102 protein-coding genes and 1 tRNA gene (2 of these 103 running past the window's edge) are annotated in these 113,449 nt (G+C 66.1%); 53 read left to right on the forward strand and 50 right to left on the reverse strand.

Annotated features, from left to right (window positions below):
• Positions 1 to 966, reverse strand: partial view of a T9SS type A sorting domain-containing protein gene (locus IPJ87_07710; GenBank protein ID MBK7941745.1) — the 5' portion only. 339 nt of this gene lie to the left of the window's left edge; only the first 966 of its 1,305 coding nucleotides appear in the window; its start codon is at positions 964 to 966; the stop codon falls past the left edge of the window.
• Between the two features lie 114 nt (positions 967 to 1,080).
• Between IPJ87_07710 and IPJ87_07715 the strand changes: the two genes are divergently transcribed.
• From IPJ87_07715 to IPJ87_07725, 3 genes are all read left to right on the forward strand, one after another.
• A complete protein-coding gene (locus tag IPJ87_07715) occupies positions 1,081 to 1,419 on the forward strand; it encodes an MmcQ/YjbR family DNA-binding protein (GenBank protein MBK7941746.1) in 339 nt (112 codons plus the stop codon).
• A gap of 4 nt (positions 1,420 to 1,423) precedes the next feature.
• Positions 1,424 to 2,848, forward strand: a complete 1,425-nt coding sequence (locus IPJ87_07720; protein MBK7941747.1) for a carboxylesterase family protein — start codon at positions 1,424 to 1,426, stop codon at positions 2,846 to 2,848.
• Between the two features lie 91 nt (positions 2,849 to 2,939).
• A complete protein-coding gene (locus IPJ87_07725; protein MBK7941748.1) occupies positions 2,940 to 3,980 on the forward strand; it encodes a T9SS type A sorting domain-containing protein in 1,041 nt (346 codons plus the stop codon).
• A 67-nt stretch (positions 3,981 to 4,047) separates the two neighbouring features.
• Here IPJ87_07725 and IPJ87_07730 read toward each other — a convergent pair whose 3' ends face one another.
• The 19 genes from IPJ87_07730 to IPJ87_07820 form a co-directional block, all read right to left on the reverse strand.
• Positions 4,048 to 4,800, reverse strand: coding sequence for a hypothetical protein (locus tag IPJ87_07730; GenBank protein MBK7941749.1), 753 nt, complete (start codon positions 4,798 to 4,800; stop codon positions 4,048 to 4,050).
• Between the two features lie 35 nt (positions 4,801 to 4,835).
• Positions 4,836 to 5,759: a hypothetical protein gene (locus IPJ87_07735; protein ID MBK7941750.1), complete on the reverse strand. Its 924-nt coding sequence runs from the start codon at positions 5,757 to 5,759 to the stop codon at positions 4,836 to 4,838.
• Between the two features lie 51 nt (positions 5,760 to 5,810).
• Entirely contained in the window at positions 5,811 to 6,206 is a 396-nt protein-coding gene (locus IPJ87_07740; protein ID MBK7941751.1) for a hypothetical protein, read from the reverse strand.
• 51 nt (positions 6,207 to 6,257) lie between these two features.
• Positions 6,258 to 7,322, reverse strand: a complete 1,065-nt coding sequence (locus IPJ87_07745; protein MBK7941752.1) for a hypothetical protein — start codon at positions 7,320 to 7,322, stop codon at positions 6,258 to 6,260.
• The gene (locus IPJ87_07750) at positions 7,319 to 8,536 is read right to left on the reverse strand and encodes a beta-ketoacyl-[acyl-carrier-protein] synthase family protein (protein ID MBK7941753.1); all 1,218 of its coding nucleotides are present in this window, start codon (positions 8,534 to 8,536) and stop codon (positions 7,319 to 7,321) included. Before IPJ87_07750 ends, IPJ87_07745 begins: the two co-directional genes overlap by 4 nt.
• 2 nt (positions 8,537 to 8,538) lie before the next feature.
• Positions 8,539 to 9,825: an ABC transporter permease gene (locus IPJ87_07755; protein MBK7941754.1), complete on the reverse strand. Its 1,287-nt coding sequence runs from the start codon at positions 9,823 to 9,825 to the stop codon at positions 8,539 to 8,541.
• Positions 9,826 to 9,828: 3 nt separating this feature from the next.
• On the reverse strand, positions 9,829 to 10,566 hold the full coding sequence (locus IPJ87_07760) for an ABC transporter ATP-binding protein (GenBank protein ID MBK7941755.1): 738 nt from the start codon (positions 10,564 to 10,566) through the stop codon (positions 9,829 to 9,831).
• Positions 10,563 to 11,585 (reverse strand): BtrH N-terminal domain-containing protein, encoded by a 1,023-nt coding sequence (locus IPJ87_07765; GenBank protein MBK7941756.1) that lies wholly within the window; start codon positions 11,583 to 11,585, stop codon positions 10,563 to 10,565. The genes IPJ87_07760 and IPJ87_07765 overlap by 4 nt, the downstream gene beginning before the upstream one ends.
• Complete coding sequence (locus IPJ87_07770; protein ID MBK7941757.1) at positions 11,582 to 11,983, reverse strand: hypothetical protein; 402 nt, start codon at positions 11,981 to 11,983, stop codon at positions 11,582 to 11,584. The genes IPJ87_07765 and IPJ87_07770 overlap by 4 nt, the downstream gene beginning before the upstream one ends.
• Positions 11,984 to 12,072: 89 nt before the next feature.
• Complete coding sequence (locus IPJ87_07775; protein ID MBK7941758.1) at positions 12,073 to 13,203, reverse strand: beta-ketoacyl-ACP synthase III; 1,131 nt, start codon at positions 13,201 to 13,203, stop codon at positions 12,073 to 12,075.
• Positions 13,204 to 13,338: 135 nt separating this feature from the next.
• Entirely contained in the window at positions 13,339 to 18,015 is a 4,677-nt protein-coding gene (locus tag IPJ87_07780) for a hypothetical protein (protein MBK7941759.1), read from the reverse strand.
• Positions 18,016 to 18,171: 156 nt separating this feature from the next.
• Entirely contained in the window at positions 18,172 to 19,077 is a 906-nt protein-coding gene (locus IPJ87_07785; protein ID MBK7941760.1) for a dialkylresorcinol condensing enzyme DarA, read from the reverse strand.
• Positions 19,074 to 19,835: a glycosyltransferase gene (locus IPJ87_07790; protein MBK7941761.1), complete on the reverse strand. Its 762-nt coding sequence runs from the start codon at positions 19,833 to 19,835 to the stop codon at positions 19,074 to 19,076. The genes IPJ87_07785 and IPJ87_07790 overlap by 4 nt, the downstream gene beginning before the upstream one ends.
• Positions 19,832 to 20,392 carry a colanic acid biosynthesis acetyltransferase WcaF gene (wcaF, locus tag IPJ87_07795; GenBank protein MBK7941762.1) on the reverse strand — a complete coding sequence of 187 codons (561 nt, stop codon included), beginning with the start codon at positions 20,390 to 20,392 and terminating at the stop codon, positions 19,832 to 19,834. Before wcaF ends, IPJ87_07790 begins: the two co-directional genes overlap by 4 nt.
• Positions 20,389 to 21,528 carry a glycosyltransferase gene (locus tag IPJ87_07800; protein ID MBK7941763.1) on the reverse strand — a complete coding sequence of 380 codons (1,140 nt, stop codon included), beginning with the start codon at positions 21,526 to 21,528 and terminating at the stop codon, positions 20,389 to 20,391. The genes wcaF and IPJ87_07800 overlap by 4 nt, the downstream gene beginning before the upstream one ends.
• The gene (locus tag IPJ87_07805; GenBank protein ID MBK7941764.1) at positions 21,518 to 22,615 is read right to left on the reverse strand and encodes a glycosyltransferase family 4 protein; all 1,098 of its coding nucleotides are present in this window, start codon (positions 22,613 to 22,615) and stop codon (positions 21,518 to 21,520) included. Before IPJ87_07805 ends, IPJ87_07800 begins: the two co-directional genes overlap by 11 nt.
• A complete protein-coding gene (locus IPJ87_07810; GenBank protein MBK7941765.1) occupies positions 22,612 to 23,472 on the reverse strand; it encodes a DUF3473 domain-containing protein in 861 nt (286 codons plus the stop codon). The genes IPJ87_07805 and IPJ87_07810 overlap by 4 nt, the downstream gene beginning before the upstream one ends.
• 31 nt (positions 23,473 to 23,503) lie before the next feature.
• Entirely contained in the window at positions 23,504 to 24,199 is a 696-nt protein-coding gene (locus IPJ87_07815) for a hypothetical protein (protein ID MBK7941766.1), read from the reverse strand.
• A gap of 18 nt (positions 24,200 to 24,217) precedes the next feature.
• Positions 24,218 to 25,621: a PQQ-like beta-propeller repeat protein gene (locus IPJ87_07820; GenBank protein MBK7941767.1), complete on the reverse strand. Its 1,404-nt coding sequence runs from the start codon at positions 25,619 to 25,621 to the stop codon at positions 24,218 to 24,220.
• Between the two features lie 155 nt (positions 25,622 to 25,776).
• On the opposite strand from IPJ87_07820, the gene IPJ87_07825 reads away from it, so the two are divergent.
• Together IPJ87_07825 and IPJ87_07830 are read left to right on the forward strand one after the other, a co-directional pair.
• Positions 25,777 to 27,048, forward strand: a complete 1,272-nt coding sequence (locus tag IPJ87_07825) for a metallophosphoesterase (protein ID MBK7941768.1) — start codon at positions 25,777 to 25,779, stop codon at positions 27,046 to 27,048.
• Positions 27,045 to 28,643 carry a glycosyltransferase family 39 protein gene (locus IPJ87_07830; protein ID MBK7941769.1) on the forward strand — a complete coding sequence of 533 codons (1,599 nt, stop codon included), beginning with the start codon at positions 27,045 to 27,047 and terminating at the stop codon, positions 28,641 to 28,643. The genes IPJ87_07825 and IPJ87_07830 overlap by 4 nt, the downstream gene beginning before the upstream one ends.
• Positions 28,644 to 28,691: 48 nt before the next feature.
• On the opposite strand, the gene IPJ87_07835 is transcribed toward IPJ87_07830, so the two are convergent.
• The 3 genes from IPJ87_07835 to IPJ87_07845 form a co-directional block, all read right to left on the reverse strand.
• Positions 28,692 to 29,549: a hydroxymethylglutaryl-CoA lyase gene (locus tag IPJ87_07835; GenBank protein MBK7941770.1), complete on the reverse strand. Its 858-nt coding sequence runs from the start codon at positions 29,547 to 29,549 to the stop codon at positions 28,692 to 28,694.
• Positions 29,537 to 30,574, reverse strand: a complete 1,038-nt coding sequence (locus IPJ87_07840; protein ID MBK7941771.1) for a quinone-dependent dihydroorotate dehydrogenase — start codon at positions 30,572 to 30,574, stop codon at positions 29,537 to 29,539. The genes IPJ87_07835 and IPJ87_07840 overlap by 13 nt, the downstream gene beginning before the upstream one ends.
• 273 nt (positions 30,575 to 30,847) lie before the next feature.
• Positions 30,848 to 33,085 carry a TonB-dependent receptor gene (locus IPJ87_07845; GenBank protein ID MBK7941772.1) on the reverse strand — a complete coding sequence of 746 codons (2,238 nt, stop codon included), beginning with the start codon at positions 33,083 to 33,085 and terminating at the stop codon, positions 30,848 to 30,850.
• Positions 33,086 to 33,145: 60 nt separating this feature from the next.
• Between IPJ87_07845 and IPJ87_07850 the strand changes: the two genes are divergently transcribed.
• Together IPJ87_07850 and IPJ87_07855 are read left to right on the forward strand one after the other, a co-directional pair.
• On the forward strand, positions 33,146 to 33,805 hold the full coding sequence (locus IPJ87_07850; GenBank protein MBK7941773.1) for a metal-dependent transcriptional regulator: 660 nt from the start codon (positions 33,146 to 33,148) through the stop codon (positions 33,803 to 33,805).
• Positions 33,802 to 34,623: a ZIP family metal transporter gene (locus tag IPJ87_07855; protein ID MBK7941774.1), complete on the forward strand. Its 822-nt coding sequence runs from the start codon at positions 33,802 to 33,804 to the stop codon at positions 34,621 to 34,623. The genes IPJ87_07850 and IPJ87_07855 overlap by 4 nt, the downstream gene beginning before the upstream one ends.
• A gap of 8 nt (positions 34,624 to 34,631) precedes the next feature.
• On the opposite strand, the gene IPJ87_07860 is transcribed toward IPJ87_07855, so the two are convergent.
• The 4 genes from IPJ87_07860 to IPJ87_07875 form a co-directional block, all read right to left on the reverse strand.
• The gene (locus IPJ87_07860; GenBank protein ID MBK7941775.1) at positions 34,632 to 35,870 is read right to left on the reverse strand and encodes a glycosyltransferase family 1 protein; all 1,239 of its coding nucleotides are present in this window, start codon (positions 35,868 to 35,870) and stop codon (positions 34,632 to 34,634) included.
• Positions 35,871 to 35,874: 4 nt separating this feature from the next.
• A complete protein-coding gene (locus IPJ87_07865) occupies positions 35,875 to 36,387 on the reverse strand; it encodes a hypothetical protein (protein ID MBK7941776.1) in 513 nt (170 codons plus the stop codon).
• A gap of 9 nt (positions 36,388 to 36,396) precedes the next feature.
• Positions 36,397 to 37,185, reverse strand: coding sequence for a hypothetical protein (locus IPJ87_07870; protein MBK7941777.1), 789 nt, complete (start codon positions 37,183 to 37,185; stop codon positions 36,397 to 36,399).
• 180 nt (positions 37,186 to 37,365) lie between these two features.
• On the reverse strand, positions 37,366 to 39,846 hold the full coding sequence (locus IPJ87_07875) for a carboxypeptidase-like regulatory domain-containing protein (GenBank protein ID MBK7941778.1): 2,481 nt from the start codon (positions 39,844 to 39,846) through the stop codon (positions 37,366 to 37,368).
• Positions 39,847 to 39,955: 109 nt separating this feature from the next.
• On the opposite strand from IPJ87_07875, the gene IPJ87_07880 reads away from it, so the two are divergent.
• The gene (locus IPJ87_07880) at positions 39,956 to 41,110 is read left to right on the forward strand and encodes a sulfotransferase (protein MBK7941779.1); all 1,155 of its coding nucleotides are present in this window, start codon (positions 39,956 to 39,958) and stop codon (positions 41,108 to 41,110) included.
• Here IPJ87_07880 and IPJ87_07885 read toward each other — a convergent pair.
• Together IPJ87_07885 and IPJ87_07890 are read right to left on the reverse strand one after the other, a co-directional pair.
• Complete coding sequence (locus IPJ87_07885) at positions 41,078 to 42,358, reverse strand: hypothetical protein (protein ID MBK7941780.1); 1,281 nt, start codon at positions 42,356 to 42,358, stop codon at positions 41,078 to 41,080. The two genes, IPJ87_07880 and IPJ87_07885, sit on opposite strands and share 33 nt — an antisense overlap.
• 6 nt (positions 42,359 to 42,364) lie before the next feature.
• On the reverse strand, positions 42,365 to 42,607 hold the full coding sequence (locus tag IPJ87_07890) for an acyl carrier protein (protein MBK7941781.1): 243 nt from the start codon (positions 42,605 to 42,607) through the stop codon (positions 42,365 to 42,367).
• A 60-nt stretch (positions 42,608 to 42,667) separates the two neighbouring features.
• On the opposite strand from IPJ87_07890, the gene smpB reads away from it, so the two are divergent.
• Both smpB and IPJ87_07900 read left to right on the forward strand, forming a co-directional pair.
• Positions 42,668 to 43,114, forward strand: a complete 447-nt coding sequence (gene smpB, locus IPJ87_07895; GenBank protein MBK7941782.1) for an SsrA-binding protein SmpB — start codon at positions 42,668 to 42,670, stop codon at positions 43,112 to 43,114.
• Between the two features lie 16 nt (positions 43,115 to 43,130).
• Positions 43,131 to 45,104, forward strand: a complete 1,974-nt coding sequence (locus IPJ87_07900) for a glycosyltransferase family 39 protein (GenBank protein ID MBK7941783.1) — start codon at positions 43,131 to 43,133, stop codon at positions 45,102 to 45,104.
• A gap of 55 nt (positions 45,105 to 45,159) precedes the next feature.
• Here IPJ87_07900 and IPJ87_07905 read toward each other — a convergent pair whose 3' ends face one another.
• The 3 genes from IPJ87_07905 to IPJ87_07915 all read right to left on the reverse strand — a co-directional run bounded on the left by IPJ87_07905 (position 45,160) and on the right by IPJ87_07915 (position 46,832).
• Positions 45,160 to 46,143, reverse strand: coding sequence for a DUF3078 domain-containing protein (locus tag IPJ87_07905; protein MBK7941784.1), 984 nt, complete (start codon positions 46,141 to 46,143; stop codon positions 45,160 to 45,162).
• A 69-nt stretch (positions 46,144 to 46,212) separates the two neighbouring features.
• Positions 46,213 to 46,713: a hypothetical protein gene (locus IPJ87_07910; GenBank protein ID MBK7941785.1), complete on the reverse strand. Its 501-nt coding sequence runs from the start codon at positions 46,711 to 46,713 to the stop codon at positions 46,213 to 46,215.
• 41 nt (positions 46,714 to 46,754) lie between these two features.
• A tRNA-Val gene (locus IPJ87_07915) sits at positions 46,755 to 46,832 on the reverse strand.
• 164 nt (positions 46,833 to 46,996) lie between these two features.
• Between IPJ87_07915 and msrB the strand changes: the two genes are divergently transcribed.
• From msrB to IPJ87_07930, 3 genes are all read left to right on the forward strand, one after another.
• Positions 46,997 to 47,392: a peptide-methionine (R)-S-oxide reductase MsrB gene (gene msrB / locus IPJ87_07920; protein ID MBK7941786.1), complete on the forward strand. Its 396-nt coding sequence runs from the start codon at positions 46,997 to 46,999 to the stop codon at positions 47,390 to 47,392.
• 55 nt (positions 47,393 to 47,447) lie between these two features.
• The gene (locus IPJ87_07925; protein MBK7941787.1) at positions 47,448 to 48,083 is read left to right on the forward strand and encodes a sterol desaturase family protein; all 636 of its coding nucleotides are present in this window, start codon (positions 47,448 to 47,450) and stop codon (positions 48,081 to 48,083) included.
• Between the two features lie 108 nt (positions 48,084 to 48,191).
• On the forward strand, positions 48,192 to 48,863 hold the full coding sequence (locus tag IPJ87_07930) for a hypothetical protein (protein ID MBK7941788.1): 672 nt from the start codon (positions 48,192 to 48,194) through the stop codon (positions 48,861 to 48,863).
• Positions 48,864 to 48,865: 2 nt separating this feature from the next.
• On the opposite strand, the gene IPJ87_07935 is transcribed toward IPJ87_07930, so the two are convergent.
• The gene (locus tag IPJ87_07935; protein ID MBK7941789.1) at positions 48,866 to 50,023 is read right to left on the reverse strand and encodes a cysteine desulfurase; all 1,158 of its coding nucleotides are present in this window, start codon (positions 50,021 to 50,023) and stop codon (positions 48,866 to 48,868) included.
• Positions 50,024 to 50,959: 936 nt separating this feature from the next.
• Positions 50,960 to 52,339 carry a phosphoglucosamine mutase gene (gene glmM / locus IPJ87_07940; protein ID MBK7941790.1) on the reverse strand — a complete coding sequence of 460 codons (1,380 nt, stop codon included), beginning with the start codon at positions 52,337 to 52,339 and terminating at the stop codon, positions 50,960 to 50,962.
• 421 nt (positions 52,340 to 52,760) lie between these two features.
• Between glmM and IPJ87_07945 the strand changes: the two genes are divergently transcribed.
• From IPJ87_07945 to IPJ87_07980, 8 genes are all read left to right on the forward strand, one after another.
• Entirely contained in the window at positions 52,761 to 54,173 is a 1,413-nt protein-coding gene (locus tag IPJ87_07945; GenBank protein MBK7941791.1) for a tetratricopeptide repeat protein, read from the forward strand.
• Positions 54,170 to 54,991 (forward strand): phosphosulfolactate synthase, encoded by an 822-nt coding sequence (locus IPJ87_07950; GenBank protein ID MBK7941792.1) that lies wholly within the window; start codon positions 54,170 to 54,172, stop codon positions 54,989 to 54,991. The genes IPJ87_07945 and IPJ87_07950 overlap by 4 nt, the downstream gene beginning before the upstream one ends.
• Positions 54,992 to 55,060: 69 nt before the next feature.
• The gene (locus IPJ87_07955) at positions 55,061 to 55,378 is read left to right on the forward strand and encodes a hypothetical protein (protein MBK7941793.1); all 318 of its coding nucleotides are present in this window, start codon (positions 55,061 to 55,063) and stop codon (positions 55,376 to 55,378) included.
• Between the two features lie 83 nt (positions 55,379 to 55,461).
• Positions 55,462 to 56,931 (forward strand): TonB-dependent receptor, encoded by a 1,470-nt coding sequence (locus IPJ87_07960; GenBank protein ID MBK7941794.1) that lies wholly within the window; start codon positions 55,462 to 55,464, stop codon positions 56,929 to 56,931.
• An 83-nt stretch (positions 56,932 to 57,014) separates the two neighbouring features.
• Positions 57,015 to 58,262, forward strand: coding sequence for a hypothetical protein (locus IPJ87_07965; GenBank protein MBK7941795.1), 1,248 nt, complete (start codon positions 57,015 to 57,017; stop codon positions 58,260 to 58,262).
• Positions 58,259 to 59,065, forward strand: coding sequence for a hypothetical protein (locus IPJ87_07970; protein MBK7941796.1), 807 nt, complete (start codon positions 58,259 to 58,261; stop codon positions 59,063 to 59,065). The genes IPJ87_07965 and IPJ87_07970 overlap by 4 nt, the downstream gene beginning before the upstream one ends.
• Before the next feature lie 17 nt (positions 59,066 to 59,082).
• Entirely contained in the window at positions 59,083 to 59,991 is a 909-nt protein-coding gene (locus IPJ87_07975; GenBank protein MBK7941797.1) for a hypothetical protein, read from the forward strand.
• 9 nt (positions 59,992 to 60,000) lie between these two features.
• Positions 60,001 to 61,311 (forward strand): hypothetical protein, encoded by a 1,311-nt coding sequence (locus IPJ87_07980; protein ID MBK7941798.1) that lies wholly within the window; start codon positions 60,001 to 60,003, stop codon positions 61,309 to 61,311.
• 4 nt (positions 61,312 to 61,315) lie between these two features.
• On the opposite strand, the gene IPJ87_07985 is transcribed toward IPJ87_07980, so the two are convergent.
• Entirely contained in the window at positions 61,316 to 63,115 is a 1,800-nt protein-coding gene (locus IPJ87_07985) for an SLC13 family permease (protein MBK7941799.1), read from the reverse strand.
• A gap of 145 nt (positions 63,116 to 63,260) precedes the next feature.
• Between IPJ87_07985 and IPJ87_07990 the strand changes: the two genes are divergently transcribed.
• On the forward strand, positions 63,261 to 64,376 hold the full coding sequence (locus IPJ87_07990; protein ID MBK7941800.1) for a hypothetical protein: 1,116 nt from the start codon (positions 63,261 to 63,263) through the stop codon (positions 64,374 to 64,376).
• Positions 64,377 to 64,380: 4 nt separating this feature from the next.
• Here IPJ87_07990 and IPJ87_07995 read toward each other — a convergent pair whose 3' ends face one another.
• From IPJ87_07995 to IPJ87_08015, 5 genes are all read right to left on the reverse strand, one after another.
• Positions 64,381 to 65,361 (reverse strand): GDP-mannose 4,6-dehydratase, encoded by a 981-nt coding sequence (locus IPJ87_07995; protein ID MBK7941801.1) that lies wholly within the window; start codon positions 65,359 to 65,361, stop codon positions 64,381 to 64,383.
• 549 nt (positions 65,362 to 65,910) lie between these two features.
• A complete protein-coding gene (locus IPJ87_08000) occupies positions 65,911 to 66,606 on the reverse strand; it encodes a class I SAM-dependent methyltransferase (protein MBK7941802.1) in 696 nt (231 codons plus the stop codon).
• Between the two features lie 55 nt (positions 66,607 to 66,661).
• Positions 66,662 to 68,209 carry a ribonuclease Y gene (gene rny / locus IPJ87_08005; protein MBK7941803.1) on the reverse strand — a complete coding sequence of 516 codons (1,548 nt, stop codon included), beginning with the start codon at positions 68,207 to 68,209 and terminating at the stop codon, positions 66,662 to 66,664.
• A gap of 57 nt (positions 68,210 to 68,266) precedes the next feature.
• Complete coding sequence (locus tag IPJ87_08010) at positions 68,267 to 68,548, reverse strand: cell division protein ZapA (protein MBK7941804.1); 282 nt, start codon at positions 68,546 to 68,548, stop codon at positions 68,267 to 68,269.
• 21 nt (positions 68,549 to 68,569) lie between these two features.
• Positions 68,570 to 68,857, reverse strand: coding sequence for a hypothetical protein (locus IPJ87_08015; protein MBK7941805.1), 288 nt, complete (start codon positions 68,855 to 68,857; stop codon positions 68,570 to 68,572).
• 303 nt (positions 68,858 to 69,160) lie between these two features.
• Here IPJ87_08015 and IPJ87_08020 point away from each other — a divergent pair, with 303 nt between their 5' ends.
• A complete protein-coding gene (locus tag IPJ87_08020) occupies positions 69,161 to 70,744 on the forward strand; it encodes a M23 family metallopeptidase (protein MBK7941806.1) in 1,584 nt (527 codons plus the stop codon).
• Positions 70,741 to 71,526 (forward strand): glycerophosphodiester phosphodiesterase, encoded by a 786-nt coding sequence (locus IPJ87_08025; protein ID MBK7941807.1) that lies wholly within the window; start codon positions 70,741 to 70,743, stop codon positions 71,524 to 71,526. The genes IPJ87_08020 and IPJ87_08025 overlap by 4 nt, the downstream gene beginning before the upstream one ends.
• On the opposite strand, the gene IPJ87_08030 is transcribed toward IPJ87_08025, so the two are convergent.
• Positions 71,527 to 71,805 carry a hypothetical protein gene (locus tag IPJ87_08030; GenBank protein MBK7941808.1) on the reverse strand — a complete coding sequence of 93 codons (279 nt, stop codon included), beginning with the start codon at positions 71,803 to 71,805 and terminating at the stop codon, positions 71,527 to 71,529.
• An 80-nt stretch (positions 71,806 to 71,885) separates the two neighbouring features.
• On the opposite strand from IPJ87_08030, the gene IPJ87_08035 reads away from it, so the two are divergent.
• Genes IPJ87_08035 through IPJ87_08075 form a run of 9 tightly spaced genes read left to right on the forward strand, consistent with a single transcriptional unit; the run spans position 71,886 to position 79,797 of the window.
• On the forward strand, positions 71,886 to 72,518 hold the full coding sequence (locus IPJ87_08035; protein ID MBK7941809.1) for a carboxypeptidase-like regulatory domain-containing protein: 633 nt from the start codon (positions 71,886 to 71,888) through the stop codon (positions 72,516 to 72,518).
• Positions 72,519 to 72,520: 2 nt separating this feature from the next.
• Positions 72,521 to 74,041, forward strand: a complete 1,521-nt coding sequence (locus tag IPJ87_08040) for an amino acid adenylation domain-containing protein (protein ID MBK7941810.1) — start codon at positions 72,521 to 72,523, stop codon at positions 74,039 to 74,041.
• Positions 74,042 to 74,051: 10 nt separating this feature from the next.
• Complete coding sequence (locus IPJ87_08045) at positions 74,052 to 74,318, forward strand: acyl carrier protein (GenBank protein MBK7941811.1); 267 nt, start codon at positions 74,052 to 74,054, stop codon at positions 74,316 to 74,318.
• Positions 74,315 to 74,830, forward strand: a complete 516-nt coding sequence (locus IPJ87_08050; protein MBK7941812.1) for a GNAT family N-acetyltransferase — start codon at positions 74,315 to 74,317, stop codon at positions 74,828 to 74,830. Before IPJ87_08045 ends, IPJ87_08050 begins: the two co-directional genes overlap by 4 nt.
• Positions 74,827 to 75,705, forward strand: a complete 879-nt coding sequence (locus IPJ87_08055) for an AAC(3) family N-acetyltransferase (GenBank protein MBK7941813.1) — start codon at positions 74,827 to 74,829, stop codon at positions 75,703 to 75,705. Before IPJ87_08050 ends, IPJ87_08055 begins: the two co-directional genes overlap by 4 nt.
• A gap of 43 nt (positions 75,706 to 75,748) precedes the next feature.
• Entirely contained in the window at positions 75,749 to 76,732 is a 984-nt protein-coding gene (locus IPJ87_08060) for an SIMPL domain-containing protein (protein ID MBK7941814.1), read from the forward strand.
• Between the two features lie 42 nt (positions 76,733 to 76,774).
• Complete coding sequence (locus IPJ87_08065) at positions 76,775 to 77,857, forward strand: efflux RND transporter periplasmic adaptor subunit (GenBank protein MBK7941815.1); 1,083 nt, start codon at positions 76,775 to 76,777, stop codon at positions 77,855 to 77,857.
• Positions 77,858 to 77,863: 6 nt separating this feature from the next.
• Positions 77,864 to 79,117 carry an ABC transporter permease gene (locus tag IPJ87_08070; protein ID MBK7941816.1) on the forward strand — a complete coding sequence of 418 codons (1,254 nt, stop codon included), beginning with the start codon at positions 77,864 to 77,866 and terminating at the stop codon, positions 79,115 to 79,117.
• Entirely contained in the window at positions 79,114 to 79,797 is a 684-nt protein-coding gene (locus tag IPJ87_08075) for an ABC transporter ATP-binding protein (GenBank protein ID MBK7941817.1), read from the forward strand. Before IPJ87_08070 ends, IPJ87_08075 begins: the two co-directional genes overlap by 4 nt.
• Positions 79,798 to 79,800: 3 nt before the next feature.
• Here the strand turns inward: IPJ87_08075 and IPJ87_08080 are convergent, their stop codons facing one another.
• A complete protein-coding gene (locus tag IPJ87_08080) occupies positions 79,801 to 82,767 on the reverse strand; it encodes a serine hydrolase (GenBank protein MBK7941818.1) in 2,967 nt (988 codons plus the stop codon).
• 151 nt (positions 82,768 to 82,918) lie between these two features.
• Between IPJ87_08080 and mutL the strand changes: the two genes are divergently transcribed.
• The 4 genes from mutL to IPJ87_08100 all read left to right on the forward strand — a co-directional run bounded on the left by mutL (position 82,919) and on the right by IPJ87_08100 (position 87,655).
• Complete coding sequence (gene mutL, locus IPJ87_08085; GenBank protein ID MBK7941819.1) at positions 82,919 to 84,763, forward strand: DNA mismatch repair endonuclease MutL; 1,845 nt, start codon at positions 82,919 to 82,921, stop codon at positions 84,761 to 84,763.
• Positions 84,760 to 85,533, forward strand: coding sequence for a rhomboid family intramembrane serine protease (locus IPJ87_08090; protein ID MBK7941820.1), 774 nt, complete (start codon positions 84,760 to 84,762; stop codon positions 85,531 to 85,533). Before mutL ends, IPJ87_08090 begins: the two co-directional genes overlap by 4 nt.
• 105 nt (positions 85,534 to 85,638) lie before the next feature.
• Positions 85,639 to 86,529 carry a rhomboid family intramembrane serine protease gene (locus tag IPJ87_08095; GenBank protein ID MBK7941821.1) on the forward strand — a complete coding sequence of 297 codons (891 nt, stop codon included), beginning with the start codon at positions 85,639 to 85,641 and terminating at the stop codon, positions 86,527 to 86,529.
• Positions 86,522 to 87,655 carry an endonuclease/exonuclease/phosphatase family protein gene (locus IPJ87_08100; protein MBK7941822.1) on the forward strand — a complete coding sequence of 378 codons (1,134 nt, stop codon included), beginning with the start codon at positions 86,522 to 86,524 and terminating at the stop codon, positions 87,653 to 87,655. Before IPJ87_08095 ends, IPJ87_08100 begins: the two co-directional genes overlap by 8 nt.
• Here the strand turns inward: IPJ87_08100 and IPJ87_08105 are convergent.
• On the reverse strand, positions 87,652 to 88,521 hold the full coding sequence (locus IPJ87_08105) for a TraB/GumN family protein (protein MBK7941823.1): 870 nt from the start codon (positions 88,519 to 88,521) through the stop codon (positions 87,652 to 87,654). The two genes, IPJ87_08100 and IPJ87_08105, sit on opposite strands and share 4 nt — an antisense overlap.
• Before the next feature lie 311 nt (positions 88,522 to 88,832).
• On the opposite strand from IPJ87_08105, the gene mtaB reads away from it, so the two are divergent.
• Genes mtaB through IPJ87_08120 form a run of 3 tightly spaced genes read left to right on the forward strand, consistent with a single transcriptional unit; the run spans position 88,833 to position 92,202 of the window.
• Positions 88,833 to 90,248 (forward strand): tRNA (N(6)-L-threonylcarbamoyladenosine(37)-C(2))-methylthiotransferase MtaB, encoded by a 1,416-nt coding sequence (gene mtaB, locus IPJ87_08110; protein ID MBK7941824.1) that lies wholly within the window; start codon positions 88,833 to 88,835, stop codon positions 90,246 to 90,248.
• Between the two features lie 3 nt (positions 90,249 to 90,251).
• A complete protein-coding gene (locus IPJ87_08115) occupies positions 90,252 to 91,427 on the forward strand; it encodes a prolipoprotein diacylglyceryl transferase (protein MBK7941825.1) in 1,176 nt (391 codons plus the stop codon).
• Positions 91,405 to 92,202: an inositol monophosphatase gene (locus IPJ87_08120; protein ID MBK7941826.1), complete on the forward strand. Its 798-nt coding sequence runs from the start codon at positions 91,405 to 91,407 to the stop codon at positions 92,200 to 92,202. The genes IPJ87_08115 and IPJ87_08120 overlap by 23 nt, the downstream gene beginning before the upstream one ends.
• Before the next feature lie 16 nt (positions 92,203 to 92,218).
• Here the strand turns inward: IPJ87_08120 and IPJ87_08125 are convergent, their stop codons facing one another.
• On the reverse strand, positions 92,219 to 93,664 hold the full coding sequence (locus IPJ87_08125) for a sodium:solute symporter (protein ID MBK7941827.1): 1,446 nt from the start codon (positions 93,662 to 93,664) through the stop codon (positions 92,219 to 92,221).
• A 142-nt stretch (positions 93,665 to 93,806) separates the two neighbouring features.
• On the opposite strand from IPJ87_08125, the gene IPJ87_08130 reads away from it, so the two are divergent.
• The 10 genes from IPJ87_08130 (at position 93,807) to IPJ87_08175 (ending at position 105,241) form a co-directional block, all read left to right on the forward strand.
• Positions 93,807 to 94,652 carry a hypothetical protein gene (locus IPJ87_08130; GenBank protein ID MBK7941828.1) on the forward strand — a complete coding sequence of 282 codons (846 nt, stop codon included), beginning with the start codon at positions 93,807 to 93,809 and terminating at the stop codon, positions 94,650 to 94,652.
• A 39-nt stretch (positions 94,653 to 94,691) separates the two neighbouring features.
• Positions 94,692 to 95,309, forward strand: coding sequence for a recombination protein RecR (gene recR, locus IPJ87_08135; protein ID MBK7941829.1), 618 nt, complete (start codon positions 94,692 to 94,694; stop codon positions 95,307 to 95,309).
• 35 nt (positions 95,310 to 95,344) lie between these two features.
• A complete protein-coding gene (locus IPJ87_08140) occupies positions 95,345 to 97,261 on the forward strand; it encodes a glycosyltransferase (protein ID MBK7941830.1) in 1,917 nt (638 codons plus the stop codon).
• 46 nt (positions 97,262 to 97,307) lie between these two features.
• The gene (locus IPJ87_08145; GenBank protein ID MBK7941831.1) at positions 97,308 to 98,618 is read left to right on the forward strand and encodes a 2-oxo acid dehydrogenase subunit E2; all 1,311 of its coding nucleotides are present in this window, start codon (positions 97,308 to 97,310) and stop codon (positions 98,616 to 98,618) included.
• Between the two features lie 70 nt (positions 98,619 to 98,688).
• Positions 98,689 to 100,872, forward strand: a complete 2,184-nt coding sequence (locus tag IPJ87_08150; GenBank protein ID MBK7941832.1) for a PD40 domain-containing protein — start codon at positions 98,689 to 98,691, stop codon at positions 100,870 to 100,872.
• A gap of 72 nt (positions 100,873 to 100,944) precedes the next feature.
• On the forward strand, positions 100,945 to 101,721 hold the full coding sequence (locus IPJ87_08155) for a 3'-5' exonuclease (protein ID MBK7941833.1): 777 nt from the start codon (positions 100,945 to 100,947) through the stop codon (positions 101,719 to 101,721).
• Between the two features lie 66 nt (positions 101,722 to 101,787).
• Positions 101,788 to 102,402: a fumarylacetoacetate hydrolase family protein gene (locus IPJ87_08160; GenBank protein ID MBK7941834.1), complete on the forward strand. Its 615-nt coding sequence runs from the start codon at positions 101,788 to 101,790 to the stop codon at positions 102,400 to 102,402.
• Between the two features lie 65 nt (positions 102,403 to 102,467).
• Positions 102,468 to 103,313, forward strand: a complete 846-nt coding sequence (gene kdsA, locus IPJ87_08165) for a 3-deoxy-8-phosphooctulonate synthase (GenBank protein MBK7941835.1) — start codon at positions 102,468 to 102,470, stop codon at positions 103,311 to 103,313.
• 121 nt (positions 103,314 to 103,434) lie between these two features.
• Positions 103,435 to 104,457, forward strand: coding sequence for a CBS domain-containing protein (locus IPJ87_08170; GenBank protein MBK7941836.1), 1,023 nt, complete (start codon positions 103,435 to 103,437; stop codon positions 104,455 to 104,457).
• A 106-nt stretch (positions 104,458 to 104,563) separates the two neighbouring features.
• Complete coding sequence (locus IPJ87_08175; protein ID MBK7941837.1) at positions 104,564 to 105,241, forward strand: phosphatase; 678 nt, start codon at positions 104,564 to 104,566, stop codon at positions 105,239 to 105,241.
• Here the strand turns inward: IPJ87_08175 and IPJ87_08180 are convergent, their stop codons facing one another.
• From IPJ87_08180 to IPJ87_08205, 6 genes are read right to left on the reverse strand one after another with little or no spacing between them, the layout of a single operon-like run.
• Positions 105,242 to 105,631: a DUF2141 domain-containing protein gene (locus tag IPJ87_08180; protein MBK7941838.1), complete on the reverse strand. Its 390-nt coding sequence runs from the start codon at positions 105,629 to 105,631 to the stop codon at positions 105,242 to 105,244.
• Between the two features lie 56 nt (positions 105,632 to 105,687).
• Entirely contained in the window at positions 105,688 to 106,293 is a 606-nt protein-coding gene (locus tag IPJ87_08185) for a leucyl/phenylalanyl-tRNA--protein transferase (GenBank protein MBK7941839.1), read from the reverse strand.
• The gene (locus IPJ87_08190) at positions 106,290 to 107,942 is read right to left on the reverse strand and encodes a S8 family serine peptidase (GenBank protein ID MBK7941840.1); all 1,653 of its coding nucleotides are present in this window, start codon (positions 107,940 to 107,942) and stop codon (positions 106,290 to 106,292) included. The genes IPJ87_08185 and IPJ87_08190 overlap by 4 nt, the downstream gene beginning before the upstream one ends.
• A gap of 28 nt (positions 107,943 to 107,970) precedes the next feature.
• The gene (locus tag IPJ87_08195; protein ID MBK7941841.1) at positions 107,971 to 108,651 is read right to left on the reverse strand and encodes a hypothetical protein; all 681 of its coding nucleotides are present in this window, start codon (positions 108,649 to 108,651) and stop codon (positions 107,971 to 107,973) included.
• Entirely contained in the window at positions 108,648 to 109,757 is a 1,110-nt protein-coding gene (mnmA, locus tag IPJ87_08200) for a tRNA 2-thiouridine(34) synthase MnmA (protein ID MBK7941842.1), read from the reverse strand. Before mnmA ends, IPJ87_08195 begins: the two co-directional genes overlap by 4 nt.
• A complete protein-coding gene (locus tag IPJ87_08205; protein MBK7941843.1) occupies positions 109,754 to 110,764 on the reverse strand; it encodes a toxin-antitoxin system YwqK family antitoxin in 1,011 nt (336 codons plus the stop codon). The genes mnmA and IPJ87_08205 overlap by 4 nt, the downstream gene beginning before the upstream one ends.
• 66 nt (positions 110,765 to 110,830) lie before the next feature.
• Here IPJ87_08205 and IPJ87_08210 point away from each other — a divergent pair, with 66 nt between their 5' ends.
• The 3 genes from IPJ87_08210 to IPJ87_08220 all read left to right on the forward strand — a co-directional run.
• The gene (locus tag IPJ87_08210; protein ID MBK7941844.1) at positions 110,831 to 111,928 is read left to right on the forward strand and encodes a glycosyltransferase family 9 protein; all 1,098 of its coding nucleotides are present in this window, start codon (positions 110,831 to 110,833) and stop codon (positions 111,926 to 111,928) included.
• Positions 111,929 to 111,937: 9 nt separating this feature from the next.
• Entirely contained in the window at positions 111,938 to 113,074 is a 1,137-nt protein-coding gene (locus IPJ87_08215; GenBank protein ID MBK7941845.1) for a glycosyltransferase, read from the forward strand.
• A gap of 205 nt (positions 113,075 to 113,279) precedes the next feature.
• Positions 113,280 to 113,449, forward strand: partial view of a murein L,D-transpeptidase catalytic domain family protein gene (locus tag IPJ87_08220; GenBank protein ID MBK7941846.1) — the beginning only. The gene runs 403 nt beyond the window's last position; only the first 170 of its 573 coding nucleotides appear in the window; its start codon is at positions 113,280 to 113,282; the stop codon falls past the right edge of the window.

A 113,449-nucleotide genomic window follows, 5' to 3' on the forward strand; every position in this document is an offset into this window, starting at 1 on the left:
ATTGAGTCCGGCCGTGCTGAAGTTGAGATCCCAGGTGGCCCCGCCATCGTCGCTGAACAGGATGAGGCCCTCCGTACCATCGGTCCGGTAGCCGCTGGCGAAGCCCGTGCCGTCCGGCCGGAAGGTCACGCTCGTCAGCACGAAGGGCCCCGCCACGTTGACGGTGGCGGGCGTCCATGTGCTGCCGCCATCGGTCGTGCGGAGGATGACGCCGTCGTTGCGCGTGGCCACACCCTGTTGGCCGGAGCTGAACGCCACATCGCTGAACCCGTGATCCGGGTCGGCGTGGATCTGCGACCAGGTGAGGCCGCCATCCGTGGACCGGTAGAGGGCACCACTGTCCGGCAGCACCACCAGGTTGCCCAGGTTGCGCTTGTAGCCGCCGGTGGCCGCGAAGCCGAGCTGATCGTTGACGAAGTGGAGGCGTGCGACGGGTTGGCCGGGAAGCACGGTGACGTTCGACCAGGTCGCCCCGGTGTCAACGCTCATGTCAACGATGCCGTTGCCCTGCTGGTCGCCGCCCGCGGCGAAGGCCACCAGATCGCTGCGCATGCGGATGGCGCGGTAGTGCTTGCCGCTGCCTGTGCGGACGCTGTCGAACTGAAAGATGTTCAGGTACTGGGGGTTCTGGCGCACCACCAGGCCCTGGTTGTACTGGTAATGCCCTGCCGCCATGTAGTACGGCCAGCCATTGACCTCCCGCACATCGATGTCCTCCAGGTTGCCGGGCGAGGCATACCAGACGAAGAAGCCCCCCGTGGTCGCGCCATTGTCCGTCCGCACAAGGCCGCCTTCGCCTTGAAAGGGATCGTTCGCGCCATAGACGAACAGCCCGGTATCGGGCGTGTGGAACGCTGCGGCCTGATAATGGATCGATGAGGAGAATATGCCGCCCGCCGTCCATTGGGCGTGGGTGACGACAGGACAGAGCGCGGTGAGGAGAGCGAGCGGAGCGATGCGGTGCATGGGGTCGGGTGGGTTCGCAGGGGGACACGCGGACCGGTCGTTCCGCTGCTTGTGCGGGTGCCCAACACGCGGACAGGTGTTGTGGTTCGGCGAAGAGGCCCGACCTTGGGGACGATGGACGCCGCCACCGCCCGCGACCGGCTGCTCGCCCTGCCCGGTGTCACCGAGCACGATCACTTCGGGCGACCCGCCTACCGCGCCACCACCGCCAAGGGGAAGCCCTCCACCATCTTCCTCACCCTGTGGCTCGACGATCAGCGGGCCGTGCTCCTGCTCGATGTGGAGCAACAGACCGAGCTCCACGCGCAGCATCCGCAGGTCTTCTTCCCCGTGCCCAACAAATGGGGCGCGAAGGGCGCCACCTTCGTGGAGCTGGCCCGGGCCGACGATCGCCTTTTCCAGCTCGGCGTGCAGCATGCGCTGGCGAAGGCCATGGGCGATCGCCGACCTTAGCGGAATGGAACGGGGCCCGCTGACCTCCGCGATCACGCTTGCCACCATGGTCATGGGCGGTACCCTGTGCGCTCAACCGTACACCCAAGCCCTTTGGCCGGTGGATACGGTGCGCAACATCATCTATGGGTGGGATACGACCTACCTGGGCGGGATCGACACCCTGAAGCTCGACCTCTTCCGTCCGGTGGGCGATGGCAACACGCACCGGCCGGTGCTCATCGCCGTGCATGGCGGGGCCTGGGTGGGCGGCACGCGGCAGGAGCTGTGGTCCATCTGCCATGCCGCCGCACAGCGCGGGTACGTGGCCGCCACCATCAGCTATCGGCTACGCCACCATGTGCCGCAGAACGTGTCCATCTCCCTCGGCGTGGAACCCTGCGTGTACCTGCCGGACAGCGCCGAGCTGCTCCGGGCCCTCTACCGGGCGCAGCAGGACCTCAAGGGGGCCGTCCGCTTCCTGAAGGGACGCAGTGCGCAGGACAGCACCAACACCTGCAACGTGTTCCTCTACGGGGAGAGCGCGGGGGCCATCACAAGCCTTACGGCCGCCTTCCTCGACGAGCCGGTGGAGCGTCCTTCGGCCTGTGGCGCACTGCCCGCCGTGCCCGATCCGAACCTGCTGCTGGGCGGATGCCACGTCACCGGCCTTCCGCTCAGCACAGCCCAGCGCAGCCGCCCCGACCTCGGTCCGGTGGACGGCGACCTGGCGCAGAACGGCACCGATGCGCGCGTGGCCGGCATCGCGTCGATGTATGGCGCACTGCCAGCGATGGCCCTCACCGAGGACTGGATGCAGGGCCCTGATACACCGGCCGTGTTCCTGTACCACCAGCCATGCGACGCCGTGGTGCCCAACGGGACCGCTCCGCTGCTGCGCGACCTGTCGGCCTACTGCGCGGGCGGCACGTGGTGGAGCACGCACTACCCGTGGTGCGCGGGCAGTGCGGTGCTGGCGCCCCTGCTGGGCGGGAGCCTGCTGGCGAACGTGCAGGATGCGGCCGTGTGCAACGCCGTGCTCGGCCAGTTCCCGTTCTCCTTCAACTGCATCAACGTGGCGCAGAACGGCTCGTTCCACTACGTGAACAACGCGGCCGCGGTGCGCGACAGCCTCTTCAAGGCCTTCAGCCCGGTGATCGTGGCCCACGAAGCGGAGCCCTGCGGCAACACCGCCGTGCGCGCGATCGGCTCCGCCACCCGCGCGGTGCTGTTCCCCACCCCCGCGATGGATCGGCTCACGGTGGTCCTGCCCGAAGGGGGCCGGACCGTTCAGGCCCGGCTGTGCGATGCGGCCGGTCGGACGCTGTTGCAGGCATCGCTTCGCGCTGGACGCAACACGATCGACGTGGCGGGCCTCGGGAACGGGGCGTACGTGCTGGTGTTCGCGGAGGCGCCCTTCCCTGCCGAACGCGTGATCGTGGCGCGGTAGGCCATCACCGTTCGTCCCCGTGACGGATCGTGTGCTACGTTCGGGCAGCATCACGCGTCCCATGAGCGTCCTCGTACCAGATCCCCGGACCATGCGCACGACCCTGACCCTGGCCGCTTCCATTGCCCTGGCGCCCCTGTGGGCCCAATGTCCCTTCGACCCCACCATCCAACCCGACCCTGTGATCCTGTGCCCCGGCGCAGGCGAGGTGCTCAGCACGCAGGTGTACGACAGCTACCAGTGGTACAAGGACGGGCAGCCGATCACGGGTGCGATCCAGCAGACCCACGCGGTGAACGCCTTCAACGACGGGGGATCCAGCTTCACGGTGGAATGCACGCTGAACGGCTGCACGGAGATGTCCCCTCCCGTGCTCGTGGATGGCTGGGTGTTCCTGTTGCCCTTCGTGATGCACGGGGGCGACACCGAGTACGGCATCGGGTCGAACGGTCAGCTGCTGTTCTGCGAGGGCGATACGCTGCTGCTGACCCTGATGCCGCCGTACGACACCAACATCCAATGGACCGACGGCGGCGTGCCCATCCCGGGTGCGAACGGCCCCACCCTCGTGGTGACGGAGAACGGGTCGTACTCCGTGAGCGGGGCTCCGGGCATCTGCCCGAACTTCATGCAGCAGCTGGGTGTCACCATCGCCGCGGAGTTCACGCCTCCGGTCCAGCCCACGCTGACCCTGAACGGCGCGGAGCTCTGTGCCAGCCCACCGGGCAATAGCTACCAGTGGTACATCAACGGGCAACCGATCGCCGCCGACACGAACTGCATCACCATGGGTATTCCTGGCACATATGCCGTTTTCGTGGACTACGGCCTACCGTGTCAGGCGATCTCAGACCCCTTCGGCGGCCCGAACGGCGTGGGCGAGGATGGCGATCGCGCAGAGGTGCTGGTGTGGCCCAATCCAGCAACGAGCATCGTGCGCTTCCAATGGCATGGTACGCTGCCCGCCACCTGGACGGTGATCGACGCCGCTGGTCGCGCCATCAAATGGGGCGAAGTGAAGGCCCAGCGTACGCAGGACATCGACGTGAGCCGATGGCCCGCTGGCCCCTACACGCTCCGCACCGTGGATGCACGGCAGGCGGACGAACGCCGCTTCGTGGTGCAGCGTTGAACCGCTGCGGTCAAGAACGAACAGGGCCGCCCGAGGGCGGCCCTGTCGCTTGACGTTCCTCAAGGGATCACTCCCCGGTGATCGCGGCGGCCAGGTTGGTCATGGCCGTCTGGTTGTTGGGGCCTGCGCCCATGGCGGTCTCATTGGCCAGCAGATCCAGGCCCATCATCAGGGTGATGACCTCGATGTTGGGCGCCAGCGTAGCGGTGCCCCCGGCCGCCAGGTCCGCGTGGTAGTGGAAGTGGTCCTCCGTCAGGAGCACATCCGTGGCGCAGTGATAGGTGAAGACCTTGTCCTGCGGGTCGTCGAAGTCGCCGTCGCCATTGCCGTCCACGTGCCCTTCCATGTTCAGGAACTTGTATCCAGCGCTGGGGTTCCAGCTCCAATGCATCTCCTGTAGGTCGAGCGGGTACTCGGCCAGCGTAGGGTCGGCATGGTTGGTGGCGCTGTCCAGGCCCAGGGCGATGTGCACCTCGTGGATGTGGTTGGGCGCGATGCTGCCGAGCGTGAACGTGTTGGTGGCCGCGGCGGCATCCACCAGCAGCACGGTCTCGTGGAACTCGCCCACGGTGTTCATGGCATCGTCCGTGAGGTGGATGTCGCTCACGTAGAACTTCAGCTTGTCGAATTTGACGGCATGACCGGCGCCGTCCTGCACGATGTCGCTGAGGCTGAACGGAGCGCCGTTCTTGGTGAAGGAGAAGGAGAGCTTCACCGTGCCCGTGGTGGGCGTGGTGGGGGTGGGCTCGGGATCGTCCTTCTTGCAGGCGGTGAAGCCCACCGCGAGGGCGGCCGCAAGGGCCAGGTGTTGGGTGTTCATGCGTAGTGGTCGTGTTGTGTTGTTGTTGTTGTTGTTCAGTTGAACGCGTACGTGATCCCGATGATCGCGCGCTGTCGGTTGGGGATCATCCATTCGCCGGAGGAACGGGCCACGGCGTATTGATGGTTCACCGTCACCATCCAGTTGCGCCACCACACGCGGGATCCCACGTGGGTGAAGAGGGTGTTGGCGCCCGTGCCGGGCACCTTCCCGTCGCTCTGCCGGTCCATGCCGGAATGCTCGGCGTACAGGCCCAGGGATGGCGCCAAGGTGAACGCCCCGATCGGCACCTGGTGGAAGCCCTCGGCGGTGGCCGAAAGACCGTGCCCCATGCGATGGTCGCCGGCACCGACGCTGTTCAGGCGGCCGGTCACGGCCAGGCTTCCGCCCCACCGCTGCCGGCGCACCAGGTATTCGGCCGAGGCAAGACCGTCCCAGCTGCCCGTACCGGGCTGCAGGTCGTGGCCCACCTCCTGGCCTGACCAGGTGCGGTCCGTGGCGCCCAAGGGCACCTTGCCGCCCAGCCCCACGGTGAAGCGATGCACCGTCCGCGGCACGTCGGAGAGCCCGCGGGTGTTGGCCAGCACGTAGCGGGCCAGCACGAAGGGGTCGCCCACCCCGTACAGGTCGGCGCGCGCATAGCCGTCCACGCCCTGGTAGTTGTTCACCAGGGGCACCGAGGCCATCACGGCGAAGCGGGGGCCGAACCACACGTCGCCGCGCAGTTCGAGCACCTGGTAGAGCTCCGTGTAGTGCTGTTCCGCCGTGGTGGCACTGTGACCGCCGTGCTTCAGCACACCGGCGGTGCCCAGCGTCCCATCGAGCTGGCGGAAGCGGTAGAAAAGGCCGACGGTGGTGCTGCGGTCCTTCGGCTGGATGCCGAGGAAGAGACCGCACACATCGCAGGCAAGCAGCGGAGGCGCGCTCAATAGCGCCGCCGCCAGGAGAAGGCGTTTCATGGAAAGGGATTGAGATTCAACGAGGGCCGACCGCATGGGCCGGATCGGAACCTATCCCCAGGGCACCGGGTCGGCGATGGCGTGGATGCCGTCGAGCAGCGTCACGCGCAGCGGCGGTGCGGCCAGTTCGCGCATGGGCAGCACCGGCGGCCAGTTCAGCACGTTGGCCACCAAGGATGGCTCGGTGCGCACCTCCAGGTTCTCGAACGGGGTCTGGGCCTTGCGTTCGCTGGTGTGGAGCTGGCGCATCAGCACGCAGTTGCCATGGCAGGTGTTCTGCTCCGGGGCGGCGTCGCGCATCACGCACAGCTCACGCTCGATGCGGTCCCGCTCCAGCAGGAAATGGCCCACGATCAACGAGGGCAGCAGCAACGAGAGCAGCAGCAGCGCCGCCATCATGCCCGTCGACAGACGAAGCAGGAGGTTCACAGAGGCCGTGGGGCGCATGATGCCAAAGGTAGATCAACGACCACTGAAGCGACTGACCGGCATCATCCGTTAAGAACCGATGCGCTCCAACAACACCAGGCTGTGGTCCGTCCGCTGGAAGTGATCCACCAGCAGGCCCCAACGCGGAGCGGCGGACCCGGTGCGGAGCACGGCCTCGGCAGGCAGGTGGCCGGTGCGCAGGCCCGACCAGAGCAACCAGAGCCCGAAGGCGTTGGCCGTGAAGAACTCGCCGCAGAGGTGCTTGTAGGCGGCGTGGGTGGCCTGCGGCAGGTCGGCCTCCACGGGTGCATAGGCCCCGTCCTGCGTACCGTCGCCGTTGCGTCCGGTCATCAACAGGTCGATGCGGTCAGCGGTGAGCCCGTTCCTCTGGAGAAAAGCCTGGACCCGATCGCGCAGGGGCTCCGGCCCGCCGCGGTAGCTGATGTCCACGTCCACCACGCGCACGGCCGTGCCCGGTCCGGGCGTATCGCCCAGCACGAAGAAGGCGGCCCCTTCGCCGCAGAGGGCGCCGCCATCGGTGGCCCGCAGCACCTCCAGGTTGGGCACGTCGTGCTGCTTCCAGATGCCGCTGCGGCGCTGCACCAGATAGTAGTCCGGGGTGATGCTCTCAGCGCCGCCCACCAGCACGGTGCCGCGCCCTTCCAGGCCCACCTGCATCCAGCCGTCGAGCAGGGCGGTGGTGAAGGAGATGCCGCGGTGGAGGTAGGTGTAGTTGTAGCCGGTGCAGCGTGTGGCCAGGGCGATCTGCCCGGCCACGTTGTTGTGCGTGCTCTGGATGAAGGCCGTGGGGTTGGGCACGTCCTCGTTGTTGTGCAGCAGGGGCACGAAGAAGCGCTCGGTGCTTTCCATGCAGCCCAGTCCGGTGCCCACGATGATGGCCTCGGGAGTGGCTCCGCCCGCGCGGTCCAGGGCGTTGAGCGCGGTGCCCAGGCCGATCTTCGCCACCTTTTCCATGCGGCGCCCGCGCACGGGGTCCACGTAGCGGCGCAGCTCCGGCACCACAGCCTTGAGCGGATGGGTGGTGTAGGCGGCGACCTGTTGCAGGCGGTCGGTGTCGAACACCGGCTGGGGGCCGATGGCCGAGGCCTCGCGGATGTACACCGGTCGCTTCATGGCCGCGCGTCGGGTGCGCTCAGCACCAGACTGGTGTTGTTGCCGCCGAAGCCGAAGGAGCTGCTCAGCACATGGCGCACGGCCACATCGCTCCGGGTGCGGGTCACCGGCACCAGCGGCGCTTCGGCCAGCGGCGTGCGCCAGCGCAGGTTGGCGAAGTGCACCCCGTGCCGGATGGCGAGCACGGCGTACACGGCCTCCACCGCACCGGCGGCACCGAGGGTGTGGCCCGTGAACGACTTGGTGCTGCTGAAGGGGGGCACGGCGCCGTGGAAAAGCCGGTTGAGCGCGATGCCCTCGGAGGCGTCGTTGTTCGGGGTGCCGGTGCCGTGGACGTTCACGTAGCTGATGGCCTCGGGCGTGAGCTGCGCCATGGCCAGGGCCTGCCGCATGGCCTCGTAGGCGCCTGTGCCGTCCGGGGAGGAGGCCGTGGCATGGAACGCCTCATTGGTGTTGGCGTATCCGCTCACCACGGCGAGCACTTCGGCACCGCGGGCCCGTGCGCGCGATTCGGTCTCCAGCACCAGGTAGGCGGCGGCCTCGCCCAGGTTGAGCCCGGCCCGGTCGCGGTCGAAGGGGCGGCAGGGCTCGCGGTCCAGGATCAACAATGAGTTGAAGCCGTTGACGGTGAACTTGCAGAGGGCATCGGTGCCGCCCACCACGGCCACGTCCGTCAGGCCATGGCGCAGCAACCGGTCGCCCAGCATCAATGCGTTGGCGCTGCTGGAGCAGGCGGTGCTGATGGTGGTCACCAGGTCGCGGAAGCCAAGCTCGGCGGCGATGCGCTGAGCGTGATCGCCGGGGTCGTGGGTGCCCAGGTACTGCGCGGCCACATCGGGGATCTCCGGCAGGAAGTACTGATCGTAGACGGGCTCGGTCTTGTCGATGCCGCCAGCGGTGGTGGCGGAGACGAAGGCGGTGCGCTGGGCGGAGGGTTCGATGCCTGCGTGGGCCAGGGCCTCCTTCACGGCGCGCAGGCCGAGCAAGGCGGTACGGGTCCAACTGCGCACGGAGCAGGGAGCGGCCAGGGCGGCGAGGGCATCATCGTCCATGGGCACCTCGGCCACGGGGATGGTGCCGCGGTGGCGGGTGGGCAGCACGGTGATGGGGCCGATGCCGGAGCGTTCCTGGAGCAGGGCGTCGAGGTTGCCCTCCACGTTGGTGCCCAGGGCGCTGATCACGCCCAGTCCGGTGATCACCACGCGGTCGCTCATGGTCAACGCGAAGAAACGACCCGTTCGGCCACGATCGACACGAGCAGGCACAGCGTGGCGAAGACCGCCAGTGGGATGAGGTACATGACGAGCTCGGCGAGGTCGCCCTGGCGCAACATCACCACGTTGAAGGCCTCCATGCTCCAGTTGAGGGGCGAGATGCGGCCGATGACCTGCATGGGGCCGGGCATGATGTAGAGCGGCACCCAGATGCCGCCGATGGCGCTCATGATCACCACGGCGGTGCTGCCGAGAATGGCCGACTGCTGCTGGGTGCGCGAGAAGGAACCCACCAGCACCCCGAAGGAGGTGGCCGCCAGCCCGATGAAGAGGGCCGCCAGCACGAGCAGGAGCAGGTCCTCGGGGGGGCCGAAGCGCAGGGGCGGCAGGCCGAAGAGCGGCAGCACCCAATGGCCCACGCTGAGCAGCAGGGCCAGCTGGGTGAGGCAGACCATCAGGTAGGCGGCGATGCGGCCGACCAGGCGCTCGGCCACCGTGCCCGGCATGGTGAGCAGGCGCACCATGCAGCCCGCGGTACGCTCCTTCACCATGTTGCCGGCCAGCAGCACCACGGTGAAGAACATGGCGAAGATGGTCCAGGCCGGCACGTTGTGGGCGGTGGTGTCACTGGCCACCTTGTTGCCGGTGAGCTCGCGGGCGGCCAGTTGCTGGTCGATGCCCACGAAGGGACCGCCCAGGGCGATCGGCGGCAGGGTGTCGCCGTTGATCGCCTCCAACCGGACACGCATGTCGGCCAGCAGCCGTTCGGAGCTGATGCCGGCCAGCACGCGCACCAGGCTGCTTCGCACGAGCTCGCGAAAGACGTGCTTCACGGCGGGGTCCACCACCATCAGCACGGAGGAGCTGTCGGCCGCCGGGGCGTCCCTGCTGTCGCCGGTGAGCGGATCGAAGAGCAGGGCCATGGTGCCTTCCGAGCGGGCGGCGACGGCCTCCGCGGCGTTCGCGGGCACCACCCCTCCGATCTGGTGCTCGCCGCGGCGCACACGCTCGCGGAACTCGACCTCGTCCAGCTCCTGGCCGTCGGTGATCGTGAAACTACCGGTGGCCTCCAGCCCGCGCAACACGGCCTCCCCCACTGGACCGCCGTCCAGGTCCTTGAACAGCACGCGCACCTGCTTGTCGCTGAAGTCGCGGAAGGGGGCATCCTGCACCACGGCCATCACGCTCACCAGGAAGATGGGCATCACATACACCAGCAGCAGGCCTGTGCGATCGCGCAGCAGCAGCAGCAGTTCCTTGTGCAGGTGGGCGAGGATGCGGGTGAACATGGATCAATCGCGCAGTTCGCGTCCGGTGAGGCGGAGGAAGGCGTCCTCCAAACGCTCGCCTCCCCCGCCTCGTGCGGTGGACAGCTCACCCACGCTGCGGCCGTCGTCCATCACCACCACGCGGGTGCACAGGCGCTCGGCCTCGTCCAAGTGGTGGCTGGTGTACAGCACGGTGGTACCGCCGGCGTTCACCTGCAACAGCAGGTCCCAGATGGCGGCGCGGCTCTGGATATCGATGCCCACGGTGGGTTCGTCCAGGAAAAGGATGGGGGGTTCGTGCAGCAGGGCCGCCACGATGTTGAGGCGCCGGCGCATGCCGCCGCTCCAGTGCCGCACCTGCTCGTCGGCGCGGTCCTGCAGCCCGGTGCGCAGCAGCAGCGCCTCGGTGCGTTCGCCGAGCACCGCGGTGGACAGACCGTGCAGTCGGCCGAAGTAGCGCAGGTTCTCGCGGGCGGTGAGGGTGTCGTAGAGGGCGATCTCCTGCGGCACGAAGCCGATGAGGCGGTGCACGCGGCCGGGCTCCTTCACCACGTCGAGGCCGCGCACCAGCACCCGGCCCTCGCTGGGCGCCAGCACCCCGGTGAGGATGCTGATCATGGTGGTCTTTCCGGCGCCGTTGGGGCCGAGCAGGCCGAAGAACTCGCCGGGCATCACCTGCAGGTCCATGCCGTTCACAGCGGGTCGTCCGCCGCTGCGATAGCGCTTCACCAGGCCCTCCACCCGGATGTCCGGGGCGGTCATAGCTGCTTGGCGAACTGGTGGAGCTGCTTGAAGAAGGCGGTCTCCTGGCGCCCGATGTCGGCCAGCTTGTCGGCCAGGTGGTCGAAGGTGATGTGGGCCTCGGCGCGGCCCTTGCACAGGCGACCGGCCTCATAGGCGAGATCACGCCATTGGTCGCCGATGCGGGTCATCTCCAGGGCCTTTTCCCGCAGGGCAGGCGCGTTCAACAGCTTGGACGACTCCATCAGGAATGCGGCGAAGATGAAGCGAAAGCCTGCGCCGCCCGTACCGATCTCCTCCTGCATGCGGATGAGGTTTCCCAGCGCGAGCCGGGCGTCCTTCTCGCCCAGGCGGCGCTCGTAATGGCGCAGCTTGCCGGCGAGGTAGCCGATGCCCTTGCTGCCGAACATAGGCAGCGGCGTGGTGCTCATGTCGCGGGCGGTGCGCCGCAGGCCCTTGAGGGCGGCCGTGCGCAGGTCGGCATCGGTGGGCACCTTCGTGGGGTAGTACATCCGGCCCTTGATGTTGGGCATGCCTTTGGCGAACCGGGCCCGGATCAATGCCGAGCGATGGATGCGCGTCGGCCCGTCCATCACCGGGTCGCTCACCAGGTACTCATCCCCCTCCTTCCCGAACACCACGATGTTGTGGCCATTGAAATGGAAGCGGAACGCCTTGGGCAGGTAAGGAAGGTAGAACACACTGGTGAGCATGCCCACGGGCAGGCTTTGGGCCAGCACCCGGTCCAGTTCATCCATCGCTTCGCGCGGATCGCGGAAGGTGACCCGCCGGATGCTGATCCCGAGCCTTTTGGTGAACCGGCTGAAGATCCAGCCCGGCAGGATCCGGTAGCTGGTCACCGGGATGCCGTTCATCTTCAGGAAGGGCATGTGGCTGAAGAACAGGCCGGAGCCGATGCCGAAGGCCATCGGCTCGCTCACGGGCAGGCCGTGGAAGCGCATCAGGTTGCTGATGACGCCCGTCTCGCAATGGGCGCTCTGCTGGTGGTCGAAGGGGATCACCCGGGCAGGCTGGCTCATCGGGGCACCTGCTTCAGCTCGTCCACCGGCACCATCAACACCTCCGCATATCGGTCCAGCAGGGCCTGGTCGAGCTCCGCGAAACCGGCGGGCTCCAGATGGCGCTTCACCTTGCGGGCCGGCAGGTCCATGTGCTGCGCCAGAAGGGCGGCGTCCATCATGTTCTTCTCCATGTGATAGGCCAGCGGGCTCAGGTCACCCTTCAACACCTGCTGCCGTGCGGCCTCCACCCGTTCGTGGATGACGTCCCAGGCCTGGCTCAGGGCCACGTTCTCCGGCTCCCAGCCCACACTGGGCACCTTTTCGAACTCACCGTTCTCGTTCAGGGCGTACTTCACCACCTTGAACTTGCCTTCCAGCATGTTGGCGTCGTCCTGGGGAACTTCGTCCTTCTTCATGACCGTGGGTCCTCCGGAAGGGCGATGGAACCACCGACCGGGGAAAGGGACCGCGAAGATAGCCAGCCGGGCAGGAAGGTCGCGGAGGCCTATACGGCGGTGAGCAGGGCGAAGGCGTAACTGAAGCGGGCGCTCTCGGGCACCATCAACAGTACCTTCTGACCCTTCTTCACGTGGCCCTCGGCGATGAGGTCGCGCAGCTGGAGGAAGATGGAGGCCGAACCCACGTTGCCCACCCGGGGCAGGTTGATGAACCACTTGTCCATGGGCACGCCGATGCCCTGGGCCACCATCTCATCGTGCACCTTGTCGCGGAAGAACATGCTGCTGAGGTGCACCAGCATGTGGTCGATGGAGGCGGGATCGAGCCCGTGGTGCTCGAAGGTCTCGCGCAGGAAACGCACGCCCACCGGCACGATGTTGCGGCCCAGGAGCTTCACGTCCTGCTTCATGGTGAAGATGGAGCGTCCGGCGAGGTCCTGCGGCAGGAAGTTCTTCCAGCCGAGGTATCGGCCGTCCTCATCCTTGTCGCCACCGCTGTACATGCACACGTCGAGCTCGTTGGCGAAGGAGCGGCTCACCACCCACTCCATGCGCAGGCTCAGCGGACCACGTGGCGCGGGTTCCATCAGCACGGCGGCGGCGCCGTCGCTCAGCATCCAGCGCAGGAACTCCTTCTCGAAACCGATGATGGGGTCCTGCTCCAACTGGCGGTAGCGCTCGGTCTCGCGTTCGAAGTTGCGGGCCAGCATCATCGGGCTCACGAGCTCGCTGCCGGCGGCCACGGCGTTGCGGGAAAGGCCCGCGCCCACGCTCATGTAGCCGTACTTCAGGGCGTGCATGCCGGTGCAGCAGGCGCCGGCCGTGCTCACGATCTCCAGGGGATGGTCCAGTTCGCCATGCACCTGCGAGGCGTGCGAGGGCAGGAACTGATCGGGGCTGCTCGTCCCACAGGCCAGCACCTCCAGGTCGCGCACGGCCAGCCCGTCACCGGCAAGCCCTTTCACCGCCTCGGCCACGAGCTGGGCGTTGCTGTGCGTGATGCGCCCCTGGCGGTCCAGGGCGTAGTGGCGCTGCAGGATGCCGTTGTTGCGCAGCACGATGTACTGGGCACGCGACGGTCTCCCGTCGATCATGCCCAGGAAGTCCGTCATCTCCGCGTTGGAGACCGGTGCGTTCGGCAGGAACCCGGAGACCCGGGTGATGTAGACGTCGTGCAAGGCCTTGGCGTTCTTCCCCCCCTTCGTGCGGACCGGCAAAAGTAACCGCTGGCCGGGCCGGCCCAAAAACAAGCGACAAGGGCCTGTTGTTCAGGGGGCTGGCTAACAACTTAACTGGCCCTCAGAATGTCACCGTCATTTCATGAAGGGCCACCGGTTAAGAGCACGGGCCTGGGAAGAGCGGAACGGTCGACGCATCGGACGAGGACCGGAACGGTCTCCCGAACCAAGAGGGACCCACTGTTCGCGCTCAATCTTTGACGAACCGAATGTTGAACCTCTGGCCACCCTCCAACCGGGTGCGCAGGAGGTACACCCCGGAGGCGAACCCCTCAAGATCCACGGAGCACGATTGTGGGAACACCCACCTGACCAGAGAGTCCGTCCCCCAGCGTCGAGGATCTCGAGCTCCGCCGCGTGCTGGAGTGCCATGACATTCAACACGGACCCCGCAGGATTCGGGTAGACCACGAGGCCAGATCCAGCGACCTCAGCGATCCCGACGCAGTTGGTGATCTGGATCCAGAGCGACTGCTGATCCCAGCATCCGTGAATATCCTCCGCACTGATCGAGATGAACGCGCTTGCCAAGCCGCCGGGGATGACCCAGTAGGGCAGCGTATCCCCCATGCCTACCCAAGAGACGGGGATGTAATGATCCACCGCGAAATGCACAGTATCCCCTGGACAGTAGATGAGCGCTTCGATGATCTCGACCTCCGGCGATGGAGCAATGGACACAATGATGCTGTCCCGCCAGCCGACCGCGGGATCCACCAAGGTCAGCTGCAATTCGTGCAGTATGGCGGATGTGTCAGGAATGCTCCAGGAGAACTGCTGTTGACCCGAGGACAGACCCGAGGCAAGCAATTGATACCAGCCACCACCCACCCCTCCGACGAACAGATCCAGGGAATCAACAACGCCGGTGGCCGCGAAGGCCACATCAAGAACGGACGGAGTGCAGATGGGCATGCTCGTTGTGGCCTCAACGAGATCCAGACTGCTGCAACTCCACCAAGGCGTAATGTGCACCAGGAGGCTGTCGCCCCCCCCCCCTCCTGAGGCGGCGATCCAGACGATGACATCGGTATCCACGCTGATCGTGTCCGGAGCCGTCCAGATCACAGAGGTCGCAGTCGTCCCGGCCACCAGCGCACGCCAGGTCGTATCGTTCACGAACCGCCACCGCACATCCGCGCTGTCGACCAGGGTCAAGTCCCAGTAAAGGCCCAGCTCCGATCCTGCGCAAATGGTCGCGCCGCTGTCACAGTTCGCGAACTGGACCCCCGCACTAGCCTGGAAAGCGCAATCACCGTCCAATGCCAGTTCCACCAGGTAGAACTCCTCAATACCGGGCAACACCTGTCCTTCCAACAGAAGCGTATCCAACGGATTGACGAGGAACGTGTGCTTCCCGGACGACTCCCTTGTCATGCCGCCCAGCACAGAGCCCTCCCCATAACCCTTGGACATGCTAGGATAGGCTTCCAAGCCGGTCAGGCTACCATCCAAGGAAAGCGTGCCGACCACTAACGCACGCTCATTCACTCCCAGCGCTGAACCCTGAGGCAATGTGCCGGGTCCGGCCGCCGCCGCACCACCGCTATTGCTGCATCCGACGAACACATAGCCCCCAGCCGAACGCTCAAGGGATGCCTCAACCGCTGATAGGCCAGGCACATGGGTCATCCAGGTCACAGAATCAAGCTCGACATCCCACTCAAAGATCACACAGTCGTCCCTCTCCCACGCATGGTACCCCTGTAGTTGCCCTCCAACGGCAGGCTCGATCCCTGAGCCACCGACCAGCGCGACCAACCGACCGGGGATATGTGACGGGCAAAAGTCGCCTGCAAAATCGCGATATTGTTGGTCGTAACTACGCCATGGCATGTCTGCGTTTCCCCATGAAGTTAAATTTTCATCGACATCCGCGATCACCAAGCACTGGTTGATCTGACTTAATGGAGACGGATCGACCAGCAACGTATCCGTTCCGAACCAATACTGCCATCCAAGGTTGCCTTGCATCAAAGTCGAAACGATAATACGACCATCACAATTCTGCATCAATTCGGGCGTCGATGGCACCCAAAACGAAGGCATTGGATAAGATGGATCATCAAAATAATGATAGCTTCGCGCTTCAAATCCATTAGTATTTGAAGGGCCATTATACGAAATAAAATTACCATCAGGATCAGCTTTTACAACAAAGAATTTTGGCCCGAAAATCTGGGTTTGCACAGTAGCTCCATTCGGAAAAAAGATTTGACAATTTTCCATCGCTAAAGCAAAATAAATAGACCCATCACGACCGACCAACAGATCTGAAAGGCCCGTTGGATTGTTGGAGTTATCAGCCACGGCACGGATATGCCATTGATATAGGCCTGTAGAATCAAGCTTCACCACAACACCAGCGCGCCGATCGTTGCTTACCCCTAGAGAGATGGATTCACCACCGATCTGCACAGTGACATCGGCACCCGTCAGACCGAGATAAACACTACCATCCTCGCCGACCGCGAGGGACGTACCTGTGACACACCGGGAATTGGTTTGCTGAGGCGTTCTGATCTCCCAGAGAACGTCACCGCTCGCGTTGTACTTGATCAAGAACAATCCATGTCCTCTATAATTCTGACTGACAGGATAGACATCCCGATGCGCACCGGTCACATACCGATTCCCCCAGCGGTCAACCACCATGTCCAAGGGGTAGACCCGCATGGTGCTGTGCGCACCGGACACCGTATCCGAGGAACAGATCGATGCCAATAGACTGTCCGCCGGATCGGCGACCGTGATGAACGAACTGATGGTGTCCGCACACCCCGTGGTGTTCCGAACAGCATGGTCGATCGGTGTGTACCAATCAGGAACTGTATACACCACGGCAGGGTTCTCTTGGACCGAAGCAGGAGGCACCGCTGTGGAACCAAAATCCCATGTCCACTCGGAGTCATGAATTGAATTATCCAACATGCTTACCGGCTGGCCGACAACCGCGACATCTGGATGGACCGATCTCGCCACGACCTGGTGCAGATCGGTGTGCGCTTCGATATCGACCGGCCATCCATAGCTTCGCCGACAAAGTCCATGGGTCCCTCGCACAAGCTCAACAGAACTGTAGCTAGTTTGTATCGCATGGAAATAGAGCGTATCGTCGGTTGCTTGTATGACCGTATCGATACTGCCCTGAAAGGAATAGAGCACACCGGGTTGGGTGCCCGCCAGGTAGTACTCCACGGTGTCACCCCAACAAAATGTTGAGTCCACCGCAACCAGTGAACCAGGAGGCAAGTCAGCCGGGTACAAAAAGACCGGCACGGTATCGTGAACAGCTAAATAGGCTGTATCGCAAGAACTCAATGTCCTACCGACCACGGTGATCACCAGCTGGGTATCAGCCGGAACGGGCAGATTGTTGAACAAACCCGGGGTGTTGTCCCATGGAGTCATCGGCACGCCGTTGAACTCGACGCGATACTGTTGACCTGTAGGGCCGCTTACATAGATATCAGTAGGCAGACCGGTGCACGCGGCGCAGCAACCCAGCCCATGATTCAGATTCGGGCTCGACCAGCTGAAACTCTGCACGGGTGGAGCCGGAGAATTAACATTCACGCTGGTCTCGAAGACATCCGTGTGGACGCCATCGCTTACTTCCAGCCGGACGTCTGTGGAGCCGGGGGAGGTGAACGCGTGGGTCAGGTGATAGGTATTGGCCACCAACGTGCCGTCCACAAACCAGGCGTAGGAATACCCTGGAGCTGACCGGTTGAACACCGTTACAGGGTCATTCATGCAGATGGACTGACCGATCGGTTCGTAGACGGCTACCGGCGATGGCACCGGTAGCGCTCCTGCGACTCGAAAGGCGCTCCCCCCCGACCCGACCATAAAACCATGACCTGGGAGATCAAGGTTGAGGTCATGAATGACATGACCATCGGTCTCCGGATACTTGAACCAGTAGGCACCGCCATCGAACGAAGCGTAGAGCACCGAACCTGCGACCAGGACCGTATCGGGGCTGATGGCGTGTAGATCCCCCTGCGGGTGGAACGGCGTCTCGATCGTACTCCAGGAGACCCCTCCATCCACGGACCTCAATAGATCACCGCTGCTTCCGATCTCAAAGCCCGAGGTTGCATACAGAACATTCTGCCCGGCGGCACTGATGGCCAGATAGTTGCGATTCTCTGCGTTAAGCTGGACCCAACTGGCACCGCCGTTGGAGGTGCGTAGAACACAATGATGGCCTGCCACATACCCCACCTGATCCGTTTCCATGTCCAGATCATTCAATTGGCCATTGACCGGTGTAGGCACAGGTGACCAGGTCAGCCCAGCATCCGTTGTCCGTAGAATGCGGCCCTGCTTACCCACTGTGAGACCGACCGTTGGGGACGGAAAGTCCATGTCATACACACCGGTGAAGTCAGGGCCGAGATGAACCATCGTCCAACTTTGGCCCCCATCCGCCGTGCGGATGATGATCTCCGCCAACTCGAAGGGGTTGTATCCGGCGACGATCCATGTGTCCTGATCGATCATGTGCACGCCAGCCAGCGAATCGAACGTCATGAAGGTCTCGAGGAACTGACCCGTACCTTGGTTGAACCACGAATTGCCTCCGTTCACGGTCCTGTAGATCGACCCAAAGTCCCCCACGACCATGGCGTTCTGGCCATCCAATGCGTGTATCCCAAAGCATAAGGCCACGGTCGGCAAAGGCTGTTCTTGCCACTGAGCCCGAATGGCCCTGTCCCCTGCCACGAAAGACAAGAGCACAACCATGAACATCCCTAAGGACCGCATCAGCCTGGATTTGGTACGAAACTATATCATCGACCCGGGTCAATAACCACTCGCCCCCCGGCGCACCTCCCTTGGATCAGCGTCACCTAAAGAGCGGGACGGTCGACCAGGTCTCCCTGGATCAAGCCTACATGCTCAGTACGTCGATAGGCGCTCCACTTCCTCGCGCAGCTGCCGTCGCTTCACCAGGGAGAGCAGCCCCGTGGTGAGGGTGGTGAGGGGCCCCAGGATGAAGACCCCGATGGTGAGCAAGGTGCTGAACACCTTCACGCGGCGCAGGCGGCTGGCCGGGTCGCGGTGCACCTTGGCCAGGATGTAGCGGCGGTACTTGCCGAACAGGAAGGTGGCCCGCTTCTCCAGCATCAACAGGCTGGGCACGATGCGGATGGAGCCCTCTTGGCGCAACGCGGCGTTCAGCCCGCGGAGGTCGCCGGCGGACAGGTGCTCCACCAGCACGCGGCCGAACCGGGCCGAGGCGTCCATGTCCTCGGCGCGGATGCCGGCCGCGGGGAAGACCAGGAAGGGGTCGCGGCGCCCCCAGAACATCCAGCGGATGATGGTGATGACGCTGACCAGGTTGGGGCTTCGGTCCACCACGGTGATGTGGCCCACCAGCCGTCCGCGCAAGGCGGCCACGGCGCTGCGCATGTGCTCCTGGGCCAGCACCCACATGTTGCGCGCGCCCACCACCGTCAGCACCGGCCGGTCCGCCAGGTAGCGGGCGGCATCGGGGTGCTTCAGGAAGCTGGTCATGGGGATGCTCGGGTTGAGGAACCAGATGGTGTAGCCCAGGATGACCAGGTCGTACGGGCCTTCAGGCGGCACGTTGAGCGGCTCCAACGGCACGGGGTCGTGGCCCACCGCCTCGGGGAAGCAGTTGAAGAAGGTGAGGCGCGTCCACGGGAACGGATAGGGTGTGGCGGGCCGCAGGGGAAGATGGTCCACCACCATGCCCGCGGCCTGCAAGGGCGCCACGATGCGGTCAAGCAGCGCGGAGAGCTGCCCGGTCTGCGAGTAGTGGATGACGAGGACGCGCTTCATGACCCGGAAGGACGGAAGTACTGGGCCAATTTGCGCAACGGTTTGCGGATGGCCAGCAGCGGCGGCGGGGCGAAGCCGTTGTGGCGCCAGGCCTCCACCACCTCGCGGTTCGCCTTCCACACGTGGGTGAGGCTCTTGTTACTGGCCCCGCCCAGGCGGAAGCGCACGATCGTGAGCGGCACGTAGCGCGCCCGCAGCCGGTGCTTGTACAGGAAGCGGAACATCAGCTCGTAATCGGCCGCGATGTGGAAGCGCAGGTCGAAGCCGCCGAAGCGTTGGTAGGCCGCGCGGCGGATGTAGGTGCCCAGGTGGGGCGGCATCCAGCCGCTGCGGAAGTTGTCGCGGTGGTAGGCCCCGCCCTTCCAGAAGCGGCGCACCCGGCGGATGTCGCGCGGGTCCACCATGTGGGCATCGCCATAGATCACATCGTCGTCGCCCTGGGCGAACTCGGCCGCGAGCTTCGCGATCACGTCGGGCGCCTCCAGCAGGTCGCCGGCGTTCACGAAGCCGACCACCTCACCGGTGGCACGCGCGAGGCCCTTGTTCATGGCGTCGTACACGCCCTTGTCCGGCTCGCTGATGAGGATCGAGCGACCGTCGTCAACGCGCCTCAGCACGGTGCGCGTGGCTTCGTCCGGCGAAGCGCCGTCCACGATGATGTGCTCGATGTGCGGATGGGTCTGCGCACGCACGCTGGCCACCGTCTCGGCCAGCTCCTCGCCGGCCTTGTAGCACACGGTGATCAGCGTGAACCTCATTCGATCACGCGTTCGCGGACGGGCTGCGCGGGATTCCCCTGGTGGATCATGTACGGCTCCAGGTCCTTGGTGGCCACACTGCCTGCGGAGAGCACACTATGGCTCTTCAGGGTGACGCCGAGCATCACCATGGCGCCCGCCCCCACCCAGCTGCCCTCTTCCAGCACCACGGGACCGCTCAGGGTGGGGTAATCGACCTTCTTGTAGTTGTGGCTGCCCTGGATGATCATGGCGCCCTGGCTGATCACCACATGGTCACGGATGATGAGCTGATCGATGTTGTCGAGCCAGGCGCGCTGCCCGATCCATACGTGGTCGCCGATGGTGAGCTTCCAGGGGTACTTGATGTTCACCCCGGGATGAATGACGACCCCCTTCCCCACCCGCGCACCGAACAGGCGGAGCAGCGCGGGCTTGGGCGAGCGGAACGGGAACAGGGGGTTCAGGAAGAAGAGCGCGTTGGTGAAATACCACAGCGTCATCTTCACCGCGCCCGCCCCCTTGGGGAAGTCGGCGTTGGTGAAGCGGCTGAGGTCGACGCGCTTGCGTTCGGTCATGGCACCAGGAGCTCCAGCGTGCGTTGCACCGGCGCCGGATCGTCCAAATATCGCTTGCCCAGTGCGAAAGCGCCGCCGACGGTCGCCCGCAACGCCTGCTCCTCCATGTGCACCAGCAGTTGGATGGTCCGGGTGAAGCGGGCCGGGTCCTCCAAGGGGATGTCCCAGCCGGCATTCTGACGCTCGAGCCCTTTCCACGGCGTGCGGTCGCTGATGACCAAGGGAAGCCCCGCTGCCAGCGCTTCCACCATGGTGTGGCCGAAGTTCTCGCCCTGGCTGGGCATGAACAGGGCATGGACCTGCGCGAAGAGGCCGGGCACCTCCTCCGGCGCGGCCGTTCCCTTGTGCGATACCGTGATACCGGGCGGCAGCTGGGCGATGGCCTCCCGGCACTTCGCCCAGTAGGCCTCGTCGTAGATGGGCCCGTAGAGGTCGAAGGTCACCCGGCCCTTCACCTGCTTCAGGCATTCGATGGCGAAGAGCGTGTTCTTCTCCACGGCGATACGGGCTACGCTCACGAGCCGCAGCTCACCGGGTCGCTTACCACGCGGCGGAGGTTCCTTGGCCGGCATGCAACGACCCAGGTTGGGCACCAGCCGCACCTCGACATCCCTTCCCATCCAGCGCTTCACGTCCTCGACCTCCTCGGTGTTGGTGGCCTGGAACACGACACCGCGGTAGCAGCCCAGCATCCGCATCACTGCAAGGAACGCGCGCTTCTTCAGCGCACCATGCTTCATCATGCCCACTGCAAGCATGCCGCGCACGGCCACCACCCGTCGTTGCCCTGTACCCTTCAGCAGCCACAGCGGCATCACGCTGAACCACTTGGAGTACATGCCGTTGATGTACACCGTGGTCCAGGGCTCTTCGGCCAGCAGCTCGCGCCAGACAGCCGCGTTCACCCCGGGGCGCGAAGCGTACCACACCTTCTCGCCGCCAGGCATCACGGTCCAGCGATCGGGCACGATACCGGCGTAGGGCGTGGTCTCGGTGTAATCGGTATCGGTGGTGACGATGTGCAGGTCGACCTTGTCGCGCAGGTGGTCCACCAGGTTGGCCATGCTGCGCACGGGTCCGCCGGCCTTGTAACCGGGCAGGTACCAATCGATGAAGACCAGGACCCTAGGCTTCACGGCGGGCTTTCATCAGGTCCATCACGGTGCGCGCCCATTCCGCCGGGGTCCACAGACCGCCCAGGGTGTGGCTGTGCCGGCCCATGAGAAGCAGGTCGGCATCGCTGCGTTCCATCAGCTGCAGCAGGGCCTTGCGCAGGTCGGCGCCGTCGCCTGCGACAAAGCGGACGCCGTTCTCCCCCGGAGCGAGGAAGCGTTCACCCGCCCCCACCGCATGGCTCAGCACCAGGGGAAGGCCCGCACAGGCATGCTCGTGCACCACCACGCCCCAGGGCTCATAGGTACTGGGCAGCACGAACACGCCGCACTGTTCCACCACCTTCGCCATCTCATCCGCCTGCACGAAGCCCAGGTGCTTGATGCACGCATGGCGGCCCGAGGTGGAGCGCACCACCTGCTCGTGCAATTCGCCGGTGCCTGCGATCCACAACTCCCAGTCGCCGGCCCGGCCCTGATCGCACAGGGTGGCGAAGGTGTCGCAGAGCAGCTGGTGGCCCTTGGTGGGGATGTAGCGGGCCACGCAGAGCAGCCGGTGGGGCCAGCGGTCGGTGCGTTGGTCCAGCAGGCGCCGCCCCAGCGGGAGGAAGCGATCGGTGTCGGCGCTGTAGAAGCCGGTGCGGATGTTGAGGGCGGGGAATCCGAGCCGCCGGGCATAGCGGGCCTGCGCCTCCCCGGTGACCCAGGCGTGGCTGAAGGTGCGGCGGAGCCACAGCCGGGTGGCGGCCACCGCGGCCCATTGGCGTGCATCACCACGCCAGGCCGTGTCGCTGCACATCACCGTAGGCAGGCCCTGCTTGTGCAGCATGCGGCATACGCGCAGGTAGCCCTTGTCGACCCAGCCGCTGGCGAAGGCGATGTCCGGCCCGACGCCATGCGTCAGGCGCATCAAGGCCTGATCGTCCAACGCGTCGCGCTCATACACCTTCACGCGGTCGCCGAAGCGCAGGGTGAAGGGTGCCTCGCGGTTCACCGGCCATCGCACGATGTGCACCTCCACGTCGTGGTCGCGCACCAGGCGCTCCACGCACGCCAGGAAATACGGGGCGAGCTCCGTGTACAGGAAGAGCGCCTTGCGGTGCGTGCTCATGCGACCTGTCGCGGAAGATGGGCCACGCCCGCATCGAGCAGTTCGCCGAAGGTGGTCATGGGCAGGTCGTCGAACAGCCGGCGCATCTTGGGCTCGGTGGTGGCGAGGTTCACGTAGCTCATGAAGCGGCGCTTGGCGCTCATGGGCAGCCGTGGATGATGGGGATCCACCTCGCGGGGATGCAGGTAGAAGACCACGGGGCGCTCTTCGGCCAGCACGGCCCTGGCGCGCTGGCGGATCAGCGGGTACGGGAAGAAGCGCAGGTAGCCACCGCCGAAGAAGTAGAGGTCGCGGCCCAGCAGGCGGTCCAGGCTGATGGGGAACTCCACGATCCCGCCCTGCGTGGTGGACACCACATGGGGCACGGGAAGCGCGCCGGGCCAGCCCCCATGGTTGCGGCTGCCCGGCCAGATGCTGCTATCGTAGGCATGACCGGTCTCGGCGAGGGCCTCGAAGAACCACGGCGTCTCCTTGGTCGCGCTGAAACCGGGCGCCCGGTAGCCGCGGACCTTCACACCAGCGGCGTCCTCGATGACGCCCTTGGCGCGGCGCACGTCCTCGGCGAAGTGACGGCGGTCGTGCTTGTACACGAGCTCGTGCGCATAGCCGTGGGAGGCGATCTCGTGGCCTTGGGCGGCGGCATCGCGCACGAGCTGGGGATGGCGCTCGGCCACCCAACCCAGGATGAAGAGGGTCGTGCGCACGTGCTTCTCGGCGAAGAGGTCGAGCATGCGGCGGAACGAGGGCTCCACCCGCGACTCAAGGCCGTCCCACTGCGCCAGGGGCGGCGTGGAGGGCACATCGAGGATATGGAACCACTCCTCCACGTCGACGGAGAACACACAGCGCGCGGGCATGCGGCAAAGGTACCCCGATGGGCCGACGAGCTCAGCCGATGCGGATCCGACCGAGGAAGCGCGGGCGTTCGCCCTTGTCGAAGCGGGCGCGGGTGTGGCGGATCCAGCCCACGATGAGCGGCACGCCGAGCAGGGTGGGCCACAGCCATTGCAGCCACATGGGTTTGATCATGGCCAGGTTGACGGCGCTGAAGGCGGACACGGTGGCGATGTAGCTGCCGAGGAAACCGCTCATGTGGGCGTAGAGCCACTCCTGCTTGTCGTGGTGGGTGCGGAAGAAGCGGCGCAGCTGCATGAACACCAGGGCACAGCCGATGGCCCCGAAGGCGGTGAAGATGATCGCCGCCGAGCTGCGTTCCCCATGGACGAGGTGGACCATGCCCCAGAGGAACAACCCGGTGTTCACGAGACCGGCGGCACCGTGCATCAACAGGTCCCAACGACCCAGGCGCTGTCCCTTGTGGAGCCCCTTCAGGTACAGACCGCGGTAGCCGGTGGCCGCCAGGTGGAAACTGAAGAGGGCCACCAGGGCCATGAGCGGGTTGGGACGCCAGAGGCCGGCCAGGAGGGCGGTGGCGCACACCAGCACCATGGCGAAGAAGAAGGCACGCCCCCACCAGCGATGCCAGTGTCCACCCTTGCGCACGAGCATCGCCACGGGCGCGGCGCCCAGAGCGATGGCACCGGAGAGCGCGTGGAGCTTGAGCACGAGGGCCTGGGGATCCATGGTGCCGACCGGTCGCGATCAGGGAAGGATGCAGAGCCGGGTGGACGTGCGGCCACCATCGTCCAGGTCCAGTTGTAGCAGGTAGGTGCCGGGGGCGAGCAGGGGCAGCGCGAGGGGTTCATCCGCTCCCACAGCAGGCCAGAGGGCGACCGTCCGTCCCTGCTGATCGAGCAGGGCGCCGGTCCACTGGCCGATGGTGCGTCCGGACATGCGGACGGTGATGGCATCACCAGGCCGGGCGGGATTGGGATGCAGGCATAGGCCGGAGGAGAGGGGCTGCGGGTCGCTGATGGGAAGGGGGTCGAGCGTCTCGGTGAATCCGCCGCTCAGTGGAGCTCCGAAGTGCTTCACGGCCAACACCGCCTGCGGCCCAGGGCCAGCGCTGTTCGTTCGGCCTACCAGCATATAACCACCATCGATGGCAGCCACAACGTCGAATGCCTCATCCTGCTCCAACCCGCCGAAGGTCGGGCCCTCGATGTATGCCCCTGTGGCGGTCGTATGCCACATGTACATGTCCTTCCCACCGGCCCCGAAAGCGTCCGTGGACCCGGCAAGGCATAGGTCACCGTTCTGAAGTTCGATCACCCCATGTCCTTCCCAGCTGCCTTGACCAAAGGTGACCTCATTCCACAGGAAATCCCCTGCACCATTGAACTTGACCAGAAGCATGGTCCGATAGGGCACGACCCCTTCCGTGATCCCGCCCACGACGTATCCGCCATCGGTGGTGGCCGTCAAGGACCGGCCTTCATCCCAAGCCAATCCGCCCCAGGCTGTTTGCCAAAGAAGCGTTCCATCTGAAGCATACCGCAGCAGGACGACATCCTGACCACCGCCCAAGGCGGTGTTGACGACCACGGTGCAGCCTCCATCCGCTGTTCCCACCACAGCGGTGGCTTCCTCGCTTCCCGCAGCTCCGAACGTCCGTGTCCAGAGGGTATCACCTGCCTCATCGATTCGAAGGATCCACGCCTCTCCAGACCCGTCGCCCGAGCTGAACGTTTGACCCACCACGAACCACCCACCGGGCACAGTGGCGGCAGCATGGAACAAGTCCCACTCCTCTTGGCCATAGGTCCTTTCCCACAGCGGGGCTCCAGCAGGGTCCGTGCGCACCAGGAAACCGTCGTATCCGAATGCGGCGCCGGCATAACGGGTCCCGACGACAAGGAGGCCTTCATCATCCGTTCGTGCCAGGTCCGCACCCTGTTCGGCACCAACACCTCCGTAGGTGGTGGACCAGATCAAGGACCCAGCGCTGTCCACGCGGACGAGATAGATGTCACCACCGCCATTGCCGAAGCTGCCGGTACTGCCGAGCATGACGTACCCTCTGTCCAAGGTGGCCTCAACGGCCACGGCCTCATCCGCCCCGAAACCACCGTAAGTGCGTTGCCAGGTGAGCTGACCGGCCACCATGGACGGAACGATCAATGGAGCAAGGGACAGAAGGGGGCGACCACAGGCAATGGTGCTCATCTTGAATGCCCGAATATCGGCATGCCCGTGGCAATGGACCTACTTTTGACAGCCTTTATGGTGACGACCCCACCCCTGCCTGAATCTTCTCACTGATGACCTCCCGAGGACTACTGGGTTTCGTTGTGTTCATGGTCGTGCTGGTCCTGATCGACCTGTACGCCTACAAAGGCATCAATACGGCGATGAACGGCTGGACCCAGGGAGGACGGCGCGTCGTGCGGTTGATCTACTGGGCGGTGTCCATCGGCATGCTGGCCTTGATGGTCTGGGTAGCGGTGAGCATCCAGGACCTGCGCAGCACGCGGAACCACTCGTTCATGTTCTCGCTCGCCGCCCTGTTCATGCTGTTCTTCCTGCCCAAGGTGGTGATCATCCTCTTCCACGGGGTGGAGGATCTCATCGAGGGCGGTCGCTGGCTCTTCGACAAGCTCACCCCGGGCGATCCGGTCTCCGCGGGCGAGCCGATCACACGGCTGAAGTTCCTGTCCCAAGTCGGCCTTGCGCTGTCGGCCATCCCCTTCGCCGGTGTGCTGTACGGCATCACCCACGGACGGCGGAATTTCCGCATCGAACGCGTCCACCTGAGCGCACCGAACCTGCCTGCAGCCTTCGATGGGCTCCGCATCGTGCAGATCAGCGATCTGCATCTGGGCAGCTTTCCGAGCGGCACGGACATCGTGCGCAAAGGCGTGGACCTGATCAACAAGGAGCGCCCCGACCTGATCCTCTTCACCGGTGACATGGTGAACGACTTCGCGGACGAGGCCGAGGCCTGGGTGGATACGCTGAAGGACCTGCGTGCGCGGATCGGCAAGTTCTCCATCCTGGGCAACCACGATTATTCCGACTATGCCCGCTGGGATTCGCAGGAGGCCAAGCGCGCCAACCTTGAGCGCCTGAAGAAGCACCACGCCGCCATGGGCTTCCGCCTGATGCTTGATGAGAACACCCGGATCGAGCGCGACGATGAGGCCATCACGCTCCTTGGTGTACAGAATTGGGGCCGACGGTTCCAGCAGTACGGCGACCTGTCGCGCACGATGCAGGGCCATGACCCCGCGACGTTCCGCATCCTGATGAGCCACGACCCCACGCATTGGGAGGAACAGGTGTTGGGAACCGGCATCGACCTCACCCTGAGCGGGCATACCCACGGGGCTCAGTTCGGCATCACCATCGCCGGGCAGACCTACAGTCCCGCTCAATGGGTGTACAAGCGGTGGGCGGGCCTGTACACCGAGGGTGCACAGCACCTGTACGTGAACCGGGGCTTCGGCTTCATCGGCTTTCCGGGCCGCGTGGGCATGCCACCCGAGATCACCGTGATCGAGCTGCGGCGTGAGGGTGAAGCTCCACGTGCATGATGCGGCTGGTCGCCGATCTCCGCCAAGCCGTTGTCACCTGGTCGGCCCGTCAGCCTGGGCTGCATGTCGGGCGTACGGGTGGTCTGATCGTGTTGGTCGTCGTTCTGGCGCTTCAAGCCTGGACCTATGGCTATCACGAGATCCTCTTCAAACGGCCGCAGGGGTACCACGCATGGAGGCAAAGCGACTGCCTCTCCATGACGTGGCACTATATGCACGACGATCTGCCCTTTTGGGAAGGGAAGATGCACTACCTCGGACCGGACGGCTCCGGGAGGGCCTTAAGCGAACTGCCCATCCTCCCCTACATCATCGGTAAGGTGTGGAGGACCACAGGTCAACAGGAGTGGCTGTACCGGGCGTTCGTCATGTTGCTCTCCTTCTCCGGGTTGATCTGCTTGTTCCTCACGGCCTTCACCCTGCTGAAGGACGGGATCCTCGCCGCATGGGTGTCCGCGTTCCTGTTCACCTCTCCGATGGTGGCCTACTACGCGAACAACTTCCTGCCCAACGCCGCGGCGCTCGGCTTCGTCCTTATAGGCTGGCATGCAACGGCCTCGGGGATCCACAAGGCGGATCGCGCACGGCTTGTCCTCGCGATAGCGCTCTTCACCGTGGCGGGCTTGCTCAAGGCCACAGCGGCGTTGAGCCTCTTGATCCTGCTCGCGATCCTGCTCATTTCCTTCATGCCGTGGCGAAGGATCCTCCTCGGGCCTTGGAGACCGTCCGAACGGGTCGTGCCGTTGATCGCCGGTCTGGCGGCCGTGGGCGTGATCGCCGCATGGTACACGTACGCCCGCTCGTACAACTCGGGACAGACACAAGGCATTTTCCTCATCGGGGTGCTGCCTTACTGGCGGATCCACACGGATGAGCTCGACGCCGTTCGTCAAGGCCTCGGTGATCACCTCCGTCGCGATTACCTGCGCCCTGACCTCTATCTCGCACTGCTCACCGTTTCCGCACCGGCCTTGTTCCTTCCGAAACACATCCCACGGGCGCTTTGGACGACGTTCGCTCTGTTGTGCGCCGGTATCCTGTGCATCGGCGTCCTGTTCTTCGGCGCGCTCAGAGACCATGATTATTACAGTCTCGATCAGGTGATCCTCTTCCCCGCCGCTCTTCTGCTCGGCTTGCTGGCTCTCGTCCGCAGCCGCTCGCGGATCATCCACGCCTGGCCTTTCCAGTTGCTCCTGCTGGCAGTGCTGGTGCATGGCACCGATTTCGCCCGACGCAGGATGAAGGACCGGTATTCCACGTGGATGAACCATGAGTACCTCACGCAGCACGAACCGCTGGGCAGGATGCATGAAGCCTTTAGAAGCATGGGGCTCGATGAAAGCGCCCGTGTGATCTCCATGCCGGACATCAGCTTCAATAGGAGCCTTTACCTGATGGAGCGCTCCGGGTGGACGGATTTCGAAGCCTTGAGCGATCACCCCCAACTCCTCCGTGAGAAGGTCCGACAAGGCGCGCGCTATTTGGTGACCACCAACGACAGTGTATTGCTCAAACCCGGTCTGGGACCATTCCTCGAAGCTCCGATCGGTGGGTTCGAGAATGTGTGCGTCTTCGCGCTCACCGGACAGGAATAACGCGGCGTTCGCAACACACCTTGCCCGCTCCTCGCAAAGGTGCAAGCGTTACGGGAACACCCCCACCGCCTGCTGCACAGCTCGGTCCAGCTGCGCCAGGTCGAGGCCCGTGCGGATGCCACGCTCCTCGAGGTGGCGCACGAAGAGTTCCATCTGCAGGTTGCCCACCAGCTCATCCTCGGCCATGGGACAACCGCCATAGCCTTTAATGGCCCCGTCGAAGCGCCGGCATCCGGCGTCCCAGGCAGCTTGTGTCTTGCTCCGCCAGTTGTCGGGGCTGCAATGCAGGTGCGCACCGAACTCCACCTCGGGCATCGCAGGGATGAGCGCGGCGAACATGGACGCGATGTCCTCGGGTCGAGCCACACCGACCGTATCGCTCAAGGCGATGATGCGCACACCAAGTTCCTTCACCAGTCGGTCGGTCCAGTGCAGGGCCACATCCGCGTTCCAGGGATCGCCATACGGGTTGCCGAAGGCCATGCTGATATACACCACCAGTTCCTTTCCGGCGTTGCGCGCGAGCTCTGCGATCCGAGCGATGCGGCCCCACGCGCCTTCGATGTTGGTGTTGGTGTTCCGCTGCTGAAAGGTCTCGCTGATGCTGAAGGGATAACCCAGATAGGTCACGCACTCCTGCTTCACCGCCTCCTCGGCACCACGTTCGTTGGCCACGATCACCAGCAGCTTGCTGCGCGAGCCGATGCGGTCGATGCGGGCCAGCACCTCGGGGGTGTCGGCCAGCTGCGGTATGGCCCTGGGGCTCACGAAGCTGCCGATGTCGATGCTGTCGAATCCCACCTTCAGCAGCGTGTTCAGGTAGGCCACCTTCACGTCGGTGGGAATGAAGGGGCCGATGCCCTGCATGGCATCGCGCGGACATTCGACGAGCTTCACGCCTTCCATCGGGCGTAGGCCTGGTTGATGCGCTTGACCAGCGCGGGTCCTTCGTAGATGAGGCCGGTGTAGACTTGAACCAGGTCGGCGCCGGCCATCAGCTTCTCCATGGCCGCCTCCGCCGAATCGATGCCGCCCACGCCGATGATGACAATGGGGCGCGGCAGGCGGTCGCGCAGGTAGCGCACCACCTCGGTACTGCGCCGACGCACCGGAGCTCCGCTCACGCCGCCCGCCCCCATGACCTCCACCTCGCCCTTCGGCGTGCGCAGGCCTTCGCGGGAAATGGTGGTGTTGGTGGCGATCACCCCGGCGATGCCGCTCTCCTTCACCACGGCGACCACGTCGTCCAACTGGGCGTCCGTGAGGTCCGGTGCGATCTTCAGCAAGATCGGTTTCCGCGGACCGCTACCCGCCCGTTGCCCGTTGAGCGCATGCAACCGCGTGAGGATCTCGAGCAAAGGCCCCTTATCCTGCAAGGCTCGTAGGCCGGGTGTGTTCGGGCTGCTCACGTTCACCACGAAGTAGTCCACCACGGGATACAACGCCTCGAAGCACTTCACATAGTCGTCCAGGGCCTGCTCATTGGGTGTCGCCTTGTTCTTGCCAATGTTGCCACCGACGATGATGCCGGGCTTACGATCGCGCAGGCGTTCCACTGCGGCCTGCACGCCGCCGTTGTTGAAACCCATTCGGTTGATGAGCGCACGATCCGCGGGCAGGCGGAACAGCCGGGGCTGCTCGTTGCCCGGCTGGGCCACCGGGGTAAGGGTGCCGACCTCGATGAAGCCGAAGCCCAGTGCGCTCAGTGCGTCCACATGCTTGGCGTCCTTGTCCATGCCGGCGGCGAGGCCCACGGGTGAAGGGAAACGAAGGCCCATGACCTCGACGGCCGCTTTTACGGGAGGTTTCGCGCCGCCCACGAGCCCAAGCGCACCGGGTACCTTGGAGGCGAACTCCAACAGGGTGAAGGTGAGGTGATGGGCCCGCTCGGGTGTGAACCGGAAGAACAGCGGGCGGAGGAGCGCGTACATCCGAGGCGAAAGTACCGGCTGAGGTGGAAGCAAGGAAGTACCGAGTCATGGGCTGCGGAACATATGTATGGCCATACATACGTCCTTGGCCACGTCAGCCGGTCGCGATGCCCGGTCTCCAAAGGAAGATCGTGGCATGGGCCTTCTGCTGGCCTGTACGGACATGACCGGGCCCTATCCGACCGCAAAGCCAAGCCTGGAGAGCGTTCCGCCCCATTCACCCCGGTGTCGGACATATGTATGGCCATACATACTTCCCGGGCCCGAAGGATCTCACTCCAGCGTCATCCGCACACCCAAAAACCCCCGCACACCCTGCATTGGCGCGTACATGTATGACGCATCGAAGCTGTGCCCATGCGGATTCGTTGCGGGATCGTCCACCGTACGGTCGAACGGATCGAAGGGCCTCATCAAGGGGTCTTCGGGCACGAAGTCGAGCAGGTTCTTCACCCCGCCGTACACCTCGAAGCGCTCGTTGAAGCGGTGATTCACCTGCACATTGAGCAGCATATACCAAGGGGAGTACGCCGGACGGAAGTCATTGGGCTGCACGGGCAGCCGCATCGGGCCATACCACTGACCGGTGAGGTCCACCGTGAAGCGGTGCGGCAGCTCCTGGCTCAGCGCGAAGGTGCCCTGCCATGCTGGAGTGAAGAACTGGTCCTCGCGCATAGTACCTTCCACGGTGTACACGTCCATCCAGGTGGCTCCGGCGTTGGCCCGGAAGTGACGGCCGATGCGGGCCTCCACATTCAGGCTGGCACCTTGGGCGATGCCGTACCCGTGGAGGTTGCGGTACGCGATGAGGTCCGGGTCGGTGTCGTAGTCCGGCAGGATCCGGTTGCTGAACTGCGTGAGAAAGAGTGACGCGTCGAGCCCGAAGAAGCGCTTCTCCGCAGGCCATTTCCGCACGGCATTGAGCGTGGCGTTCCACGAGCGCTCAGGCCGCAGGTCCTCCTCGATCGCCACGCGACGGGCACCGGTGAGGGCCGCGTGCTCCTCGGTGAAGAGGTTCACCACGCGGTACCCTGTGCCACCATGCACGCGCAGGGTGAAGCGGCCGTTCGGGGCGAGCTTGTACGCCGCCCGTGGCGAGTGCACCAGACCGTGGTCGCGATCATGGTCCAGCCGATAGCCGAGAAGCACCACACTGCGCGGCGATACCATCCACTCATCCTGCACGAGGACGCCTGGCAGGGGCCTTCGCTCGGCCTGGTTCCGAGCTGTAGGCCCTTCGCCTGCGGCCGTGGCCGGCGTGTTGTCGTCGTAATACGTATCGCGATAGGCCAGACCGGCCAGCACATCGTGGCGGTGACCGAAGCGGCGGCGCCAGACCAGCTGTGCGAAGAGCACGCGCTGCACCGCATCGTAAGGCGTGGTGCCATACCAGCTGTCCTGCCGGTGACCGTTGGCCGACACCTGCAGGGTCACTTGCTCCTGGAGCGGGAGCTGATAGCGACCGATCAGCTCCCACCGGCGAGTGGCGATCGTCTCCCCGTAGACGCTGTCCCCACCTGCGAACGGGGGCGTCCAATCCATCTGACCACCCCAGCGGTCCTCGCCCACCAACCGGACGGCGAGACCCGCCATCCGCCCCTGGGGCCGTTGCAAGGCGAGCTTCTGGAAGAAGGAAAGCCGTTTCTGCAGGGTCATGTCCGTGAACCCGTCGCCGTTGTTGTCGCGCGGGTCGTCGTACAGGAACCCGTTGATGCCCGTGAGGCTGCGCAACTTCCCTTTCCCGAATGCAAAGCCCACATCGGCGTTGTGCTCGAGCCAGGTGGTGCTCATCAGGTCGATGCTCAGCCGGGGGGCGATCACCGGGTCCTTGGTGATCACGTTGATGATGCCTCCCAGGGCCTCGCTGCCGTAGAGTGCGCTTCCAGGGCCCTTCATCACCTCCACCCGTTCAATGAGGCTGGTTGGGATCCCGCTGAGCCCATAAACGGTGCTGAGGCCACTGACGATGGGCATGCCATCGATGAGCACCAGGGTGTACGGTCCCTCCATGCCGTTGATGTGGATGTCGCCGGTGTTGCACACGCTGCAATTGAGCTGGGGCCGTACGCCGTTTACCATGCCCACGGCATCCAGCAGGGACGGCCCTGGGTTCTTGCGGAAGAGCGTGGGCGAGATCACCTCCACCGGCACCGGACTGGCATCGCGCGACACCGGCGCCAGCGTGCCGGTCACCACCAACTCGTCCAGCGCGGTGGCCGATGCCTCCAACACCACGATCCCCAGATCAAGGGTGTCCGAGATGTTCACGTCAAGCACACGCTCCGACGCCTGATGGCCCAAGGCCTCGACGCGCAGGCGGACGGGACCGGGCGGAAGTGGCCCCACCAGAAATCGGCCATCAGCATCAGCCGCCGTTCCGACCTCCCCCGCTCGCACCGCCGCGAAAGGCAGCGCACCCTCCGGACCGGTAACCGCGCCGCGTAGCATGACCTGCGCCTGCGCGCCAAGCACGGTCAGAAGGCTCACCGGAAGGAGGAGCGACCGCGGCATGCTGCAAAGATGAAATATTTTAGACTCGCCTAATATTTCATTCTACATTTGCCGCACTTCATGTTCAGTCGAAGCGAAGAGGACCACATCAAGGCCATCCATGGCCTGCTGCAGGATGCCGGCCAGGCCTTCACCAAGGACATCGCCGATCGGCTCAACACGCGCGCCAGCAGTGTCACCGACATGCTGAAGAAGCTCGCTGCGAAGGGGCTGGTGAAGCACGCGCCCTACCACGGGGCCACGCTCACGGCGAAGGGCCGCCGGCATGCGTTGACGCTCGTGCGCAAGCACCGCCTGTGGGAGACCTTTCTGGTGCAACGCCTGGGCTTCGCGTGGGACGAGGTGCACGAAGTGGCCGAACAGCTGGAGCATGTGAGCAGCGAGCCGCTGATCGAACGGCTGGACGCCTACCTGGGCCATCCGCGGTTCGATCCGCACGGCGACCCCATCCCGGACCGCGACGGGCGGATGCCCGAGCGTGTCACCGTACACCTCTCCGAAGCGCAGGTGGGGCTTCGGCACCGCCTGGTGGCCGTGAAGGACGGCAGTGACGCACTGCTTCGCTTGCTCGATGCCAAAGGGCTTGCCATCGGCCGGGTCTTCACCCTGGCCGCCCGCCAGGAGTTCGACGGCAGCCTTCAACTCACGTGGCGCGACGGCGTCTGCGACCTCAGCGCGCAGGTGGCCGCGCACCTGCTCACCGTACCCGATCACGCATGAACCACATCATCTCCTTCTTCGAAGGCATCGACCCCGTCTGGGGCGCGCTGCTGGCCACCACCTTCACCTGGATGGTCACCGCTGCCGGAGCCGCGGTGGTCTTCCTGTTCAAGGAGCTCTCGCGCAAGTGGCTGGACGGCATGTTGGGCTTCACCGGCGGGGTGATGGTGGCCGCCAGCTTCTGGAGCCTTCTGGCGCCCAGCATCGACATGAGCGCGCGCATGGGCTTCCCCGAGTGGCTGCCCCCGGCGGTGGGCTTCGCGGCGGGTGCCCTCTTCCTGTTCGCCTTGGATAAATACGTGCCGCACCTGCACATCAACTTCGACCCCAGCCTGAAGGAAGGACCGGACACGCGGTTACGCCGCAGCACCCTGCTCATCCTGGCGATCACCCTGCACAACATCCCCGAAGGCCTCGCTGTGGGCGTGCTGTTCGGCGGGGTGGCGGCCGGGATCCCGGAGGCCACCATCGCCGGCGCGGTCACCCTGGCCATCGGCATCGGGCTGCAGAACTTCCCCGAGGGCATCGCGGTGAGCATGCCCCTTCGCCGGCTGGGTGTGAGCCGGGCCCGAAGCTTCTTCTACGGTCAGCTCAGCGCCATCGTGGAACCCGTCGCCGGGGTGGTGGGCGCGATGGCGGTGCTGTGGATGCAGCCCATCCTGCCCTTCGCCCTGGCCTTCGCGGCCGGCGCCATGATCTACGTGGTGGTGGAGGAGGTGATCCCCGAGACGCAGCAGGACAGGCACACCGACATCGCCACCCTCGGCTTCATCGGAGGCTTCATCGTGATGATGGTGCTGGACGTGGCCCTGGGCTGACGGCGCGATCAATCGCCCGCGAGGCGCCCGATGGCCTCCACCGCCATGGCCACGCCGTCCTCACCCATCATGCGCGTGCGCAACGAAGCCGCGTGTCGGGAGCACGAAGGCGTATCGAGCACTTCGCGGATGCGCGCCGCCAGTGCGTGCCCCGAGGCCGATCGACGGGGGATGGGACGGGGCGCCACACCGAGCGCATGCAGACGACCGGCCCACCACATCTGGTCGAAGCCGTGCGGCACCACCACCGAGGGTGCACCGGCCCGGGCCACGGCATGTGTGGTTCCGGCACCGCCATGGTGCACCACCGCGGCGCACCGCGGGAACAGCAGGTCATGCGGAACGCGGTGCACCACCAGCAGGTCCCTGTGGCCATGCTCGCGACCAAGCCCGGCATCAAGCTGAACGATGGCCCGCACGTCGGCCTGCGCCACGGCGCAACGCATCAGCGCCCAGGCTTCCCGCGCTGCGTAGGTCGTGCATGAGCCGAAGGTGAAGTGTACCGGCGCTGGGCCTGCCTCCAGGAACGTGCTGACCTCCTCCCGCAGCACCCGATCCTCCGGCAGCTGCTCACGCCTCCACGCTCCGGTCACCACCGTCGCGGGCGCCTTCAGCGGAGGTATCAACGCCGGGCTGGCCGCCACCAGGTTCAGCGTCGGAGAGCGGAACCCCTCGGTGAGCAGGCTGCGCAGCGGTGCCAGTCCGCGATGACGGTGCAACCGTTCGCTCACGGGGTAGAGCGCTCGGGTCATCACGGCATCGCCCAAGCGCCACAGGGCGGCATCCGCCCAACCGCCCAACGAGCGGCCCAGCGGAGGCAGCATCCCCGGGATGGCCTGAGGGGAGAAGGCCACGGAGACCCTGGGGGTGCCGTGCAACAGCGCCGCGGTGTGCAGGGTGCGGTTCAGCATGTGGCCCACCACGATGTCGTTCGACCGGCACAGGGCCTCACCGGCCTCCAGCAAGGCGCCGGCAAGAGGCTCGTGGAACTTCGCCAGCAGGGCGCGGAGCTGCATGGTGGGCGACGAGGAGGCTGTCAGGGCGTACGGGTCCACGGCCTGCCCGAACGGACCACCCACCCGATGCACGGTCACGCCTGTTCCGGCCAGGCTCCGGGCATGGTCACCATCGTCCACGGCCGTGTGCACCAGGGTCACTTGATGGCCTGCTCGCTGAAGGCCCGCGGCCAGGGCCACGAACGGGGCCACATCGCCTTCGGTGCCCCAGGTCTGCAGACCGATGCGCATCCCCTCAGAGCTTGCCGTTCTCCCGGTTGGTGGTGATGAAGCGGGTGATGCGGTCCTTGAGTGCCGGGTCCTTCACGTCCTTGAGCTTGCGCTCCACCAGCGCCAGGTCCTCCGCCTTGTTGGCGTCGTAGCCCACGATGGACGGCACGTTCACCTGGATGCTGAGCCGCAGGAAACGAAGCTCGGCGTTGTTCACGTCCTGCGCGATCGCCTTCTCCAACATCGACTTGCCGCCGTTGAAGTGCACCAGGCGGCTCAACGGGTCGAAGGCGTGACGGCCTCGGGCCATGCGTACGGCACCATGGTAACCCAGGAGCAGCGCGCTGCCGCTGCTGCCGGCCCGGTCGAAGCGCTCCACATAGCGGTCGCAGACCTCCTCGTCGGCGAACACGGCGCCGATCTCCCGTCGGATATCATGCAGCAGGCCGCCCTCCTGCTGAGCGCTCGCCCGACCGGACAATATCGGTGCCACCACGACGATGGCAACGAAGAGGCAGCGCCAGAACCACACCTGCATGGCGCAAAGCTACCGCCGTCGCAAGGAGGCGCCGAGCAGGGCGCGCATCACCGTGTCGTCCAGCGGGTCCAGGTAGCGGGCGCCGGTGCTGCGGCCCTGTGCGTCGAAGCGCACCCAGGCCATGCGCGCATCGCGATGGGTGAGCTCCAGGTGGAACGGCCGCTCGGTGTACTGTTCGATGAACAGGAACCGCGAACGCGGATGCCGCATCGTCAGGCGGTCCATCACCCCTAGGAAATGAGCCGGGGTCTGTCGCTGCGGCAGGCGGAAGGCCGGTCGGAAACCACCTGCAAGCCGACGACGCTTGCCATGCTCGTTCACCACGGTGGTGACGAACAGGATGGGCCCGTCCGTGGCCATCAGGGCGTTGAAGCGCTCCACACAACGCACGTAGTAGGCATGGTGGCGGGCGAAGGTGCGCGGATCGCGATGGCCGAACAGGCTGCGGTGGTAGTCGCGGTGGCCCCCGTCCGTCCACAAGGGGATCATCCTGCTCCGGTCAAGGAAGGTGCGGAAGCCGTCGTCCAGGACATGCTCAAGGAGCGCCGGGCTTACGGCCAACCAGTCGAACGGATAGGAGGCCTGCTTGGCCCCCAAGGATCTGATGGCCCAGGCGGTGGAGCAGTTCTGCCCCAGGGACACCACCGCGGCAGGTTCCTCCACCGCCCAGATGAACAGCTGCTCCTGGAGGATGGCCGTGGCCGCGTTCACGGCCGCCACCTCTTCGGCAGTACGCCGCACCCGCCCCCGCCCCAGCCGCAGGAGGGCATGCGCCAGATCGGCCATCCACGCCTTCACGCCGCGATGATAGCCGACTAGAAGCCATCTCAGAATAGTTTTTGGAAGCGAGCCGGATGGATCTTTCGGCCAGCCAAGGCGCGAAACCCGCGCATAGCTGGACGCTCTGTAAGGGTTGAGCAACGCAGGATGGCCGAAAGAGGCGCCGGCGCAGCCCGAAGGATCATTTTGAGATGGCTTCTAGAACTTGAAATGGAATGACGGCTTCACCACGAAGGGCAGGGCATCGGGACGGTCCAGGTCCGTCAGGCGCCACACCAGGTCCACCCGGGCGACCTTCAGGATGTTCTCCAGGCCGAAGCCCACCTCCACGTAAGGGCCATCGGGTGCATCGAGGCCGGCAGGGAGCGGCACCGGTCCGTTGCGGTTCTCCGCGCGCAGGTCGCCCACGAAGGCACGGGCGAAGACGAACTCACGCAGCTTGATGCGGCTGAGCAGCGGCACGCGGTTCAGCAGGAAGCCCTCCAGATGGTGCTCCACATGCAGCGCGGCGTAACGATCGGCGGTGAACTCCATGAAGTTCATCAGGTTGAACGAGCGCGCGTCGTTGAAGAGCAAGGGGTCGCTGTTGGGATAGAAGAGCAGCGGATAAGGCACGGCACCGGACAGTGCGCCACCCTCGCCCAGCAGGTCGAGATAGCCCCAGCGGCCCAAGCGCTGCCGATGCTCCAGCTTCAGCCGAAGGCGGGCCATGTCCACCTGCCCGCCCCAGATCCCATCGGCCGCGAGGGTGGCTTCAAGGGCCACCGTGGGCAGGCGCGGCACGAAGAGCCCCTTGCGCAGTTCGTCGAACGCGGCGGAAAGGCCGGGGGTGCCGGGGCTCCAGCGCAGGGCGAGCCGGGCGCCGGCCAGGTCCACCGCGTTCCAGGCCAGGGTGTCGCCGGCGCGGATCCGCGGCAGGGGCCCGTCGGCATCGGCCAGGCGATCGCCGAAAAAGCCGAGGCGGACCGAAAGACCGTCCGTGCCGCGCCGTTCCGCGTGGGCCTCCAGCAGCCGGCGATACCACCGCGGGTCGGGGCCGGACAGGCGCACCAGGCTGGTGAGCGCATGATCCATTGGCAGCAGGCTGGGGCTTCGTCCCGGCTGCACCAGGTCGTCCCACAGGTCGAGGCCACCGCCCCAGGTCCTGCGCCCACGGCGATCACGGGGACGCCACCACAAGGAGGCAGCACCCTTCAGCCGCTCATCGTCCACGCCGTAGGCCAGATGACCCGCAGCGCCCCAGCCCGTGCTCAGCCGATCCGTGGTGCGCAGACCCACCTTGCCCCGCCAGCCTTCCACGCGGTTGTGGCTCACGAATGTGTACACGTTGCCCACATCGATGGCGCCCACGGGCAGCCAGCCTTCGGCCAGCAGGTGCAGAAGCCCCTCCCTCCTCCTCCACCGCGGATCGGTGTTCATGCGGTCCACCATGCGCACCACGCGCGCCTCCTCCGGCCCGAAGGCCTCGGTGCGGACCACCTCCCAATAGCGGTCATCGCGGAAGTAGGCGCTGTCCACCTCCGGGTCCGGCGGCGCGGTGCGGTAGAAGCCATCGTCGCGGGGACGGTCGAGCACCACCTGGCGCGTCACGCTCAGCTTCCGACCGAAGAAGCCGGTCATATCGGCGTCGTTCTCGACCACCGTGAAGTCGGCGATCACTTCGCTGCGGCGCAGGAACCAGGGGCCGCCAGGCTCGGGAGCGTGGTGCTGGCGGATGCGGTAGTGGCGGACGAAGTTCACGTTGGCCGCGATGCTGAAGATCAGGTCCACCCGCACCACGGCATGGCTCACCGTATCGATCAGGAGCTCGCCGGTGAAGGCGGCATCGGCCGCCACCCGCGGGCGGTAGGTGATGCGATGGCAGGTGAACCCTTCGCACTGCACCAGGCTGTCCAGCAGCAGGTAGCGGTACGCGCGCTGGAAGTGATCGTTGATGGGGCTGGGGAAGCTGCGGTCCAGGATGAGCACCTGCTCCTGGTAGATGTCCGGCTCCACGTACATGTCCTGCACGAACTCCATGATGCGCCGGGCACGGAAGAACTTGGACGTGCGGCTGCCCAGGAGCACCGTCCGGTCCGCGGGCGGGTCGGCGCGGTGATGGCGGCGTTCGTGCTGCTCGGTGAGGAGGATCGGCAGGTAGCGCACGCCGTCGGCCGTGGTGTCGATGCCCTCCCACAGGAAGTCGAAGGGCCGCAGGAGGATGTTGCGCTTGATGCGGTCGCTGAAGTGGTTCAGGTCGAAGCGGACGCGGTGGTAGAGCTCCTGCTCGTAGGCGGCGGCGCTGCCGGGTGCGTTCTCCGGCTTCCGCGCCACCACGCGGCGGAGGATGGCGAAGGCGGGGTTCTCCCCGGGCCGTACGCGCACCTCGCCCAGCAGTTCGCTCGCCGGCTCCAGGGCCACGAAGAGATCGCGCTCGCCCCCGCGCGGCAGCGCATGCCGGAAGGGCCGGTAGCCGGTCATGGTCACCTGCAGGCTGTCGCGCCGCTCTTCGGCCTCCAGCACGAAATGGCCCGTGCTGTCGGTGGTGGTGCCTTCGGCGGCGCCCGGGAAGCCCACGTTGGCGAAGCGCAGCGGGTCGCCCGACCGGGCGTCGGCCACCACGCCGGAGACGCGTGTGCGCTGGGCGAAGGCGGGCAGTGCGGCGATCAGCAGCAGGCCGATCAACGGGAGGCGGGGCATCGAACGGAGCGAACCGACCGGGCGTCGCGGATGTTCGCCCAAGGGACGCATCTGTCGTGTTGCGGGGATCGTGCCAATTTTACGGCGTTCGCGCCCAGCCCTCATCCGCGTGAAGATCCACATCGGCCGCGACCGGTACCTCAGCTTCTCGGCCACCACGCTCATCGGTGCCGACCCGGCCACCTGGCTGGGCATCCTGTGGCGCTATGGCCGCGGCATCTCCTGGCCCTTCATCCCCAAGGCCATCGTGCTCACCTGGCTGGTGCTGCTCAACACGCCGCTGGTGTGGTGGGAGCGCCTGCGCTACGACCGGCGCATCCGCCGGGCCAAGGTCACCGCGCCGCTCTTCATCATCGGCCATCAGCGCAGCGGCACCACCTACCTGCACTACCTCATCGGCAAGGACCCGCAGTTCGGATACCTGTCCGTGAAGGAGAGCTTCATGCCCTGGCTCTACCTGACGCTGGCCCCGCTGCTGCGCCGCATGTACGCCAAAGCCCTGCCGGACAAGCGGCCGATGGACGACCTGCGCATGGGGGTGGACCTGCCCACGGAGCCGGAGTACTCCCTGGGCAACATGACGGCGAGCACCATGATCCCGGGCTACTACTTCCCGCGTCGCATGCTGGAGGTGTTCCGCCGCAACGTGCTGTTCGAGGATGAGCGCGCCAGGAAGGCCTGGCAGCGCACGCTACGGTACTTCATGCAGAAGCTCACGCTGCGCCATGGCGGCAAGCCCCTGGTGCTGAAGAGCCCCGAGAACCTGGCCCGGGTGAAGGAGATCCTGGAGGTCTTTCCCGATGCGCGCTTCCTGCACATCATGCGCGACCCCTACCGGGTGTTCTTCAGCACCGAACGGCTCTATGGCATCACGCTGCCGCTGGTGACCATGCAGCACGTCCAGGGCGAAGTGGTGGAGGAAGCCCTGCTGGAGAGTTACCGGCTGATGTTCGCGAAGTTCTTTCGCGACAAGGCCACGATCCCTGTCGGACAGCTGGCCGAGGTGCGCTACGAGGACCTCATCGGCAACGAGGAGGCCGTGCTGGAGAAGGCGTACGCGCAGCTGGGCCTCGGCGGCTTCGAGGCGGCGCGACCGCAAATCCTCGCCGAAGTGAAGAGCTACGCGGACTATCGCACGAACAGCTACACGTATCCGCCCGAACGCATGCGGCTGGTGCGCGAGCGTTGGGGGCCGGTGTTCGCGGCGCTGGGCTATCCGCAGGACGTGCCCCTAAGCGCCGAGCAGCAGAACGCGCAGGCCTGAGGTGAAGCGGTCCGCCTCCTCCTCGGTCAACGCGCGGCCATCGTAGCCCAGCACCACCAGCAGCTCACCGCGTTCGCGGCCCACCACCACGCTGAGGCCCGGCGGCGCCGGCACCGGGGGCAGATGCAGCACCTCGCTGATGGGAAGGCCGGTGAAGGTGGACGGCATGCGGCCCAGGTCGCCCAGGTCGCTGAAGCCGAAGCTGCTCCAACGCCCCAGCGAAGGCAGGTCCACCATGGCGGCACTGAGCCAGGCGGGCAGCCGCCGGAAAGCCCGCAGCAAGGCCCGGTAGCGCTGCGGGAAGCGGGCCCGCACCTGCTCCACTAGCTGGCCGTTCAGCGCACGCACCGCAGTGGCCGTATCGTGCAGCTGGCCCTGGTCGAGGCGGAAGAAGAGGAAGGACGTGACGTTGGTGAGCAGATGCCCCGGCGTGCCCCGCGGTCGCTGGTCCACCGGCGCCGAGAACCACAGGTAGCGGGGGAGGCCGCCGCGCCGTCCGAGCGTGTCGTTCACCAGGCGGGCGGCCACGGCCATGAAGTGGGCGCTGCGGGCCAGGGCGGCGCCGGTGCTGCGCGCCAGGGCATCAATGCGGCGGGTCTCCTCCCGGGTGAAGCGCAGGACCCGGAACCGGGGCACGTTCGGCACAGGCCGATCGCGCACCCACAGCGAGCCCAGCCGCGGCCCCGAGGTGCGGAAGGCCTGGCCGGCGCCGGCCATCACATCCCGCCACGCCCCCGGCGCCGCGGCGCGGTCCTCCGGCGGGAACGTCGGACCCGCCCACCCACCGGCCTCCACCGCGTGCAACAGGTTCAGCATGCCCTGGTGGTCGAACAGGGCATGGTGGAAGGACACCAGGACCTGCACGCGGTCCGGCGCAGCGAGCACATCGAAGCGCAACAGGCCCTCCGGGCCCAGCCGGTCGCCGAGACGTTCGGTCAGCCAAGCCTCGGGCTCGCCGTCTCGATGCAGCTGCACGACGTCCGGCCCGTCCGTGAGCAGCCGCCAACGCGGCAGCGCAGGCCAGCGCACCGTCCACCGGATAAGACCCACCTGCCGCACCACAGGGCTGGCGCGCAGCGCGGCCGCCACGGCCTCCGCATCGACGCCCGCGCCGAGGTCGAAGCGCATCCGCGACACGTTGCCGGCCAGCCCGCGTGCTCGCATGGCGCGGTGCACCAGCCAGTGGAAATGATCCGGACCCGAGAGCGGCCGGTCCATCTCCGGCGCGGACAGGGACCACGACGGCATCAAGGCTCAGTTGATGTGGCGCAGGGCGTAGGCGGCGAGCGAACGGAGATCGCGCAGGTCGTCGGCACCGATGCCTTCCACGGGGATGCGGGCGCCGAAGCGGTCCTCCACGGCCATCATCAGCTCGATCACCGAGAGCGAGTCCAGGCCAAGCGCTTCGAGCTGGGCATCCTCCGCCACAGGCACGGCCACACGGTCCTTCACCAGGTCCCGAAGCACCTCCACCAATTCCGCATGTTGCACTGCCATCGCCGCCGCGCGAAGATAGGAGCCCGGGCGCACCCGGCCGGGGCCGTAGCTTCGCCCGCCATGGCCGCCCCCGCGATCGACGTGCGCAACCGGCGTGCGTCCTACGAGTACCACCTGCTGGACAGCTACACCTGCGGGCTGGTGCTGATGGGCTCGGAGATCAAGAGCATCCGTGCGGGCGGCGCCTCCATCAGCGAAGCGTTCTGCACCTTCATGGGGCCCGATCTGGTGGTCCGCAACATGCAGATCAACCCCTACGGCACCAACGTCCACTTCGTGCACGAACCCAAGCGCGACCGCAAGCTGCTGCTGAAGCACAGCGAACTGAACAAGCTGAGGCGCAAGGTGAAGGACGCCGGCATCACCATCGTGCCCGTGCGCCTGTTCCTGTCCGACAGCGGCTACGCGAAACTGGAGATCGCGCTGGCCAAGGGCAAGAAGGTGCACGACAAGCGGGAGAGCATCAAGGAGCGCGACGTGCAACGCGACCTGGACCGTGGCCAGTGATCGTCCTTCCTGGCGCGTGCATCTGGCCGACGCCGACCCGCGCGGGATCCCCGGTCCATCATGGGCGCGGCTGGCGCTGCTGCTGCTGCTGATCACGGCGGGTGCGCTGCGCCTGCTCGGCTGGCCGTCGATCCCCTTCACCCACGACGAGATCAGCGCCCTGGTCCGCCTCTATCCTTCCCTGGGCGAGACCATCCAGCGTGGCGTCATCGAGCTGGACACGCATCCGCCCGGCGTGCAGGTGCTGGAATGGCTGTGGACGCGGCTGGTGGGCCGCCAGGAGGGGTGGGTGCAGTTGCCCTTCATCGCGGCCTCGCTGGCCGGCATCCTGTACATGTACCGCTTCGCCCTGGCCTGGACCACCGCCACGGCGGCCCTGGCGGTGACGGCGCTACTGGCCACCCTGCAGTACACCGTGCTCTATGGGCAGCTGGCGCGGCCCTACGCCATCGGCCTCTTCACGGTGGCCCTGCTGGCCGACCAATGGACGCGCTGGCTGGCTTGGCAACGGACCCGGCACCTGGTGGGCGCGGCCCTGGCCGCGGCCCTGTGCGCCTACACCCACCACTTCGCCGCCCTCGTGGCCGCTCTGATCATGGGCTGCGGCCTCGCGCTGGCACCGCGCACCGCCCGCCTCCGCTGGCTGCTGGCCTGCGGCGCCAGCCTGCTGCTCTACCTGCCCAACGTGCCCATCCTGCTGCGGCAGCTCGGCCTCGGCGGTCTGCAGGAATGGCTGGCCCCGCCGGACGGGCACTGGTTCCCCGATCACCTGTGGTGGGTGACGCACACCTCGGCGCTGCTCGCAGCGGTGCTTTCGCTTGTGGCGACCGCCTCGCTCGTTGGCTGGTCGCGCGGCACCCCGCGCGCCTGGCCCATCGTGCCCGTGCTGCTCGTGTGGGTGCTCGTTCCCGCGGCCTTGGGCTACGGATACAGCGTGTGGCGTGCACCGGTGCTCCAGCACTCGGTGCTCGTGTTCTCCTTCCCCTTCGCCCTGGTGCTGCTGTTCGGCGGGCTCCACCTGCACCGGAAAGCGCTCGCCATCGGGCTCGCCGTCCTGCTGGCCGGCACTGCCATGCTCACGCTCTTCACCGTGCGGCAGCACCACCGCACTGCGCTCACCTCCAAGTACGAGGCCTTCCTCCAGGCCGCCGCGGAAGGCGCCGCACACCCCGACCGGCTTGTGGTGATCGACGCGCCGCCCGAGGTGCTCGATCGGCTGGAACAGGAACCGCGGTATGCCGCCGCCCGGGGCCACTACCTGCGGCTGCGCGAGCTGGGGAGCAACGCCGCTCTGCTTGAGCACATCCGCGCACAGCGCCCTGCTGAAGTGGTACTGGGCCTCTTCCACAGCACCGACCGGGCCCTGCCGGCCCTGGTCCAGCACAGCCACCCGGCCCTGGTCGAACGCGTCGACCTGGTGGAAGGCCAGGTGATGCGCTTCCATGCCGCCGGCACCGGGATCGCCGACACCCTGGCCTGGAGCGCCGCCGCACCGGGCACGGTCCCCGCTGGCTGGCAGGTGGAGCCGGCCACCCTCGGCGCGGACAGCCTCGCGGGCAGCGGCTGGGACCTGAGCGGCCGCGAATACGGCGTGCTGTTCCAATCGCCCCTGCCCGGCACGCACCGGTCGAACGACGTGGTGGAACTGGTGCTGGACGCCACGGCGCTGGATGACGCGGGCCTTGGTGTGGAGGCCGTGATCGAGCTCCGATCGGTCGTGGGCGAGCGCGACAGCCTGCTGGTGTACCGCAGCGCCTCGGCACAGGCCTGCGCACGCCGCGTGGGAGAGCCCGGCCCGGTGGTGGTGGCCCTGCCGCTCAGCCGTGCCCTCTCACGCCAGCCCGGACTGCTGCTGCGCGCCTACGTGTGGAACCGCCGCAACGGCGCCGTACGCGTGCATGGCATGCGGCTGCGCTGGCGCGAAGGCGACCCGGCGCTCTACGGCCTTGTGGAACCCATCCACGGCCCCTGGCGCTTCGCCCCGCGGTGAGCGGCAACGAAAAGGCCGCCCGCAGGCGGCCCTCCCGGCGCAACAAGGGGAAGCGCTAGAACTTGAAGTTGAGGCCCACGCCCAGCGTTTCGCGGAACTGCGTGGTGGGACCGAACTTGGCCACACCGTCCTCCGTGCGGGCGATGTTGATGTCGTGGTCGTAGATGAGCATGGTGTTCAGCGTCGCCGCGAACCAGCTGTTCACCTTGAAGGTCCACAGCATCTCCCAGTTCACGTCGATGTTGGAGGGCTCCTTCAGGTAGTTGCTGAACAGGTCCAGGCGGGTCATGAAGCCGATGTTCTTGGCCACGTCCGTCTGGTAGGTCAGGTTCAGGAAGGCGCCCAACTGGAAGAGGGTGTTCTCCCCGGCGGTCACCTTGCGGATCACCCCGCCCGTGGTATCGAACACGGCCGGGTCCACCCCGAAGTTGCCCGCATCGGCCAGGTCCTGGTCCATCACGAAGGTGATCTTGGCCGTAATGGGCGACACGTAGACACTAAGCTTCTTGTTCGGCTTGTAGTCCACGCCCAGGCCGAAGAGCAAGTACCCCGGCGCCAGCAGGTTGGAGATCTTCACGGTGTCGTTCTTGGCATCGAACCCTTCCGTGAACTGCGAGCGGAACTGGAGCATGGCGCTGGCGTACCACGGGCCCTTCATCTGGTAGCCGTAGCGCGAGTTGAGCTCGAAGCGGTCGTCGCTCTTGAAGGTGCGCTTGCCATCCTGGGCCAGCAGGCCATAGGCCAGGGCGATGGAGTTGTCCCACGCGATGCGGCCCTTGCGCTTGTTGGCGAAGGCGTTCACCTGGGCGATGCCGCTCATGCTGCTGAGGCCGCCGGCGGCCCAGTTCACCAGCTGCACCTGGGTGAAGTTCAGCTGGAACACCCCGCCGGTGGTCCACACCTTGGCGGAGTCGATCGTGGCGGCGGGTTTGTCGCGCAGGGCCTTGCGGTCGGTGTCCTGCAGATCCTCCTGCGCTACGGCCGGGGCCAGCAGCAGGAAGGCCAGGGGGGCGGAAAGGAGGCGGGAAGGTCGCATCATGGGGAATGGGGGTGTTCGATGGGGTCGATCAAAGGGAGGGGCTGCGGTGCATCAGGCCACTGTCCATCGTCAGGGTTCCGGGGCGAACACCTGATCGGTGAACCGCAGGCTGTCCGGCACGCGCATCACCAGGTATGGATGGCCGGTGGCCTTGTGGCAGTTGTTGCAGGTGGCGATGAGCGTGTTGAAGCGGGGCGCGAAATCGACCAGGCCGTCGGTGCGCAATTGGTCGCGCAGGGCATCGATCGCGGGCAGGCCCAGGTTGGTCATGTAGGTGCTCACCGGCACGCCGTCGTCCACGATGCCGGCCTTGGCCACGGCGGCCATCTCCTCCTTCAGTTCGTGGCGGTAGAACTCGGCCAGCGGCAGGTTGCCGGCGGTGCCCGCGGCCCACAGCTTGTGGGCGTGGCTTTGGATCCGGGCCATGTACACGGCCACCTCCACCTCGGGCTGCGGGGCGGGTGCGGCGGAGAGGGCGTCCACCTGATGCTGAAGGCGGTTGATGCGGTGCATCAGCAGCGCCACCACCACCAGGAAGGCGAGGGCCAGGAGCAGGGTTCCGTTCTTCATCAGGAGGTGAAAAAGGCCCTCGGCTTGGGCGCCGAAGGCCTTGGTGGGCACTGCAGGATTCGAACCAGCGACCCCTACCCTGTCAAGGTAGTGCTCTGAACCAGCTGAGCTAAGTGCCCGAAGGGGCGGCAAAGGTAACCGCCGGTTCCGAACCGACACCACGAACGGATCGCCCCCCGCCGCCGTTATCCATCGCATGCGCCCCCTCCTGTTCCTTTGCGGGCTGTGGACCCTCGGGGCCTGCGGTCAACCGACCACCGCCCCGGCCCAACACCCCTCCACCATGAAGACCGACGCCGAATGGAAGGCCGCCCTATCCCCTGAGGAATACCGCGTGCTCCGCCAGAAGGGCACCGAACGCGCCTTCACCGGCGCGTACTGGGACCACCATGGCGACGGCCATTTCCGCTGCGCGGGCTGCGGCCAGGCCCTGTTCGGCAGCGACACCAAGTTCGACAGCGGCACCGGCTGGCCCAGTTTCTTCCGCCCGGTGGAACCCGGGGCGGTGACGGAGCATAGCGACCGCACCCTGGGCATGGTGCGCACCGAGGTGGTGTGCAGCCGCTGCGGCGGCCACCTGGGCCATGTGTTCCCCGACGGGCCGCGTCCCACGGGCATGCGCTACTGCATCAACTCCGCATCGCTGCGCTTCGAACCCGCGGCGTCGACCCAGCCCTGAGCGGCGTCAGCCCCTGCGTGTGGTGGCCGACTACATTTGCCGTCAGCAGCGCACGATGGCACAGCACACGATCTCCGACAGTGGCCGGATCTTCCAGAACCCGGTGCTGGAGGCCCTCACCAAGACGCACATCGCCATCCCCCTCACGCTCTTCTACGGCAGCGGTGTGGTGGCCGCGCTGTACGGCGTGCTCGGGCTGAAGCTGGACCTGGCCGCCAGCATCGGCCTCTTCCTGGTGGGCGCCTTCTTATTCACCCTGGTGGAGTACCTGGTACACCGCTACTTCTACCACATGGAGGCCAGCAACCCCAAGCGGCAGCGGGTGCAGTACATCTTCCACGGCATCCACCACGACCACCCGCGCGACAAGAAGCGGCTGGCGCTGCCGCCCCTGATGACGGTGCTGGTGGCGGCCATGTTCCTGGGGCTCTTCCGTCTGCTGCTGGGCAGCTACGGCTGGGCCTTCGGCGGCGGCTTCATGGTGGGCTACGCCACCTACCTGCTGGCCCACTACGCCATCCACATCCACCGGCCGCCCAAGAACTTCCTGTCGCTCATCTGGAAGCACCACAACCTGCACCACTTCGCCGACACCAACGGCGCCTTCGGCGTCAGTTCGCCCTTCTGGGACCACGTGTTCGGCACCATGCCCTGCGACCCGCGCGCCAAGCGCGAGGCGGCCGGCGCCTGAGCGGGATCCCGCCAACACGCCCGGGCTCTTCGCACGATCGGGAATAGCGTTCGCCCAGCCCGATACCGATCGATCGGTTCCGCATTACCTTGTGGAAGATCGCATCCCATGAACGCCGCCTTGCTCGCCCTGCTGCTTGTCGGTCCGGCTGCCCCCGGCACCGGCGATCCCGATCCGGAACGGATGACGGTGGTGGTGAACACCGTCAATGGCAAGCGCACCATCGTCCGCTGCCTCCAGCCCGACCTGACCCTCAACCCGAGGCCGTCGCTGGGCGAGGCCTTCGAGCCCGACCACAGCACCTGGCACGTGGCCGGCGGCCATGCACCCTACACACCGGTGCGCGAGCCCGGCCGCATCACTTGGCATGTGAACGGTGGTTGCGCCCCGTACGTGCTGGTGCGCGACGAGCGCGACCTGGCCGGCAATGTGTGCATCACGGTGCGCGACGCGGATGGCCGGGAGGCCACCGGCTGCGGCATCCTTGGCGAGCAGGTGGAGGAGGTGGTGGTGAATTGTGGACCGCGAGGCAGCACCGGCACCGCTGGCACGGGCGCCCCCGCTGGCCTCACGAAAAAGGCCACCGCGACGCCCACCTCCGGCGCTGCCGACCCCGACCGACGCATCGTCACCCGCGAGCGGCCCGAACCCCGGGAGCGCGACCTGGACAGCGAGCGCCCGCGGGGGCTGACGCAGCAGCGCCCGGAACAGGGACCGCGCGGCGGGGGCTCCGGCGAACGGCCCGTGGGCAAGGCGCCCCAGGCCACCGAGCGGCGATAGGCTCAGGCCGTGGTCGCCTTCGCGGCCACCGGCACGCCCAGCACACGCTTCAGCACGTCCACCGTGCGGTCGATCTCCTCCCGCGTGGTGTAGCGGCTGAACGAGAAGCGGATGTTGGCGCCTGTGACGTCGGGGTACAAGGCGCCCAGCACATGGCTGCCCGCGTTGCTGCCGCTGCTGCATGCGCTGCCTCCGCTGCAGGCGATGCCTTCGATGTCCAGGTGGTAGATGAGCATCTCGGCCTTGCCGTCGTCGGGGAAGCGCACGTTGAGCACGGTGTACAGGCTGTCCGGTCCGATGTCGCCGTTGAAGGCCACGCCCGGCACCTCGGCGCGCAGGCGGGCGATCATGTGGTCCTTGAGGCCGCGGACGTGCCGCTCGTGCTCCTCCAGGTGCGCGTAGGCCAGATCGAGCGCGGTGGCCAGGCCCACGATGCCGGCCACGTTCTCGGTGCCGCCGCGCATGTTGCGCTCCTGGGAGCCGCCTTGGATCATGGGCTTCAGGCCCGTGCCCTCGCGCAGGTACAGGAAGCCTATGCCCTTCGGCCCATGGAACTTGTGGGCGCTCGCGCTCAGCATGTCCAGCGGCAGGGTGCCGAGGTCGAAGGCGTAGTGCCCCATGGTCTGCACCGTGTCGCTGTGGAAGAGCGCCTGGTGGCGGCGGCAGAGGGTGCCGATGGCCTGCAGGTCGTTGCGGGTGCCCACCTCGTTGTTGGCGTGCATCAGGCTCACCAGGGCCTGGGGGTGGGCGGCCAGCAGCTCCTCCAGGTGGGCCAGGTCGGCGCGGCCCTCGGCGTCCAGCCTCACCCAGTGCACCTGCACGGGACCGCTGCGGCCCAGTTCGTGGGCGGTGTGCTCGATGGCGTGGTGCTCGATGGGCGAGGTGATCAGGTGGCGCACCCCGCGGTCGCGCACGCTGCAGGCCAGGGCCATGTTGTCCGCCTCGGTGCCGCCGCTGGTGAAGATGATGTCGCCGGGCATGCAGTGCAGGCGGTCGGCCACGGTGCGGCGCGCGCGCTCCACGGCGGCGCGGCTGCGGCGCCCGAAGGCGTGGATGCTGCTGGGGTTGCCGAACTCCTCCCGCAGGCTGGCCGTCATGGCCTCCAGCACTTCGGGGGCCAGCGGCGTGGTGGCGGCGTTGTCCAGGTTGATGCGGTTCATGCCCGTGTGCCCAGTTGCCCATGTGGACATGTGCGCAGGTGCGCATGTGCCCATGGACCGGGGGAGCCGCGAATTTACCGCCTTCCGGACACGCGGACGCCGCCTACCATGTGCCGGCACCCACGCCGCTCCCCCCGGTGCGGACCCTTTCGATCCTGTACGGCGGGGCGTATCTTGGCGTCAAGGGGAGGGCGAGCAACTGCGGGCATCCGGAGGTGCGTATAGCAACCCGGTTTCAGGGGGATATGCGAACTGGTTCGTATATCCAACGTTATAAGCCATTTTAGACGACCGAATGACACTACAACAACATATTGACAGTTTATCAAAAGAATAGCAGTTTGACATCGCAATTAGGTTGACAAAAGCAGCACTACCAATTTGGGACAAATACGCTGACAAAAACGAACTAACTTATCAAGACACAGTTGTTGGACTTCATCATTCGGTTGACAGACAGCTTTTGCTAAAGACAATAAATGCAGTGGAACAATTTGTTGCAACAAATATTATTAAAAGAACAATTTTTAAAAACCCTGACCTCTTGTCATCAGACAGACAGTTTAATGACCCTATTGTAAAGCTTTACAAGACACAGACTGGGAACTTCCATATGAAGTTGAGAGGACGTTTTACACGGTCCACAATCTTTTAGACGCAGCCCTTGATAAAGAAAAACGGTTGCTTTTACAATGAGACGACAATTTATGTAGCAATCAATCAAGCAGTAGACGCATTAGCAAGTTCAAACACAATGACAGAGGAGGAAATTAGGAACATACTTTATAATAGAAAAAACGGCTTATAACACGGGTTTTGCGTCAGGCGGGGTGACGTGGAAAGTTGGAACTTTGTGCTTCTATTCAAGTTCAGTGCTGGTTGACAGTTTTATGCTCCGAAACCCGCCCGAACGCAAAGCCCGAAAACGTTACCCCGTCACCCCTCCCCCAACTCCTTCACGAAGCGTTGGGCCAGGGCATCGGCCTCGGCCAGGCTGGGGGCTTCGGCATACACGCGAATGATGGGTTCGGTGTTGCTGCGGCGCAGGTGCACCCAGGTGCTGCCGAACTCGATGCGCAGGCCGTCCACCGTGCTGTGGGGCTGGGCGGCGTAGCGCTGCTGCATGCGGTCCACCAGGGCCTGCACGTCGAGGCCGGGGTTCAGTTCGATCTTGTTCTTGCTGATGAAGTAGTCCGGGTAACTGCGGCGCAGGTCGAGGCAGCTGCCGCCGCGGCGGGCCAGCAGGGTGAGGAAGAGGGCGATGCCCACGAGCGCATCACGGCCGTAGTGCAGCTCGCTGAGGATGACGCCGCCGTTGCCTTCGCCGCCGATGGGGGCGTTCACCTTTCGCATGCGCTCCACCACGTTCACCTCGCCCACGGCGCTGGCGTGACGCGTGCGGCCGTGGTGGGCGGCCACGTCATTGAGGGCGCGGGTGCTGCTGAGGTTGCTCACCGTGTCGCCCGGGCGGTGGGCCAGCACGTGGTCGGCACAGGCCACCAGGGTGTATTCCTCGCCGAACAGGCTGCCGTCCTCGCACACCAGCGCCAGGCGGTCCACATCGGGGTCCACGCTGATGCCCAGGTGAGCCTTGTGCTGCACCACCGCGGCACAGAGGTCGGTGAGGTGCTCGGGCAGCGGCTCGGGGTTGTGGGGGAAGTGGCCGGTGGGCTCGCAGTACAGCTTCACCACCTCCACGCCCAGCGCGTGCAGCAGCTGGGGCACGGCCACGCCGCCCACGCTGTTCACGGCGTCCACCACCACCGTGAACTTGGCGGCCGCGATGGCCCGGGCGTCCACCAGGTCGAGGCCCAGGATGGCATCGATGTGTTTGCGGGTCCAGCTGTCGTCGGTGCGCACGTGGCCCAGCCGGTCCACTTCGGCGAAGGTGTATGCGTCCTGCTCGGCGAGGCGGAGCACTTCGGCGCCGTCGGCCGCGCTGATGAACTCCCCCTTCGAGTTGAGCAGCTTGAGGGCGTTCCACTGCTTGGGGTTGTGGCTGGCGGTGAGGATGATGCCTGCGTCGGCGCCTTCGCCGGGCACGGCCATCTCCACGGTGGGCGTGGTGGCCAGGCCCAGGTCGATGACCTCGAAGCCCAGGCCCACGAGCGTGCCGCGCACGAGGTCGGCCACCATGGGTCCGCTGAGGCGGGCGTCGCGGCCCAGCACCAGCTTCGGGGAGGCCTTGCCGCTGCGCTGTTGGATCAGGGTGCCGAAGGCGGCCGTGTAGCGCATGACATCGAGGGGCGAAAGGCCTTCGCCGGGCCGGCCACCGATGGTGCCGCGGATGCCGGAGATGGAGCGGATGAGGGTCATGACATGGGGCTCGGAGCGGGTCGTGGCCCGATCGTCCGAACGGGTGCAAAGGTGGACGTGGCGCGGATCCGGAAGGCGCTGCGGCGCGGAGGTCTTCAACCACGGACTGTGAGCGGGCGATCCCAGCCTCTAGGAACCGGCCTCCAGCCTCCAGCCGCCGGCCTCAAGCCTCCAGCCACCAGCTTCAAGCCTCCAGCCTCAAGCCTCCAGCTACCGGCTTCAAGCCTCAGGCCACCGGCCACCGGCTTCTGTCGCGCTACGCTCTTCTTTGCTCTTCTTCCTTGTTCCTTGTTCCTTGTTCCTTCCTCCTTGATCCTTGCGTCTTGCCCCTCGCCGATCCCCCACAGGGCTGTGCATAACACAAATCCGGCGACCCCGGCCCGCACCGGGGTTCCCTATTTTTGAGGGAACTTTGTGCCGCATGAGCGAAGGCCCTTCTCCCCTGCCCGACCGCGACGACGACCGCACGGACCACGTGCAGCGTTTCGAGGCCATGCTGAGCCGGAACGACCACTACTTCTTCGACGTCGAGGAGTTCGAGCTGATCATCGAGCACTACCTGGACAACAACGAGCCCAAGAAGGCCCGGCAGGTGCTGGACTATGCGCACCAGCAGCACCCCGGCTCGGTGGACCTGCTGTTCTGCGAGGCGCAGGTGCTGATGGGCATGGGTCGCTTGAACAGGGCCCTGGAGGTGCTGGACAGCATCGCCAAGCTGGAGCCCTACAACGAGGACGTGCACCTGCACAAGGCCGGCATCCACAGCCAGCTCCGCAACTACAGGAAGGCCATCGAGCACTACCGCAAGGCGCTGGAGCTGGCCGAGGAGGGCTTGGACGACATCTACCTGGACCTGGCCTTCGAGCACGAGAACTGCGAGCAGTTCGACGAGGCCATCGGCTGCCTGAAGAAGGCCCTGGAGGTGAACCCGGAGAACGAGGCCGTGCTGTACGAGCTGGCCTACTGCTACGACCTGGCGGAGGCGCACGAGGCCAGCGTGGTCTTCTTCCGCCACTTCACAAATGAGCACCCGTACAGCTTCGTGGCCTGGTACAACCTGGGCAACGCACTGGCCAAGCTGGGTCGGGTGGAGGAGAGCAACAACGCCCTGGACCTCTGCCTGGCCATCGAGGAGGAGTTCAGCTCGGCCTACTTCAGCAAGGCGCGCAACCTTCTACAGCAAGGGGCTTACGAGGAGGCCATCACCTGCTACCAGGAGACCCTGAACATCGATGGCCCGCAGGCCGTCACCTTCAGCTACATCGGCGAGTGCTTCGAGAAGATGGAGCGCTACGAGCAGGCGCTGATCCACTACGACCAGGCCCTGGCGCTGGACCCTAACTGGGTGGACGCGTGGATCGGTCGTGGGGTGGTGAAGGATTACCAGGGCCGGTTGGTGGAGGCCATCAAGGACCTGGAGCAGGCGGTGCGGATCTCGCCGGACACCGGCGACGGCTGGTTCTATCTGGCCAATGCGCTGGCCCGGGCCGAGCGCTGGGAGGCCAGCATCCAGGCGTACGAGCGGCTGAACAGCATGGAGCCCGAGAGCCTGGAGGGCTGGCTGGACCATGCCGACCTGATGATGCACCTGAAGGGTCCGGAGGCGGCGCTGGCCAAGCTGCGCGAAGGCGAGCTGGTGCACAAGCTGACCCCGCGCTACAAATACCGCATGGCCAGCTATCTGCTGCGCTGCGGCCGTCAGCAGCAGGCCCTGCTGGAGCTGGAGGAGGCGCTGATGGCCGACCATGCCGCGCACACCCAGCTGCTGGAGCACCACCCCGAGGCGGCCGCCATGCCGCAGGTGATGCACCTCATCGAGCTCTACAAGCGATGAACTTCAGCCTGTCGCACATCCCCGCGCGCACGGCCAAGCCGCGCGAGGAGGGCCTCACCATGGTGATGGACAAGGGCCTGAGCCTGCGGCAGGTGGACGACCTGATCGAGACCTCGGGCGACCTGGTGGACCTGGTGAAGCTGGGCTTCGGCACCAGCTACCTGATGCCGCGCCTGAAGGACAAGGTGAAGCGGTACACCGACGCCGGGATCAGGGTGTACCTGGGCGGCACGCTGTTCGAGGCCTTCATCGCCCGCGGGCAGTTCGACGCCTATCGCAAGCTGCTCAAGGAGTTGAAACTGGACCATGCCGAGGTGAGCGATGGCAGCATCACGCTCCCGCACGATGAGAAGTGCCGCTACATCAACCTGCTGGCGAAGGACCACACGGTGCTGAGCGAGGTGGGCAGCAAGGAGACCGGCATCCTGATCAGCCCGGCCAAGTGGGTTCGGATGATGAACACCGAGCTGGAGGCCGGCAGCTGGAAGGTGATCGCCGAGGCGCGAGAGAGCGGCAACGTGGGCATCTACCGGCCCAGCGGGCATGCGCACACCGCCCTGGTGAACCGGATCCTGGCCAAGGTGCCGGGCCGCGACATCCTGTGGGAGGCCCCACAGAAGAGCCAGCAGGTGTGGTTCATCAAGCAGCTCGGCGCCAACGTGAACCTGGGCAACGTGCCCGCCGAGGAGGTGATCCCGTTGGAGACCCTTCGGTTGGGCCTGCGGGGCGACACCTTCTTTCAGTACCTGCCCGAGGAGGTGGCCGAGAAGCTGCGGCAGGTGAAACCTCCCGAACAGGAGGGCAAGGGCAAGGCCTGATCGGGTTGACCAGGAAGCGTCATCCGGCGGATCTTCGCACCGCTTGCCCCCACACCCACCGCCCCATCCATGACCACGATCGGCCCGGAGGAACTGCACCGGATGCTTCGCGAGGGCTCGCAGTTCCAGCTGATCGATGTGCGCGAGCCGTATGAGGCCGAGCGCTGCACCCTGGGCGGCACGCTGATCCCGATGGGCGATCTGCTGGACCGCTTGAACGAGATCCGGCGCGACGTACCCGTGGTGGTGCACTGCCGCAGCGGCAACCGGGCGCTGGCGGTGATCACGGCGCTGGAACGGCGCCACGGCTTCACGAACCTCATCCAGCTGGAGGGCGGCATCCAGGCCTATGCGGCCCAGGTCGATCCCGGGATAAGCTGCGATTAGAGGCCACCCTTCCACACGGCATTCGTCAGGTGACGACCGCGGACCGCTGCCGTACCTTTACCCCTGTCCTCAACGAAGGCCCGATGCCCAGTTCCTCCGCCCATTCGCACGTCACGTTGAGCCCGGCCCAGAAGGCCCGGAAGATCAACATCGACGCCGACCTGTACGGCACCTTCGCCGAGATCGGGGCCGGTCAGGAGACGGTGCGTCACTTCTTTCGCGCGGGCGGGGCCAGCCAGACCATCGCCAAGGCGATGAGCGCGTACGACAAGGACTTCAGCAATGCCATCTACGGCAAGGAACCGGGCAATCGCTTCGTGTGTGAAAGCCGGCTGAGGAACATGCTGCGGCATGAATACGGCCTGATGGTGGAGCGCCTCTCGCGCAAGGACCACCCCACCAAGAAGTTCTTCACGTTCGCCAACACGGTGGCCACCAGCACGCTGGAGAAGCCGCACAGCGGGCATGGCTGGATCGGCGTCCGGTTCCAGACCGGTCCGGACAGGCCCACGAGCGATGTCATCATCCATGTGCGCCTGCACGACCCCGACATCAGCCTGCAACAGGAGACGCTGGGCGTGATGGGCACCAACCTGCTTTACGGCTGCCTGTTCCAGCACCACGACCCGCAGGAGATCATGACCAACCTGTACGACAACGTGAGCCGTCACGTCATCGAGGTGGACATGATCCAGATGAACGGGCCGGATTTCGCGCAGGTGGACAACCGGTTGCTGAGCCTGCAGTTGGTGAAGCGCGGCTACACGGACGCGGTGATCTTCGGCCCGGACGGGCAGAACCTGCAGGCCAGCGAGGCGCTGTACAAGAAGAACATCCTCACCATCCGCGGAAGCTTCCGCCCGGTGACGAAGGTGAACATCGATATGATCATGAACGGTTATAACATGTTCATCAAGGAGAACCGGGTGGACCGGGGTAATCTACAGGTGCTCTTCGAGATCACCTTGAACAACCTGCAGGCGGACACCGGCAGCGTGGACGAGAAGGACTTCATCGACCGGGCGGACATCCTGTGCAGCCTGGGGCAGACCGTGCTGATCAGCAACTACCAGCAGTATTACAAGCTGGTGGAGTACTTCAGCCGGTACACCAAGGCGCGCATGGGCCTGATCATGGGCGTGAACAACCTGATCGAAGTATTCGACGAGAAGTACTACCGGGACCTGAACGGCGGCATGCTGGAGGCCTTCGGCATCCTGTTCACCCGCGACCTGAAGATCTACGTATACCCCAGCAAACCCACGGCGGACGTGCCGCTGATGACCACGGAGAACATGCCGGTGCACCCGCGGTTGAAGCCCCTGTACGACTACCTGCTGTACAACAAACGCATCGTGGACATCGAGAGCTTCGATCCCACGGTGCTGCACATCTTCAGCCAGAAAGTGCTGTCCATGATCCGCGAAGGAAGGGACAACTGGGAGGAGCTCGTGCCCCCGTACGTGGACAACATGATCAAGGACAACCGGCTGTTCGGCTATCAGCCGAAGAGCGAGGCCTCGGGTGTGCCCAAGGTGGAGGCGAAGGCCTGATCCGGACGATCCGACGAGGTGGCGTCAGGGCTCGACGAGCCTGGTCGCCACGCGGTGAACGCTGGCTATCTTGCCGCGCTGCGATGCATGAAGGGAACCCCCAGCTGACCCCCACTGGCAGCGGCCGCACGGCCCGGGCGCGGCACCCCGCCGTGCGCCCCCTGCCCCACCCCTGGCGGGCCTGGCTCACCCTCAGCAACGACCCGGACAACACCACCCCGGCCGGCTGGGCCGAACTGCACCGCATCATCTGGGAGGAACTGCGGCTGCCCTTCGCGGACGCGCTCTTCCTGCGCTCGTACAACACCCAGCTGCCTGACCAGGTGGACCTGCACGGGCACCCACACATCCTGGCGGCGCACGAGCACGACAGCCTGCACACCTGGGGCGACTACATGTTCGCCCGCACCCGCGGATTCGACCGCAGCGATGCCGAGGAGTCGCTGGCCTGGCTGCAGCGCATCGGGTTCAGGCCACGCGTGTGGGTGGACCATAGCCAGTTCACCGGCAACATGCTGCACCTGCACCGGACCGGTTCCATCCCCGAGTTCCGGGACGCATCGGGTCATGTGTACGCCAATCCGCTGTACACACTGGACCTGGTGCATGCCGCCGGGGTTCGCTACCTCTGGGACGGCACGGTGACACCGGTGCTGGGCCAGGACATTCCGATGGGCGATCTGCAGTGGACGCTGGAGAGCGCCGGCGACCGCCGCACCGGGCTGGCGCTGTACGCCCGCCGGAGGATCCGGGCAGGGCTGCGTCCCGGTACGGTGGCCCCGGCCCGTGATGCGAACCGCGCCTACCGCCGCCACCGCTTCCCCGACGGGCGCAGCTTCTACATCTTCCAGCGGCACGGCGAGTGGCCGCTGGCCGACATCGACGGGCTCGGTGTGCTGCTGGCCCCGGCGCGGATGGATGCGCTGGTCCGGCGCGGCGGGGTGTGCATCGCCTACACCCATCTGGGCAAACGGCCCGCCGCGCGCATGGGCGATCCCGTGCACGTGCCCCCCGCCACCCGACGTGCGCTGGAGCATGCGGCCGCGCTGCATCGGCAGGGACGGCTGATGATCAGCGGCACGGCCCGGCTGCTGGACCACCTGGTGATCCGCGACCACATCGCGGTGGATGAGCCGCAACGCAGCCTGCGTTTCGTCGCCGATGGCATCGCGTTCGATCGCCTCGGGGCCGCCGAGCTGGCCGGACATGCGTTCACCTTCGACCTCACCGCCGACCGCCGGTGGACCGTGGTGGGAAGCGACGGCGCGCTCAACCCGCGCGTGGAAACGCACGGCCGGAAGGCCTTCACCCTTCATTTCGACGGCGCATGAGCCACCGGCTGGTCCTGCTCACCAATCGGTCCCGAGGGGCCATGGCCCTGGCCCGGGCTTTGGTGGCCGAGGGCCTCGACCTGCGGTCGGTGGTGGTGGGCCGCGAACCTGCGCCGGAGAAGTCCAAACAGGTGATCCCGAGATTGCTGCGGGCCACGATCGGCGATGCGCTCGTGAACCGCATCGGCGCCCTTCGGCAGGACCCGGCCGTCACGCATGTGATGCGGGTGGAGCGGCGCTTGTTCGCCGAGGCGGACATTGTGCTGGAAGGGGGCATCAACGCGTGCGGCGTGCTCCCGGGCTGGCCTCCCGGCGTGGCCGTGGTGGAGACGGAGAGCATGAACAACGCCGGGACGGTGGGGCTCGTCCGCGCCGCGTCGCCTTCGGCCCTTGTGGTGTTCGGCACCGGCATCCTGAAGCGCAGTGTGCTGGACATCGCCCCGGCGATCAATGCACACACGAGCCTGCTGCCGCAGTACCGCGGCACCCGCAGCGAGTTCTGGCAGTGCCGCCACGACGACCCCGCCCACGTAGGCATCACGATCCACCTGGTGGACGAAGGGGTGGACACCGGTCCGGTGCTGTTCCAGCGCCCCACGGCGACGCCGTGGCCCACCACCCCCTTCCACTTGCGCAGCTTGAACACGGTGGAGGTGATCCGCCATATGCCGGGCGTGGTGCGGGCCTTCCTGGAAGGGCGGCTGACCCCGTTCGCTCAGCCGGATGTCCCGAGCACCACCTACCGCAACCGTGACATCACCTTCGCCGACCGGCAGGCGCTGTTCGGCCATCTGGAGGCCTGACCGCGATGCGTCCCACGATGGCCCGCCGCCTTGCCGGGCACCGTGGCCCGGTGTACGGGCTGGCTGTTCAACGGGGCCTTGTCCTGAGCGGGAGCGGCGACGGGATGATCGTGGCGTGGGACGCGGATGGTGCTTCCGGCGAAGCACTTGCGCAGGTCGGCCAGGCCGTGTTCGCCCTGGCCGTGCTCGACGAACCGGAGGCTCTTGTGATCGGCACGGAGGGTGGAGAGCTGCACGTGGTGGACCTGCGCGACAGGCGCGAAGTGCAGCACCTTGTGCTTCACCGTCGGGGCATCTTCCGCATCGCGGTACTGGACCAGGACCGGTTGGCATGCGCGGGTGGTGATGGCACCCTGAGCGTGTGGACGGTGCGCCGGGACGCACAGGGCCCGCGGCTCGCGCTGCAGCGACAGATCCCCATCACCGAGGAAAAGCTGCGTGACGTGGCGGTGAACGCCGAGGAGGGCCTGGTGGCGGTGGCCTGCGGGGACGGCACGGTGCGCGTGCTCGATCGGGAGGACCTCAACGAAAGGCTGACGCTGGAGGCCCACACCGGGGGGGCCACGAGCGTGGCCTGGCACCCCGGCAAGCCGGTGCTGCTCTCGGGCGGCAAGGACGGCCATCTACGGGCCTGGCACGCGGAACGCGGCACGCCCCTTCTCGCCCAGCCGGCGCATCGGGCGGGGATCTACGCGCTGGCCTTCGACCCGCGGGGGCTTGTGCTGGCCAGCGCCAGCCGGGACAAGACCGCCAAGCTGTGGCGGGCGGACGACCTGGGGCCGGAAGGTCGCCTGGACCGCAGCACCGGCGGGCACACCCATAGCGTGAACCACCTTTGCTGGCTGGGCGACCGCCTGTTCACCGGCGGCGATGACCGCATGGTGATCGAGTGGTCCTTCTCCGGCAGCGGCGCCGATGGCCGCTAACTTGCCCGCATGGCCACCCCTCGACGCACGCGCACCACACGCGGGGTGCTCTGGGGCCTGGCCGCGGTGCTGCTGGCGGTGACCAACAACATCAACTGGGGAGGCGAGCATTGGCGCACGGTGCTACAGGCCGATGCCAAGGGCTACCACGCCTACCTCCCCGCCCTGGTGCTGCACCACGATCTGCATTTCGGCTTTATGGAGCTCGCGGACAGCCTGTCGAGCACACCCGCACTGCGGTATGACTACCGCACCGCGCCCACGGGCGACACCATCAACAAGTACTGGTGCGGCACCGCCCTGCTGCAGGCCCCCTTCTACCTGGTGGCACATGGGGCGCTGAAGGTCGCCGGTCGGCCGACCCCTGGCCATGGCAAGCCCTACGTGATGGCTGTTTGCCTGGCGGCCATCGCCTATGCGCTGATCGGGCTTTGGGCCGTGGGCCGCCTGTTGGCCGGATGGGGCGTGGACGCTCGCTGGGGGGGGCTCTCGATAGCCTCCCTGCTGTTCGGTACCCACCTCTTCTACTACACCATCGTGGCCCCGGGCATGAGCCATGTGTACAGCTTCGCCCTGGTGTCGCTGTTGCTGCTGGCCGGCCGCCGGTACGCCACCGATGGCCGGGCAGGGTGGCTGCCCCTGATAGGTGCCCTCACCGGCCTACTGGTGCTCGTGCGTCCGGTGAACGGGCTTGCCGTGCTGGCACTGCCCGTGGTGGCGGGTGGCTGGACCATCTTCCTGCAGCGCGTCCGGGGCCTCCGTCGACAAGTACCCGCGGTGATCGCAGCTATCGCTGTCGGGGTGCTTCTCGCCGGCCTTCAACCGGGGATCTACAGGATCGGTACCGGCCATTGGTGGGTGGACAGCTATCCCGGCGAGCACTTCCGCTGGAGCGACCCGCACATGGTGGACATCCTGCTCAGCTACCGCAAGGGCCTGTTCGTGTACACGCCGCTCTGCGCGCTGGCCCTGCTGGGCCTGGTTCCTTTGTGGCGTCGATCGCGCTTCAGCGCACTGGGGTGGATGGCGTTCATGACGCTGCTCACCTATGTGCTGTCCAGTTGGTGGAATTGGTGGTACGGCGGCAGCTTCAGCGCCCGCCCGTACGTGGAATACCTGCCCCTGTTCGCGCTGCTGCTCGGGCTGGCGTGGCAGGATGCCCGGGGTGCACGGCGGACGGTGCTCCTGTGCGTCGCAGCGGCGCTCGTTCTGCTGTGCCAGGTGCAGACCTACCAGGCGCGCTACTACCAGATCCACTACGAGGACATGGACCGGGCTCGCTACTGGGACGTGTTCCTTCGTTTGGACAGGCTGCCGTGAACGGCTACAACGGGTAGAACAACGGGAGCAGGAAAGAGGCGAGCAGCCAGAAGAGCAGGTGCAGCGGCGCACCCACTTTCAGGAAATCCGTGTACCGGTATCGGCCCGCGCTGTACACCATGGCGTTGGTCTGGTAGCCGATGGGTGTCATGAAGCTGGCGCTGGCGGCGAAGGCGACAGCCATGAGGAACGGTGTCGGACTGGAATCCATGCGCTCGGCGACCTTCACGGCGATGGGGGTGATGAGGGCTGCGGTGGCGGTATTGCTCATCAGCTCGGTGAGCAGGCTGGTGAAGAGATACAGGCCGCTGAGGACGGCCACGGGACCCAGGTTGCGCAGGAGGTCCACCACCGTCCCGGCCAGCCGGGCATCCAGGCCGCTGGCGTGCATGCCGATGCCCAAACTGAAGGAGCCGGCCATCAGGAACACGATCTTCCATTCGATGGCCTCGTAGACGTCCTTCATGGTCAGGCAGCCGGTGAGGACCACGAAGACCACCGCTGCCAGGGCGGCCACCATCACGGGCAGCACGTTCAGGCTGGCCAGCACCACCACGGAGGCGACGGCGGCGGAGACCAGGGCGAAGCGCCGGCGATCGAACGCGGCGATGCCGTCCTGCCGGGCCAGGATGGCGAAGGGCGCATCGGGACCGCGTTGCAGGCGCTGCAGGGTGCCCACGTAGTGGCTGCGGACCTCGGCGAGGACCACATCACCGCTGCGCAGCACCACATCGTGCAGGCGGTCGTGCACCACCTCCTCGCGATGGCGCACGGCGAGGGGCACGGCGCGGTAGGCGCGGATCAGGTCGGCCTCGCGCAGGGTCTTGCCCTCCAAGGGGCTGCTGGCGGTGATCACCAGTTCCACCAGCGCGGTGCCCCGGGCCCGAAGGTCATCGTCGGCCAGGCGCACGCTGGGCCGCACGCTCACCTGGGCCCGGTCCTTCATGGCGCGGATCCTGGCCACATCGCAACGCACCTTGAGCAGGTCGCCCGCTTCGAGCACCGTATCTCCGCTGGGCAGATTGAACCGTTGGTCGCCGCGCTGGATGGCGATGATGTCCATCTCGAGGTCGCGGACCAACGGACTGTCCATGATGCGCTTGCCCACACTGCTTCCACCGGAGAGGAGCTCCACTTCGGTGAGGTACCCGCCCATGCCGAACTGATCGCCCAGGTCATCCCCCACCGGCCTGTCCCCGGGTAGCAGGTGTCGCCCGACGAGGATCATGTAGGCCACACCGGCCACCAGGAAGACAAGGCCCATCGGCGCCATCTGGAACATGCTGATGGACGGAGCCCCGAGCTTCTGCGCCAGTCCGCTGACCACGATGTTGGTGCTGGTGCCGATGAGCGTACAGGTGCCGCCCAGGATGGTGCCGAAGCTGAGCGGGATGAGCAATTTGCCCGGGTGGATCCGCGCCGAGCGGGCCATCTGCACCGCCACCGGGATGAAGACCGCGACGATCGGCGTGTTGTTGATGAAGGCGGAGATGGCACCGATGAACAGCATGAACACGGCCAGACCACGCGCCTCCCCTTCCTTGAACAACGGGCCGAGCCGGGGACCGATGGTGCTGAGCGCGCCGGTACGCAGCAAGGCGGCGCTGAGCACGAACATGAACGCCACGGTGAGGGTGGCCGCATCGCTGAACCCCGCCACGGCCTCCTGCGGCGAGATGACCCCGGTGAGCGTCAGGACCAGGGCGATGAGCAGGGCCACCAGGTCGATGCTGAGCTTCTCGGAGATGAACAGCACCAGCGCACCGATCACGGTGGCAAGGACGATCCATTCGGAAGGTGACATCGGCGAAGGTGGCCTGCGAAGTAAGTGAACCCCGGGCAGGGTGGACGCGCGGCCCGCAGCACGGTCGGCGCGTTCCGCACCCGCATCCGGCCGGTCCGCACGAAACCGAAGGCCGGGCAACTTGGCCCGCACAACCACGTCCCCCATGCCACGGAACCTGACCCTCTCCGCCGCCGTCGTCCTGCTCCTCGGCCAAGGGTCGGCCAGCGCTCGAGGTTGCGCGGCCATCCGGAGCTTCACCAGTTGCAACCCCAACGCGTTCACCAACGGAGAACTGGTGGGAAAAGGCTGGCAGTTGAGCATGAACTACCGCTACTTCGAGTCGTTCCGCCATTTCAAAGGCGACCAAGAGGAGACGCAACGGCTCGAGATCGGCAACGAGGTGTGGAACTACAGCACGCAGTTGAACCTGGGGCTCGTGTACAACCTGGACCGCCGGAACGGCGTGGTGTTCTTCCTTCCATACAGCTACAACGTGCGCAGTTCGGAGTGTGAGCACCGCACCACCGGCAACCCGTCGATCCGCACGCGGAAGAGCATGCGCAGCATGGGCATCGGCGACATCCGGGCGAGCTATCCGCGTTGGCTCGGGAACCCGGACAGCGTGTCGAACGGCAACTTGCAGGTCGGCGTCGGGGTGGAACTGCCCACCGGCAATTTCGCCTACCGCGACTTCTGGTACAACGTGGGGCCTGACACGCTAGGCGAGTACCGTCCTGTGGACCAGAGCATCCAGCCTGGCGACGGTGGGTTCGGGCTCACGCTGGAGCTCCAGGGCTACCGCAGGTTCTTTGGACCGGTCTTCGGCTACCTGAACGCGTTCTACCTGTTCGATCCGATGGAAACGAACGGCACGCGCACCAATCGGGAAACGATCAGTCCGGTCCTGGCCGATGAGGACATCATGAGCGTTCCTGATCAATACATGGCCCGGGCCGGCCTGAACTGGAACATCAGCCACAAGCTTGGGCTGAACCTTTTCGCGGGCGGCCGCCTGGAGGGCATCCCCGGGAAGGACCTGATCGGGGGGAGAGGAGGCGTCAGACGTCCGGGCTACGTCTTGAGCGTGGAACCCGGCATCGACTGGATGCGGGGCCACCACGATGTGAACATCAGCATCCCCTGGGCCCTCTACCGGAACAGGACGCAGAGCGCGACGGATAGGGAGATGGAGGCGCAGTTGAGCACCCCGCGGCATGGGGACGCCGCGTTCGCGGACCACATGATCAACCTGTCCTGGAGTTCGCGGTTCGCACACTGAGGCATCAGCGCAGGTGCGTCACATACCAAGGGACGGCGCGCCGAAGTCCATCCTCGATGGTGAACCGGGGTTCGTAGCCCAGCACGGCACGGGCACGCCCCACGTCCGCCAAAGAGGCCTTGACATCACCGGGGCGGTCCGGGCCATGCTCCACGGGGACCTGTGCCACAAGCGGATCATGCGCCTGCAGTTGGGTCCGCAACAGGTCCACCAGCGTCAGCAGGTCGGTGCTGCGGCCATACGCGATGTTGAACACCGCGCCGAACGCCTCGGGCCGGATGGTGGCCAGCGCGCACTGGACGGCATGCACCGCATTGCCCACATAGGTGAAGTCACGGGTCTGGCGGCCGTTCCCGTTGAGAACAGGCGGCTGGTGGCTCAGGAACCGGCTGATGAAGCGTGGAATGGCCGCAGCATATGGTCCGTTCGGATCCTGGTGCTCGCCGAACACGTTGAAGAACCGGAGACCCACGGTCTGCGATCCGAACAAACGGTGGTAGAGCCCGGCATACGCCTCATCCATGGCCTTGGTGACCGCATAAGGGGAGAGCGGAACCCCTTCCTGGCCTTCCACTTTCGGCGAGGCGGGGCTGTCGCCATAGACACTGGAACTGCTGGCGTAGACCAATCGTCGCACCCCGTGGCCACGGCACGCCTCCAGGATATGCAGAAAGCCGGTGAGGTTGGCAGCCTCGCTGGCCAGGGGATCATCGATGCTCCGCGGTACTGAGCCCAAAGCGGCCAGGTGCACGACGCGCCCAACCCCCTCTACGGCCTGCCGACAGGCGTCGAGGTCGCGGATGTCCGCCTCCACGAGACGGAAACCCGGCCGCTCCAACAAGGGAACGATATTGGCCCGACGACCGGTAGCGAAGCTGTCCAGGCAGCGCACGGACGAACCGCTGTCCAGCAAGGTCCGACAGACATGGCTACCGATGAAACCAGCGCCCCCCGTGACCAGGATGGGCCGGTCCTCCATGCTCATGCGGGCAAAACTACCGTCGCACCGGGACCACTGAGGTGGTGGGAAGGTGGGTTATGAACAGGAACGGCCGGGATCGGAGGGTCTCCCGGAATATGCGTGATCGCTCACATATGTATGGCCATACATATTTCGAACCTATTGATTTTCAATACTATTAGACGAATCTGCACGAGCTACATTGAATGTCCTTTACGCCGAGGGCCACGTCCGCGGGAAAGGGACCATTATACTCAGGTGGATAACCACCTCAATTTCTGCAACATACGCGCCGGTGGACCAAGGGGTCGTTGACCGGGCCACGGCGAGTGAACAGCGGTCGACCTGGAAGTATGTATGGCCATGCATATATTTAATCTTCTGAAATACAGAATGTTACCATCCCCCCGGCGAGTCTCCCACGGGCCGCCGGATCACCCGGCTGGATCCCGACCACATGAGCATCAACTCATCCTTCCAACCACTCGTGTGGCCAGCCTCCTGCGGCTTCCGCCAAAGGCTCCACGGTTCGAACGCAGGGAGGCCATCCATGCGTTCCGGTCGGCCAAGCGGTCAGAGGTCTCCCTTGAAGGCCACTCCGAACGACATGGTATGCCAACTGTGCGGTGTGATCGGACAGATCACAGCGTCGATGCGCCCCACGAGATCACGTTGCGCCTCCGTGCGTCCCAGGTTCGCGAGGAGGCCGGTGGTCCGGAACTCCACTTTCGCGAACGGTGCGAACAGCGACCGGTCCTGTGGCATGTGTAGGTAGCGCCAGTAGTGCTCCCAAGCGACGAACCGACGGCGAAGCCACTGGTGCAGGATGGTCCCGGCGAGGTTCTCGGCCCAAAGCAGAACGCCACCGGGCTTCAGCACACGGTGTACCTCCAGCAGGGCCTGCGCTTGCCGGTCAGGGGTGCTCAAGGCGCCGAGCATGCTCTTGAACGCCACCACGTCGAAACTGGCGTCCGGCTTGGGAATGGCCAGCGCGTCGATGGTCTCATAGGTGATGGCCTCCTGCCATCCCATGGACCGGTGCAGCTCCCTGGCGCGATCCGTGGGGCCCCGCAGGTCGCTGCACACCGTGGTCAGTCCGTGTTCGGCCAGCATCAGGCTGAGCCCACCGTCCCGTTCGCCCAACGCCAGCGCCTGTCCATCGCGACCGTGCAGGCGTTGAAGGGTCTGTCGCCAGAGCGGATAGGCCCGCGCCCAGGTTCGCACCTCCCATTGGAAGTAGAGGTCCAGGCGATCGGACGGTGCGGACATGCGACAAAGAAAAGAGGCGGCCGGTCGGCCGCCTCTTCGCTCGGGTTGTTCAGGCTCACTTGGCCACGGCGACGCTTCGCTTTTCGCGGATGACCGTGATCTTGACCTGACCAGGATAAGTAAGCTCGTTCTGGATCCGTTCGGCGATGAGCAGGCTGAGCTCGTCCGACTGGGCGTCGGTGATACGCTCACTCTCCACCATCACGCGGAGTTCGCGTCCTGCTTGGATGGCAAAGGCCTTGGTGACGCCGTTGTAGCTCATGGCCAGACTTTCCAGGTCCTTCAGTCGCTGGATGTACGCCTCCACGGCCTCGCGTCGGGCACCGGGACGTGCCCCACTGATGGCGTCGCAGGCCTGCACGATGGGCGAGAGCAGCGTGGTCATTTCGATCTCGTCGTGGTGGGCACCGATCGCGTTACAGACGTCGGGCTTCTCGCCGTACTTCTCGGCCAGTTTCATGCCCAGCAGGGCGTGAGGCAGTTCGGGCTCCTCATCGGGCACCTTGCCGATGTCGTGCAGCAGTCCAGCGCGCTTGGCGGTCTTGGGGTTGAGGCCGAGTTCGGCGGCCATGATGGCGCTGAGGTTGGCCACTTCGCGGCTGTGCTGCAGCAGATTCTGCCCGTAACTGCTGCGGAAGCGCATCCGGCCCACCATGCGGATGAGCTCGTTGTGGAGGCCATGGATACCCAGATCGATGCAGGTGCGCTTGCCGGTCTCGATGATCTCCTCCTCCAAGTGCTTCTTCGTCTTGGCCACGATCTCCTCGATGCGGGCCGGATGGATGCGTCCGTCCTTCACTAGCTGATGCAGGGCGAGCCGGGCGGTCTCGCGTCGCACGGGGTCGAAGCAGCTCAGGATGATCGCCCCGGGGGTGTCGTCCACGATCACCTCCACACCGGTGGCCTCCTCCAGGGTGCGGATGTTGCGGCCTTCGCGTCCGATGATCCGGCCTTTCACATCGTCGTTCTCAATGTTGAACACGCTCACGCTGTTCTCGATCGCATGCTCAGTGGCCACCCGCTGGATGGTCTGGATCACGATCCGCTTGGCCTCCTTGTTCGCGTTGATCTTGGCCTCCTCCTGAACCTCCTTGATGTGCGCCATGGCCCCGGTGCGTGCCTCATCCTTAAGGCTGTCCATCAGCTGCTTGCGAGCCTCATCCGCGTTCATGTTGGCCACCTTCTCCAGCAAGGCCACTTGCTTCTGGTGCATCTTGTCGACCTCTTCCTTTCGGCGGGTGAGCCCGTCCATCTTCTGGGCCAGGTCCTGCTTCAATTGGTCCACCTGCTTCTCCTTTTGCGCCAGGTCCTGCTGTTGGCGGCTGAGCTGTTGTTCCCGCTGCTTGATCCGCTCCTGGCCCTGCTGGGCTTTCTTGTCGCGTTCGCGCAGGTCGCGCTCATGCTCCTCCTTCAACTGGAGGAACTTCTCCTTCGCCTGCACCAATTTCTCCTTCTTGAGCGCCTCACCCTCGGCCTCGGCTTCGCGGAGGAGGGCATCGCGTCGCTTGCGCAAGAGCCCGTTGAGGAATACGGCGACGACCGCCCCACCGGCCACCAGGCCGGCCAGCAGGCCGATGATCACTGACAGAATATCCATGTCCATGTTGGTTGTTGGTTCACATGGACCACGTCCTCCGCAGTTGGGGGACGAAGCAGGCGATCAGCCAGCGGCCGCGCGAAGGAGCTCGTCGAGACGGTCAAGCTCGCCCAAGGCCTGGGCCTGCTCCTTGACCACGGTACCGTTCAATGCGCGTACGCTCACCTCCAGGGCCGCCATGGCCAGCAGGTCTTGCTTGTCGGTGAGGGGGTAATGCGTGCGGAGCCGGTCCATGCTCTCGTTGATCTCCTGTGCGGCCTGACGGACGTGCTGCTCTTCATCCGGGTGGATGTTGAGCGGGTATGCCCGCCCGGCGATCTCGATCCTGATCGATAGGTCTTCCATGGTCTTCCGCGCCCAGCTCGTTCAGTTGTTCAACAAGGCCAGGCAGCGGTCGATCTCGTTCACCAGTTCATCGATCCGTTGCTTCGTTCCCTGACCCTCCTCGGACCCTTGACGGGCCTTGGCGGTCCGGAGGACCTCGTTCTCCTTCTCCAGCTCAGCGATCCGGGTCTCCAGCACGGCGATGCGTTGACCCGATTCCCGCTCGGAACTTCCGATCCGGTCCAGTTGGGCACGCAGTTCGCGGTGTTGGCGAAGGAGTTGGGCCACCCGGTCATGCACCGATCGAAGCCGCTCCACCAATTCGCTCATCTGCCAAGAAGGACCTTCCGTGGTCCGAGGTCAAAGATAAACGCCACGCACCTTCCATCTTCCGGGATCTTTGAACCTCAACTTGTTGATGCGTGGAAGCACCACCCGGATGGGCCGCGGCCGTCCACCGGATAGGTTTGTCGACCATCCCCGCAGCAGTCATAAATAACGCTTTGATAAATGAGGTATAAAATACTGATGATCATAGTTTTAAAGACATTTGATTCACTTGGACAGGAATCCAAATGGACCGCTCCGCCTCGGGCCCCGTTGGACATTCCGCTCAACGTCGCTGGCAACTTCATGGAGCTGCGCTCGGACCATTTTCACTCCGGGGTCGACCTGAAAACGAACGGCGTGGAAGGGCTTCCGGTCCGCGCCGTGGCGGCTGGTCGCGTGAGCCGGGTGAAGATGAGCCCTTGGGGCTATGGAATCGCCGTGTACATCGACCATCCTGGCGGCCTCACCAGTGTGTACGGACACCTGCAGGCCCTGGCTCCCGCCCTTACATCGCAAGTCCTTGAGGCCCAGTACAAGGCACAGGATTACAGTGTGGACCTCACCCCCCCGGACGTGAACCTCCAGTTCGCCGCCGGCGAGGTGATCGGCCGGAGCGGCAACACTGGCGGAAGCTCCGGCCCGCACCTGCACTACGAAGTGCGACGAACTGCCGATCAACATGCGGTGGATCCTGAGTCCTTCGGTTTGGAGCTGGCCGACTCGCGTGCCCCGATCATCCGTGGGCTGCGGCTCTACGCGCTGGACAGCACCGCCCGCCATAGCCCCTATCCGGGAGAGGCCAAGGGGTTCGCCACCGAACTGGGGCCCGACGGCTACCGGCTGCGCTCCGGGTCCGAACCGGCCATCGTGGGGCCGATCGGCCTCGCGGTACATACCGTGGACCACTACGATGGCTCATCCAATGTGTGCGGCGTCCGGCGCATCGACCTCGACGTGGACGGCCAACAGCTCTTTTCGGTGCATTTGGACGAGGTGGACTTCGCCCTGCAGCGCTACGTGAACGCCCACATGGACCACGCCCTGTTCCGCGACAGCGACATGCACTACCACCGCTGCTACCGCCAGCCCAACGACCGTTCCATCCTGTACGAAGGGGACGGGACCTTCGTCCCCACACCGGGGCAGCGTCATGCCTGCACGCTGAAGGTGGTGGACGCCAACGGGAACAGCGCGGTGCTGCGGTTCACTCTTCGGGGGGCCACGGCCGAGGAGGCCCGGAACTGGCCGGGGCGTGCGTCCGGCACCAACATGTTCCACTGGGACCGCGAGAACGTGCTGGTACAGCCCGGCCTGCGCTTCATCCTACCGGCCAACGCCTTGTATGACGACGAGCCGATCATCTACGGCCGGGCGGATGCACCACCCAAGAGCCTGACGCCGCTGCACCAGGTGCTGAGCGATCTGGTGCCCCTGCATGTGCAGGCCGAGGTGGCCTTGGAGGCCACGGAACTTCCGGCCGAACTGCGGACGAAGGCGGTGGTGATGAGGCGCGACCGCAAGGGCCGGACCTCCAGCCTGGGCGGACGTTGGAGCGAGGGATGGGTCACCACGCGCACCAAGACCTTCGGCGGTTTCTTCCTGCGCGTGGACACGGCGCCGCCTACGCTGACAGCCGTGGACCTGCGGCCCGACATGCGCGGCCGAGATGGCTTTCGCTTCAAGGTGCAGGACGACCTCAGCGGGGTGGAGAAATGGTCGGCCACGCTCGACGGTCAGTGGATCATGCTCGTTTATGACCCCAAGGCCAAGACCCTCACCCACCGCTTCGATCGATTCTCCGAGGGTTCCGGAACGCGCACCCTCGTCGTGGAGGCGACGGATGAACGCGGCAATCGCACACGCAGCACGCATACCTTTCAACGGTGAGGCCGCTCCACGCCGTCGCGTTCGTCGCACTGCTCCTGCTGGGGTGCGCTCCCCCCTCTGGTCCGGAACCCCGCTGGCTGGCCCATGCGGGCTGTGGAACGGCCTGCGAAGCGCCGGCCAACTCTGCACTGGCCGTGCTGGAGGCGATGGAACATCGGGTGGACGGCATCGAACTGGACGTCCAACTGAGCGCCGATGGCGTCCTCGTCGCCTTCCATCCGGACCGATTGGAGCTCGGAACCAACGGCAACGGCCTGGTGAACGAACGCGTGTGGGCCGACCTTCGCCGGTTGAGCATGGAGGGCCGTCCTGAGGTCCGGTTGGCCCAGGTGAAGGACCTGATCCGCCTCGACACCAGCGCGACGCTCCGCTGGGTGCTGGACATCAAGCTGTTCGCTGCCGGCGATTGGGTGCCCTACCTCGACCGCTTCGCGGAGGCCTTGCGCGCACTGGAGGCGGAAGTTGCCGCGCGCGGTCGGCTCCGTGTGGAATGCCGCGACCTGGAGTTCCTTACCCGTCTGCACCGATCATTGCCCCTTCTCCAACTGGGCCTGGTGGCCACCGATCCGGCCACGGCCCTGGGCGAAGCACACGGGCGCGGCATCCTGTGGGTGGTGCTTCCTGTTGACCGCACACAGCGCAACGTCGTGAAGGCCGCCCATGACCTGGGGTTGCGCGTGTCCACCTTCGGGGCGACCACGAAGGGTGAACTGCGCGAAGCCTGGGCCCTCGGCGTGGATGAAGTGCAGCTCGACGACCCTGGTGTCCTGCCTGTTCGATGATCAGCGGTCCACCACCAGGCGTCCGGACCAGCCCCGGTCGTCGCCGATGACACGCAGGGTGTATACCCCGGAGGCCAGCCCGGCCAGGTCCACGGCCATCACGGCCGACGGGCGCACACGCCCCATTTCGCGCACCACCTGACCACCGGCGTTCTGCAGCACGAGTACGCCGCTCACCCCGCTCGGCAGCCGGACATGCATCACGTCCTCACCGATATCAGGAAGGGCCTGGGCACAAGGGGTCAGGACCAGGGCAACGACAAGGAGCAGCGTGCGCATGGCCTCAAGGTAGGGCGAAGGACGGGCCCTTGGCAAGGTCCTTGGAACGGCGGCGGGCTATGGAACCTACCTTTGGTGCGATGCGAAGGACCCTCCTGCTGCTGGCCCTCCTGGGCTTGATCGAGGCCCGGGCCCAGGAGCCCGGCCCCACCCGTGATCTGGTGCAGTTCAGCGGGGTGGTGGTGAGCGGGGACAGCCTGCTGCCCGTGCCCTTCACGAACATCCTCATCAAGCACAGCTACCGGGGCACCATTAGCGACGTGTACGGCTACTTCTCCTTCGTGGCGCAGGAGGGCGATACGTTGATCTTCTCGGCCGTGGGCTTCAAACGGTCGCAGTTCGTCGTGCCCACGGACCTCGAGGAGAGCAAGTACAGCATGATCCACCAGCTCTCCGCGGACACGATCCTGTTGGGGCAGGCCAACGTGTACCCGTGGCCGAGCCGCGAACAGTTCCGCGACGCGTTCCTGAACCTCAAACTGGCCGACGACGACTATCAGCTCGCGATGCGCAATCTCTCCCCGGCCGAGATGCTGCAGCGCATGGAGAACCTGCCGCCCGATGCGTACGAGAGCTTCCGCTACCAGATGGCGATGGACCAGACGCGCTTGTACCAGCAGGGTGGCATGCCCACCGTCAACCTGTTCAACCCCATCGCCTGGGCGCAGTTCCTGCAGGCTTGGAAGAGCGGGGCGTTCAAGAAGAAGCAGTGAACGTGTCGCGCCCGGTCCCCGACCATCTTTGGACCTACTTCGAGCGGGCGTGGCGGACCGCGCCGGAGCGGCCGGCGTTGCATGTGGATGGCCGGGAATGGTCCTATGCGGAACTGGCCGTCCGGGCTCTCGCCGTAAGTGAAGCCGTTCAACGGCATCCATCGAACGGACCCTTCGTGGGGCTGCACGCCCACCGCAGCATCGGCGCCTACGCCGGCCTGCTGGGCATCCTGCATGCCGGCAAGGCCTATGTGCCGCTGAACCCGCAGCTGCCAGTGGACCGGTTGTCCACCATCGCCGGCCTGGCCGACCTGGAGCTGATCGTGGCCGACGCTGCACGGACGGGCTCCGCGCGTGACCTGGCGGCCCGTCGCGCAGTTCCCTGCGGGATCATGATCGCCGGTGATGCGACCGGCCCGGACACACCGCATCGGGCCGGCCAGGAGGCCTACATGCTTTTCACCTCGGGAAGCACCGGCGTGCCCAAGGGTGTGCCCATCCGGCATGCCAGCGTGGTGGCCTATGTGGAACACCTGCTGGCGCGCTTCGGGGTCGGACCCGAGGACCGGTTCTCGCAGACCTTCGAGCTCACCTTCGACCTCAGCGTGCACGACCTGTTCGTGTGCTGGGCCGCCGGGGCCTCGCTGCATGTGCTGCCGCAGGACCAGCTCATGGCCCCGGCCCGCTTCATCCGGGATCACGGGATCACCCAGTGGTTCAGCGTGCCCAGCGCGGCCGTGCTGATGGACCGCATGCGGCTGTTGAAGCCCGGTGCCTTCCCCAGCCTTCGCGTCAGCGCCTTCTGCGGGGAGCCCCTGCCCGCTGACCTGGCCGTGAAGTGGGCCGCCGCCGCGCCGAACGGACGCGTGGAGAACCTCTACGGTCCCACGGAGGCCACGATCGCCATCACCGGCCATGTGCTCGACCCCGCCGCGCCCAAAGGCCGCCATGGCATCCTCTGCATCGGCCGCCCCTTCCCCGGGGCCCGGGTGCGCGTGGTGGACGCGGACGGCAGCGATGCCTCGATCGGCGAGCTCTGGTTGGGCGGTCCGCAGTTGAGCGCCGGCTACTGGAAGGATCCCGAACGCACGGCCACCGCGTTCGTCACTGCCGGCCCGGACCGGGAGCGGTACTACCGCACGGGCGACCAGGTGCAGCGCGATGCCGATGGCGACCTCTACTTCATCAGCCGGTTGGACGACCAGGTGAAGGTGCGCGGCCACCGCATCGAGCTGCAGGAGGTGAACCAGGTGCTGAAGGCCGTCAGCGGGGGGGCGTTCGCCTATGCGCTGGCCCACCCCGTGCGCGACGGCATCGCGCAGGGCATCGAGGCGTTCCTGCCCCTGGCCCTGCAAGCCGAAGGTGCCTCCATCCTGGAAGCCTGCGCACTGCGGCTGCCGGAGTACATGGTGCCGGCCCGCCTGCACTTCACCGACGACATTCCCTATACCACGAGCGGCAAGGCCGACCTGCGGGCCCTGCGCGGCCGGCTGGAGGAGCCGGCACGAACCGGGGATCGATAACTTCGGCGCCATGTCCTTCAACGAGGTCACTGTGCGTGAGCGGATCCGCGCCGCGCTGACGCCCCGGCTCACCGAGATGGGCCTCACCCAGGCCGACGTGGGCGACGGCATGAGCCTGACCCAGAGCGGCGTGCTCGACTCCTTTGCCCTGATGGAGCTGATCGGCCGGCTGGAGCAGGACCTGCACGTGGAATTGGATTTCGAGGCGGTGGAGCCCGATCAGTTCACCACGGTGAAGGGCTTGACCGCCGCCTTCGTCAAAGCCCTTTCGGCGTGATCGAGGTACGTGCCCTGGACCGGGACGCCCCTCCGGAGGACCTGCTCGCCGTCGAAGGGCTCTTCACCGCGATGTACGGCCATATGGACGGCCTGGGGTTGATGGTGCCGCTGGCACCGGGCGGGGCGGGTCAGTGGTTGAAGGCCTTGATGCCGATGCTGGGCAAGCTGCACACCATTCAAGTCGCCTGGGCACAGGCCCCTGCCACACCCGGCCGGCTGAGCGCTCCGCGGGCCGTGGGCTTTGCCGCGGGAAGCATCCGCGTTGGTCCGGCGCACCTCGGCGGCCTTCGCTCGGGCGCCGTCACCCACCTGTACGTGGACCCGACCGAGCGCGGCGGCGGTGTGGGACGCAGGCTCTACGAGGCCTTGTCCGGCTGGTTCACCGAACGGGGCCTGCAGCACCAGGAACTGGAGGTGCTGGTGAACAACGAACCGGCGCGCCGCTTCTGGACCTCCCTGGGCTTCGTGCCGGACCACCTGGTGATGCGGCGCCTGCCGGCCCGGTCATGACGATCGCACCGGATACCGTGCTGTTCGCCAACGGCGCGCAACGCGTGACCGCCGGTGACCTGTTGCAGACCTTGCGCGACCTGGGCGTGCGGCCCGGTGACCTTCTCTTCCTGCACACGGACCTGCTGCGGTTCGGTCGACCGGCACCCGAGCTCATGCGCGTGCGGGGAGCCCTGTTCGACGCGCTCATCGCCGTGCTGCGGGAAACGATCGGCCCGCAGGGCACCCTGATGATGCTCACCCTCTCCACCCGCACGCTCGACACCGGACGCTTCGACGTGGAGCGTACGCCCGGCGAGGCAGGCGCGCTCACCGAGCACTTCCGCCAGCTGCCCGGTGTGCGCCGCATCCCCCACCCCACCCACAGCGCTGCAGTGGAAGGCCCGAAGACCGACCTCTTCATACGCCCGCCCGTGCATCCCTTCGGCGCCGGATCGCTCTTCGACCTGTTGAAACGCGAAGGCGGCAAGCTGCTCTTCCTGGGCGCCGATTTCCATTGGTGCACCTTCAACCACCACATCGAGACCATGCTGCCGGTGCGCTACCGGCGCGAGGAGCGGGTGCCCATGACGATCGTCCGCGACGGCGCGGAGGAGCGCGGTGAGGCCATCCGCTTCCGCAAACCGGCCCGCTACTGGACGAGCTTCGCCCGGTTCCGCACGGCGCTGCTGGAGCGGGGCATCCTGCGCGAGCGGACGCTCGGACGCGCCGTGGTGTCCGTGTCCGATGCGATGGCCCAGTTCGAGCTGGGCACGGAGATGCTGCGGCGCGACCATCGGTTCTTCATGAACGTGCAACCGTGGAGCCGCTTCATGCTCTTCAAGGCGAAGGAGCGGGCCGGCCGGCTGTTGCGTGCGCTCGGTCTCCGGCGGTGAACCGCACCGGCGGTGGTGTGTACCGTGGTGAAAACCACAGCCCATGTCACCTGCACGCCTGCTTTCGGTCCTCCTCGTCCTGCCGTCCATGCCCGCCTTTCCCCAGGCCATGGGCAACCTCATGTACGAGAGCAACAGCCGCATCTTCTTCCAACAGGCCGAGCAGCCCGTGAAGGCCACCGTGCAGGGCAACATGCTCGTGCTGGAGGTGAACGCCATGATGAACGCCACGGCCGACAGCTACCTCGCCATCTTCCATGTGACGCAGTTGGGCCAGACCGCCGAGGAGGCCGACAGCCTGATGAACGCCCGCGTGAACGGGGTGATGCGCCGGGTGAAGCAGGTGGGCGTGAAGGAGAGCGACGTGTTCACCGACATGCTCTCGTTCGTGCCCGTGTACGAGCTGGAGACCACGCGCAAGCTGTTCAGCAGGACCTACCAGGAGGTGCCCGCCGGCTTCGAGATCCAGAAGAACATCCACATCCGCTTCACCGATGCACGGGTGCTCGACAAGCTGGTGACCGCGGCCGCCAAGGAGGAGATCTACGACCTGGTGAAGGTGGACTTCTTCGTGGAGAAGCAGAGCGCCTGCTACGACACCCTGCGCATGTTCGCCACCAAGCTGCTGCAACAGAAGCTGGACAACTTCGACAAGCTGGGGCTGAAGATCAAGGAGAGCCACCGCACCGGGGCCGAGAAGAACGGGGCCTACTTCCCCCTCGACCGCTACACGACCTACCAGACGCGCACACAGAGCTCGCTGAACAGCCGTCGCAAGGGCCAGCTGGTGAACGACATCCGCCGTCCGCAGACGCTGTTCTACAACAAGGTGCCCTACGGCAACTTCGACATCGTGCTGCATGCGGAGATCACCGAGCCGCCGGTGCAGTACACCTACAACCTCACCCTCTCCTGCCAGCTGCCCGAGGCCTTCGCCGACAAGGACAAGCAGAAGGAGGTGAAGGAGATCATCAAGCATGTGTGGATCAACGACAAGGGCGACGCCAAGGTGATCGCGCTACCCTGAGCGCGGTCGGACCGCAGCCTTCCGGGGGGCTAGCTTTGTGCCGTGCGCACCGCGAACCTCCTCACCGGCCTCCTCCTGCTCCTCAGCGGCTGCGGCCGCAAGCAGGAGACCATCCGCCCCACCGTCGGGCCCATCACCGAGAGCGTGTACGCCAGCGGCATCGTGAAGGCCGCCGGCCAGTACCAGGTGTATCCCACGGTGACCGGAACGGTGATGGCGCTGCTGGTGAAGGAGGGCGACACCATCGCCGCGGGCACACCGCTGGTGCGCATCGACGACCGCACCGCAGGGGCCAGCGCCCGGATCAGCACGGCCCAGGTGCGGCTGCTGGAGCAGAACGCTGCGGAGAGCGGCCCCGTGCTCACCCAGCTGCGCGAGGCCGTGGAGCAGGCGCGCGACCGCTACACCGTGGACAGCACCAACCACGCGCGGCAGAAGGCCCTGTGGGCCCAGCAGATCGGCAGCCGCAACGAGCTCGACCAGCGCGAACTGGCCTTCACCACCAGCCGCGCCGGCCACACCCGCGCCGTGAAGGCGCTGCAGGAAACACGCGACCGCCTGCGCACCGAGCTGGAGGTGGCCCGCAACAACGCCGCCATCAGCAGCGCCGGCCACGACGACCGAACACCGCACAGCCTGATCGCCGGGGTGGTGTACGACCTGCTGGTGGAACCCGGTGAACTGGCCACGCCACAGAAGGCCATCGCCGTGCTCGGCAGCGCCACCGACCTGTACCTGGAGCTCGAGGTGGACGAGTACGACATCCGCCTGGTCAAGCCCGGCCAGCAGGCCCTCATCACGCTCGACAGCTACGACGGCACCGCCTTCGAGGCCACGGTCACACGCATCATCCCGCTGATGGACCCGCGCTCGCGCACGTTCAAGGTGGAAGCGCATTTCAAGAAGGTCCCCGCGCAGCTCTACCCCAACCTCACTGCCGAGGCCAACATCGTGCTGCGCACCAAGGAGAACGCGCTCACCATCCCGGCCGCCTATCTCCTCCCCGGCGACTACGTGCTCACGGGTGCGGACCAGCGCGTGCAGGTGCGCACCGGCGCGCACGACCTGGAGAAGGTGGAGATCCTCGAAGGCATCACCGCCGACACGGATCTGCACAAGCCGTAGCACGGCATGAAGCTGCTGCTCACCATCGCCCTCACGCTGCTGCGCGCCAAGCTGCGGCAGAGCATCGTGGCGGCCGTGGGCGTCATGTTCAGCATCACCATGTTCGTGGCGCTGCTCGGCTTCATGAACGGGCTGAACGACCTGCTCGACGGCCTGATCCTGAACCGCACCCCGCACGTGCGCCTCTACAACGAACTGCAGGCCTCGCCGAAGCAACCCATGGAGATGGCCGACGGCGATACCTCGACGCACCACTTCGTGCGCTCGGTGAAGCCCAAGGACGACCTGCCGCGGCTGCGCAACGCCGAGGCCATCATGCAGGCCATGGAGCGCGACCCACGGGTGATGGCCGTATCACCCAGGCTGGTGGCGCAGGTCTTCTTCAACGTGGGCACGGTGGACCTGAACGGTCAGGTGAACGGCATCGACGTGGTGCAGGAGATCCGCTACTACCGCTTCGCGGACTACCTCACCCAGGGCGATCCGCACGACCTGGCCACGGGCAACAACACCATCGTGCTCGGCAAAGGCTTGGCGGACATGATGGCGGCCGACATCGGCGAGACCGTTCAGGTGACCACCGCCAGCGGCGACCGTGCGATGCTGCGCGTGGTGGGAATCTTCCAGAGCGGCATCGCCGACTACGACAAGGTGCAGTGCTACGCCAACATCAAGACCGTGCAGAAGCTGCTCGCGCGGCCCGGCAGCTACTACACCGACATCAACCTGAAGCTGCACGACCTCACCGCCGCGCCCGCCTTGGCCAAGGAGCTCGCCGCACGCTTCAAGGTGGACGCCGTGGACGTGCAGACGGCGAACGCGCAGTTCGAGACCGGCAGCGACGTGCGCAGCATCATCAGCTACGCCGTGGGCGTGGTGCTGCTCATCGTGGCCGGCTTCGGCATCTACAACATCCTGAACATGATGATCTACGAGAAGCTCGACGCCATCGCCATCCTGAAGGCCACGGGTTTCAGCGGCAGTGATGTGCGGCGGATCTTCCTGCTGCTGAGCATGATCATCGGGCTGGTGGGCGGCTTCACCGGTCTGCTGGGCGGCTTCACCATGCAGACGGTGATCGACAACGTGCCCTTCGAGACCGCGGCGCTGCCCACCACGAAGACCTTCCCCATCGACTACGATCCCAAGTACTACATCATCGCCGTGAGCTTCGCGCTGCTCACCGCCTGGATCGCGGGCTGGTTCCCGGCGCGCAAGGCCGCCCAGGTGGACCCCGTCGAGATCATCCGCGGGAAATGAGCGGCATCCCCAACATCCTCGCGGTGGAGAAGGTGAACAAGTCCTTCCACGACCCGGTGACCGTGCCCGTGCTGAAGGATGTGTCGTTCAGCGTGCGCAGTGGCGAGTTCGTGAGCATCACCGGCAAGAGCGGCTGCGGCAAGAGCACCCTGCTCTACATCCTCAGCACCATGGACACCGACTACGAGGGCGACGTGGTGATCGACGGGGAACGCACGCAGGGGCTGAGCGGCGAACGGCTCGCCGCGATCCGCAACGAGAAGATCGGCTTCGTGTTCCAGTTCCACTACCTGCTGCCGGAGTTCAGCGTGCTGCACAACGTGATGCTGCCGGGCCTGAAGCTGGGCCGCAAGAGCGCCGCAGAGGTGGAGGCCGACGCCATGGCCCGGCTGAAGGAACTGGAGATGGACGGCCAGGCGCGGAAGATGGCCAACCAGCTCAGCGGCGGGCAGAAGCAGCGTGTGGCCATCGCCCGGGCGCTCATCAACGACCCGCTGATCATCATGGGCGACGAGCCCACGGGCAACCTCGACAAGCGCAACGCCGAGATCGTCTTCGGCATCTTCCAGCACATCGCCTCCGAGCACAAGCGCAGCCTGCTCATCGTGACGCACGATCCCGACTTCGCGGCGCGCACCGACCGCAACATCGTGATGGACGACGGGCGGATCGTGAGCTGAGGATCAGCGCAGGCGGGCCGCCGCCGCGTCGTGCACCACCTGCTGGATCCGGGTGCGGATGTTGAGGTCCGACAGCGCCTTGTTGGCCGCCGTGGGATACACCCGGTTGCTGAGGAAGATGTACACGATGCCCTGCTCGGGATCGGCCCAGGCCATGGTGCCGGTGAAGCCCGTGTGGCCGAAGCTGGCATAGCTGACGCAGGTGCAGGTGGGGCCACCCTTGCCGCGCACGGGTTTGTCGAAGCCCAGCCCGCGGCGGTTCTCCCCGGTCTTCGGCTCGGGGGCGCAGAACTGGCACCGGGTGAACTCCTCCACCACCGCCTCGCTGAGGTAGCGCCGGCCGTTGTACACGCCCTTGTTGAGCAGTACCTGGAACACCACGAACAGGTCCTCGGCATTCCCGAAGAGCCCGGCATGTCCGGCCACCCCGCCAAGCAGCGCCGCCGTGGGATCGTGCACGTCGCCCCACACCTGTTGCCGGCGGAGCTCGGGATCGTACTCGGTGGGGGCGATGCGCCAGCGCGGGAAGCGCCGCAGCGGCGTGTACCCGAGCCGGTCGAGCGCCAGGGGCCGGTAGAACACCGAGTCCACGTACCGGTCCAGGGAAGTGCCCGCCACCCGCTCCACCATCCGCTGGATGAGCAGCAGGCCGAGGTCGCTGTACTTGTACTCCTTCACCGGGTTGAGCGGTGTGCTCAGGATCCACCGCGGGAGGCTGTCGCGATAACTGGCGCTGATGTACGTCCGTTCGGCCACACGCAGCGCATGCACGCTGTCCGGTTTCTCGGACACCACGCCGGGACGGGGTTCTTTGTTCGTCAGCAGGCGTTGATGGAAGGGCACCCAATCACGCAGCCCGGCCTGATGGGTGAGCACCTCGCGCAGGCCCAGGCGTGCATGGGCCTCATGCGACCCATTGAGCTCGGTGAGGTAGGTGCCCAGGTCGCGGTCCAGGTCGAGGCGGCCTTCATCCACGAGCTTCATCACGGCCAGGGTGGTGGCGGCCACCTTGGTGATGCTCGCGAGGTCGTACAGGTCGTCCGTGCGCACGCCACGCTTGCCGTCGTAGGTGGGCTTTCCGTACGCCTTGTCCCACACCACGCGGCCGTCCACGGCCACAAGCACCTGGGCACCGGGATAGGCCTTGGCGGCGATGCCCTCCTGAACGATGGCGTCGATGCCGACGAGGTCCGACGTCCGGAGGCCGGCCTCTTCCGGAAGTCCATAAGCGGTGCGGCCGGGCAAGGCCTCCCAGCGCTTGCCGTCCCCCGCTTCGAACTGGGCCGAGGCCGTCACCGGGAGGGTTCCGCCTACGGATCGGGCGCCGAACAGGGCCTGTGCGCAGAGATCGTGCACATCGGCATCGTCCTCATAGCCGACCAGCAGACCGTCCAGCTCGCTGCTGCCGTAGGCGCGGGTAAGGCGGTATGGATTGCCGAACCAGGCGAGCACCGTGCGGTGGCGCCGTTGCACCTGCTGCAACACCTCGAACACCCGGTCGGGCGCACCGAAATCCTTGTCCACCCGATAGCTCGTGCGGTGCACGGAAGCGATCACGAGGTCGTGGCCCTCGAGCGCGCGGAGCAGGCCGGCCAGGCTGTCGCGATGCAGGTCCTTGGGTACACCGATGCAGGTGATGCGCGCGTGGCGTGCCAGGTGCCGGTGGAAGATGTTACCCGCGCTGTCGCCGAAGGCGAGGGCGGCGATGCGGAGTCCTCCGGGGTCGGCGATGGGCAGCAGCCCTTCGCGGGAACGCAGCGCGGTAATGGCCTGACCGAAGAGCGTGCGACGGAGCACACGGGCCGCGGGCGTATTGAGGTCGTCCGAAAGGCCTTCGGTGCGGACGACGGGTCGTTGATGCAGGCCGGCCCAACGCTTGGCGCGCAACACTTTGCGGCACTTGTGGTCGATGAGCTCGCGTGGCACGGATCCGCTGTCCACGGCCTGTTGGATGCGGTCGATCGCCTTCACCGGGTCCTGCGGGAAGAGCAGCACATCGTTGCCCGCGAGCAGCGCACGCAGCTCGATCTCGCCGGGCTTGTCGGCGTTGGCCACCCCCTTCATGTTGAGGGCGTCGGTGAACACGAGCCCTTGGAAGCCGAGCTCGCGTTCGAGCAGTTCATTCACCACGGGCCGGCTGAGGGTGCTGGGCAGCCCGGGGGTGCTGTCGAGCGCGGGCACCTCCAGGTGGGCCACCATGATGGCGCTGAGCCCCTCCTCCATCAACCGCTGGAACGGATACAGCTCCAGGGAGTCGAGGCGGCCGCGAGGGTGCGCGATCAGGGGCAGGGCGTGGTGGCTGTCCGCATCGGTGTCGCCGTGGCCGGGGAAGTGCTTGGCGGTGGCGATGACGCCGCCGGCCTGCAGGCCGCGCATGTAGGCCACAGCCTTGCGGGCCACCAGTTCGCGCTGCTCGCCGAAGCTGCGGTCGTTGATCACCGGGTTCGCCGGGTTGTTGTTCACGTCGGCGACCGGGCTGAAGCTCACGTGCACGCCGAGCCGCTGCATCTGCCGGGCGATCTCGCGCCCCATCTCCTCGATGGCGGCGTCGTCCCGCAAGGCGCCCAGCGTCATCTGCTTGGGGAACCGCACCGTACTGTCCAGCCGCATCGCCAGGCCCCACTCCAGGTCCATGCCCACAAGCAGGGGCACGCGCGCGGCGGCCTGCCAGCGGTTGGTGAGGTGGGCCTGCCGCACGGGACCGCCTTGGAAGAAGATCAGCCCGCCCACCCCGTGGTCGCGCACGAGGCGGTCCACTTCGGCCACGTGATCCCCATCCTTATTGCTGTACGCCGCCACCATCATCAGCTGGGCGATGCGCTCGCGGGGGCCGAGGGTCGCCATCACGCTGTCGGCCCACTCGACATCCTCCATGAGGAAGGCCGGGGCCTGGCGTGATGGCGGAGGACCACCGCCCAGGGTCAGCACGGCCGAGGCGGCCAGGAGCGCGCGCTGGAGGAGGTTCGTCATGAGCGGTCAAAGCTACCCGGGGGCCCAGCGGGGCCTGGGCCGAGGTCCGGCACGGTTATCAACACGTACGCGGGGATGGCGGCGATCATTGCGGATGGCGTGGGCCGCCCGGGCGGCGGGCTACCTTTGGCGGCTTCCGCGCATCGCACCGATGGAGCCCCTGATCCGCCTGCTTCCCGACCACGTGGCCAACCAGATCGCGGCCGGAGAGGTGGTGCAACGCCCGGCCAGCGTGGTGAAGGAGCTGCTGGAGAACAGTGTCGACGCGGGCGCCGGTCAGATCACCCTGGTGCTGAAGGACGCAGGCCGCACCTTGGTGCAGGTGACGGATGACGGCCGGGGCATGGGCCCGGATGATGCGCGGCTGTGCTTCGAGCGGCACGCCACGAGCAAGATCCGCGCAGCGGACGACCTGCAGACCCTGCGCACCAAGGGCTTCCGCGGCGAGGCGCTCGCCAGCATCGCGGCGGTGGCGCAGGTGGAGCTGCGCACACGTCCACAGGCCGCTGAGCTCGGCACCCGCGTGGCGATGGAAGGGAGCCGGGTGCGGGCGCAGGAACCGGTGGCGATGGCCGCCGGCACCACGGTCGCGGTGCGCAACCTGTTCTACAACATCCCGGCCCGACGGCTGTTCCTCAAGAGCGACGCCGTGGAGCTGAAGCATGTGCTGGAGGAGTTCCAACGCGTGGCGCTGGCCCATCCGGGCATCGGGTTCCAGGTGGTGCACAACGACCAGGAGCTCTTCCGCATGCCCGGCAGCGCGCCCGACGCCGCGGAGGGGGCCGCGCTCCGGCAGCGCGTGGTGCACCTGCTGGGCCGCCGCTACGATGAGCGGCTGGTGCCCGTGGAGGAGTCCACCGGTCATCTGCGCATCACGGGCTATATCGGCAAGCCCGAGTTCGCGCGGCGCACGCGCGGCGAGCAGTACTTCTTCGTCAACCAGCGCTTCATCCGCAGCAGCTACCTGGAGCATGCGGTGCGCGCGGCGTTCGACGAGCTGGTGGCCCGCGACCACCACCCGGCCTGGTTCCTGTTCCTGGAGCTGGACCCCGCGCAGATCGACATCAACATCCACCCCACCAAGACGGAGATCAAGTTCCGGGACGACCGCAGCGTGTATGCGGTGCTGCACGCGGCGCTGCGCCGGGCGCTGGGGCGCTTCAACATCGCACCGAGCCTCGACTTCGAGCCGGAGCCCGCCATCATGTCGGCCTTCGCCGGGATGCCGAGCGTGCCGGCCGTGGCCCCGGTGGTGAAAGCGCCCGATTGGCGCCCCCAGGACCTGGGGCCGCGACGCGACCCCACGGGATGGCAGCAGTTGTTCGACCTGCGCGACGGTCCGCCGGGCCCGATGTCACCGGACGACGGGAGCCCTGGACCGCTTGCTGCGCACGTGCTGCCCATGGGCGAGACCGAGGCCGATCACGGTCCACGCCCGGTGTTCCAGATGCAGGGCGGCTACATCGTGTCGCCGCTGCGGAGCGGATTGATGGTGGTGGACCGCAAACGGGCCTTGGAGCGCATCGCCTACGAGCGCGCCTTGAAGCGGTTGGAGCTGGGGAACGGCCCCAGCCAGGCCGAGCTCTTCCCGCGCAACATCGAGCTGGCCCCGCAGGACTTCGCGCTGGTGGGCGAGCTGTTGCCTGAGCTGCGCGCGCTGGGCCTGGACCTCGAGGTCTTCGGCGGGCGCACCATCACGGTCCGCGGCCTGCCGGCCGAGTCGATGAACGACGATCCGGCGGCCTTGCTGGACACCCTGATCGCGCAGCTCCACAGTGAACGTGGCACGCTGAGGCTCGAGCGGCATGCGGCGATCGCGCGGAGCATGGCCCGCAGTGTGGCAGCGCGCAGCGACGAGACCCCGGCACAGGAGCATCTCCGCGACCTCGTCGACCGGCTCTTCGCCTGCGAGGTGCCCTATTGGACCCCGGGCGGCAAACCCACGTTGATCACCTTCGGGCTCGACGAGCTCGCCCAACGCTTCGACCGCGGATGAACCCGAACGCGCTGCTGCCGCCGGTGGTGAAGAACCTGCTGATCATCAACGGCCTGTTCTTCCTCGCCAAGTTCAGTTTCCCCGCGGACGAACTCGGTCGGAACACGCTGGACGCGACGTTGGGCATGTACTACGTGGGCTCCCCCCTCTTCCGGCCGTGGCAGGTGTTCACGCACCTCTTCCTGCACGGCGACCTGGTGCACCTCTTCACCAACATGTTCGGCCTGTTCATGTTCGGCGGCCCAGTGGAACGCTACCTGGGCTCGAAACGCTTTCTGATCTACTATCTGGCCTGCGGCCTGGGCGCCGCGGCCCTGCATACGGGCGTGAACGCCTACGAGGTGCTGCGCGATGAGGCGGTGGTGGCCGCCTATGGTGCGGACGTGCAGGAGGTGCGCGATGCGGTGGCGGCCGGCTCCCTTGACGAGGCGGACCACATCCTGAACGGTGTGATGGCCAGCTACGGCGTGCCGCAACAGGCCCTCACCCAGCTCTTCTTCGACCACATGGGCACGATCATCGGCGCCTCGGGCGCGGTGTTCGGCATCCTGCTGGCCTTCGGCATGCTCTTCCCCGAGCAGGAGATATTCCTGTTGCTGTTGCCGATCCCCATCAAGGCCAAGTACTTCGTGGTGATCTACGGTCTGGTGGAGCTGTTCATGGGCCTTAAGCAGAGCCCGGGCGACAACGTGGCGCACTTCGCGCACCTGGGCGGCATGATCTTCGGCTTCCTCCTGCTGCGGCACTGGCGCCGCCGCATGCTGTTCTGAGCCGCCGTTGGCCCGTCCGGCGCGGACCGTTCGTGGAATACCTTTCCGGCCCGTGCGGAAGGGTCCGAACTTTGCGGGCACCCTGGAACGCATCCTAAGGCCACGATGGGCATCCGCGACGATGTGAGCATGCACTGGCGCACCGGCGGCGCCGCGGTCCGGCTCATCCTCATCAACCTCGGCGTCTTCCTGGTCTACCATGCGGTGGGCCTGGTGCTCTTCCTCACCGGCACCCCCGAGCCCGACCTGTTGACGTGGCTCATGGCCACCAGCCACCTGCCGTCACTGGCCCTTCGGCCCTGGACGGTGGTGACCTACATGTTCACCCACGCCGACGTGTTCCACATCTTCTTCAACCTGTTGATGCTGTGGTTCAGCGGGCGGTTGTTCGAGGACCTGTTGGGACCCAAGCGGCTGCTGGGCAACTACCTGCTGGGCGGGCTCTTCGGGCTGGCGCTGTATGTGCTGGCCTACAACCTGTTCCCGCCGTTCCAGCGCTTCGCCACGGGCAGCACCATCCTGGGTGCATCGGCGGCCGTGATGGGCGTGTTCATCGGCATCGCCGCGTACCGGCCGGACATGGTGGTGCACCTGCTGCTCTTCGGAGCGGTGCGCTTGAAGTGGATCGCCCTGATCTACGTGGTGATCGACCTGGTGAGCATCCGGCAGGGCAGCAACAGCGGCGGCCACATCGCGCACCTGGGCGGAGCGCTGCTGGGTTACCTCACGGCGGTGCAGCTGCGGCGCGGGCGCGATATCGCCTCGGCCTTCATCGGCTGGTTCGAAGGCGCGTGGGACCTGCTGAGCGGCAGGAAGGCCCGGCGGCTGAAGGTGGCCCACCGCGGCCGGGTGGCCGTGATGGCCGACCAGGTGCCGGCCCACAAACGCGACAAGCAGGCCCGCGTGGACGCCATCCTGGACAAGATCAGCCGCAGCGGCTACGACAGCCTCAGCAAGGAGGAGAAGGACTTCCTGTTCAAGGCCAGCCATGAGTGAGCTCCCCCGCCGTGCGCGGCCCAGCCGCTGGCACCGGCCCCTCTGGTGGGCCAACCTGCTCGCCGCGCTGCTGCTGTTGCTGGCCTACCTGTCCGCCCAGGTTCCGCCGGACGCGTTCTGGCCCCTGGCCTTCTTCGGCATGGCCTACCCTTTCGTGCTGCTCACCCACTTCTTCTTCCTGGTGTGGTGGGCGCTCTTCCGGCCCAAACGGATGCTGGTGAGCGCGATCGTGGTCGGCATCGGCTTCGGTCACATCGGCGATCATTTACAGGTGCTCGGGCGACGCCACCCTCCCAAGGACATTGCGGACGAGCATCTGAAGGTGATGTCGTACAACGTGCGGCTGTTCGACCTGTACAACTGGAGCAACAACACCCAGACCCGCAACGAGATCCTCGACCTCATCGCCTTCGAGGGTGCCGACGTGCTGTGCCTGCAGGAGTTCTTTCTGGCCGAGGACCGGCGCTTCTTCAACACCAAGGACACCCTGCTGCGGCACCTGGGCTACCAGGCCTGCCACGACAGCTACACGGCGCATACCCGCAAGGGCCACCACTTCGGGATCGCCACCTTCAGCACGCACCCGGTCGTAGGCAAGGGCGCCCTGGAGTTCGCGGATGACCTGAACAACCTGTGCATCTGGACGGACATCGCCGTGGGCGGCGACACACTGCGGGTGTACAACGCGCACCTGGCCAGTGTGCGCTTCGGTGGCCATGAGTACAAGTTCATGGAGGACCTCGACACGGGCACCGATGCGGACAGCCTTCGCAGCGGAGGGCTGCGGATCGCGGGTCTGCTGCGTAACGCATTCCTGCGCCGGGCCGAGGAGGCGCGCATGATCGTGGCGCACATGGCGGACAGCCCGCACCCCATCCTCTATTGCGGCGACCTGAACGACACGCCCATGAGCTACAGTTACACGCTGCTCACCGACCGGCTCACCGATGTCTTCGTGGAGAGCGGGCGGGGGGTGGGGCACACCTACATCGGCGTCTTCCCCAGCTTCCGCATCGACCACATCCTGCACGGTCCCGAGCTGGCGGCCTGGAACTTCCGCACACTGCCCGATGAGCTGAGCGACCACCGCGCCATCGTGTGCGAGATGGCCCTTCGCCAGCCTTAGTGCGGTTCCACCGCCACGGGCGTTAGGACGAAGCCCTTGCCCCGCAAGCGGCCCAGCACCCCGCCAGCGCCCGGCAGGTGGGCGGCCCCGATGGCGAAGAAGCAGCTGCAGCCGTCCCCCAACCGCACGGCCATCCGGTCGGTCATCCGGGCGTTGCGCTCGGCGAGCAGGGCGGCGTCCATGGAACTGGGCATCCCCCCCTCCTGCACCACCGCCTGCAGCGCCTCCAGGTCCTGCCGGGCATAGGCGTCCATCATGCGTTCGATCGAGCCGCGGTAGAGGTCGTTACGCACCATCTCCAGCAGCATGGCCGCCTGGTCCTCCAGGGGGATGGCATCGATGGCGGCCAGCTGTTCCTGCATGGACTCCAGGCCGCTCACCGCCTGGCCTGACCTTCGAGCCTGCACCTGCACCGCCTCGTCCAGCACGAGCGCGCTGTCGCTGCGCATCAGGGTCTCGGTGAGCAGGGCCATCGACCAGAAGGGCTTCATGCGGTCGCTGGCCAGGGCCATCAGGCCCAGGTGCTCCTTAAGCGCATCGCGGACGCGTTCGAGGTCCTTCTTCCGGTAGAGGTCGGCCAAGGCCTTGCTACCCGGCATCTGCATGGCGCCGAGCACGGCGAGCCCACCCTTCGCGGCCGCTTCGTTGTCCAGTTCCCCGACCACCTCGGTGCAGGCGGCCATGGCGGCCCAAAGGCTGTCATTGCCCTGGTAGGCCCTTGCATCACGGCTGTGCACGGTGCCCAGGACATAGGCGGGGGCTTCGATGCCCGGACCGCTGATGCGCCATAGGAGGCTGTGCGGCAGCGGTTGGGCCGGGGCCAGAAGGGTGCAGAGCACGCCGCCCAGCAAGGGGGTGGAACGCATGTGCGCCAAGGTAGGCGCGGCGATCAGAGGACGATGTAGGCCAGCAGGAAGGACAGGACGGACAGGATGGCGGACAGCACGCCGCCGGTGAGGATCAGCTGGCTGCGGTTGCCGGGTCGTGCGCGGAGGGTGCCCATGGCGATCGGATGCGGAGGGTAGACGGCGGCCCGGGAAAAGGGTTGCCAGCGGGCCTTGACACGGGAGCGAAAAAGTGCGATGCGGTGCGCGGACGGGGGTGCACGGAAGCCCCCGCCCCGTCCGCGTACCTTCGCCGCCCGCTGTGGCCGTCAAAGGCCACGATATCCGGGCTCATGAGCTCCCCCCGCACCGTCGCCTTCCACACCCTGGGCTGCAAGCTCAACTTCGCCGAGAGCAGCACCCTCGCTCGCGGGCTGGAGGAGGCCGGCTATGCCCGGGTGAGGCCCGAGGACCGCCCGGACGTGTTCGTGCTCAACACGTGCAGCGTGACGGAGAACGCCGACCGGGAATGCCGCCAATGGGTGCGGCGGTTCCAGCGGATCAACCCCGGGGCCTTCGTGGCCGTGGTGGGCTGCTATGCGCAGCTGAAGCCCGAGGAGATCGCGGCCATCCCCGGGGTGGACCTGGTGCTGGGCGCCAACGAGAAGTTCGACCTGGCGGCCCACATCGAGGCGGCGGACGGCAAGCGGCCGGTCGGAGCAGCGGTGCACGGCCCCATCAAGGAGGTGCGGGCCTTCCATCCATCATGGAACAGCGGGGACCGCACCCGCACGTTCCTGAAGGTGCAGGACGGCTGCGACTACTTCTGCAGCTTCTGCACCATCCCGCTGGCCCGGGGGCGCAGCCGCAGCGGCAGCATCGCGGACACCGTGGCCATCGCGGAACGCATCGCCGCCTCGGGGGTGAAGGAGATCGTGCTCACGGGCGTGAACACCGGTGACTTCGGACGTTCCCACGGCGAGGACTTCCTGGGCCTGATCGAGGCGCTGGACCGCGTGGAGGGCATCGCGCGTTTCCGCATCAGCAGCATCGAGCCCAACCTCTGCACCGACGCCATCATCCGCTTCGTGACCGGCAGCAGGCGGTTCGCCCCGCACTTCCACATGCCCCTGCAGAGCGGAAGCGACGCCCTGCTGGAACGCATGCGCCGCCGCTACGACACGGCGCTCTATGCGGACCGGGTCCACGCCATCAAGACGTTGATGCCGCATGCCTGTGTCGGCGCGGACGTCATCACCGGCACACCGGGCGAGACCGACGAGGAGTTCCTGAGGACCCACGCCTTCCTGCGGTCCGTGCCGGTGGACCACCTGCACGTGTTCACCTACAGCGAGCGCGCCAACACCACGGCCGTGCGCATGGACGAGACCGTTCCCATGGAAACGCGGCGCGAGCGCACGAAGCAGCTCCGCATCCTGGGCGGCAAGCTGCAGAGGGCGCATGTTGAGCGGCACCTGGGCACCGTGCGCCCCGTGCTGTTCGAGGCCGAAGAGACCGATGGTCGCATGCTCGGCTTCACGGACAACTACATCAGGGTATCGGTGCCTTACAACGCTGCCTTGGTGAATGCCGTGGAGCCCGTGTCCCTGGACCGGTCCGACGGCGAAGGGCACGTCATCGGATCGCGGGTCGCTTCCGCCCCTGCCCCTGCCTCGTCTGCCGAAGCCTTTGGCGAAGGCATGGCCCCTGCCTCGTCTGCCGAAGCCTTTGGCGAAGGCATGGCCCATGCTCCTGCTCCCGCCGCCTGACCCATGTACCCCACGCTCTACCACGCGCTGCTGGACCTGACGGGGATCGACCTGCCGTTCCTGAAGTTCCTGAACAGCTTCGGGTTCTTCGTGGCGGTGGCCTTCGTGGTGGCCAACCGGCTGCTGACGGCCGAGCTGCGGCGCAAGCAGGCGAACGGCCTGCTGAAGCCCTCGACGCGCTCCATGACCATCGGACGACCGGCGAGCCGGTCGGAACTGGCCACCCAGGCGGTGCTGGGCTTTCTGCTCGGCTGGAAAGGCCTGTACCTGATCCTCCACAGTGCGCAGGCCACCGCGGATACGAAGGCCTTCCTGTTCAGCGGCACGGGCAGTGTGCCGGGCGGCGTGCTGGGTGCGGTCGCCTTGGCGGGCCTCGTGTGGTGGGAGAAGCGCAAACAGCAGCTCGACAAGCCACGGACGGAGACGGTCCTCATCGCGCCCTCGGAACACGCGGGCTCCATCACCATGACGGCGGCCCTGTGGGGCGTGATCGGGGCCAAGCTCTTCCACTGGCTGGAGAACCCCGACGAGCTGGCGGCCTTCATCGGCGATCCGGGTGGCACGGACCTGTTCACCGGCCTCACCATGTATGGAGGCCTGATCATGGCGGGTGCGATGGTGATGCGCTACTTCCACCGCCACGGCATGCCGACGCTGGCGGGGGCGGATGCTGCCGCGCCGGGTGTGATGCTCGCCTATGCCATCGGCCGCATCGGCTGTCAGGTGAGCGGCGATGGGGACTGGGGCATCGTGAACACCACCTTTCAAGGACCGGGCCCCCGCTGGTTCTGGCAGTACGACTATCCGAACAATGTCAATGGCATCGGCATCCCGCTCCTGGATGGCCGTCCCTGCTTCGAGGGCTACTGTACGGCCCTTCCGGAGACCGTGTTCCCCACCCCGTTGTACGAGACCTTGGCCTGCGCGCTGCTTTTCGCGGTGCTCTGGGCCCTGCGCACGCGGCTTCGGCCGATGGGCGCCATCTTCTTCCTCTTCCTCCTGCTGAACGGCCTGGAGCGCTTCTGGATCGAGAAGATCCGTGTGAACGTCGTGCTCTTCGGCGACACCACGCAGGCCGAGCTGATCGCCGGGCTGCTGATGCTGACCGGCGCCGCCGGGCTGTGGATGGTGCACCGGAGGAACAACCCCGCCAACGATGGACCTGCAACAGCTCACTGAACAGGTGGCGGCGCTCAGCGCCGAAGTGGCCGCCTTCATCCGCGACGAGGCGGGCAAGCTCACCGAGGCCGGTGTGTCCACCAAGAGCGCGAACAATCTGGTGACCCACGTGGACCACACCGCCGAGGACCGGTTGGTGGAGGCCCTGGAACGCCTCCTGCCCGATGCCGGCTTCATCGCCGAGGAGGGCAGCGGCGAACAGCGCGAGCGCCTCAACTGGGTGATCGACCCGCTGGACGGCACCACGAACTTCGTGCATGGGGTGCCGTGCTACTGCATCAGCATCGCCCTGCTGGACGGCACCGAGCCCCTGCTGGGCGTGGTGCATGAGGTGACGCGCGACGAACGGTTCACCGCTTGGAAGAACGGCGGCGCCTGGATGAACGGCCAGCGCATCCGGGTGAGCGATCGGAAGCAGCTGCAGGACAGCTTGCTGGCGACAGGGTTCCCGTACGATGACTTTGGATACGAGGCCGAGTACATGGACCTGCTGCGCGAGTTGATGCACCGTACGCGCGGCATCCGTCGGCTCGGCAGCGCCGCGGCGGACCTGGCCTACGTGGCCTGTGGCCGCTTCGAGGCCTTCTACGAGTATGGGCTCAACAGCTGGGACGTGGCGGCGGGCGTGCTGCTCGTGCGCGAGGCGGGGGGGCGGGTGAGCGGATTCCGCCTCAGCAAGGACCCGGTGTTCGACGAGGAGATCGTGGCCAGCAACAGCGCCATCCACGACGAGCTGCTGGAGGTGATCGAACGCAGCTGGCAGCGGCAGGACTGAGCACCGTTCCGGCGCATCAGCGGGACGGTCCGCTGATCAGCCGCAGGCCCAGCAGCGTCAGGGCGCCGTTGACGATGAGCGTCTCGAAGCCCATCCGATAGCCGAAGAGCAGATCGGGCGACCAGGTCTTGAGCCCGAACGTGATCAGCGGGGCCAGCACGCACACCACGGGCACCCACCGTTCGGTCGGCCGGCCCTTGAACAGGATGCCGAAGGCAAAGAGCCCGAGCAACGGACCATAGGTGTACCCGGCGATGTCCAAAAGGGTCTTGAGCACCGTGCCGCTCTGCAGCCAGTGGAAGAACATCACGCAGCCGAAGAAGACCCCGGCGATGGCAAGGTGCACCGTCTTGCGCACCCGCGTCTGCCGGGCCTCGTCCCATCCCCGGTCCTGGATGCCGATGAGGTCGATGCAGGTGCTGGCCGTCAGCGCCGTGAGCGCTCCGTCCGCACTGGGGAAGAGGGCGCTGATGAGGCCGATGATGAAGAGCAGCCCGAGCCAGGGCGGGAACAGCTGCAGCGCCATGGACGGGAACAGGTCGTCGCTGCGCTCGGGCAGGCCGAAGCCCGCCTGTTCGGCGTAGAGGTAGAGCAGCCCGCCCAGCACCAGGAAGAGCAGGTTCACCCCGAGCAGCACCACGCTGAACACGCGCATGTTCTTCTGTGCCCCCTGCACGGTGGCCACACTGAGGTTCTTCTGCATCATCTCCTGATCGAGGCCGGTCATGGCGATGGTGATGAACATGCCGCTGAGCACCTGCTTCAGGAAGAAACCGTCGCTCCGCCAGTCGAGGTCCCACACGGCCGTCATGCCGCTGCCCTGCAGGCGCGGCCACCAGTCGCCCATGCCGGGCTGGGCCGCGATCCAGGCCACGGTGCCCAGCAGTGCGGCCAGCATGAACAGGGTCTGCAGCGTGTCCGTCCACACGATCGTCCGCACCCCGCCCTGCACGGTGTAGAGCACGATCATCAGCAGGATGAGGGCGGCCGTCACCGCGAAGGGCATCTCGCCGAGGCCCTGCACCACCGTGAGCTGGAGCACATTGAGCACCAAGTAGATGCGGATGGTGGCCCCCAGGGTGCGGCTCAGCAGGAAGAAGGCGGCCCCGGTGCGGTAGCTGGTGGGGCCGAAGCGGTGGCGCAGGTAGCCGTAGATGCTGGTGAGCTGCAGCCGGTAGTACAACGGCAGCAGCACACCGGCCACCACCCAGTACCCGATCACATAGCCCACCACCACCTGCAGGTAGCTCCAGTGGTTGGCCTTCACCCAGCCGGGCACACTGATGAAGGTGACCCCGCTGAGGCTGGTGCCGATCATGCCGAAAGCCACGACCCACCATAGGCTGCGACGGTCGCCGCTGAAGAACGCGTGCCCTCCGGCCCCGCGACCGGTCCACCAGGCGATGCCCAGCAGCACCAGGAAGTACACCAGCACCAGGGACAACAGCCAGGCCGCGCTCATGTTGCGAAGCAATGCGCCCGAAGGACCGACGCCTCGGAAGGAGCGCGTCAGTTGTCCCCGTCCCGGTGTTGGCATCCGGTCACCGCGCCGGTCCGGTGCGTGCAGGAGAACGGTTATCTTCCCGGGACCAACCTATACGCACATGCACCGGACCACGACCCTTTTTCTGGCGGCTTGCCTCGGCATGAACGCCGCTGCTCAATGCCCGGACAGCACGGCGGTCCTCTTCAGCAGCGACTTCGAGTCGGGCGACGGGGGCTTGGTGCCGAGCGGATACCCGGACTGGGAGCACGGCACCATCGGGACCCAGTTGCTGGACAGCAGCTGCACCTCCACCTTCAACAACACCATCGGCGCGCACAGCGGGCAGCTCGGATGGGGCACGGTGCTGCGCGATTGCTACGCCAACAGCGGTGACACGAGCGTGCTCGGTCTCACGGTGGACCTCAGCGACCCCGCCTACACCGGCGCCGAACTGAGGTTCTGGCACTGGTGGGAGGTGTTCACCAACTTCGACTTCATCTTCATCCGTGTCAACGGCCAGCAGGTCTACCTGAACAACAGCCAGCAGTTCAGCCAGGTGTGGCTGCAGCAGACGATCGACCTGTCGCCCTTCCTGGGGCTGAGCACGGTGGACATCAGCTTCCACCTGTTCGCCACCACGGTGGTGAACAAGGCCGGCTGGTACTTGGACGACATGGAGGTGACCGCGTGCCTCCCCTCAAGCGGAACGGCCTTCGTGGAGGAGCGGGAGGGCGCCGGCCTATGGACCTGGCCCAACCCGGCCGAGGGGTCGCTGCAGGTGCGCAGCACGGAACCAGGCGGACAGGCGTGGCGCCTGCTGGACCTCAGCGGGCGCGAGGTGCGCAGCGGCAGCATTCCCGGTCCGGGCACCTGGACCCTCGCCACGGACGGCTTGACCGGCGCCCACCTCCTGGAGGTCATCACGGAAGAACGCACCTGGCGTCGCCGGGTGGTGCTCCGCTGAGGCGGGAGCGCGCGTGGCCCCGCCGTTACCTTTGGCCGCGTGAGCACCTCGTCCGTCCTGCTGGAGAACGCCGTGGACCAACTGGCGACCCTGCCCGGCATCGGACGGCGCACGGCCATGCGCATGGCGCTCGACCTGCTGAGGCGCGATGTCGCCGCCGTGCAGCGCTTCAGTGAAGCGGTGCGCCGGTTGCGGGAAGAGGTGCGCTACTGCGCCGAATGCTGCAACATCAGCGACCAGCCGGTGTGCGGCATTTGCGCATCGCCCTCTCGTGACCGCGGCGTGGTGTGCGTGGTGGAGGACATCCGCGACGTGGTGGCGATCGAGAACACGCATCAGTTCAAGGGCCTCTACCATGTGCTCGGCGGGGTCATCAGCCCCATGGACGGCGTGGGCCCGGACGACCTGCAGGTCGCCCGGCTGCTGGAGCGTGTGGACAGCGGCTCTGTGCGGGAGGTGGTGCTGGCCCTGGGGGCCACGCTGGAGGGCGACACCACCTGTTTCTACCTGAACCGGCGTCTCCAGGAGCGCGGCATCACCGTGAGCCAGATCGCGCGCGGGATCAGTGTGGGGGGCGACCTGGAGCATGTGGACGAGCTCACCCTGGGCCGCAGCATCATGGACCGGAAACCTTACGAGCAAGGGGTGAAGCGATAGCGCATGTGCTCATGGGCACATGTGCACGTATGCACATGAAACTCTCCGTCATCATCGTCAACTACAACGTCCGGGCCTACCTGGAGCAGTGCCTGCGGGCGGTGTTCGCCGCGATGGAAGGGGTGCCCGGCGAGGTGTTCGTGGTGGACAACCAGAGCACGGACGGCAGTGTGGAGATGGTGCGGGAGCGGTTCCCGCAGGTGCGGCTGTTGGCCAATACCGAGAACGTGGGCTTCAGCCGGGCCAACAACCAGGCCATCCGCGAGGCCAAGGGCGATCACATCCTTCTCCTGAACCCCGACACCATCGTGGGCGAGGATGTGTTCCGCACGGTTGTGGCCTACATGGACGCCGATCCCAAGGTCGGAGGAGTGGGCGTGAAGATGATCGATGGCACAGGGCGCTTCCTGCCGGAGAGCAAGCGCGGGCTGCCGACACCGGCCGTGGCCTTCTACAAGATCATCGGGCTGGCGCGCGTCTTCCCCCGCAGCAGCGTGTTCGGCCGCTACCACCTGGGGCATCTGCCGGAGGACCGTACGGCGCGGATCGAGATCCTGTCCGGGGCCTGCATGTTCCTGCGCAAGCGGACGCTGGACGAAGTGGGCTTGCTGGATGAGAGCTTCTTCATGTACGGGGAGGACATCGACCTCAGTTACCGCATCACGCTGGGGGGTTACGAGAACCACTACGTGCCTCAGGCGCGCATCCTGCACTACAAGGGCGAGAGCACCAAGAAGAGCAGCGTGAACTATGTGTTCGTCTTCTACAACGCGATGGCCATTTTCGCCAGGAAGCACTTCACGCGCAAGGGGCCTGACCTGTTCAGCGCGCTGATCCGCGGGGCCATTTACCTGAGCGCGGCCGGAGCCCTGCTCAGCCGCTTCTTCCACCGCGCGCTGCTGCCCCTGCTCGATGCCACGGCCCTTGCGGCCCTGCTGCTGCTGGCCGGCCCGCATGTGGGCGTGATGCAATGGGCCGACGGAGCGCCGCGCCACCTCCTTCCCTTTCTCTCCGCGGCGCTCACCTGCCTGGCCCTCTTCGGTGCGTACGACCGGCCCATCCGGCTCGGGCACGCGGTGAAGGGCGCCACCGCCGCCACCCTGCTGATGGCCGCGTGGTGGAGCTGGCGGATGCAGGCCTGGCCGGGCACATGGGCCCTGCTCACCTGCCTGGTCCTGATGACCGGGACCGCCTTCGCCATCCGCGGCCTGCTGCACCTGCTGCGGGTGAAGGGCTATGCCTTGCGGCCCAGCCACCGGCTGCGCATCGCGGCGATCGGCTCGCCCGAGCGGGCCCGGCAGGCGCTGGACCTGTTGTGGCAGACCCACTTCGGTCTCGGGCGCCAGCTCGTGGAGCCACCAGAAGTGCTGCAGCGCACGAAGCGAACGGCCGAACTGTGCCGGAACCTCCACGATCAGCGGTACGACGAAGTGGTCCTCTGCGCAGGCGACCTCACCTGGACCACGGTGATCGACGCCCTGGAGCGGCTCCGGACCAGCGGCGCTGTGTTCAAGATCGCCCAACCCGACGGCCAGGCCATCATCAGCCCCAACAGCATCGAGAGCCTGCAGGATCTTCTCGTCCTGGAGGCCCACGCGGTGAACAGCCCGGCATCCCGACGCACCAAGCGCATCACGGACGTGGTGGTGGCGGTCGTGCTGATGTTGACCCTGCCGGTCAACCTGTGGTTCGTGCGGCAGCGCCGGGGCTACATGGCCAACCTGTGGCAGGTGCTGCTCGGCGATAGAACCTGGGTGGGCTATCACCGGCACCCGTCGCGCGCCGCCAAGCTGCCGCATCTGCAGCGCGGTGTCCTCGATCCGGTCCGCTCGCTCGGCGTGCCGGCCGATGCCTTGATCGTGGACCGGCTCAACCTGATGTATGCCAAGGACTACCGGGTCTGGGACGACCTGCGCTACATCCGGAGGGGCTTCGCACTGATGGGCTCATAGGCTCCGCGCGTGTCGGGGTCCGGTGGTTACTTTTGGCCCCGACGCGATGGCCCAGAACGAGATCCTCCTGCCCAAGATGGGCGAAAGCGTGGCCGAGGCCACCATCATCAAGTGGCTCAAGAACGAAGGCGACCGCGTGGCCGCCGATGAGCCCATCGTGGAGATCGCCACCGACAAGGTGGACAGCGAGGTGCCGGCGCCGCATGACGGCGTGTTGGTGAAACGCCTCGTGAATGAAGGGGACGTGGTGAAGGTGGGCCAGCCGATCGCGGCCATCAGCTCGGGGGCCGAGGCACCCGCAGCGGCACCGGTGGCCGCCCCGGCCGCAGCCGTCGCCACCAACGGTCGTCAGGCCGCCATCACCACAGCTCAACCCATCGGTGCGGCCGTCACCCGCACGGGCCCCAGTGGCAAGTTCTACAGCCCGCTGGTGCGCACCATCGCGGAGCAGGAAGGCGTGACCATGGCCGAGCTCGAGGCCATCGCCGGCAGCGGAGAGGGGGGGCGGGTGACCAAGAAGGACCTGCTGGACTACCTGCCGAAGCGCGGTGCGGCACCGGCCTCGCCGGCGGCGATGCCAGCCTCCCCTGCCCCTGCCCCTGCCCCTACGGGCGCGAAACCCTCGGCACCCAAGGTAGTGCCCGGCCCCGGCGACGAGGTGATCGAGATGGACCGCATGCGCAAGCTGATCGCCGACCACATGGTGATGAGCAAGGCCACCAGCCCGCACGTCACCAGCTTCGTGGAAGCCGATGTGACGAACCTGGTGCTGTGGCGCGATCGGGTGAAGAGCGCGTTCGAGAAACGGGAGGGCGAGAAGCTGACCTTCACGCCCATTTTCGTGATGGCCATCGCGCAGGCCATCAAAGAGATGCCGATGATCAACATCCAGGTGGACGGTCACACGATCATCCGCAAGCGCGACATCAACATCGGCATGGCGGCGGCGCTTCCGACAGGCAACCTCATCGTACCGGTGATCAAGAACGCCGATCAATTGAACCTGGTGGGTCTGGCGCGGAAGGTGAACGACCTGGCCAAGCGTGCACGGGAGAACAAGCTGCAACCCGATGAGATCAGCGGAGGCACGTACACGGTGACCAACGTGGGCACCTTCGGCAACGTGCTGGGCACGCCGGTGATCAACCAGCCCCAGGTGGCGATCATGGCCACGGGAGCGATCCGGAAGAAACCGGCGGTGCTCGAGACCCCGGCCGGGGATGTGATCGCCGTGCGGCACATGATGTTCCTGAGCCACAGCTACGACCACCGGGTCGTGGACGGGGCGTTGGGCGGCCGCTTCGTGCGCCGCGTGGCGGACATTCTGGAAGGCTGGTCCCTGGACCAGGACATATGAACCGGACCCCACTGGGGAAAATGGCTACATTTCGCGGCCCTCGACCAGGGCCTGAACCACCCGTACCGCAATGAAGCACGGCTACGCGCTCCTCCTCACCGCCTCACTGCTCGCCCCTTCGGCCTCCACCTTCGCCCAGGGCGAGAACACCACCTTCACGTGGAAATTCGAGGAAGGCAACAAGCTGATGGAGGAGAAGCTCTACAACCAGTCCGCCGAGATCTGGGACCAGCTGGTGCAGGAGCAACCGGACAACGCGAACCTGAACTACAAGCTGGGCTATTGCTATTTCCACTCCTACAATCAGAAGCACAAGGCCCTGCCTTATCTGGAGAAGGCGGCGACCCAGCGGAGCGCTGGATATGGTGGTTTCAACACGGCCGGATACGACCCCTTCGACATGCGGGAGAAGAACGCCCCCGTGGAGGTGGACTACTATCTGGGGCGCGCCTACCACCTCAATGGTGAATACGATAAAGCCGACGGGTCGTACCAGAAGTTCCTGGACGGGGCGGACAAAGGCCATGAGCTTTATCCCATGGCGGTGCGCGGCAAGGAGCAGACGGCGAATGCCCGCAAGCTCATCAGCGACCCCAAACCCTACCAGATCAGCAACGTGGGCAAGGTGGTGAACCAGGACCACCCGGACTTCAGCCCGGTGCTGAGCGTGGACGGGAACGCGCTCTTCTTCACCAGCCGACGCGTGCGGCCGGACAGTTCCAACAGCGGTGTCATCGACCCGGTGGCCGGTCTGCCCTTCGAGAACATCTACGTGAGCTACAAGGACCGGGAGGGCAATTGGCAGGCCCCCGAACTCCTCAACATCAACCCGCCCGAAGGCGGACACTTGGCCAGCGTGAACGTTTCGGCCGACGGACAGACCCTGTTCATCTACCGCGATGACGGCGGCGACGGCAACCTCTACGAGAGCCGACTGGTGGGTGAATTGTGGAGTGACCCGGTGCTGATCGGCAGCGATGTGAACAGCAAGAGCTGGGAGACGCACGCTGCGATCACCGCGGACGGCAACACCCTCTATTTCGTGAGCGACCGAAAGGGAGGTGCTGGAGGCCGGGACATCTACCGGGTGGTGAAGCTGCCCACCGGGGAGTGGAGCAAGGCCCAGAGCATCGGCAACGTGGTGAACACACCGTACGACGAGGATGCCGTTTTCATCCACCCCAACGGCCGCACGATGTTCTTCGCCAGCAAGGGCCACAACAGCATGGGCGGCTTCGACATCTTCACCACCGAGATGCAGGAGGACGGCACGTGGACCCCTCCGGTGAACATCGGGGTGCCCCTGAACACCGTGGACGACGATGTGTTCTTCGTGACGACGGCCGACGGTCGCCGCGGCTACTTCAGTTCCGACAAGATCGGGGGCTATGGCGAGAAGGACATCTACTTCGTGGACCTGCCCGAGGAGATGGAAGCCGAAGGTCTTACCGTGTTGAAGGGCTTCATCATCCCCCCGCCGGGCACCACCCTGCCGCCGAGCACCATCCTGTACGTGACCGACAAGGCCAGCGGTGAGGTGAAGACGTACAAGCCTCGCCAGCGCGATGGCGTGTACGTGGTGATCCTGCCGCCCTGCAAGGAGTACAACCTCGACTACCGGGTGGACGACAAAACGATCCATACCGAGGACATCTACGTGGAGTGCGAGACCGCCTATCAGGAGATCAACAAGGAGATCTACCTGAACCCGGTGAGCATCACCGGTCCCGCCAGCATCGTGGACCTGCCGAAGGGCTCGCCTCCGGGCAGCAAGGAGAAGGGTGAACCCACCAAGTCGGGCGAGAAGGCCAAGCCGGAGGAGTACCTCACCGATGCGCAGCTGAAGGAAAAGGGCAAGACCCACACCATGCCCGACGCCAGCTACGCCGCCGAATACGCCAAGTACTACGAGTACAACAAGAAGGACATCGACCAGGCCGAGACGGACTGGAAGGGCTTCATCGATACCGTGGTGGGGCTGATCGACAAGAACGGCAAGGCCACCATCGTCATCGAGGCCAGCGCCTCCAAAGTGCCCACCAGGACCTTCGGCACCAACGAGAACCTGAGCCGCCAGCGGATGGATGACGCCCGCAAACGCCTGATCGAGGCCGTGCAAGCCCGCGGGAAGAACGCAGACGTCATCTACCTCGAGGCCATCAACTCCCTGGTACAGGGACCGGCGTACAAAGGCGATTACATCAACACCGAGAAGTACGGCAAGTTCCAGTACGTCAAGCTGAAGACCCGCTGAGCCCAGCCGCTGTGGACAACTTGAAAGCCCTCCGGACCTCCCGGGGGGCTTTTTCCTGACCATCTTGCGGACATGCGCCTGCAGCTTCAACGGCCCCTGGCCTTCTTCGATCTGGAGACCACCGGCACCCGCATCGGGCAGGACCGCATCGTGCAGATCGGCATCGTGCGCATGACCCCCGATGGTCGGCGGCAGCCCTGGCAGAGCTTTGTGAACCCCGGAATGCCCATCCCGCCAGAGGCCACCGCAGTGCATGGCATTACGGATGCGATGGTGCTGGAGGCCCCCTACCTGGAGGCCGTGGCGGATGAGGTGCTGGCCGCTTTGGAAGGCTGCGATCTCGCGGGCTTCAACGTCATCCGCTTCGATGTGCCCTTCCTGGCCGAGGAACTGCATCGCGTCGGCCGGTCCTGGGACACATCCTCCTTGCGCGTCGTGGACGTGCAACGCATCTTCCACCGGATGGAACCCCGGGACCTGACCGCAGCACTCCGGTTCTACTGCGGCCGGGACCACAAAGGGGCCCACGACGCATTGGCCGATGTGGAGGCCACCGCCGACGTGCTTCTGGCCCAGCTGGAGCGTTACGGCGACCTGCCTTCGGATGTGGACCAGCTCGGGGAGTTCAGTGGCGATCGCCAGCGAAGCCCCGATGCTGCGGGAAAGCTGGCCTTCGACCAGAACGGACAGGTCTGTCTCACCTTCGGCAAGTACCGGGGCTGGCCGCTGGAGTCCATCGGGCGGAACGATCCCGGCTACCTGCAATGGCTGATGACCAAGGCCGAACTGCCCGGCAGCACGCTGGCGGTGATGCGGAAGGCCCTGGAGGATCTCAACAGCGTGAGCTGACCGGCCTCACCAACGGAAGGAACCCGAACCGATCGCCCGCAACCCGCCGCGCCAACCGACCCTCCCATGAAGTGCATCTGCATCGGCCGCAACTACGGTGACCACGTCCGCGAGCTCGGCAACGCGGCGCCGGAGGAGCCGGTCTTCTTCCTGAAGCCCTTCACGGCCATCGCCCACCCCGGCCGGCCTCTGAAACTCCCCTCCCACTTGGGCACCATCCACCACGAGCTGGAACTGGTGTGCGTGCTGGACGGCTACGCCAAGGACATCCCCGCCGCCATGGCCCCGGGCATGATCAGCGCCTACACCCTGGGCCTCGACCTCACCGCGCGCGACATCCAGAACGACCTCAAGGCCAAAGGGCTGCCTTGGGAAAAGGCCAAGGCCTTCGATGACAGTGCCGTGATCGGCGACGTGCACCTGCCGATGACCAGCGCCACCGACCTGCAAAGCTTCCAGATCGAGCTCCTGCGCAATGGGACGCTCGTGCAGCGCGGTCGCACTCGCGACATGCTCTTCCCCGTCCACGAGCTCATCGCCTATGTGTCGCGCTTCATCACGCTGGAGCCGGGTGACCTGCTGTTCACCGGCACACCGGCGGGCGTGGGCCCCATCGCCGTGGGTGACACCCTGGAGGGCATCCTCGACGGCAAACGCATGTTGCGCGTCACCGTGGAGTGAGGCCGGACGGCGAGCCACCCACGGCTACCTTTGCGCCGCTGCCGGCTTCCGCCCAGCGCATCGCCATGACCAAGATCGTCCACGTCGGCCCCATCGCCTGCGGCTCCGACCAGCTCTTCCTCATCTCCGGTCCCTGCGTGATCGAGACCGAGGACGTGATGCTGCGTACCGCCGAAAAGCTCAAGGAAGTGAGCGAGCGCATGAAAGTGCCCGTGATCTACAAGAGCAGCTTCACCAAGGACAATCGCAGCAGCGTGGACTTCTACCAGGGCCCCGGCCTGGACGAGGGCTTGAAGTTGCTCGCGCGCATCAAGAAGGACTTCGGCTTCCCCATTCTGACGGACATCCACTACCCCAGCCAGGCCAAGCCCGCCGCCGAGGTGGTGGACGTGCTCCAGATCCCAGCCTACCTGGTGATGCAGACCACGCTGGTGACCGAGGCGGCGAAGACCGGCGCCGTGATCAACCTGAAGCACGCGCAGTTCCTCGCCCCGGAGAACATGATCAATCCGGCGAAGAAATGCGAGAGCGTGGGCAACGACAAGGTGATCCTCACCGAGCGCGGTTACACCTTCGGGTACAACGACCTGGTGGTGGACCCGCGGGCCTTCTACCACATGCGCCGCACGGGCTATCCGCTCGTGTTCGACATCACGCACAGCATCCGCAAGTACGGCATCCCCAGCGCCGACCCGCGCGGCGGCAACCGTGATGTGATGCCCACCATCGCCCGCTCCGGTGTGGCCGCTGGCGTGGATGGCGTGTTCATCGAAACGCACCCCGATCCCAGCAAAGCCCTCTGCGACGCCGCCAGCCAGCTCTGCGTGTACGACCTGGAGGAATTCCTGAAGCCTCTGCTCGACATCCACGCCGTGGAGGTGAAGCACCGCAACACGAGCGTGATCGCTTAATGCCTCACCACAGAGGCACAGAGAACACAGAGAACCCAATACCAAGACCAATCAACGACCAGCAGAAGCAGACCGGCATTTTCCCTGTGCCCTCTGTGCCTCTGTGGTGAACACATCAACCATGGAACTCTACCTCGACAGCGCCGACATCAAGGAGATCGACGAAGCCTTCAAGCTCGGCTTCCTCACCGGCCTCACCACCACGCCCACCTTCATGCACCGGGGCGGGGTCACCAACATCGACAAGATGATCCTCGACCTCGCCAAGAAGGTCCCCATCCTGCAGGTGGAGGCCCTGGGCGAGACCGCCGAGGAGGTGGTGAAGGAGGCCAAGCGCCAGCTGAAGATGGGCCTGAAGAAGGAGACCACCGTCTTCAAGATCCCTGTGAGCCTCGAGGGACTGCGTGCGTGCAAGATGCTGCGCAACGAGGGCATCATGGTGAACGTGCACTTGGTGTACACCATTCAGCAGGCCTACATGGCCATGCAGGCCGGGGCCACCTATGTGTGCCCGCTCGTCGGCCGCCTGCAGGACCAGGGCCACGATGCCCTCGCCCTCGTGGAGCAGTGCGTGCGCGCCGTGAACTATTACGGCTACGACACCAAGATCATGTTCAGCAGCGTGCGCACCGTGGAGCACGTGCGCAACGCCGTGGACCTCGGGGTGCACACGATCACCGTGCCCTGGAAGCTGATGAAGCAGCTCACCGACAACCACTTCACGGCCATCGGCACCAAGCAGTTCTACGTGGACACGCGCCTGATCACCATGAAGGTGAAGGACGTGCTCTCGCGCAGCAACCCGACCGTGAAGGACAGCGCCACGGTGAGCGAAGCGCTGGTGGAGATGACCAAGCACGGCTTCGGCGCGGTGATGGTGGTGGATAGCAAGGGCAAGAACGTGGGCGTGTTCACCGATGGCGGCCTGCGCCGTGGCATCGAGAAGGAGGGCAACAAGTTCCTCACGAAAAAGCTGAGCACCCTGAAGTTCAGCGCACCCTTCACCATCAACCCGGAAGCCCTGCTCGACGAGGCCCAGAAGGCCTTCAAGGAGCACAAGGTGGACACGTTGAGCGTGAGCGAGAACGGCAAGCAGCTCGGCATGCTCGACATCCAGGACCTGATGAAGGCGATCGCGGGATAGACTCCCCGCCGGCCTGCGCGCGTTGCGTGTTGAGAGGTTACGCGTTACGTGTTGCGGGTTGGGACAACGCCGCAACACGCAACGCGCCAACACGCAACGCATCCCCATGTCCCTCCTCCTCCCCTTCACCACCCACGGCCTCCGCGTCATCGGATCGGAGCCTGAGCTGCTGCGTCGCCTGGCCCGCACCAAGGCCGTGCTCTTCGATTGGGACGGCGTGTTCAACGACGGCTTCAAGGATGCGGAGGGCGGCAGTCCGTTCAGTGAGGTGGGCAGCATGGGCGTGAACCTGCTGCGCTTCGCCCTGTGGCTGCGCAACGGCCACCTGCCCAAGGCCGCGGTGATCACCGGCCAGCACAATCCGTACGCGGAGCGCTTCGCCCAGCGCGAGCGGCTGCACGGCGTGTACATGGGCTTCACCAACAAGCCCGAGGCCTTCGATGCCTTCCTTGCGAAGCACGGGCTGCAGGCCGATGAGGTGGCCTTCTTCTTCGACGATGTGCTGGACCTACCGGTGGCGGCGCGCTGCGGCCTGCGGGTGATGATCGGCAGCCCGGTGACGGCATGGCTCGTGGAGCAGGCCATCGCACGCGGCGAGGTGGACCTCGTTACGGGCAACAGTGGCGGGAACAATGGGCTGCGCGAGGCCACGGATGCCGTGATGGCCCTGCTGGGGGTGGGTCGGGACGTGCTCGCACACCGCGCCACCTACTCGGGGACCTACCAGCGCTACCTGGGCGAGCGCCAGGCGGTGGCGCCTGAGATCGTGCGGAACGCGCGCTGATCAGGGCTTGGTGGCGGGCGCCATGCCACGCAGGCGGAACTTCACCGTCGCGCCTGTGGCGGTCACGGGAACGGCCGCCTTCTCGAACAGCACGGCCGATGGTTTGCCCAGCACATCGTTGCTGAAGCCGATCGGCTCAGCCGGCAAGCCCTGGGGGTTCCTGTCCAGCGCGTCGTTGCCGTTGAGATCGAGGAAGGCCTTCACGGCGTAGCGCCCTTCGGGCAACTCAGTGAACCGGAGCGTGGTCGACGGGCGCACCGCCTCCACCTTGCGCTGCAGACAGCCCTTATCCGTGCTGAACGAGGCGGCGTCCGGGCAAACGGCGACCATCAGCGGTCCTGGGCCGGACTGTGGCACGGCCACGTCCACCACCAGGGTGCCCTGTGCCATCGACCGGACCAGCAAGATGCAGGCCCAAGGAAGGAGCACGGAGCGGATCGACGGGATCAGAAGCATGCAGGCACCTGCTTGGCGGCGGCAAGCATACGCAAGAACCTTGCCCGCGGGACCTCCACCGCACCCAGGCTGGCCGTGAAGGGGTTCAAATACTGTGAGTCGAACAGCGTGAACCCGCGCTGGCGGAGGTGCTCGGCCAGGGCGTGGAACGCCACCTTGCCCGCATTCGGCCGGCGATGGAAGAGGCTCTCCCCGAAAAAGGCCCCGCCGAGGGCCACTCCATAGATGCCGCCGATCAGCGCGCGCGTGCCGGTGCCTTCGGCGGACCAGACCTCCACGCTATGGGCATGCCCGGCCCGGTGCAGCTGGGCGTAGGTGGCCCGGATGCGCGCGTCGATCCAGGTCTCCGCACGATCCGCGCAGGCGTCGATCACGGCCGTGAAAGCCTGATCCCGGGTGATGAGAAGACCCGGGTTGCGCATGATCCGGGCAAGGCGGGTATTGGGCCTTAGGGCGTCCAGGTCGAACACCGCCCGGGGATCGGGATCGTGCCAGTAGAGCTCTCCATCGGCATGGGCCATGGGGAAACGGCCTTCACCGTAGGCGGCCATCAGGACATGCACCGGGATCACCGGTACCTCGGTCGTCCGGCTCATGGGCGGACCTTCACCACCGAGCGCTCCAGCAGGGGGCCGCCCAGGTCGGCGCGGAGGTGATAGATCCCGTCCGGCAGGCCCGCCAGCTGCGGATCGGCGATGGCGAGCTGCCGGTAGGTGCCGGGCTCTACGGGCTCGGTAAGCCGCCAGACCAGCCGCCCCAAGGCATCGAACAGCTCCAGCACCAGCCGGTCCGCCTCGCCGGTGTACAGCCCCGCCGTGAACCCGTCGTTGAAAGGCATCGGGAACAGCTCCAGCACCGCCTCATGACGCAGGCCGGTCAGGTCCTCACCCTTCAGCAGCAGGTGAGCCCGCCACAGGTCGGGGATCCCGTACCCCAGGTCGATATCCGGGCGGAGGGCCTGCGAGGCGCTTTGTCGGATGGCGTCGGTGATCTCCACGGCCGTGCGTTCGGGATGCAGCTGCCACAGGCAGCAGGCCAGGCCGGCCACGATGGGACCACTGAACGAGGTGCCGTTGATCCGTGCGAGCGAGGTACCGTCCACATCCAGTCCGGTGGCCTGCCAGCCCACCGCGCACACGTCGGGCTTCACCCGCCCGTCCGCCGATGGACCGTGCCCGCTGAAGGGGGCGCTCTGGCGTTCGAGGCCCACGGCCCCCACGGCCAGGATACCCTCGGCGTCGGCCGGTGGACTGATCCGGTACCAGGCGCTCTCCCCGCTGTTGCCCGCGCTGTTCACCACCACCATGCCTTTACGGGCGGCGACGCCGGCGGCGATGCTGATCCGCGTGGTACGACCGTCGAGGTCGTCCACGCTGTGGTCCTGCGTACTGTCGTCGAAGGTGGTATAGCCCAGGGAGGTGTTCAACACGTCGCAGCCCAGGCTGTCCAGAAGTTCGGCTCCGCGCACCCAGTGGTCCTCCTCCACGATGAACTCGTTATCGGCGTCCTCGGTGCGCACCAGGGCCACATCCACCTCAGGGGCCACACCCAGGAATCGTCCGGGCAGGTCGCCGGCGATCACGGAAAGCACACTGCGGCCATGCCAATGGTCATCGTAGACATCGCCGTCGGCCTGCACCAGGTCGGCGGCGAGCACGATGCCCTGGCGGTCCCGCAACGCCGCAAAGGCGGGTAGTTCGTCGACGCCGTCGAAACCACTGTCCAGGACACCCAGCACCATGCCCCGGCCGGTGGCGCCAGCGCGGTGGAGCAGGTGCCCGTTGAGCATGCTCAGCTGCCGGAAGCCCTGGCCGTAGGTGGATTCATCGACCGCATCGACGCTGTTCTTCATCACGGCCGGGTATTTGGCCCCGTCACGTGCCGGGCGCGGCCGTCCATCGTGCATGCACCGGATGGCCCGCACGAAGGGCAGTCGGTCCAGGGTGTCCAATGCCAGGGTGTCGGTGCTTCGGATGGTGGCACTGTTCTGCCATCGGCTGGTGCCGAGCACCTGCAGGTCACCGGCCTGCTGTAGGGCGAACACGAACGCGGGATCCACCGGCAGGTCCAGGGAATCGAGCGGAATGCCCTGGCGGACGCGCCGTTCGACCGCGCGCGGGCCGAGGAAGGTGCCGGGGGCGTCGAAGCTGTGGGGCGTCCCCCCCTTGTGGGTGAACTCGATGAGGTAGGTGGCTGGCGCCGTCTGGGCAGGAGCCCGTCCCCAAGCGATCAGCAAAACCGCCATCGCCAGCACCGGATGCCGGTGGAAGCGATCAGTCCCCATAGGCGGTGATGACCTGCCGGAAGTACCAACCGTTCGTGCCGTTCACCTGCGTGTTCGAGGTGTCCCGCATGCGCTCCACAAGACCCACGTTCTTGGCGTAGCGCTCGCGGTAGATCAGCGTGTCCACCTGGTTGTTGGGGTAGTAGTTCCGCACCAGGGCGGTGCTGTCGAAGCTGAGGCTGCCGTGCTGCCAGGGCACGTCCACCACGTCGTAGCCCACCTCCATGTCCCGCAGGCTGTTGACCGCGTTGAGGTTCCAGCGTTCGCCCGTTTTCACAGGGAAGGTGAGCTTCAGCAACCGCACATCCTCCTCGGTGCGCTCGGCGTAGGTGCTTTGCCGGGTCTGCGTCCACACGTCCTTGATCCGCCAGTCGTTCGACAGCGTGTCCCACACGAAGCGCTCGATGCGCTGGGCCATGCGGCCTTCCGGGTCGGTGTACACCGAGTCGACGACCTCGCGTAGGCGGTAGCGCAGCGACCCACTGATGCCGATGGGCTCGAAGGACCACGACGAATCCACCAGATACTCCACCCAGGCCCCCCGCTCCACCGGGAAGTAACCGTGACCCAGGTCCACAGGCACGGTCTCGTCCTTGCGGCAGGCAGCTAGCAGGAGCGCGAGAGCTCCGGCAGCGCACAGGGTACGTCGGACGGTGAGGCGCGGGATCATGGCATGCGATCGATGAAACCTCCTCCGAGCACATCATCGCCCTCATAGAAGACGGCGCTCTGCCCCGGTGCGATGCCTGTCACCGGCGCGTGGAACTCCACACGCACATGTTCACCGTCCATCCGGAGGGTGCTGGGCGTGCCCTTGTCCTTGTATCGCACTTTGGTGACGGCTTCGATCTCGCCGTTCAACGCGTTGATCTTCAAGAAGTTCGGACGACGCACCCACATGGTCTGTCGATGCAGGTCCTCCTTGCGCCCGAGCACCACCGTATTGGACTCCGGCCGGATGTCCGTGACGTACAGCGGCTCGCCCACGGCGATGCCCAGGCCCTTGCGCTGGCCGATGGTGAAGAAGGGATAGCCGTCGTGCTCACCGAGCACCTCACCGGACGTGCTCACAAGCTGGCCATGCGCCAGCTTGGCGGTGGCCTCAGGCTCCTTCCGCTTCAAGAACCCGCGGTAGTCGTTGTCCGGGATGAAGCAGATTTCATAGCTCTCGCTCTTCTGCGCCAGCTGGGGGAATCCGGCCTCCTGCGCCATCCGGCGGATCTCGCTCTTGTGGGATCCGCCGACGGGGAACCGGGTCCGGGCCAGGCTCTCCTGCTTGAGGCCCCAAAGCACGTAGCTCTGGTCCTTGCCTTCATCGAGGCCTTTGCTGACGGTGAACCGCCCGGCATGGGGTCCGTCGACCACGGCGGTCAGACGCGCGTAGTGGCCCGTGGCGATGACCGGGCAGTCCAGCATGTCCGCCCGTTTCAGCAGAGCCTCCCACTTGATGAAGGTGTTGCAGAGCACGCACGGGTTCGGGGTGCGGCCGCCGAGGTATTCCTCCACGAAATTGCCGATGATGGCCTCGCCGAACTCCTCGCGGATGTCGAGGATGATGTGGTGGAACCCGCGGCTGACCGCGAGGCTCCGGGCATCGTTGATGCTGTCCAGGTCGCAACAGCCCGTCAGCCGCTTGGCGCCGCCGCTGCTCGCGTAGTCCCAGGTCTTCATGGTGACCCCGACCACTTCGTAGCCCTGCTCGTGCAGCAGCAGCGCCGCCACGGAGCTGTCCACCCCGCCGCTCATGGCCACGAGCACGCGTCCATGCCGGCTCATGGAGCGCTGGCTTTGGGCTCGCCATCCAGGTACTCCACCCGGCTCAGCACGCGGCCCGATGCGTCGTATTCGGTCAGCGTGCCGTTGAGCGATCCGTTGCGATAGGTGCCCTCACGCTTCCTCGACTGCCCTTTCAGCACGCGCTGCACTTCAGGCTTTCCGCCCAAGGCGGGGTCGGCAGGCAACTGCTCCTCCACCCAGGTTCCATTGCAGTGGTACTCGACGAAAGGCCCTTCCAGCTTCCCCTGGACATAGGTGACCTCGCTGCGCAGTTGATCATCATCGCAGTACTCCTTGAAGACACCGTTCTCCTTCTTGTCCTTGATGAACCGCCCCTGTTGGTACACGAGCTGCACCTGCACCTTGCCGTTCTCCAGGAAGTGGTACCAGATGCCATCGCGGTCGCCGTTCACCATGCGGCCTTCGATCTCCTTGACCCCATTGGGGTGGTACCAGGTGAAGGTGCCATCGCCCAGGCCGCGCACGTAGGTGCCGCGATGCTTCACCTGTCCCCCGGGGAAGAACTGCTCGTGCACCCCATCCTGCGCCCCGTTCGCATAGGTGGCCCGTTCGGCCAGGGTGCCGTCATCGAACCAGATGAGCTGCTCGCCATGCTGCAGGCCCTTCAGCCAGCTCTCGCTGGAGCGCTTGCGGCCGTCAGGCCCGAAGTAGGTCCAGATGCTGTCCTTGTCCTGGCCCACATAGCGACCCTCGGCCATCAACCGGCCGTTCGGGTGATAGTGGCGCGCATGGGCCGCCGTTCCATCGGCATCATGGTCCACGATGCTCTCCACCGCGCCGGTGGTGGCGAAGTAGGTGAAGGACCCGACAGGCCGGTCGTCCTTGAACTGGCCGGAATAGCGCAGCTGCGGACTGTCGGCCCAGGTGCGGGCCCAGGGCCCCTGCTTGCGTCCCTGCGCATAGGTGCGGTTCGGCGCAGGGGATTGAGCGGCCAGGCTTCCGGCCACCAACAAAGGCGGCAACGCGCGTAGAGCGAGGGATCGCATGCGGCAAAGATACCCACGTCTGCCCGGCGGCTTCCGCTGAACGGGGGCCGCTATCTTCGGCCGCGGATGACCCTCTTCAGAACGGATTGCCGGCACTTCAGGGGCGATGTACCATGCAAGCCCCACAAGCGGCACGGCGTGCACTGTGCGGACTGCACGCATTACGACCCCATCCGCCAGCGTGTGCTGATCATCAAGCTCGGTGCGCTGGGCGATGTCGTGCGCACCACGCCCCTGTTAACACCCCTCCGCGAGCGGTTCCCGCAGGCCGAGATCCATTGGTTGACGCTCAGCCCCGAGATCCTGCCGGCCTCGGTGGACCTGAAGCTGCCCTTCGACCTGGCCTCGCTGCTGGTGATCGAGGAAACGACCTACGACTACGCCATCAACCTGGACAAGGACCGCGAGGCCTGCGCACTGATGGCGCGGGTGAAGGCCGACGAGAAGCACGGCTTCACCTGGAAGGACGGGCGCTGTGCCCCGGTGGATGAGCGAGCACTGCACAAGTTCGGCACCGGCGTGTTCGATGACCTGAGCCGGGCGAACACCCTGAGCTACCTGCAGGAGATCTTCGCCATCGCGGACTTCAGCTTCCAGGGCGAGGAGTATGTGCTGGACAACCATGCCGCCGGGCGACGGGCGTGGGACATCGACCGCGCGCGGCACGTGGTGGGGCTGAACACCGGATGCGGCGGGCGCTGGACCAGCCGCCTGTGGAGCGAGGACCGGTGGACCGAGCTTGCCAGGGGATTGAAGCGCGACGGCTATGAGGTGGTGCTGCTGGGCGGCCCGCCGGAGCATGAGCGCAACCTGCGCATCGCGGCGGCGAGCGGGGCCACCTACTTCGGGCATTTCGACCTACAGCTCTTCATCGACCTGCTGGACCAGTGCGACACGGTGGTGACGCAGGTGACCATGGCCATGCACCTGGCGCTGGGCCGCCACAAGAACCTGGTGCTGATGAACAACATCTTCAACCGGCACGAGTTCGAGCTGTACGGTCGGGGCAGCGTGGTGGAGCCGAGCACGGGCTGCGAGTGCTTCTACGCGCCGCGGTGCCGACGGCTGGACAAGGGCGGGCATGCCTGCATGGACGACATCAGCGCCGAACGGGTGCACGACGCGGTCCGTGCCTGCCGGCCACATCGGGACCTCGGGGCCTGAGCGCCACGCATGCGCATCACCTACCTCAGCACCTTCTTTCCGCTCCGCGGTGGCATCGCCCACTTCAACGAGCGGTTCGCGGCCGAGCTGCTGGGCCGGGGCCATACTGTGCGGGCGATCACCTTCAGCCGCCAGTATCCCAAGCTGCTCTTCCCGGGCAAGACGCAGGAAGAGACCGGTGGTGCGGCAGGAGCGGCGCCGATCGCAGCGGAAGTGCGGGTGGACAGCATCGGCCCCTGGAGCTGGTGGCGCACCGGTCGGTCCATCCGCCAGGATGCGCCGGACGTGCTGCTCTTCAAGTACTGGATCAGCTTCTTCGCCCCGTGCTTCTGGGCCATCGCGCTGCTGGCCCGGGGCAACCGTCGCACCCGCGCCGTTTATGTGGTGGACAACTTCATCCCGCACGAGAACAGGCCGGGGGAGCGCCTTCTGCGGTGGCTGGCCTTCCGCCGCGTGGACGGCTGCCTGGTGATGAGCGAGGCCGTGGAGAAGGACATTCGCGCCGCCCACCCACGGCTGCCGATCGTGCGGTCGCCCCATCCGATCTACGACAACTTCGGCGCCATGCAGGACAAGGGGGAGGCACGCCGCCGGTTGAAGCTGCCGGAGGACGCGGTGGTCGCGCTCTTCTTCGGGTACATCCGTCCGTACAAGGGGCTCGACCTGCTCATCGAGGCCTTTCCGGCGATGGCCGAGCTGGACCCCCGCCTGCATCTGGTGATCGCTGGGGAGTGCTATGAGGATGAGCAGCGGTACAGGGATCTGGTGAAGGCGAGCCCGGTGGCCGGACGCATCCACTACTTCGGCGACTACATCCCCAACGATGCGGTGGCCACCTACTTCAGCGCCGCGGACGTGCTGGTGCTCCCCTACCGCACCGCGACCCAGTCCGGCATCGTGCAGATCGCCTATCACTTCGAGCGGCCCTGCATCGTGAGCGATGTGGGCGGCTTGGGCGAGGTGGTCGTTGACGGGGCCACGGGTTACGTGGTGCCGGCCACGGGCGGGGACGCCCTGGTGGAGGGAATGCGGCGCTACCTCAACGGACCGAAGGACATGCGCCAGGCGATCCGGCAGGAGCGCCGCAAGTATGCGTGGGACGCGTTCGCCGAAGCGCTGGAGCGGCTGGCCACGCTTATCCGCTGAGCGGCCGACATCACGATGCCGGGACCGACCGGCGTAACCACACGGTCCGTCGATCGTTGAACGGGGCGATCGTTCGCGGTCCTTACCTTCAACCCCGCAAGGAATTACGATGGTGCTGCTACCGGCCGTCCTGGCATTGTTATTCCCTTCGGCCACTGCCGCCGAGACCGCTTCCGCTCGCACGGGTGCCGACATTCATCATGCGGTGGACGAAGTCGTGGAGCTTCACCGGTCCTCTGGCCTGGAAGGGCTACTGGCCTTGGACGCCTTCCGCAGCGCCTATGAGCAAGCGTGCGGCCAGGCCCCGGACGCGCGTGTCCTGGCCATCGCCGACATGTCCCGGCCCTCGACCGAGAAACGCCTCGTCGTCATCGA

This window comes from Flavobacteriales bacterium (assembly GCA_016713875.1).
Lineage (GTDB): Bacteria > Bacteroidota > Bacteroidia > Flavobacteriales_F > PHOS-HE28 > PHOS-HE28.

What these genes read in the sequence shown, in the direction of transcription:
- IPJ87_08055 (MBK7941813.1), top strand. Translation starts at nt 74,827, where the DNA reads ATGACGATCGCACCGGATACCGTGCTGTTCGCCAACGGCGCGCAACGC.
- IPJ87_08115 (MBK7941825.1), top strand. Translation starts at nt 90,252, where the DNA reads ATGTACCCCACGCTCTACCACGCGCTGCTGGACCTGACGGGGATCGAC.
- IPJ87_07830 (MBK7941769.1), top strand. Translation starts at nt 27,045, where the DNA reads ATGATGCGGCTGGTCGCCGATCTCCGCCAAGCCGTTGTCACCTGGTCG.
- IPJ87_07770 (MBK7941757.1), bottom strand. Translation starts at nt 11,983, where the DNA reads ATGAAGAAGGACGAAGTTCCCCAGGACGACGCCAACATGCTGGAAGGC.
- IPJ87_07975 (MBK7941797.1), top strand. Translation starts at nt 59,083, where the DNA reads ATGGCCCGCCGCCTTGCCGGGCACCGTGGCCCGGTGTACGGGCTGGCT.
- IPJ87_07760 (MBK7941755.1), bottom strand. Translation starts at nt 10,566, where the DNA reads ATGACCGCCCCGGACATCCGGGTGGAGGGCCTGGTGAAGCGCTATCGC.
- IPJ87_08010 (MBK7941804.1), bottom strand. Translation starts at nt 68,548, where the DNA reads ATGGAAGACCTATCGATCAGGATCGAGATCGCCGGGCGGGCATACCCG.
- IPJ87_08190 (MBK7941840.1), bottom strand. Translation starts at nt 107,942, where the DNA reads ATGGCGGTTTTGCTGATCGCTTGGGGACGGGCTCCTGCCCAGACGGCG.
- IPJ87_07720 (MBK7941747.1), top strand. Translation starts at nt 1,424, where the DNA reads ATGGAACGGGGCCCGCTGACCTCCGCGATCACGCTTGCCACCATGGTC.
- IPJ87_07845 (MBK7941772.1), bottom strand. Translation starts at nt 33,085, where the DNA reads ATGCCGCGGTCGCTCCTCCTTCCGGTGAGCCTTCTGACCGTGCTTGGC.
- IPJ87_08020 (MBK7941806.1), top strand. Translation starts at nt 69,161, where the DNA reads ATGGAGCTGCGCTCGGACCATTTTCACTCCGGGGTCGACCTGAAAACG.
- IPJ87_08075 (MBK7941817.1), top strand. Translation starts at nt 79,114, where the DNA reads ATGAGCGGCATCCCCAACATCCTCGCGGTGGAGAAGGTGAACAAGTCC.
- IPJ87_08140 (MBK7941830.1), top strand. Translation starts at nt 95,345, where the DNA reads ATGAAACTCTCCGTCATCATCGTCAACTACAACGTCCGGGCCTACCTG.
- IPJ87_08030 (MBK7941808.1), bottom strand. Translation starts at nt 71,805, where the DNA reads ATGCGCACGCTGCTCCTTGTCGTTGCCCTGGTCCTGACCCCTTGTGCC.
- IPJ87_07970 (MBK7941796.1), top strand. Translation starts at nt 58,259, where the DNA reads ATGAGCCACCGGCTGGTCCTGCTCACCAATCGGTCCCGAGGGGCCATG.
- IPJ87_08045 (MBK7941811.1), top strand. Translation starts at nt 74,052, where the DNA reads ATGTCCTTCAACGAGGTCACTGTGCGTGAGCGGATCCGCGCCGCGCTG.
- IPJ87_07910 (MBK7941785.1), bottom strand. Translation starts at nt 46,713, where the DNA reads ATGAAGAACGGAACCCTGCTCCTGGCCCTCGCCTTCCTGGTGGTGGTG.
- IPJ87_07905 (MBK7941784.1), bottom strand. Translation starts at nt 46,143, where the DNA reads ATGATGCGACCTTCCCGCCTCCTTTCCGCCCCCCTGGCCTTCCTGCTG.
- IPJ87_07790 (MBK7941761.1), bottom strand. Translation starts at nt 19,835, where the DNA reads ATGAGGTTCACGCTGATCACCGTGTGCTACAAGGCCGGCGAGGAGCTG.
- IPJ87_07810 (MBK7941765.1), bottom strand. Translation starts at nt 23,472, where the DNA reads ATGCCCGCGCGCTGTGTGTTCTCCGTCGACGTGGAGGAGTGGTTCCAT.
- IPJ87_08120 (MBK7941826.1), top strand. Translation starts at nt 91,405, where the DNA reads ATGGACCTGCAACAGCTCACTGAACAGGTGGCGGCGCTCAGCGCCGAA.
- IPJ87_08100 (MBK7941822.1), top strand. Translation starts at nt 86,522, where the DNA reads ATGAGTGAGCTCCCCCGCCGTGCGCGGCCCAGCCGCTGGCACCGGCCC.
- IPJ87_07925 (MBK7941787.1), top strand. Translation starts at nt 47,448, where the DNA reads ATGGCACAGCACACGATCTCCGACAGTGGCCGGATCTTCCAGAACCCG.
- IPJ87_08060 (MBK7941814.1), top strand. Translation starts at nt 75,749, where the DNA reads ATGTCACCTGCACGCCTGCTTTCGGTCCTCCTCGTCCTGCCGTCCATG.
- wcaF (MBK7941762.1), bottom strand. Translation starts at nt 20,392, where the DNA reads ATGACCGAACGCAAGCGCGTCGACCTCAGCCGCTTCACCAACGCCGAC.
- glmM (MBK7941790.1), bottom strand. Translation starts at nt 52,339, where the DNA reads ATGACCCTCATCCGCTCCATCTCCGGCATCCGCGGCACCATCGGTGGC.
- IPJ87_08175 (MBK7941837.1), top strand. Translation starts at nt 104,564, where the DNA reads ATGTCCCTCCTCCTCCCCTTCACCACCCACGGCCTCCGCGTCATCGGA.
- IPJ87_07885 (MBK7941780.1), bottom strand. Translation starts at nt 42,358, where the DNA reads ATGCCGTCGTGGTCCCTGTCCGCGCCGGAGATGGACCGGCCGCTCTCG.
- IPJ87_07785 (MBK7941760.1), bottom strand. Translation starts at nt 19,077, where the DNA reads ATGAAGCGCGTCCTCGTCATCCACTACTCGCAGACCGGGCAGCTCTCC.
- IPJ87_08150 (MBK7941832.1), top strand. Translation starts at nt 98,689, where the DNA reads ATGAAGCACGGCTACGCGCTCCTCCTCACCGCCTCACTGCTCGCCCCT.
- IPJ87_08180 (MBK7941838.1), bottom strand. Translation starts at nt 105,631, where the DNA reads ATGGCACAGGGCACCCTGGTGGTGGACGTGGCCGTGCCACAGTCCGGC.
- IPJ87_08035 (MBK7941809.1), top strand. Translation starts at nt 71,886, where the DNA reads ATGCGAAGGACCCTCCTGCTGCTGGCCCTCCTGGGCTTGATCGAGGCC.
- kdsA (MBK7941835.1), top strand. Translation starts at nt 102,468, where the DNA reads ATGACCAAGATCGTCCACGTCGGCCCCATCGCCTGCGGCTCCGACCAG.
- IPJ87_08070 (MBK7941816.1), top strand. Translation starts at nt 77,864, where the DNA reads ATGAAGCTGCTGCTCACCATCGCCCTCACGCTGCTGCGCGCCAAGCTG.
- IPJ87_07820 (MBK7941767.1), bottom strand. Translation starts at nt 25,621, where the DNA reads ATGGTGGCCGGTCAGCTCACCTGGCAACGCACTTACGGTGGTTTCGGG.
- mutL (MBK7941819.1), top strand. Translation starts at nt 82,919, where the DNA reads ATGGAGCCCCTGATCCGCCTGCTTCCCGACCACGTGGCCAACCAGATC.
- IPJ87_08090 (MBK7941820.1), top strand. Translation starts at nt 84,760, where the DNA reads ATGAACCCGAACGCGCTGCTGCCGCCGGTGGTGAAGAACCTGCTGATC.
- IPJ87_07930 (MBK7941788.1), top strand. Translation starts at nt 48,192, where the DNA reads ATGAACGCCGCCTTGCTCGCCCTGCTGCTTGTCGGTCCGGCTGCCCCC.
- IPJ87_07745 (MBK7941752.1), bottom strand. Translation starts at nt 7,322, where the DNA reads ATGAAGCGACCGGTGTACATCCGCGAGGCCTCGGCCATCGGCCCCCAG.
- rny (MBK7941803.1), bottom strand. Translation starts at nt 68,209, where the DNA reads ATGGACATGGATATTCTGTCAGTGATCATCGGCCTGCTGGCCGGCCTG.
- IPJ87_07865 (MBK7941776.1), bottom strand. Translation starts at nt 36,387, where the DNA reads ATGCAGGTGTGGTTCTGGCGCTGCCTCTTCGTTGCCATCGTCGTGGTG.
- IPJ87_07945 (MBK7941791.1), top strand. Translation starts at nt 52,761, where the DNA reads ATGAGCGAAGGCCCTTCTCCCCTGCCCGACCGCGACGACGACCGCACG.
- IPJ87_07805 (MBK7941764.1), bottom strand. Translation starts at nt 22,615, where the DNA reads ATGAGCACGCACCGCAAGGCGCTCTTCCTGTACACGGAGCTCGCCCCG.
- IPJ87_08205 (MBK7941843.1), bottom strand. Translation starts at nt 110,764, where the DNA reads ATGCGATCCCTCGCTCTACGCGCGTTGCCGCCTTTGTTGGTGGCCGGA.
- IPJ87_07815 (MBK7941766.1), bottom strand. Translation starts at nt 24,199, where the DNA reads ATGGATCCCCAGGCCCTCGTGCTCAAGCTCCACGCGCTCTCCGGTGCC.
- IPJ87_07835 (MBK7941770.1), bottom strand. Translation starts at nt 29,549, where the DNA reads ATGGAAGGCGTGAAGCTCGTCGAATGTCCGCGCGATGCCATGCAGGGC.
- IPJ87_07955 (MBK7941793.1), top strand. Translation starts at nt 55,061, where the DNA reads ATGACCACGATCGGCCCGGAGGAACTGCACCGGATGCTTCGCGAGGGC.
- smpB (MBK7941782.1), top strand. Translation starts at nt 42,668, where the DNA reads ATGGCCGCCCCCGCGATCGACGTGCGCAACCGGCGTGCGTCCTACGAG.
- IPJ87_07740 (MBK7941751.1), bottom strand. Translation starts at nt 6,206, where the DNA reads ATGCGCCCCACGGCCTCTGTGAACCTCCTGCTTCGTCTGTCGACGGGC.
- mtaB (MBK7941824.1), top strand. Translation starts at nt 88,833, where the DNA reads ATGAGCTCCCCCCGCACCGTCGCCTTCCACACCCTGGGCTGCAAGCTC.
- IPJ87_07765 (MBK7941756.1), bottom strand. Translation starts at nt 11,585, where the DNA reads ATGAGCCAGCCTGCCCGGGTGATCCCCTTCGACCACCAGCAGAGCGCC.
- msrB (MBK7941786.1), top strand. Translation starts at nt 46,997, where the DNA reads ATGAAGACCGACGCCGAATGGAAGGCCGCCCTATCCCCTGAGGAATAC.
- IPJ87_07735 (MBK7941750.1), bottom strand. Translation starts at nt 5,759, where the DNA reads ATGAAACGCCTTCTCCTGGCGGCGGCGCTATTGAGCGCGCCTCCGCTG.
- IPJ87_08080 (MBK7941818.1), bottom strand. Translation starts at nt 82,767, where the DNA reads ATGACGAACCTCCTCCAGCGCGCGCTCCTGGCCGCCTCGGCCGTGCTG.
- IPJ87_07850 (MBK7941773.1), top strand. Translation starts at nt 33,146, where the DNA reads ATGTTCAGTCGAAGCGAAGAGGACCACATCAAGGCCATCCATGGCCTG.
- IPJ87_07990 (MBK7941800.1), top strand. Translation starts at nt 63,261, where the DNA reads ATGCCACGGAACCTGACCCTCTCCGCCGCCGTCGTCCTGCTCCTCGGC.
- IPJ87_08160 (MBK7941834.1), top strand. Translation starts at nt 101,788, where the DNA reads ATGAAGTGCATCTGCATCGGCCGCAACTACGGTGACCACGTCCGCGAG.
- IPJ87_07855 (MBK7941774.1), top strand. Translation starts at nt 33,802, where the DNA reads ATGAACCACATCATCTCCTTCTTCGAAGGCATCGACCCCGTCTGGGGC.
- IPJ87_07875 (MBK7941778.1), bottom strand. Translation starts at nt 39,846, where the DNA reads ATGCCCCGCCTCCCGTTGATCGGCCTGCTGCTGATCGCCGCACTGCCC.
- IPJ87_07730 (MBK7941749.1), bottom strand. Translation starts at nt 4,800, where the DNA reads ATGAACACCCAACACCTGGCCCTTGCGGCCGCCCTCGCGGTGGGCTTC.
- IPJ87_07860 (MBK7941775.1), bottom strand. Translation starts at nt 35,870, where the DNA reads ATGCGCATCGGTCTGCAGACCTGGGGCACCGAAGGCGATGTGGCCCCG.
- IPJ87_07750 (MBK7941753.1), bottom strand. Translation starts at nt 8,536, where the DNA reads ATGAGCGACCGCGTGGTGATCACCGGACTGGGCGTGATCAGCGCCCTG.
- IPJ87_08195 (MBK7941841.1), bottom strand. Translation starts at nt 108,651, where the DNA reads ATGATCCCGCGCCTCACCGTCCGACGTACCCTGTGCGCTGCCGGAGCT.
- IPJ87_08185 (MBK7941839.1), bottom strand. Translation starts at nt 106,293, where the DNA reads ATGAGCCGGACGACCGAGGTACCGGTGATCCCGGTGCATGTCCTGATG.
- IPJ87_07950 (MBK7941792.1), top strand. Translation starts at nt 54,170, where the DNA reads ATGAACTTCAGCCTGTCGCACATCCCCGCGCGCACGGCCAAGCCGCGC.
- IPJ87_07780 (MBK7941759.1), bottom strand. Translation starts at nt 18,015, where the DNA reads ATGGTTGTGCTCTTGTCTTTCGTGGCAGGGGACAGGGCCATTCGGGCT.
- IPJ87_08130 (MBK7941828.1), top strand. Translation starts at nt 93,807, where the DNA reads ATGCACCGGACCACGACCCTTTTTCTGGCGGCTTGCCTCGGCATGAAC.
- IPJ87_07985 (MBK7941799.1), bottom strand. Translation starts at nt 63,115, where the DNA reads ATGTCACCTTCCGAATGGATCGTCCTTGCCACCGTGATCGGTGCGCTG.
- IPJ87_07935 (MBK7941789.1), bottom strand. Translation starts at nt 50,023, where the DNA reads ATGAACCGCATCAACCTGGACAACGCCGCCACCACGCCGCTGGCCCCC.
- IPJ87_08105 (MBK7941823.1), bottom strand. Translation starts at nt 88,521, where the DNA reads ATGCGTTCCACCCCCTTGCTGGGCGGCGTGCTCTGCACCCTTCTGGCC.
- IPJ87_07890 (MBK7941781.1), bottom strand. Translation starts at nt 42,607, where the DNA reads ATGGCAGTGCAACATGCGGAATTGGTGGAGGTGCTTCGGGACCTGGTG.
- IPJ87_07960 (MBK7941794.1), top strand. Translation starts at nt 55,462, where the DNA reads ATGCCCAGTTCCTCCGCCCATTCGCACGTCACGTTGAGCCCGGCCCAG.
- IPJ87_07725 (MBK7941748.1), top strand. Translation starts at nt 2,940, where the DNA reads ATGCGCACGACCCTGACCCTGGCCGCTTCCATTGCCCTGGCGCCCCTG.
- IPJ87_08215 (MBK7941845.1), top strand. Translation starts at nt 111,938, where the DNA reads ATGCGCATCACCTACCTCAGCACCTTCTTTCCGCTCCGCGGTGGCATC.
- IPJ87_08015 (MBK7941805.1), bottom strand. Translation starts at nt 68,857, where the DNA reads ATGAGCGAATTGGTGGAGCGGCTTCGATCGGTGCATGACCGGGTGGCC.
- IPJ87_08170 (MBK7941836.1), top strand. Translation starts at nt 103,435, where the DNA reads ATGGAACTCTACCTCGACAGCGCCGACATCAAGGAGATCGACGAAGCC.
- IPJ87_08125 (MBK7941827.1), bottom strand. Translation starts at nt 93,664, where the DNA reads ATGAGCGCGGCCTGGCTGTTGTCCCTGGTGCTGGTGTACTTCCTGGTG.
- IPJ87_08210 (MBK7941844.1), top strand. Translation starts at nt 110,831, where the DNA reads ATGACCCTCTTCAGAACGGATTGCCGGCACTTCAGGGGCGATGTACCA.
- IPJ87_08095 (MBK7941821.1), top strand. Translation starts at nt 85,639, where the DNA reads ATGGGCATCCGCGACGATGTGAGCATGCACTGGCGCACCGGCGGCGCC.
- IPJ87_07840 (MBK7941771.1), bottom strand. Translation starts at nt 30,574, where the DNA reads ATGTACGCGCTCCTCCGCCCGCTGTTCTTCCGGTTCACACCCGAGCGG.
- mnmA (MBK7941842.1), bottom strand. Translation starts at nt 109,757, where the DNA reads ATGAGCCGGCATGGACGCGTGCTCGTGGCCATGAGCGGCGGGGTGGAC.
- IPJ87_07825 (MBK7941768.1), top strand. Translation starts at nt 25,777, where the DNA reads ATGACCTCCCGAGGACTACTGGGTTTCGTTGTGTTCATGGTCGTGCTG.
- IPJ87_07715 (MBK7941746.1), top strand. Translation starts at nt 1,081, where the DNA reads ATGGACGCCGCCACCGCCCGCGACCGGCTGCTCGCCCTGCCCGGTGTC.
- IPJ87_07755 (MBK7941754.1), bottom strand. Translation starts at nt 9,825, where the DNA reads ATGTTCACCCGCATCCTCGCCCACCTGCACAAGGAACTGCTGCTGCTG.
- IPJ87_07965 (MBK7941795.1), top strand. Translation starts at nt 57,015, where the DNA reads ATGCATGAAGGGAACCCCCAGCTGACCCCCACTGGCAGCGGCCGCACG.
- IPJ87_08155 (MBK7941833.1), top strand. Translation starts at nt 100,945, where the DNA reads ATGCGCCTGCAGCTTCAACGGCCCCTGGCCTTCTTCGATCTGGAGACC.
- IPJ87_07995 (MBK7941801.1), bottom strand. Translation starts at nt 65,361, where the DNA reads ATGAGCATGGAGGACCGGCCCATCCTGGTCACGGGGGGCGCTGGTTTC.
- IPJ87_08145 (MBK7941831.1), top strand. Translation starts at nt 97,308, where the DNA reads ATGGCCCAGAACGAGATCCTCCTGCCCAAGATGGGCGAAAGCGTGGCC.
- IPJ87_08000 (MBK7941802.1), bottom strand. Translation starts at nt 66,606, where the DNA reads ATGTCCGCACCGTCCGATCGCCTGGACCTCTACTTCCAATGGGAGGTG.
- IPJ87_07980 (MBK7941798.1), top strand. Translation starts at nt 60,001, where the DNA reads ATGGCCACCCCTCGACGCACGCGCACCACACGCGGGGTGCTCTGGGGC.